At 64.4% G+C, this 113280-nt stretch carries 101 protein-coding genes and 1 pseudogene (2 of these 102 cut by a window edge); 62 read left to right on the forward strand and 40 right to left on the reverse strand.

What is annotated here, in order from left to right:
- The 5 genes from IVB36_RS16995 to IVB36_RS17015 form a co-directional block, all read left to right on the forward strand.
- Positions 1-531, forward strand: partial view of an NAD-dependent 4,6-dehydratase LegB gene (locus IVB36_RS16995; protein ID WP_247392342.1) — the 3' portion only. 468 nt of this gene lie to the left of the window's left edge; 531 of the gene's 999 nt are visible here — the last part of the coding sequence; the start codon falls outside the window, past its left edge; the stop codon is at positions 529-531.
- 47 nt (positions 532-578) lie between these two features.
- Positions 579-1766, forward strand: a complete 1188-nt coding sequence (locus IVB36_RS17000; protein WP_247392343.1) for a LegC family aminotransferase — start codon at positions 579-581, stop codon at positions 1764-1766.
- Entirely contained in the window at positions 1766-3154 is a 1389-nt protein-coding gene (locus IVB36_RS17005) for an alpha-2,8-polysialyltransferase family protein (protein WP_247392345.1), read from the forward strand. The genes IVB36_RS17000 and IVB36_RS17005 overlap by 1 nt, the downstream gene beginning before the upstream one ends.
- A gap of 61 nt (positions 3155-3215) precedes the next feature.
- Complete coding sequence (locus IVB36_RS17010; protein WP_247392348.1) at positions 3216-4541, forward strand: oligosaccharide flippase family protein; 1326 nt, start codon at positions 3216-3218, stop codon at positions 4539-4541.
- Positions 4542-4614: 73 nt separating this feature from the next.
- Positions 4615-6162, forward strand: a complete 1548-nt coding sequence (locus IVB36_RS17015; protein ID WP_247392350.1) for a hypothetical protein — start codon at positions 4615-4617, stop codon at positions 6160-6162.
- Between the two features lie 2 nt (positions 6163-6164).
- On the opposite strand, the gene IVB36_RS17020 is transcribed toward IVB36_RS17015, so the two are convergent.
- Positions 6165-7124, reverse strand: a complete 960-nt coding sequence (locus IVB36_RS17020) for an NAD(P)-dependent oxidoreductase (RefSeq protein ID WP_247392352.1) — start codon at positions 7122-7124, stop codon at positions 6165-6167.
- 163 nt (positions 7125-7287) lie between these two features.
- Here IVB36_RS17020 and IVB36_RS17025 point away from each other — a divergent pair, with 163 nt between their 5' ends.
- Positions 7288-8082: an FkbM family methyltransferase gene (locus tag IVB36_RS17025; protein ID WP_247392354.1), complete on the forward strand. Its 795-nt coding sequence runs from the start codon at positions 7288-7290 to the stop codon at positions 8080-8082.
- Between the two features lie 24 nt (positions 8083-8106).
- Here IVB36_RS17025 and IVB36_RS17030 read toward each other — a convergent pair whose 3' ends face one another.
- The 3 genes from IVB36_RS17030 to IVB36_RS17040 all read right to left on the reverse strand — a co-directional run bounded on the left by IVB36_RS17030 (position 8107) and on the right by IVB36_RS17040 (position 11288).
- Positions 8107-9261 (reverse strand): hypothetical protein, encoded by a 1155-nt coding sequence (locus IVB36_RS17030; RefSeq protein WP_247392357.1) that lies wholly within the window; start codon positions 9259-9261, stop codon positions 8107-8109.
- Between the two features lie 90 nt (positions 9262-9351).
- On the reverse strand, positions 9352-10545 hold the full coding sequence (neuC, locus tag IVB36_RS17035; RefSeq protein WP_247392359.1) for a UDP-N-acetylglucosamine 2-epimerase: 1194 nt from the start codon (positions 10543-10545) through the stop codon (positions 9352-9354).
- The gene (locus tag IVB36_RS17040; RefSeq protein WP_247392361.1) at positions 10542-11288 is read right to left on the reverse strand and encodes an acylneuraminate cytidylyltransferase family protein; all 747 of its coding nucleotides are present in this window, start codon (positions 11286-11288) and stop codon (positions 10542-10544) included. Before IVB36_RS17040 ends, neuC begins: the two co-directional genes overlap by 4 nt.
- Positions 11289-11473: 185 nt before the next feature.
- Between IVB36_RS17040 and neuB the strand changes: the two genes are divergently transcribed.
- Genes neuB through IVB36_RS17080 form a run of 8 tightly spaced genes read left to right on the forward strand, consistent with a single transcriptional unit; the run spans position 11474 to position 18399 of the window.
- A complete protein-coding gene (gene neuB, locus IVB36_RS17045) occupies positions 11474-12556 on the forward strand; it encodes an N-acetylneuraminate synthase (protein ID WP_247392362.1) in 1083 nt (360 codons plus the stop codon).
- Positions 12553-13185: a NeuD/PglB/VioB family sugar acetyltransferase gene (locus IVB36_RS17050; RefSeq protein WP_247392371.1), complete on the forward strand. Its 633-nt coding sequence runs from the start codon at positions 12553-12555 to the stop codon at positions 13183-13185. The genes neuB and IVB36_RS17050 overlap by 4 nt, the downstream gene beginning before the upstream one ends.
- A gap of 7 nt (positions 13186-13192) precedes the next feature.
- A complete protein-coding gene (locus IVB36_RS17055; RefSeq protein WP_247392373.1) occupies positions 13193-14233 on the forward strand; it encodes a nucleotidyltransferase family protein in 1041 nt (346 codons plus the stop codon).
- Complete coding sequence (locus IVB36_RS17060) at positions 14230-15042, forward strand: SDR family oxidoreductase (RefSeq protein ID WP_247392381.1); 813 nt, start codon at positions 14230-14232, stop codon at positions 15040-15042. Before IVB36_RS17055 ends, IVB36_RS17060 begins: the two co-directional genes overlap by 4 nt.
- A 40-nt stretch (positions 15043-15082) precedes the next feature.
- Positions 15083-16261 carry an N-acetyl sugar amidotransferase gene (locus tag IVB36_RS17065; RefSeq protein ID WP_256467260.1) on the forward strand — a complete coding sequence of 393 codons (1179 nt, stop codon included), beginning with the start codon at positions 15083-15085 and terminating at the stop codon, positions 16259-16261.
- A 43-nt stretch (positions 16262-16304) separates the two neighbouring features.
- Positions 16305-16943 carry an imidazole glycerol phosphate synthase subunit HisH gene (hisH, locus tag IVB36_RS17070; RefSeq protein WP_247392384.1) on the forward strand — a complete coding sequence of 213 codons (639 nt, stop codon included), beginning with the start codon at positions 16305-16307 and terminating at the stop codon, positions 16941-16943.
- 9 nt (positions 16944-16952) lie between these two features.
- Positions 16953-17729, forward strand: coding sequence for an imidazole glycerol phosphate synthase cyclase subunit (locus tag IVB36_RS17075; RefSeq protein WP_247392386.1), 777 nt, complete (start codon positions 16953-16955; stop codon positions 17727-17729).
- A 4-nt stretch (positions 17730-17733) separates the two neighbouring features.
- Positions 17734-18399 (forward strand): hypothetical protein, encoded by a 666-nt coding sequence (locus tag IVB36_RS17080; RefSeq protein WP_247392388.1) that lies wholly within the window; start codon positions 17734-17736, stop codon positions 18397-18399.
- Here IVB36_RS17080 and IVB36_RS17085 read toward each other — a convergent pair whose 3' ends face one another.
- The 10 genes from IVB36_RS17085 to IVB36_RS17130 form a co-directional block, all read right to left on the reverse strand.
- Positions 18400-19713 carry an aminotransferase class III-fold pyridoxal phosphate-dependent enzyme gene (locus tag IVB36_RS17085; protein ID WP_247392389.1) on the reverse strand — a complete coding sequence of 438 codons (1314 nt, stop codon included), beginning with the start codon at positions 19711-19713 and terminating at the stop codon, positions 18400-18402.
- Between the two features lie 388 nt (positions 19714-20101).
- A complete protein-coding gene (locus IVB36_RS17090) occupies positions 20102-21313 on the reverse strand; it encodes a glycosyltransferase family 4 protein (protein ID WP_247392391.1) in 1212 nt (403 codons plus the stop codon).
- A gap of 22 nt (positions 21314-21335) precedes the next feature.
- The gene (locus tag IVB36_RS17095) at positions 21336-22316 is read right to left on the reverse strand and encodes a GDP-L-fucose synthase (protein ID WP_276576955.1); all 981 of its coding nucleotides are present in this window, start codon (positions 22314-22316) and stop codon (positions 21336-21338) included.
- A complete protein-coding gene (gene gmd, locus IVB36_RS17100; RefSeq protein WP_247392400.1) occupies positions 22288-23373 on the reverse strand; it encodes a GDP-mannose 4,6-dehydratase in 1086 nt (361 codons plus the stop codon). The genes IVB36_RS17095 and gmd overlap by 29 nt, the downstream gene beginning before the upstream one ends.
- A gap of 203 nt (positions 23374-23576) precedes the next feature.
- Positions 23577-24095 (reverse strand): HAD family hydrolase, encoded by a 519-nt coding sequence (locus tag IVB36_RS17105; RefSeq protein WP_247392403.1) that lies wholly within the window; start codon positions 24093-24095, stop codon positions 23577-23579.
- 90 nt (positions 24096-24185) lie between these two features.
- On the reverse strand, positions 24186-24395 hold the full coding sequence (locus tag IVB36_RS17110) for a hypothetical protein (protein WP_247392405.1): 210 nt from the start codon (positions 24393-24395) through the stop codon (positions 24186-24188).
- Positions 24396-24463: 68 nt separating this feature from the next.
- A complete protein-coding gene (locus tag IVB36_RS17115) occupies positions 24464-24694 on the reverse strand; it encodes a hypothetical protein (protein WP_247392406.1) in 231 nt (76 codons plus the stop codon).
- Positions 24695-24747: 53 nt separating this feature from the next.
- Positions 24748-24954: a hypothetical protein gene (locus IVB36_RS17120; RefSeq protein ID WP_247392408.1), complete on the reverse strand. Its 207-nt coding sequence runs from the start codon at positions 24952-24954 to the stop codon at positions 24748-24750.
- A gap of 17 nt (positions 24955-24971) precedes the next feature.
- Positions 24972-25112 carry a hypothetical protein gene (locus tag IVB36_RS17125; RefSeq protein WP_247392410.1) on the reverse strand — a complete coding sequence of 47 codons (141 nt, stop codon included), beginning with the start codon at positions 25110-25112 and terminating at the stop codon, positions 24972-24974.
- A gap of 278 nt (positions 25113-25390) precedes the next feature.
- Positions 25391-26614 carry an AMP-binding protein gene (locus IVB36_RS17130; RefSeq protein ID WP_247392412.1) on the reverse strand — a complete coding sequence of 408 codons (1224 nt, stop codon included), beginning with the start codon at positions 26612-26614 and terminating at the stop codon, positions 25391-25393.
- Positions 26615-26700: 86 nt separating this feature from the next.
- Between IVB36_RS17130 and IVB36_RS17135 the strand changes: the two genes are divergently transcribed.
- Positions 26701-27855, forward strand: coding sequence for an AGE family epimerase/isomerase (locus tag IVB36_RS17135; RefSeq protein ID WP_247392414.1), 1155 nt, complete (start codon positions 26701-26703; stop codon positions 27853-27855).
- On the opposite strand, the gene IVB36_RS17140 is transcribed toward IVB36_RS17135, so the two are convergent.
- The 6 genes from IVB36_RS17140 to IVB36_RS17165 all read right to left on the reverse strand — a co-directional run bounded on the left by IVB36_RS17140 (position 27852) and on the right by IVB36_RS17165 (position 35124).
- The gene (locus IVB36_RS17140) at positions 27852-28694 is read right to left on the reverse strand and encodes an ABC transporter ATP-binding protein (protein WP_247392415.1); all 843 of its coding nucleotides are present in this window, start codon (positions 28692-28694) and stop codon (positions 27852-27854) included. The two genes, IVB36_RS17135 and IVB36_RS17140, sit on opposite strands and share 4 nt — an antisense overlap.
- 159 nt (positions 28695-28853) lie before the next feature.
- On the reverse strand, positions 28854-30137 hold the full coding sequence (locus IVB36_RS17145) for an ABC transporter substrate-binding protein (RefSeq protein ID WP_247392417.1): 1284 nt from the start codon (positions 30135-30137) through the stop codon (positions 28854-28856).
- Between the two features lie 46 nt (positions 30138-30183).
- Positions 30184-31257: a branched-chain amino acid ABC transporter permease gene (locus tag IVB36_RS17150; protein WP_247392418.1), complete on the reverse strand. Its 1074-nt coding sequence runs from the start codon at positions 31255-31257 to the stop codon at positions 30184-30186.
- A 3-nt stretch (positions 31258-31260) separates the two neighbouring features.
- Positions 31261-32154, reverse strand: coding sequence for a branched-chain amino acid ABC transporter permease (locus IVB36_RS17155; protein ID WP_247392420.1), 894 nt, complete (start codon positions 32152-32154; stop codon positions 31261-31263).
- 220 nt (positions 32155-32374) lie between these two features.
- On the reverse strand, positions 32375-34306 hold the full coding sequence (locus tag IVB36_RS17160) for a long-chain fatty acid--CoA ligase (protein WP_247392424.1): 1932 nt from the start codon (positions 34304-34306) through the stop codon (positions 32375-32377).
- On the reverse strand, positions 34303-35124 hold the full coding sequence (locus tag IVB36_RS17165; RefSeq protein ID WP_247392426.1) for an ABC transporter ATP-binding protein: 822 nt from the start codon (positions 35122-35124) through the stop codon (positions 34303-34305). Before IVB36_RS17165 ends, IVB36_RS17160 begins: the two co-directional genes overlap by 4 nt.
- A 333-nt stretch (positions 35125-35457) precedes the next feature.
- Between IVB36_RS17165 and IVB36_RS17170 the strand changes: the two genes are divergently transcribed.
- The 3 genes from IVB36_RS17170 (at position 35458) to IVB36_RS17180 (ending at position 40304) form a co-directional block, all read left to right on the forward strand.
- Positions 35458-36135 carry a Crp/Fnr family transcriptional regulator gene (locus tag IVB36_RS17170; RefSeq protein WP_247392428.1) on the forward strand — a complete coding sequence of 226 codons (678 nt, stop codon included), beginning with the start codon at positions 35458-35460 and terminating at the stop codon, positions 36133-36135.
- A gap of 143 nt (positions 36136-36278) precedes the next feature.
- On the forward strand, positions 36279-39602 hold the full coding sequence (locus tag IVB36_RS17175; RefSeq protein ID WP_247392433.1) for an adenylate/guanylate cyclase domain-containing protein: 3324 nt from the start codon (positions 36279-36281) through the stop codon (positions 39600-39602).
- A 21-nt stretch (positions 39603-39623) separates the two neighbouring features.
- Complete coding sequence (locus tag IVB36_RS17180; RefSeq protein WP_085359998.1) at positions 39624-40304, forward strand: redoxin domain-containing protein; 681 nt, start codon at positions 39624-39626, stop codon at positions 40302-40304.
- A 16-nt stretch (positions 40305-40320) separates the two neighbouring features.
- Here IVB36_RS17180 and IVB36_RS17185 read toward each other — a convergent pair whose 3' ends face one another.
- Positions 40321-41160 carry a uroporphyrinogen-III synthase gene (locus IVB36_RS17185; protein ID WP_247392439.1) on the reverse strand — a complete coding sequence of 280 codons (840 nt, stop codon included), beginning with the start codon at positions 41158-41160 and terminating at the stop codon, positions 40321-40323.
- A gap of 141 nt (positions 41161-41301) precedes the next feature.
- On the opposite strand from IVB36_RS17185, the gene purU reads away from it, so the two are divergent.
- Complete coding sequence (gene purU, locus IVB36_RS17190; protein ID WP_247392451.1) at positions 41302-42165, forward strand: formyltetrahydrofolate deformylase; 864 nt, start codon at positions 41302-41304, stop codon at positions 42163-42165.
- A 36-nt stretch (positions 42166-42201) separates the two neighbouring features.
- Here the strand turns inward: purU and IVB36_RS17195 are convergent, their stop codons facing one another.
- Positions 42202-42486, reverse strand: coding sequence for a hypothetical protein (locus IVB36_RS17195; RefSeq protein WP_018457287.1), 285 nt, complete (start codon positions 42484-42486; stop codon positions 42202-42204).
- 526 nt (positions 42487-43012) lie between these two features.
- On the opposite strand from IVB36_RS17195, the gene IVB36_RS17200 reads away from it, so the two are divergent.
- The 6 genes from IVB36_RS17200 (at position 43013) to IVB36_RS17225 (ending at position 48874) form a co-directional block, all read left to right on the forward strand.
- Positions 43013-44203 (forward strand): ABC transporter substrate-binding protein, encoded by a 1191-nt coding sequence (locus IVB36_RS17200; protein ID WP_247392454.1) that lies wholly within the window; start codon positions 43013-43015, stop codon positions 44201-44203.
- Between the two features lie 165 nt (positions 44204-44368).
- On the forward strand, positions 44369-45238 hold the full coding sequence (locus IVB36_RS17205) for a branched-chain amino acid ABC transporter permease (protein ID WP_007601971.1): 870 nt from the start codon (positions 44369-44371) through the stop codon (positions 45236-45238).
- Between the two features lie 8 nt (positions 45239-45246).
- Positions 45247-46275, forward strand: a complete 1029-nt coding sequence (locus IVB36_RS17210; RefSeq protein ID WP_247392456.1) for a branched-chain amino acid ABC transporter permease — start codon at positions 45247-45249, stop codon at positions 46273-46275.
- On the forward strand, positions 46272-47027 hold the full coding sequence (locus tag IVB36_RS17215; RefSeq protein WP_247392458.1) for an ABC transporter ATP-binding protein: 756 nt from the start codon (positions 46272-46274) through the stop codon (positions 47025-47027). The genes IVB36_RS17210 and IVB36_RS17215 overlap by 4 nt, the downstream gene beginning before the upstream one ends.
- Positions 47020-47736, forward strand: coding sequence for an ABC transporter ATP-binding protein (locus IVB36_RS17220; protein WP_247361668.1), 717 nt, complete (start codon positions 47020-47022; stop codon positions 47734-47736). Before IVB36_RS17215 ends, IVB36_RS17220 begins: the two co-directional genes overlap by 8 nt.
- Positions 47737-47755: 19 nt before the next feature.
- Positions 47756-48874, forward strand: a complete 1119-nt coding sequence (locus IVB36_RS17225; protein WP_204511800.1) for a cobalamin-independent methionine synthase II family protein — start codon at positions 47756-47758, stop codon at positions 48872-48874.
- A 94-nt stretch (positions 48875-48968) separates the two neighbouring features.
- On the opposite strand, the gene IVB36_RS17230 is transcribed toward IVB36_RS17225, so the two are convergent.
- Both IVB36_RS17230 and IVB36_RS17235 read right to left on the reverse strand, forming a co-directional pair.
- Positions 48969-50054 (reverse strand): acyltransferase, encoded by a 1086-nt coding sequence (locus tag IVB36_RS17230; protein WP_247392461.1) that lies wholly within the window; start codon positions 50052-50054, stop codon positions 48969-48971.
- Between the two features lie 540 nt (positions 50055-50594).
- The gene (locus IVB36_RS17235) at positions 50595-52313 is read right to left on the reverse strand and encodes a caspase family protein (protein WP_247392463.1); all 1719 of its coding nucleotides are present in this window, start codon (positions 52311-52313) and stop codon (positions 50595-50597) included.
- Between the two features lie 170 nt (positions 52314-52483).
- Here IVB36_RS17235 and IVB36_RS17240 point away from each other — a divergent pair, with 170 nt between their 5' ends.
- The 4 genes from IVB36_RS17240 to IVB36_RS17255 all read left to right on the forward strand — a co-directional run bounded on the left by IVB36_RS17240 (position 52484) and on the right by IVB36_RS17255 (position 58250).
- Positions 52484-53839, forward strand: a complete 1356-nt coding sequence (locus tag IVB36_RS17240) for a hypothetical protein (RefSeq protein ID WP_018457294.1) — start codon at positions 52484-52486, stop codon at positions 53837-53839.
- A gap of 60 nt (positions 53840-53899) precedes the next feature.
- A complete protein-coding gene (metK, locus tag IVB36_RS17245; RefSeq protein ID WP_247392465.1) occupies positions 53900-55096 on the forward strand; it encodes a methionine adenosyltransferase in 1197 nt (398 codons plus the stop codon).
- A gap of 111 nt (positions 55097-55207) precedes the next feature.
- Positions 55208-56629, forward strand: coding sequence for an adenosylhomocysteinase (gene ahcY / locus IVB36_RS17250; protein ID WP_247392467.1), 1422 nt, complete (start codon positions 55208-55210; stop codon positions 56627-56629).
- 160 nt (positions 56630-56789) lie between these two features.
- Complete coding sequence (locus tag IVB36_RS17255; RefSeq protein ID WP_247392469.1) at positions 56790-58250, forward strand: NAD(P)/FAD-dependent oxidoreductase; 1461 nt, start codon at positions 56790-56792, stop codon at positions 58248-58250.
- 19 nt (positions 58251-58269) lie between these two features.
- Here IVB36_RS17255 and IVB36_RS17260 read toward each other — a convergent pair whose 3' ends face one another.
- Together IVB36_RS17260 and IVB36_RS17265 are read right to left on the reverse strand one after the other, a co-directional pair.
- Positions 58270-59502, reverse strand: coding sequence for a YbfB/YjiJ family MFS transporter (locus IVB36_RS17260; RefSeq protein ID WP_247392477.1), 1233 nt, complete (start codon positions 59500-59502; stop codon positions 58270-58272).
- A gap of 35 nt (positions 59503-59537) precedes the next feature.
- Complete coding sequence (locus tag IVB36_RS17265) at positions 59538-60248, reverse strand: SDR family NAD(P)-dependent oxidoreductase (protein WP_085394527.1); 711 nt, start codon at positions 60246-60248, stop codon at positions 59538-59540.
- Between the two features lie 214 nt (positions 60249-60462).
- On the opposite strand from IVB36_RS17265, the gene IVB36_RS17270 reads away from it, so the two are divergent.
- The 3 genes from IVB36_RS17270 (at position 60463) to IVB36_RS17280 (ending at position 62752) form a co-directional block, all read left to right on the forward strand.
- Entirely contained in the window at positions 60463-61386 is a 924-nt protein-coding gene (locus IVB36_RS17270) for a LysR family transcriptional regulator (RefSeq protein WP_247392478.1), read from the forward strand.
- 146 nt (positions 61387-61532) lie between these two features.
- A complete protein-coding gene (locus IVB36_RS17275) occupies positions 61533-61688 on the forward strand; it encodes a hypothetical protein (RefSeq protein WP_247338248.1) in 156 nt (51 codons plus the stop codon).
- Between the two features lie 134 nt (positions 61689-61822).
- On the forward strand, positions 61823-62752 hold the full coding sequence (locus tag IVB36_RS17280; RefSeq protein ID WP_247392480.1) for an aspartyl/asparaginyl beta-hydroxylase domain-containing protein: 930 nt from the start codon (positions 61823-61825) through the stop codon (positions 62750-62752).
- A gap of 6 nt (positions 62753-62758) precedes the next feature.
- On the opposite strand, the gene IVB36_RS17285 is transcribed toward IVB36_RS17280, so the two are convergent.
- The gene (locus tag IVB36_RS17285; RefSeq protein ID WP_247392482.1) at positions 62759-63301 is read right to left on the reverse strand and encodes a periplasmic heavy metal sensor; all 543 of its coding nucleotides are present in this window, start codon (positions 63299-63301) and stop codon (positions 62759-62761) included.
- Positions 63302-63431: 130 nt separating this feature from the next.
- On the opposite strand from IVB36_RS17285, the gene IVB36_RS17290 reads away from it, so the two are divergent.
- Together IVB36_RS17290 and IVB36_RS17295 are read left to right on the forward strand one after the other, a co-directional pair.
- The gene (locus tag IVB36_RS17290) at positions 63432-63890 is read left to right on the forward strand and encodes a nuclear transport factor 2 family protein (protein WP_247392484.1); all 459 of its coding nucleotides are present in this window, start codon (positions 63432-63434) and stop codon (positions 63888-63890) included.
- A gap of 140 nt (positions 63891-64030) precedes the next feature.
- A complete protein-coding gene (locus IVB36_RS17295; protein WP_247392486.1) occupies positions 64031-65371 on the forward strand; it encodes an MFS transporter in 1341 nt (446 codons plus the stop codon).
- 64 nt (positions 65372-65435) lie between these two features.
- Here the strand turns inward: IVB36_RS17295 and IVB36_RS17300 are convergent, their stop codons facing one another.
- From IVB36_RS17300 to galE, 3 genes are all read right to left on the reverse strand, one after another.
- The gene (locus IVB36_RS17300; protein WP_247392489.1) at positions 65436-66137 is read right to left on the reverse strand and encodes a fumarylacetoacetate hydrolase family protein; all 702 of its coding nucleotides are present in this window, start codon (positions 66135-66137) and stop codon (positions 65436-65438) included.
- Between the two features lie 35 nt (positions 66138-66172).
- Positions 66173-67975 carry an ABC transporter ATP-binding protein gene (locus tag IVB36_RS17305; protein ID WP_204511789.1) on the reverse strand — a complete coding sequence of 601 codons (1803 nt, stop codon included), beginning with the start codon at positions 67973-67975 and terminating at the stop codon, positions 66173-66175.
- 118 nt (positions 67976-68093) lie between these two features.
- Positions 68094-69107, reverse strand: a complete 1014-nt coding sequence (gene galE, locus IVB36_RS17310; RefSeq protein WP_247392491.1) for a UDP-glucose 4-epimerase GalE — start codon at positions 69105-69107, stop codon at positions 68094-68096.
- A 125-nt stretch (positions 69108-69232) separates the two neighbouring features.
- On the opposite strand from galE, the gene IVB36_RS17315 reads away from it, so the two are divergent.
- Positions 69233-70270, forward strand: coding sequence for a glycosyltransferase family 4 protein (locus tag IVB36_RS17315; protein WP_247392492.1), 1038 nt, complete (start codon positions 69233-69235; stop codon positions 70268-70270).
- Positions 70271-70447: 177 nt separating this feature from the next.
- Here IVB36_RS17315 and waaF read toward each other — a convergent pair whose 3' ends face one another.
- On the reverse strand, positions 70448-71518 hold the full coding sequence (gene waaF / locus IVB36_RS17320) for a lipopolysaccharide heptosyltransferase II (protein WP_247392500.1): 1071 nt from the start codon (positions 71516-71518) through the stop codon (positions 70448-70450).
- Positions 71519-71690: 172 nt separating this feature from the next.
- Here waaF and rfaD point away from each other — a divergent pair, with 172 nt between their 5' ends.
- The 6 genes from rfaD to IVB36_RS17350 all read left to right on the forward strand — a co-directional run bounded on the left by rfaD (position 71691) and on the right by IVB36_RS17350 (position 79653).
- Positions 71691-72671 carry an ADP-glyceromanno-heptose 6-epimerase gene (rfaD, locus tag IVB36_RS17325; RefSeq protein ID WP_247392502.1) on the forward strand — a complete coding sequence of 327 codons (981 nt, stop codon included), beginning with the start codon at positions 71691-71693 and terminating at the stop codon, positions 72669-72671.
- 11 nt (positions 72672-72682) lie between these two features.
- Entirely contained in the window at positions 72683-74167 is a 1485-nt protein-coding gene (rfaE1, locus tag IVB36_RS17330) for a D-glycero-beta-D-manno-heptose-7-phosphate kinase (RefSeq protein WP_247392504.1), read from the forward strand.
- Positions 74164-75450, forward strand: a complete 1287-nt coding sequence (locus tag IVB36_RS17335) for an O-antigen ligase family protein (RefSeq protein WP_247392506.1) — start codon at positions 74164-74166, stop codon at positions 75448-75450. Before rfaE1 ends, IVB36_RS17335 begins: the two co-directional genes overlap by 4 nt.
- A 122-nt stretch (positions 75451-75572) precedes the next feature.
- Positions 75573-77486, forward strand: coding sequence for an SDR family NAD(P)-dependent oxidoreductase (locus tag IVB36_RS17340; RefSeq protein ID WP_247392509.1), 1914 nt, complete (start codon positions 75573-75575; stop codon positions 77484-77486).
- Between the two features lie 2 nt (positions 77487-77488).
- Complete coding sequence (locus tag IVB36_RS17345) at positions 77489-78709, forward strand: glycosyltransferase family 4 protein (protein ID WP_247392512.1); 1221 nt, start codon at positions 77489-77491, stop codon at positions 78707-78709.
- A complete protein-coding gene (locus IVB36_RS17350; RefSeq protein WP_247392521.1) occupies positions 78706-79653 on the forward strand; it encodes an NAD-dependent epimerase/dehydratase family protein in 948 nt (315 codons plus the stop codon). Before IVB36_RS17345 ends, IVB36_RS17350 begins: the two co-directional genes overlap by 4 nt.
- On the opposite strand, the gene IVB36_RS17355 is transcribed toward IVB36_RS17350, so the two are convergent.
- The gene (locus IVB36_RS17355; RefSeq protein WP_247392523.1) at positions 79641-80660 is read right to left on the reverse strand and encodes a glycosyltransferase family 4 protein; all 1020 of its coding nucleotides are present in this window, start codon (positions 80658-80660) and stop codon (positions 79641-79643) included. The two genes, IVB36_RS17350 and IVB36_RS17355, sit on opposite strands and share 13 nt — an antisense overlap.
- Positions 80657-81616, reverse strand: coding sequence for a lysylphosphatidylglycerol synthase transmembrane domain-containing protein (locus IVB36_RS17360; protein WP_247392525.1), 960 nt, complete (start codon positions 81614-81616; stop codon positions 80657-80659). The genes IVB36_RS17355 and IVB36_RS17360 overlap by 4 nt, the downstream gene beginning before the upstream one ends.
- 222 nt (positions 81617-81838) lie before the next feature.
- On the opposite strand from IVB36_RS17360, the pseudogene IVB36_RS17365 reads away from it, so the two are divergent.
- From IVB36_RS17365 to IVB36_RS17410, 10 genes and pseudogenes are all read left to right on the forward strand, one after another.
- Positions 81839-82108 (forward strand): annotated as a pseudogene (locus IVB36_RS17365) (UDP-glucuronate 5-epimerase); the annotation flags it as partial.
- Positions 82109-82115: 7 nt separating this feature from the next.
- A complete protein-coding gene (locus IVB36_RS17370) occupies positions 82116-83528 on the forward strand; it encodes a mannose-1-phosphate guanylyltransferase/mannose-6-phosphate isomerase (RefSeq protein ID WP_247392527.1) in 1413 nt (470 codons plus the stop codon).
- Between the two features lie 183 nt (positions 83529-83711).
- Positions 83712-84716, forward strand: coding sequence for a Gfo/Idh/MocA family oxidoreductase (locus IVB36_RS17375; protein ID WP_026233387.1), 1005 nt, complete (start codon positions 83712-83714; stop codon positions 84714-84716).
- 39 nt (positions 84717-84755) lie between these two features.
- Positions 84756-85907 carry a DegT/DnrJ/EryC1/StrS family aminotransferase gene (locus tag IVB36_RS17380; protein WP_247392694.1) on the forward strand — a complete coding sequence of 384 codons (1152 nt, stop codon included), beginning with the start codon at positions 84756-84758 and terminating at the stop codon, positions 85905-85907.
- Positions 85908-85950: 43 nt separating this feature from the next.
- On the forward strand, positions 85951-87477 hold the full coding sequence (gene murJ, locus IVB36_RS17385; RefSeq protein WP_247392529.1) for a murein biosynthesis integral membrane protein MurJ: 1527 nt from the start codon (positions 85951-85953) through the stop codon (positions 87475-87477).
- Positions 87478-87640: 163 nt separating this feature from the next.
- On the forward strand, positions 87641-88057 hold the full coding sequence (locus IVB36_RS17390; protein WP_085348818.1) for an SRPBCC family protein: 417 nt from the start codon (positions 87641-87643) through the stop codon (positions 88055-88057).
- 285 nt (positions 88058-88342) lie between these two features.
- Entirely contained in the window at positions 88343-88621 is a 279-nt protein-coding gene (locus tag IVB36_RS17395; protein WP_085348852.1) for a DUF1127 domain-containing protein, read from the forward strand.
- A gap of 278 nt (positions 88622-88899) precedes the next feature.
- On the forward strand, positions 88900-91209 hold the full coding sequence (locus IVB36_RS17400) for a xanthine dehydrogenase family protein molybdopterin-binding subunit (protein WP_247392532.1): 2310 nt from the start codon (positions 88900-88902) through the stop codon (positions 91207-91209).
- Positions 91210-91297: 88 nt separating this feature from the next.
- Positions 91298-91744: a cytochrome c gene (locus tag IVB36_RS17405; protein ID WP_018457514.1), complete on the forward strand. Its 447-nt coding sequence runs from the start codon at positions 91298-91300 to the stop codon at positions 91742-91744.
- A 289-nt stretch (positions 91745-92033) separates the two neighbouring features.
- On the forward strand, positions 92034-93329 hold the full coding sequence (locus IVB36_RS17410) for a cystathionine gamma-synthase family protein (protein ID WP_085348820.1): 1296 nt from the start codon (positions 92034-92036) through the stop codon (positions 93327-93329).
- A 77-nt stretch (positions 93330-93406) separates the two neighbouring features.
- Here the strand turns inward: IVB36_RS17410 and IVB36_RS17415 are convergent, their stop codons facing one another.
- Positions 93407-93823 carry a CHRD domain-containing protein gene (locus IVB36_RS17415; protein ID WP_007602019.1) on the reverse strand — a complete coding sequence of 139 codons (417 nt, stop codon included), beginning with the start codon at positions 93821-93823 and terminating at the stop codon, positions 93407-93409.
- Positions 93824-93978: 155 nt separating this feature from the next.
- Here IVB36_RS17415 and IVB36_RS17420 point away from each other — a divergent pair, with 155 nt between their 5' ends.
- Positions 93979-94908 carry a cytochrome c gene (locus IVB36_RS17420; RefSeq protein WP_247392534.1) on the forward strand — a complete coding sequence of 310 codons (930 nt, stop codon included), beginning with the start codon at positions 93979-93981 and terminating at the stop codon, positions 94906-94908.
- 24 nt (positions 94909-94932) lie between these two features.
- Here the strand turns inward: IVB36_RS17420 and IVB36_RS17425 are convergent, their stop codons facing one another.
- Positions 94933-95178 (reverse strand): Lrp/AsnC family transcriptional regulator, encoded by a 246-nt coding sequence (locus IVB36_RS17425; RefSeq protein WP_007602021.1) that lies wholly within the window; start codon positions 95176-95178, stop codon positions 94933-94935.
- Positions 95179-95307: 129 nt separating this feature from the next.
- On the opposite strand from IVB36_RS17425, the gene thiD reads away from it, so the two are divergent.
- The 4 genes from thiD (at position 95308) to IVB36_RS17445 (ending at position 99230) form a co-directional block, all read left to right on the forward strand.
- Entirely contained in the window at positions 95308-96108 is an 801-nt protein-coding gene (thiD, locus tag IVB36_RS17430) for a bifunctional hydroxymethylpyrimidine kinase/phosphomethylpyrimidine kinase (RefSeq protein ID WP_247392536.1), read from the forward strand.
- Between the two features lie 205 nt (positions 96109-96313).
- Positions 96314-97126, forward strand: coding sequence for a UDP-2,3-diacylglucosamine diphosphatase (locus IVB36_RS17435; protein ID WP_085348823.1), 813 nt, complete (start codon positions 96314-96316; stop codon positions 97124-97126).
- 13 nt (positions 97127-97139) lie between these two features.
- Positions 97140-98183, forward strand: coding sequence for a glycosyltransferase family 1 protein (locus IVB36_RS17440; protein WP_247392539.1), 1044 nt, complete (start codon positions 97140-97142; stop codon positions 98181-98183).
- 63 nt (positions 98184-98246) lie between these two features.
- Positions 98247-99230, forward strand: coding sequence for a threonine/serine dehydratase (locus tag IVB36_RS17445; RefSeq protein WP_018457523.1), 984 nt, complete (start codon positions 98247-98249; stop codon positions 99228-99230).
- Between the two features lie 72 nt (positions 99231-99302).
- Here the strand turns inward: IVB36_RS17445 and IVB36_RS17450 are convergent, their stop codons facing one another.
- A complete protein-coding gene (locus IVB36_RS17450; RefSeq protein WP_204511769.1) occupies positions 99303-101105 on the reverse strand; it encodes a caspase family protein in 1803 nt (600 codons plus the stop codon).
- 163 nt (positions 101106-101268) lie between these two features.
- On the opposite strand from IVB36_RS17450, the gene IVB36_RS17455 reads away from it, so the two are divergent.
- Positions 101269-101712 (forward strand): RbsD/FucU domain-containing protein, encoded by a 444-nt coding sequence (locus IVB36_RS17455; protein WP_018457525.1) that lies wholly within the window; start codon positions 101269-101271, stop codon positions 101710-101712.
- A gap of 30 nt (positions 101713-101742) precedes the next feature.
- Here the strand turns inward: IVB36_RS17455 and IVB36_RS17460 are convergent, their stop codons facing one another.
- Positions 101743-102060 (reverse strand): antibiotic biosynthesis monooxygenase, encoded by a 318-nt coding sequence (locus IVB36_RS17460; RefSeq protein WP_007602028.1) that lies wholly within the window; start codon positions 102058-102060, stop codon positions 101743-101745.
- A 124-nt stretch (positions 102061-102184) separates the two neighbouring features.
- On the opposite strand from IVB36_RS17460, the gene IVB36_RS17465 reads away from it, so the two are divergent.
- The gene (locus tag IVB36_RS17465; RefSeq protein ID WP_039800124.1) at positions 102185-102544 is read left to right on the forward strand and encodes a hypothetical protein; all 360 of its coding nucleotides are present in this window, start codon (positions 102185-102187) and stop codon (positions 102542-102544) included.
- Positions 102545-102766: 222 nt separating this feature from the next.
- Here the strand turns inward: IVB36_RS17465 and IVB36_RS17470 are convergent, their stop codons facing one another.
- The gene (locus IVB36_RS17470; protein WP_162496464.1) at positions 102767-104149 is read right to left on the reverse strand and encodes a hypothetical protein; all 1383 of its coding nucleotides are present in this window, start codon (positions 104147-104149) and stop codon (positions 102767-102769) included.
- A 75-nt stretch (positions 104150-104224) separates the two neighbouring features.
- Between IVB36_RS17470 and IVB36_RS17475 the strand changes: the two genes are divergently transcribed.
- Positions 104225-105421 (forward strand): major facilitator superfamily domain-containing protein 6, encoded by a 1197-nt coding sequence (locus IVB36_RS17475; protein WP_247392541.1) that lies wholly within the window; start codon positions 104225-104227, stop codon positions 105419-105421.
- Here the strand turns inward: IVB36_RS17475 and dgcA are convergent.
- Complete coding sequence (dgcA, locus tag IVB36_RS17480) at positions 105391-106386, reverse strand: N-acetyl-D-Glu racemase DgcA (protein WP_247392543.1); 996 nt, start codon at positions 106384-106386, stop codon at positions 105391-105393. The two genes, IVB36_RS17475 and dgcA, sit on opposite strands and share 31 nt — an antisense overlap.
- 143 nt (positions 106387-106529) lie before the next feature.
- Here dgcA and IVB36_RS17485 point away from each other — a divergent pair, with 143 nt between their 5' ends.
- From IVB36_RS17485 to IVB36_RS17495, 3 genes are read left to right on the forward strand one after another with little or no spacing between them, the layout of a single operon-like run.
- A complete protein-coding gene (locus tag IVB36_RS17485; RefSeq protein ID WP_085348830.1) occupies positions 106530-107663 on the forward strand; it encodes an ABC transporter permease in 1134 nt (377 codons plus the stop codon).
- A 2-nt stretch (positions 107664-107665) separates the two neighbouring features.
- Positions 107666-108436 (forward strand): ABC transporter ATP-binding protein, encoded by a 771-nt coding sequence (locus tag IVB36_RS17490; RefSeq protein ID WP_027518968.1) that lies wholly within the window; start codon positions 107666-107668, stop codon positions 108434-108436.
- A gap of 16 nt (positions 108437-108452) precedes the next feature.
- The gene (locus tag IVB36_RS17495) at positions 108453-109331 is read left to right on the forward strand and encodes an MlaD family protein (protein WP_204511764.1); all 879 of its coding nucleotides are present in this window, start codon (positions 108453-108455) and stop codon (positions 109329-109331) included.
- Positions 109332-109591: 260 nt separating this feature from the next.
- Here the strand turns inward: IVB36_RS17495 and IVB36_RS17500 are convergent, their stop codons facing one another.
- Positions 109592-113280 carry the 3' portion of a negative regulator of septation ring formation gene (locus IVB36_RS17500; protein ID WP_247392549.1) on the reverse strand. 2152 nt of this gene lie beyond the right edge of the window, so 3689 of the gene's 5841 nt are visible here — the last part of the coding sequence; its start codon lies beyond the right edge, outside the window; the stop codon is at positions 109592-109594.

The following is a 113280-nucleotide window of genomic DNA, read 5'->3' on the forward strand; positions in this document are numbered from 1 at the left end:
CAGCTTGCGCTGTCGTTCGAGCGCTCGTTCGGCACGCCGGTTGCGGTGGTGCGACCGTTCAACACTTACGGACCGCGGCAATCGGCACGTGCGGTGATCCCGACCATCATCACCCAGATCGCGGCGGGGGCGCGAAAGATCAAGCTCGGCAGCATCCATCCGACGCGCGACTTCAATTATGTCACCGACACCGTCGGCGGCTTTCTGGCGGCGCTCGGCTCCAAGGCAAGCATCGGTGAAGTCATCAACATCGGCAGCGCCTTCGAGATCTCGATCGGCGACACCGCACGGCTCATCGCCGAGCTGATGAACGCGGAGATCGAGATCGAGCATGACGACGTGCGCGTACGCCCGGAGCGCAGCGAGGTCGAGCGCCTCTGGGCCTCCAACGCCAAGGCGCAAAAGCTGCTCGGCTGGTCACCGCGTTTTGGCGGCGTCGACGGCCTGCGCAAGGGCCTAGAGCAGACCATCGCCTGGTTCACCAAGCAGGAGAACCTGGCTCGCTATCGCGTCAATGCCTACACGCTGTGAGCAAGATGAATATGTTACCTGCACAAGCGAGTCAGAATCGTCCCGCCTTGTTTGATCTCAAGCCCGTGCTCGATGCCGTCGATGCGGCGCTCGGGTCGGTGCAGCGTCCTGTAGAGCTGCACGAGCCGCGTTTCGGGGATCGCGAGCGCGAGCTGGTGCTCGACTGCATCGAGACTAACTGGGTCTCGTCAGCCGGCAAATACGTCACCCGTTTCGAGGAGATGGTGGCGGCCGCGACCGGCTCGCGTCATGCGGTTGCGATCGTGAACGGCACGGCCGCGCTGCATGCAGCATTGGTGCTCGAAGGTGTCGAGCCGAACGATGAGGTGCTGCTGCCCTCGATTACCTTCGTCGCCACGGCCAATGCCGTCAGCCATGCCGGCGCCGTGCCACATTTCGTCGACTCCACCTGGGAGACGTTGGGGCTTGATCCGCTCGCGCTCGAGGCACATCTCGGTTTGGTTGCGGTGCGGAAAAACGGCGCCTGGGTGAACAAGCACACCGGCCGCCGCCTTCGCGCCGTCGTTCCCGTACATATCTTCGGACATCCCGTCGACATGGCCGCGCTTGGCGCGGTTGCCGCCCGCTACGACTTGGTGGTCGTCGAAGATGCGACCGAGTCGCTCGGGTCAACCCTGAACCGCAGGAGCTGCGGCACCTTCGGGCATTCCGCGGTATTGAGCTTCAACGGCAACAAGATCGTCACCACAGGCGGCGGCGGCATGATCGTAACCGATGACGAGGCGCACGCCCGCCATGCTCGGCACTTCACCTCCACGGCAAAGAAGGCGCATGCTTGGGCTTTCGAGCACGACGAGGTTGCCTATAACTACCGCCTGCCCAACATCAACGCGGCGCTCGGCTGCGCGCAGATGGAGAGGCTCGACAGCATAGTCGCAGCCAAGCGCGTGCTCGCTGAGCGCTATCTTGTCGCTTTTCGCGATTTGCCCTGGGCGCGCATCTATCGCGAGCCGAAGGGGTCAGAGAGCAATTACTGGCTCAACACGCTGGTGCTCGACCGCGAATACGCCTCCGAACGCGACCGCCTGCTCGAAGCCCTGCACGGCCACGGCATTCGCGCGCGCCCGCTGTGGGCGCCGATGCACCTCTTGCCGATGTACCGCGAATGCCCGCGCGCAGCGCTTCCCGTCGCCGAGGATATGAATACCCGTTGCATCAACTTGCCGAGCAGTCCCTTCCTTGCCGGAGCGGTCCAAGGCACGAAACAGAGCTGATGCCCCGGATCGTCTTCTTCACCATTCACAGCACAACGGCCTGGTGGAAATATCTGGCCTCGCGCATGGAATTTGCCGACGCGGTCGTGCTCAGCGATTTGCGCAACGACGGCGACTATTCACTAGTCGACGATTTCTATCGCTTCCTAAACCGGGGCGATGCCGTGGCCGCGGCGCTCGGCCGGTTCGGCGAGGATGGGTGTGCCGATATTATTCTGCGCTGCCGGGTGCTCAGGAGCATCGATCGCGATCTCGCGCTGAAGATGATTGGCGGCATGACGCAGGCGGTCGAGCAGGCTTTTCACAAGCTCGGCCCCGATCTCATCATGACCTTCACCATCGACCGCTACGTCATGGACGTGATGGAGCGCATCGCGCGGCGGCGCGGCATCGACTTCCTGGAGATGACGACCTCGATCATTCCCAACCAGATCATGCTGATGCGCCGCGGAAAGCCGCTCGGGTTGCGCGAGCCCTCCAGTGAGGACATCGATGCGGCAGTCGGCCAGCTCTGCAGGGAAGATTTTGCGCCGGCCTATGTCCGCGATGCCAAGAGGTTTTCGCTCGCCAGGTTCTGGCGGATCTTCGGCTATTACACTCTGCGCGGTGCCTTCTTCAACGTCTGGCGCTTCCTCAAGCGCGATCGCTACAATTGCCATTATCTCGACGCGCTGAAACGGCTGAAGCACAAGGTGCGCATGCGTGACGTTGCCGTGCTAGGGCTGCTCCATCACGGCTGGGACAAGCGGCTCGCCGACGTGCCGCGAGAACAGCGGGTGTTCCTCGGGCTTCAGCTGTTCCCGGAAGCTTCGATGGATTACTGGCTTGAGCCGCAGGGCATGCTGGCGCACGATGACATCGTGGTGCGCTATTGCGAAGTGCTCGGCCGCGTCGGCTACCGCATTTTCGTAAAGGATCATCCGCTGCAGTTCGGTTTCCGCCAGCGCGAGCTGTTCGAGCGCCTGGCAAAGCTGCCATTCGTGGTGCTGGTGCCCTACGACGTGCCGGCGAATTTCCTGATCGGGAAGTGCGCGGTGTCGGTCACTTTCACCGGTACCATTGGCTTCCAGGCCGCGCTTGCCGGGCTGTGCTCGATTGCGTCCGAGCCGTACTACGCGACAGAGCAGCACTTCTTGCTCGTCCGCGACACCGACGAAGTCGACGGCCTCGCCGAGCGGCTGGCGCGGTGGCGATCCCCCGACGACCTCGACAGGACCCGGCGCGCGATCATGCGGCACCTGGCGTCGATCAGCGTCGAAGGCGACTATTTCGGCTGGCGCAAGTTCGATCCTGAGAACGAGGCCTTGCGGGCCGCGGTCGAGCCGCTGGTGCGTTCACTGAATGCTCACCTGCCGCGATTCCTGAAATCCTGCAGAACGGCCGCCTGACGATCCCGTGGGGAGCGCGCCTGCAACTTATGCCCGTGGTCGGCGAAGATGGAACAGCGCGATGCGATCTCGTCTGCTTAACCTCGTGAGGCGCCCGGCGGTCGCCGGCACGGTGGCGGCGCTGGTCCTGCGTGCGCTCACGCTGGCGAGCCGCTTCCTGTTGTCGCTCCTCCTCGCGCGCATGCTGTCGCCGGCCGAGATGGGTGAATACGGCCTCCTGGCCGCAACGCTGGCCTTCGCGCTGCTCGCAGTCGGCCTGGAGTTCTATTCCTATACGCTGCGGGAGCTGGTGCCGGCGACGCCCGAGCGGCGCGCGCGCATCATCGCGGACCAGATGACGCTTGGCACGGCGGCGCTGGTGGCGGTCGGCATCGCGGTCGCCGTTGCGATCTCCGTGGGTTCCTTTCCAGCGCGCCTAGCGCCCTGGTTCATAGTGATTCTCGTCACCGAGCACATCTCGCTGGAGGCGACGCGAATCCTGATCATCACCGGGCGGCCCGTGCGCGCCTATATCGGCGTGTTCCTGCGCGGCGGCATTTGGGTGTATGCGATTGCGGTGCTGATGTTCGTGTTGCCCTCGATGCGGACGCTTGAGACGGTTCTAGTCTGGTGGGCGCTGGGGGGTGTGGCGTCGATTGTCTTCTCCGCGTTCTCACTCTCGGAGTTGCCGTGGCGCGAGCTGAGGGGGTACGTGCCGGATCTCCAGAACATCCGGGAAGGACTTTGGACCGCACGTCCGTTCATGCTGACCGCGGCGGGGGCCCTGGTCATTTCCTATGTCGACCGTTTCGTCATCGACGCGTTCGTCGGGCGCGACGCGCTCGGCATCTATACGTTCTATTCGACGATCCTGATCGGTCTGTTGTCGTTGGGTAGCTCAGTATCGCATCAGTTCCTGCCAAAAGTCATTGCGGGCTATGCTGCGGGTAGGGAGGCCTATCGCACGGCTTTGCGCTCCTTCTTCTGGTCGATGCTGGCGCTGGTCTGCGCGACCATGATCCTCTCCACCTTTGCCATGGGACCCATGCTCGCGCTGCTCGGGCTGTCCACCTACGCAGCGAGCATCGGCGTATTCTATGCCATGCTGCCGGGGATATTCCTGCGCATGCTGGCGGATGTTCCATCGTACGCGCTCTACGCGGCGCGGTCGGACAAATATCTGCTGTTCTGCAACCTCGGGTCGGCCGCCGTTTCGACATTGTTGAACGTGGCGCTGATTCCCGTGCTGGGCATCTACGGGGCGGCACTCGCCGGCGGCGTTGCCAGCGCCGGCTTGTTCCTTTCCCTCGTGGGTTTCACCATCTACAGGATGCGAGAAAGTTTCAGGAAGCCGGGCGCGACCGAATCCGTCGGCCTTCCCACTGATCCGGACATGCTCTATCCGTGAAGGACAAGTTCATGCCTAAGCATCGAGCCAATCTCACGTCGTAACCCGAGGGGGGCGCTTCTTGGATTTCAGTATGCAGCAGCGGCTCGTTCGATTGTTCGGCGCTCTCGCTTCGCCCGCGATTCTGATGACCGTGATCTGGGTCGTGGCGCTCGTCGGCGTCGCCGTCGGCCCGATCGAATATCCGGGACAGCCGTCCACCGCCGTGCTGACTCTGGTCGCACTTGGGCTGGCGATCTTTCTTTTGTCCTATGGGGGCGGCAGGCTCGTCTTTGATCGCTGGTTCACTCGCCAGGTCCGCTCCCCGCATCCCTCGGCGCCGACGCTCAACAACGTCATTATGGCCGTGTCGCTGTTCGGCATCGTCGGCATTGCGCTTGTGGCGCTCGATCGGACCATCCTCAGCGGTATCAGCAACGGCAGCTATGCCGAACTGCTGCGCTGCGCGCCGGGGCTCGTCGACACGATCGCGATCAAGCGCACGCCGTTGCTCTATGCCGGTTACGCGATGTTCTCTTTCGGCTTCGCTTCCGTCGTGCTGTTCCTGCTGAAGGGGGAGGAAATCAGGGGGTGGCCGGCTGCGCTGGCGCAAGTCTCCATGGTCTCTCCAGTGGGGTATGCGCTGCTTTATTCGGGGCGGATGCCGATCCTGCTGGTTCTCGTTCTAGTCGCGATGGCGATGCTGGTACGCCTCATGCAGGGGCGAACGCTGCTGCCGCGCGGCCACTATCTCCTGGTCAAGACCGTCGTCGCCGTGGGCCTGTTTGTGGTCTATTCCAGCGCGATCTGGGCCAGCAGACAGAACTTTTGCATCCAGATGTCGCCGCTCATCACCGAATTGCAGGAGAAGAACCTGCGCGATGCATCCGCGGCCGGCGGCCCAGCCGTATTAGGTGAACCTGCCCGCCCCAAGGCGGGGGCCGTGACCGCAACCCAGCTCAACAAGCGCATTGCTGAGGCGCGCGCGGCCCCGCAATCGGCGCCCAGCACGAGCCCGACAGAGGCCGTTCTGGCAATGATGCTGGAAGCCTGGGACGTGAAGCCGCGCGGCTATGTGACCTCAGCTATCGAATCCGGCCGCGTTTCTGCGCGCGGAGCGATGATCGGCCTCAGCACCTACTTCTATCTGACTCATGGTGTGCGGACCGTCGACATCGTCTGGAAGGCGCGCGACAACTTCACACCCAAATGGGGCCTGTACGAGGTCGGTGTGCTGTCGCCGTTGTTGCGGATATTGTCCCCTGGTAGCGATCAAGTGGCGGTTATGGAGGCAGAGCAGCGGGCCGCCCTGATCTACGGCTTCTTCCCGAGCGCTTGGGCCGCGGCCTTCATTGATTTCGGTCTCGTCGGCGCGATCGTCTATGTCGCCTTCTGGGGAGGCCTGGCGGGCTGGAGCGCGGCGGGAAGCCGGCATTCCGGTCTGATGACGCCGGTGCTTCTCCTAGTGTTCGTACTCGCCAGTGTCCTTCTCAGTCCTATTCAGGGACCTCTCGGTATCGCAAATTCGGCGCTGGTGCTGGTGTCGATGCTCCTGACGGGAATGATGCTGGATTTTGCCAATCTGCGCGAAAGGGCGGCGCAAGAAGCCGGTCAACTCGGGGCCGACAGGCCGGCGAGTTGATATCAGCGTGCGGAGACGTTGTGCAGCCACGCGACGGTCGCCGTGACGCCTTGCTCCATGTCGCAGGGTAGCGGCCCGCAGACCGCTGCGGTCGGTGCGAGATCGAATTGGTACTGCGTGAGCACGTTGTTTAGGCGGAACGAGTTGAAGGGGAACCGCTTCAATCCCATTGCGTTTACCGCGTCGCCGCAGAGCGCCAGCGTGCGGGCGACGCTGCGCGGCAGATGCGGGATCGGACGCGAGCCGAAGGCGCGCTGAAATGCATCGCACCAACCGATCAGATCGATCGGCGTGTAGTCGGCGAGATAGAAAGTCCGGCGATGGATCTGCCCAGACGGAACGCTCAGGAGACGCCAGTACTGGAAGGCGATGTTCTCGATATAGCTGTAGGACTTCCAGAGCGGCCCGTGCCCAACGTGGAAGTAATGACCGCGCTCGATCATGTGCAGGAAGCGCTGATAATGCGCGCTCATGCCCGGCCCCCAGACGGTCGTGGGGCGCGCAAGGCACCATTCGCGCCCGGCGCCGTCGGCGCTGCGGACGATCTCCTCAGTGCGCACCTTGCTCTTTCCGTACAGCGTGTCGGCCTTGTAGTCGGTGTCGCTGCTCGGCGCATAGCCGACTGGGCAGACGAGCTGCGACGAGGTCCAGATCGCTCGCCGTACGGACCGCGTGCGCCGCACGGCCTCGACCAGATACTCGACGCCCTCGATATTGGCGGCGTAGCCGGAGAGATTGACTTTTTCGTCGAGGTCGATGCGTGCGGCGAGATGGACCACGGCATCCGGCGCCGCGCCGGTCACGGCCTTAATTAGGCCGTCGGCGTCGAGAATGTCGCATACGATGTCGGTGGTCGCGGCCGGCACCTTGTCGAGCCCCATGACTTCGCAACGCTCGTCCCGCAAACGCCGCACCAATGCCTGGCCAATGAAGCCGGAGCTTCCGGTCACGAGAACTTTCATGCTGATGTCGCCATCGTTGCAAACGGAGCGGTCGCTTGACCGGTTGGTCGAGCTGATTTACCAAGCCGACTACTTGGTTGCAAATTATGGCAAATCCACCGTTCGTAGAGGCATTTTACGAACACTTTCCTCACCTCGGCTCTAGCCCAACCGGCGTCGCTTCATGAAGGCATTCGTCTCTGCCGCGTTCCAGGTGATCAACAACGTCCTGGAGCCCATCGGCCTTCGCCTGATGCGCACCAACTCGCCGGTCAGGAACTTTGGCCTGTTCTTCAAGCATCTGAAGTCGCTTGGCTTTGATGTGAAGACGGTGATCGACGTGGGGATAGCCTTCGGCACGTCGCCGATCTACGACGCGTTTCCGCGCGCCAAATATTTCCTGGTCGAGCCGGTGGCAGAATGCCGCCCGATCCTCGAACAGCTCAAGCAGCGGCTCGATGCCGAGTATTTCCTGGTCGCTGCCGGTGCCGAGAACGGGGAGATCACCTTTAACGTCCACGACGACATCTCGGGCTCGAGCATCTTTGCGCAGGTCGAAGGCAAGGCGCTCGATGGCGAGGCGCGCAAGACGCCGATGCGGCGGCTCGATTCGCTCTTGCCGGAGACGCTGGAACATCCGGTGTTCCTGAAGATCGATACGCAGGGCGCCGAGATCGAGGCGCTAAAGGGGCTCGGTCCGCGGATCGGCGAAATCGATCTCATGATCCTCGAGACCACAATGATGCCGATGCGGCACGGCATCCCGCAATTCGCCGACATCGTGCGCTTCTGCGACGAGGCGGGCTTTGCGGTCTACGACGTGCTGGAGGGGCACATGCGCTCGCTCGACGGTGCATTGGCCCAGATCGATCTCGCCTTCATCCGCAAGGACAGTCCGCTGCGCAGCCAGACGGCTTATTTCAGCCCCGAGCAGCTCGCTCAATATCTGAAGCGTCCGAGCAAGCTGCGCGGCGCGTAGTTGTCCCCGTGACGACGCGACGCGTCAGATTTCCGCGAGCAGGATGAACAGGCAGCGGCGCTCGCCTTTGTTGACCATGCCGCCGCGGTGCATGCCGTTTCCGTCGAATAGCACGCAATTGCCGTAGTTCGAGGTCGCGGCGAAGTGGCCCTCGCGCAGGCGCGCCACGTCAAGCGAATTGTCCGGCAGGTCGCCGCCGAAGTCGGCCTTCTTGCGCAGGAACGCCGGCAACGCCATGAACTTCTTGCGCGCGTCGGGCCGGCGGCCGGAGAAGCCGGAGAAATCGTTCGTACGGCGGATCATGCCCTCGAGCCAGCCGATCTTCGCATTCTGGCTGCCGCGGATGTAGCAGAACGGGCCACCATCCGGCCCGATGTCATGGACATAGATCGCGCATTTCAGCATGCCGTAGGTGGCGTCGATGTGCAGATAGCTGCCCCAGGGGTCCGCAAGCTGGGTATCCGGGAAGACGCGCTTCCAGAATGCGAGGTCCTGGTCGTTGATCTGCGCGTTGACGTGCTTCACGCCGGCCGGGCGGCCCAGATAGGCGCTCGCCGCTTCCATGATGCCGTAACGTTTGAAGATGGACTCGACGGTTGCGAACGCCTGCGGATCGGCCGAGCGCGTGCACCAGTAGACGTTGTCATCGAACTTGCGCTTCTCCGGCGGAATGTCGGCGCGGCGTTCGTCCAGCTTGGCAAAGCCCGGATTGGTCACGTTGCGGATTTGGTCGATCTCGTTGGGGGTGAGCGTCAGACAGACGATGCCGTCGGATTTGATCTTGTTGAGCAGCGCGGGGTTCGCCGGCTTCGCCGGACGGCGCGTGCCGGTAAGCGTGCCGACTGCACGGCTCGCACGGATGCTTGCATACATCGAGATATAGCGCAGCGCCGTCCTTGCATTGAGGCCGCTGAAGCCCGCTTCCTTGGTCAAGAGCGGCATGTTGTCGTAGTCGACGATACGGCGGATGGTGACGAAGGCGAAGGTGCGCAGGAACACGTTCAGCGCGTAGAGGCGCTCGCGGAACGTCGGCTTGGGCAGCATGCCGCCATAGGCTGGATGCGCGTCGTAGTCGATTGCGGGAAGCGCGGTGCCGCGATAGGGCGGAATCGGAAGTTCACCAATCTCGACGGCGGGTGCTACCGGCTTCGCGTCGGAAAGTGACTCGATGGTGGTCATGTCGCGTTCTCCCCGAGCGAGCGCGGTTCATCTCAAGCGTGCACCGATCTATACAGCCTGGAGCGATGCACAGGCAACAATGGAGGGTAGTTATCCGGTCGTTCCAGGCGGTTCCGATGCTGTCGCTAAATCTCTGAATTGCTTCGGGAAAGCCCGTTTGAGGTCGATCTTCCGGAGGGTTCCGACGATGGCCTCGGATGCGCCCCCGCGACCATAGGGCGGCGCGACGGCCGGGTCGGGCCGGAAGCTGCCCTCGAAAATGCGTCTGAGGCTTGCCAGGATGGCCGCCGAATCGGCCGGGCAATCGATGATCGAGGCGGCGCGCAGCCGGCCCTTCTGGCGGTCGCCGATATTAATCGTGGGCACGCCGACGGCCGGTGCCTCCAGGATGCCGCTAGAGGAGTTGCCGACCACGGCGTCTGCAAGCCGCAGCGCGGCCCAGTAGCGCTCGCTGCCGAGCGAGGTGAAGAGATGGGCGCGATCGGGTCGCGTTGCCACGAACGCCCGGATCGCCTCTTCAATCGCGCGATAGCCCGGATCGGCGTTGACGCCGGTGAAGACGAAACTGTGGTGCTCGACTTTGGCAAGCGCGTCGAGGAGCGCTGCGACGTTGGCGGCGTCGGCCTTGGGCTGCGCCGTTGTCGGATGCAGCGTCACCAGCAGGAAGCGCTCGGGGCCGGCGATGCCGAGCTTTGCGAACAACTCGGCGCGGGCCAGCGGCGGCGCGGTGTCGGCCAGGTCGAGGCCGGGCGCGCCGACGTTGAAGACGAGGTCGGGCTGCTCGCCCATCTGGATCACGCGCTGGCGATAGGACTCGGCCGCAACGAAATGCAGGCAAGCCATTTTGGTGATGGCGTGGCGGATCGCGTCGTCGAAGGCGCCCGCGGTGATCTCGCCCCCATGGATATGCGCGATCGGAATGTTGAGGAGCGTCGCCGCGACCGCGGCGGCCAGCACCTCGTAGCGATCTCCGAGCACAACGAGGATGTCGGGCGCGAGCTTCGGCAGTGCCTCGGCGAAGCCGGTCACGCCGATGCCGGTGCCCCGCGCGATCGTCTCGGCGCGGTCATCGTCGAGCGCCAGATCGATCTTGGCAGCGATCGGAAATCCGTCGGCCTCGATTGCGCCCCAAGTCTCGCCGAAGCGCGGCACCAGATGCATGCCACAGGCAATCACATTCAGCGCGACGTCGTCGACCGCCTTCAGCCGAGTCAGGATGCCACGCAGCAGTCCATAATCGGCGCGCGAGCCCGTGACGACGGCTATGCGGCGGTGTGCGCTCATGCCCGACGCCGCCAAGGCGAGGGGTCGAGCAAGCCGTGCTCGATGACATATGACGCATAGGCGAGGTCGGCCGCGCTTTCGACCTCGATCGAATGCATGCGGTCCATCAGGATGCCGTAGCTCTTGGCTGGATCGGCGTAGATCTTGCGATGCTTGCGCATCGCGTCCCAGCTGACCAGATAGAGCGCGCCATTCATGGTGACTTCGACGGCCTGATCCTGCCGCCGCTGCTCGGTGGTCGTCAGCATCTTTGCGACGATTCCGCCGATCGATCCGTCTTTGCCGAGCGTGCCGACGAAGATCGAGGACACTTCGGTCTCGCGCATGCCGACCACGAGGCTCGCCTTGCGTGCGGCGAACAGTTCGACCGCCTCGTCAAAGTGCCCCGGTGCCGCGAAAGGCGACGAGGGTTCCAGCAGCATGATGGCGTCGTAGCGCCGCTTCTCATGCGTCTCGATCCAGTCCATGGCGTGTAGCACCACGTCGTTGGAGGAGGCGGTGTCGGTTGCAAGCTCAGCCGGCCGCTCGAACAGCACCTCGGCGCCATGGCGCTTCGCTTCAGTCCGGATCTCCGCGCTGTCGCTGGAGACGATCAGGCGCGAGCAGTAGCGCGACTGCCTAGCCGCAATCGCCTTGTAGCCGGTCAGGCTGAGGCCCCCGATCTCGCGCAGATTCTTGCCGGTCAGGCCCTTCGATCCACCGCGGCCGACCAGCAGGAACAATATTTCGGGCGAGTTCGTCATCGGCTCTCGACAATCCTGCGTTCTGGGGCCTTGCGAAGCGGCTCAATTCGCCGCTTCGCGGGGTTTTGGCCGGCGCCTTTTTGGGGGCGCCGCAAGCCGCCTGCCCGCGTTGCTTTTACCAGCGTGCTCGATTAAGACAACCGCTTGATTGGCGCGCTATTTCGCTTCGCCCAGCGACGAACCCCATGCATCGCAAAACCCTGATCATTGCTGAGGCTGGCGTCAACCACAACGGCGACCGTGCCCGCGCGATTGCGCTGGTGGAGGCGGCCGCAAAAGCAGGGGCAGACGTCGTCAAGTTTCAGTCGTTCCGCGCCGACAAGCTCGCGACCGCCGGGGCCGCAAAGGCGAGGTATCAGCGGGCGACAACCGGCAAGGCGCAGTCGCAACTCGACATGCTACGTGCGCTCGAGCTCAGCGCGGAAGACGAGGAGCAGATCGCCGCGGCCTGCGCGGCCTTCAACATTACCTACATGTCGACGCCGTTCGACGCCGACAGCGCAACGCATCTGGTCCGCCGCGTCGGCGTTTCCGCGCTGAAGGTCGGCTCGGGCGATCTCACCAACGCGCCGCTGCTGCTGCATCTCGCGCGATTCCGCCTGCCGATCATCCTGTCGACCGGCATGGGAACGCTCGCCGAAGTGGAGCAGGCGCTCGGTGTCATCGCCTTCGGCTGTCTGCGCGATGCGGCGGCGCGGCCGACGCCCGCCGAATTCGCCGATCTTCTGCTGGACCGCGCGACCTGGACCGAGCTGCAAGCCCGGGTCACACTGCTGCATTGCACCACCGAATATCCGGCCGACCCGCAGTCGATCAATCTGCGCGCGATGGCGACGCTGCGCGGTGCGTTCGGCTTGCCCGTCGGCTTCTCCGACCACAGTCGCGGCATCCATATCGCGGCCGCAGCCGTGGCGCTCGGCGCCACCGTGATCGAAAAGCATCTGACGCTCGACCGCAACCTGCCGGGACCGGATCATCGCGCCTCGATCGAGCCGGACGAGATGGCGGCGATGATCGCCTCCATCCGCGACGTCGAGGCGGCACTCGGCGACGGCCGTAAGGTGCCGGCGCCGGAGGAGATTCCAAACCGCGCCGTCGCGCGACGCAGCCTCGTTGCGCTTCGCGCGGTGCGTGCCGGCGATCGCTTCACCGAAGACAATCTTGGCGTCAAGCGCCCCGGCAACGGCGTTCCGCCGATCGAATATTGGGGCTGGCTCGGCAGGGTTGCCCGGCGTGACTACGCAGCCAACGAGGCGCTCGAGCCATGAAGCTGATCGTGCTCTGCGCCGGTGGTCATGCCCGCGTTATCATCGAGGCATTGCTGAGCCGAGGCATACGTCCCGCAGCCGTCGTCGACCGTGACGCCGCGCGCCTCGGCGAGGCCGTCGGCGGTATCCGCATCACGGGATCCGATGATGACGTCAACAAGATGGCCGCCGAACAAGTCGAACTCGCCAATGGTCTCGGTAACCGCGCCTCGCGCACCGATTCAGGGCTGTCGGGCCGGCGCGCATTGTTCGACCGGTTCGCCGGGCTGGACTACAGATTTCCGGTGATCACACATGTCTCCGCCGTGATCGCCTCCGATGCGCAACTCGGCGCCGGCGCGCAGGTGATGGCGGGCGCGGTGATCCAGCCGGCGGCGCGGATCGGGCGGAACGCGCTGGTGAACACGCGCGCGGTGGTCGAGCACGATTGCATTGTTGGGAATCACGCGCATATCGCGCCGGGGGCCGTGCTATGCGGGGGGGTGTCGATCGGCGAGAGCGTGCATGTCGGCGCTGGCGCCGTAGTGTTGGTTGGCGTCAAAGTGGGCGCAGGAGCCGTCGTCGCCGCAGGCGCCGTGGTGAAAAAGGATGTCGCGGCCGGCGGGTTCGCCGGCAACGCGTTAGGATGAGTTGGTCATGAAGGGTGCATTCGTCGTTAATGAAGATACCCCGTTGATCGAGACGCTGCGGCGGATCGATCAGGGCAATCTGCAACTCGCCATCGTCGAGCGCGAGGGCAGGATCGTCGGCACCGTCACCGACGGCGACGTGCGGCGCGCGCTGCTCGGCGGCGTCCGCCTGGACGCTTCCGTCAGTCTCGTGATGAACCGCACCCCGATCACGGGGCCGGTCGGCATCTCGAATCCCGCCGCGCTCAATCTGATGCGCAAGCATTCGATCCACCAGCTTCCGCTCGTCGATGCGGAAGGCCGGGTGATCGAGGTCAAGCTGATCGACGACCTGGCGCTCGCGCAACAATCCGATCACTGGGTCGTGCTTATGGCCGGCGGCCTCGGCTCGCGGCTGAAGCCGCTCACCGACGATATCCCGAAGCCGCTGATCCGCGTCGGCGACAAACCTATCCTGGAGACCGTGCTCGGCGGCTTCGTGAAGGCCGGCTTCGGCAAGTTCTTCATCTCGGTCAACTACAAGGCCACCATGATCCACGAATATTTCGGTGACGGCTCGGCCTGGGGCGTCGAGATCAACTATCTCCATGAGAATGAGCGGCTCGGAACGGCCGGGTCGCTGTCGCTATTGCCGGAACGGCCGACGCAGCCATTTTTCGTCATGAACGCTGATCTGCTGACGACGGTAAATTTCGAGCAGATGCTGAAATATCATCGCGAGCATCAGGCCTTCTCCACCGTCTGCGTGCGCGAGCATTCGGTGACCGTGCCGTTCGGCGTTATCGATTTCGACGACCATCGCCTGCTCGGCATCCGCGAGAAGCCGACGCAAAAGTTCTTCGTCAATGCCGGCGTCTATCTGCTCGACCCCGGCGTGCTCGATCATCTCGACGCCAACGAAGCCGTGGACATGCCGACTCTGATCGAGCGCACCATCGCCAAGGGCAAGCCGTCAGTCGTATTCCCATTGCGGGAATACTGGATCGACGTCGGCCGCCTCGACGATCTGCAGCGTGCATCCGACGAATTCCAGAGGATCTTTGGATGAGCACCGACCGTTCGCTCCGCGAGATGATGTCGCTCGACGGCCGCGTCGCTGTTGTCACCGGGGGCGCCGGCCATATTGGCCGCGCGATCGCGGGCGGCCTTGCCGAGCTCGGTGCCAGCATCGCGCTGGTCGACATCGCGGCGTCCGCTGGCACGGAGGCCGCCGCGAAGCTGGCGGCGACCCATTCGGTGAAGGCTTCGATGTTCGACTGCGATTTCGAGCGGGGCGACGCAGTCAAGGATCTGCCGCGGCGGGTGCGCGAGGCCTTTGGCGGCATCGACATCATCGTCAATTGCGCGGCCTTCGTTGGCACCAGCGGGCTCGAGGGCTGGGCGGTGCCATTCGCGCAGCAATCGGACACGACCTGGCGGCGGGCGATCGAGGTCAACCTCACCGCGCCCTTCGTCCTGATCCAGGCTGCGGCCGAGGATCTGGCCAGGTCAGGCCATGGCAGCGTGGTCAATATTTCGTCAATCTATGGCCTTACCGGGCCCGACTGGCGGCTCTATGAGGGAACTGCGCTCGGGAATCCCGCGGCCTATGCCGCCAGCAAGGGCGGCCTGATCCAGATGACCCGGTGGCTAGCTACCACCATGGCCCCAAACGTCCGCATCAATGCCGTCGCGCCGGGCGGCGTCTTCAGGGCCACCCCGGAACCGTTTTTGAGCCGCTATGTGGCGCGGACGCCGCTTGCACGCATGGCGCGCGAGGACGATATGAAGGGTGCTGTAGCCTACCTTGCGAGCGACCTGTCGGCCTATGTGACGGGCCAGTGCATTGCGGTCGACGGGGGCTGGACGGCGTGGTAAGCCGACAGCAAATCATTCAATCGAGGCGAGAATCTCCGAAATGTTGAGCTGTAGTAAATGCTTATTGCCGGAAACGGCGGAGGCCACTTCATTCGACGAGGCCGGCTCGTGCAGCGTCTGCGCGCAGATCGAGGTGCGCGATACCCAGATCAACTGGGAGGAGCGCCACGGCCAGATGATGGAGCTGGTCGCACAATACCGCGATAAAGGACTGTACGACTGCATCGTGCCCTACTCAGGCGGCAAAGACAGCGTTTTCCAACTCTGGTATGTCGTCAAGAAACTCGGCCTGAAGCCGTTGGTGGTGCGCTTCGACCACTGGTTCTACCGGCCGCTGATCGAGGAAAACAACACCAGCGTCTTCAAGCAGCTCGGTGTCGACGTCTTGAACTTCACGCCGAACTGGCACGTGGTGCGCGAGCTGATGCTCGAATCGCTGAAGCGCCGCGGCGACTTCTGCTGGCACTGTCATACCGGCATCTACGCCCACACCATGCAGATCGCAATCCGCTACGAGACGCCGCTGCTGTTCTGGGGCGAGAGCCTTGCGGAATACCAGTCTTTTTATTCCTACGATGAGATGGAAGAGGTCGACGAGAAGCGCTTCAACCGCGCGATGAACCTCGGCATCACCGCCGACGACATGTACGAATTCCTCGGCGGCCGCGTTGCCAAGCGCGACCTGTATCCATTTGTCTATCCGCCGCGCAAGGAGCTGATGCGGATTAAGTGCCGCTCGATCTGCCTCGGCAGCTACATCAAGTGGGACACCAAGAAGCACGTCGAGATCATCAAGCGCGAACTCGGCTGGAAGGGCCAGGAAGTCGAGGGCATTCCGCCGGAGTACGACTACGAGAAGATCGAGTGCTTCTTCCAGGGCGTGCGCGACTACCTGAAATACATCAAGCGCGGCATGGGCCGGACCAACCATCTTGCCAACATTGACATCCGTAACAAGCGCATGACCCGCGAGCAGGGGGAGGCGCTAGTGCGCGAGTTCGACGGCAAGCGGCCGCCGAGCCTCGATCTGTTCCTCGACTACCTCCAGCTCACCGAGGAGCAGTTTCTGGGCATCGCGATCAAGCACGAGGTCAGCCCGTGGCAGTTCTCGCCGAATACGGTCGCGCCGGGCCGCCGCATGCCGGACATGGACAAGTGGAACAACACGCAAGTTCCGTGGCCGAACCATCCCGGCGTCGAAATCGGCGGGAAGGGCTAAATCAGCGAGGGGCAATCGGGCGCGCGTCCCGGGGGAGCAGGCGATGTCAGGCGTAGCGATCGTCGATTACGGCATCAACAATGTGCGCTCGGTGAAGAACGCCGTCGAATATTGCGGCTTCGATCCAGTTGTGACCCATGACCCCGACGCGATTGCGGACGCTTCCCACGTGATCCTGCCCGGCGTCGGCGCGTTCGGCGACGCCATGAGCAATATCCGCGCGCGCGGCATCGACGAGATGCTTGAGCGTCAGGTTCGCGACAAGGGCAAGCCGTTCCTCGCTGTGTGCCTGGGCATGCAGTTGCTCGCGAACAGCTCCGAGGAACATTCCGACGACGGCGTGCCGCATCGCGGGCTCGGCTGGTTCGATGCCGACGTCCTGCGGTTGATCCCGAACGATCCGGCGCTAAAAATCCCGCATATGGGCTGGAACATGGTGGCGAAGGAACGCAACCATCCGATCCTCGCCAATATCCGCGAGAGCAATCTTGCGTTCTATTTCGTTCACTCCTTTGCCATGCGCTGCAAGGAAGCGAGCGACGTTGTGGGCTTTGCCCAGTACGGCCAGCGGGTGACCGCGATCATTGCGCGGGACAACATCGCCGCCACTCAGTTCCATCCCGAGAAGAGCCAGGACACGGGGATCGACTTGATGAGCAATTTCCTGCGCTGGAATCCGTAAAGTCCAGAGATGCTGAAGAAGCGCCTGATCCCCAAATTCCTGCTGCGCGATGGCAAGCTCGTCAAGTATGTCCGCTTCTTCGAGAACGAGCGCGCCGCCGGCAATCCGGTGACGACCGCGAAGGTTTATAACGACTACGGTGTCGACGAGCTGATCGTGCTCGACATCGTGCCGAGCGCGGCCTCGCGCGGCCGCGTCGTCGACATTATCGAGCGGATGTCAGAAGAGATATTCATGCCCTTTACCGCCGGCGGTGGGGTCAAGACACTCGAAGACGTCAACATGCTGTTGCGCGCCGGCGCGGACAAGGTGTCGGTGAATTCGGAGGCCGTGCGGCGTCCGGAATTCCTGCGCGAGGCGGCGCGCACCTTCGGCGACCAGTGCATGACGGTGTCGATCGACTACAAGAAGATCAGCCCCAACCACGCCAGCGTGTTCATCGACGGCGGCCGCGAGCATGTCGCGCTCGATCCGATCGAATGGGCTCAGCGCTGCGAGGATCTGCATTGCGGCGAGGTGCTGCTCGGCTCGATCGACCGCGACGGCACCATGAGCGGCTACGACCTCGACATGATCCACAAGGCGGCAAGCGTCCTGAGCGTGCCGCTGATCGTGTCCGGCGGCTGCGGTTCGCTCCAGCACGCGATCGACGCGCTGGAAGCCGGCGCGTCGGCGGTGGCGATCTCGTCGATGTTCCTGTTCACGGATCACAGCCCGATCAAGCTGCGCAGCCATCTGTTCTCGCGCGGCCTCGACGTGCGCGCCAGCTCCTCAAGCAGAAATTAGCGCCGTGCAGCTCTCGCTTGCCCCCAACGATCTCGCCCTCTATGTGCGCAGGCAGTTCGAGAACCTGTTCCCCGACGGTGCCGACCTCAGCGACCTCCCGAAATTCGTCGATCTCGCACTTGGCCGGATCGATCACTGCTTTTCGCGGGTGCGCCTGAAAGGATTTTTCGCCAACGGCGAGGCGCGGTTCTCGCACTGGCACTCCGACCAGTACGCGATCTTCCTCTACTACCTCGCCAACTCGGCGTTTCGCGAGCGGCCCGGCCACCCCATCGCCGACAAGGGCTATGCCCTGAACAAGGCGCTGCACGCGATGGATGCGTTCTACGAGGTGGAGTTGCCCGACGTGTTCGCGGTCCAGCATCCTGTCGGCACCGTGCTCGGCCGCGCCAGCTATTCAGACTACTTCATCTGCTATCACAACTGCACGGTCGGGGCGAACCTCGACAACGGCTACCCGTCGTTCGGGCGCGGTATCGTGATGTATGGCGGCAGCCGCGTCATCGGCAAGACCGCCGTGGGCGACAACACGTTCGTGTCGACCGGCGCGATCGTCATCGACGGCGGCGCGCTTGCCGCCGATAGCATCCTGCACGGTATCCATCCGACGGCTGCGCGGTCGCCGACGTCGCGCAACGTGGTGCGCGATATCTTCGGCGTTGTGACATGATCAGGTCAGCCGCTTGAACCCGGAATGCGCGACGGGGCCACGCAGCAACTGCTTGACGGCCTTCTGGTCGACCGCGACGCGCAAGTCCTGGAACACCTCGTTCACCGTCTCCAGATAGCGGTCGACATGGGCATCGGTGTGCGACCACATCGCGTAGAACGAGCCGGTAGCGAGGATACCGCGGTCGAGCATCATCTGGGTGAACAGGGTGCGCACCTCCTGCGCTTCGGGCAGGTCGAATGCGAAATGGCCGAGCGGCGAGATGCCGGAGACGTGCAGCGGCAGGCCGGTGGCCTGTGACGCCTCGGTCCAGCCTTTCTGGATGCGACTGCCGGTCCGCATCAGGTGCCGCGCGACGTTCTGCTCGCGATGCTTGCGCAACGTGGCGAGGGCCGCGACCGGGCCGACGCGCTCGGTCCATGCCGTCGAACTGACGAAGGTCTCCTGGGCTGCGTCCATCACAGAGGCGCGGCCGACGATCGCTGCCATCGGGAAGCCGTTGGCGATGGCTTTGGCGAACACAGCCATATCGGGATCGACGCCATAGGCGAGATGCGCGCCGCCGGAATTAATGCGGAAGCCGGAGGTGACCTCGTCGAAGATCAGCGCGGCGCCGCAGCGATCGGCCAGCGCGCGGATGCCCTTGATGAAGGCGGGCTCGGGTTCGCTCGAGCGCACCGGCTCCATCACGATCGCGGCGAGGCGCTCGCCATGAGCGGCGACGATCGCCTCGATCTCGTCGAGCTTGTTGAAGTGGAACGGATGCATCAGGCCGGCGAGACCGCGCGGCACGCCCTTGGTGTCGAGGCCCGGGAGCAGATGGCCGTCGAGCGTGGTAGTCTCGCCGAGATTGGCGCTCAGATACCAGTCATGCCAGCCGTGGTAGCCGCAGAACGCCACCATGTCGCGGCCGGTCGCCGCACGCGCGATGCGGACCGCGATCGCCATGGCCTCGCCGCCGGCACGGCCGAAGCGGACCATGTCGGCCCAGGGATGCAACTCGACCAGCAGTTCGGCGAGCTCGATGTCCTCGGCGCAGTTCAGCGTGGACATCGAACCCAGGTCGATCGCGGTCTTCACGGCGGCGTCAACGTCGGGATCGGCAAAACCGAGGATGGTGGCGCCGATGCCGCAATAGCTCATGTCGAGATAGGTCTTGCCGTCGAGGTCCGTGACCTCGGCGCCTTTGGCCGATTTGAAGTAGGTCGGCCACTGCTCCGGCAGGAACATTTCAGGCCGCTTTGAGAGCAATTGCGTCCCGCCGGGCATGATCTTGCGCGCGCGTTGATAAAGCGTTTGGCCGGTGCTCGACATTGGATTCTCCTGCGCGGAAGGTAGGCGGTGGATACCGCAAGCCCCCTGGTCAGGCAAGGTGCCGGAGGGCAGGCCCTGCATGCCTGAAATCAGTGCGCGACGCTGCAGGACAGGCAGGCGCTCGATCGTGCCGCGCAGGGGAGAGGGACCATCATGGAGGCTTCGACGCGTGCCCGCCGCTTTCGTGCAAGGGGCGTCGGCCTGTTCGTCACGGTCTCGTCGCCGCGCGTTCGGGTGGCAGCGTCTGCCTTGGCGAGCGACGCGCTCAGAGCATGATTCGGAAGAGTGTTCAGCGGTTTTCCCTTGTGACAAACGCGTTTGCGCGGTGATCATGCTCAAAACGATGAGCTCAAAGTGCGACGATGGCTCGAAACGAATTCGTCGCGCTTTAGCGGGGTGTGCGTGCCCGGCTGACATCGCCGACGACCTGCCGATAGCGGGCCAGCGCGACATCCTCGCGATATTTCTCGGCAATGCCGGCGGCACGAACGCCCTTGTCCATTGTGGCCTGCCGATCGCTCGCCGCCTCGCGAATCGCCCGCGCAAGTTCGGCAGGATTTTCCGGCGGGACCACCCATCCGATGGTTCCTTCACCGACCACGAGCGCACCTTCTGAATTTGCCTCCGACGTGACGACGACCGGCCGGCCGACGGCGAGGATGTTGTAGAGTCGGCTGGGAATCGAGACGCCTGCGACATGGCGACGATAGGGAATGACCCAGAGATCGGCGGCCGACAGAAAATCGACGAGCTCGTCTTCGAGCACCGGTTCGAGGATTGTGACGTTCTCCAGCCTGTCCTTGGCAAAGAGGTCGTTGAGCACGGTCCAGCCGACACCCCAGCCGGACAGGACGAAATGAATGTCCCTCTCATTCCGGAGCAGGCGGGCCGCTTCGAACACCGTTGCGGGGTCGTGGGTGAAGCCGAGATTACCCGACAGGCCGACAATGAACCTGGATGGATCCGGCGCGCGGAAGCGGCTGGCTGGATCGGTCTTGCGGTATCCGATCGCGATCAGCGGCCAGTTCGGGATGAAGTGAAGCTGGTCCGCGATGACCCCGCGATATCTTCCGAGGAGCGGCGGCACGTCGCGGCCGATCACGATGATCGCATCGAGATGCCGGAACAGCAGCGTGTTGGCAAAGCGGATGAGCCGGACCGCCAGCGAATTGGAGCGGACCATACCGGCCGCTTCCAGCGCTTCCGGGTAGAGGTCGTAGATCAGGAGCATGGTCTTTGCGCCGCGCAACTTGGCTGCGAGAAGCACGGTATAGGGCAGGGTGAACGGCGTGGTGACGCAGAACACGATGTCGTCGGACGTTGCCCGTCGGAGGACCGAGAAGAACATCTTGGCCGCAAGCAGGCAGATGGCCGCCGCGCGTTGGATGATCGCGGACTTGCGCGGACTCCAGCTCTTGAGTTCGACGATTTCGGGGTTGCGGGGTTGGCCCACGCTGCGCGAGCCCTTGGTCGCGGAAATCACGACGACCTGACTGTCGCGAGCGAGGCTGTCGGCGATCTTGCCCACATAGACGGCCGTCGTGGTCGCGTCAGGCGGATAGAACTGGGCCGCTATGATGAGTTTTGCGGGCGGAGTCATGTGCGGGCGCGGCCCTCGCCGGTTATGTGTGGAGCTGTGAAAGCCCTTTAGCCTGGATCTCCGCCAGATAGGCCGCATAGGCGCGGCGGATGCCGTCTTTCAGCGAGGTTTTGGCGCGCCAGCCTAGCGTGGCGAGGCGGCTGACGTCGAGCAGCTTGCGCGGCGTGCCGTCCGGCCGCGAGCTGTCGAAACTGATCTCGCCGCTGTAACCGACGATTTCACCGACCACGCGCGCGAACTCGGCGATGGTGATGTCCTCGCCGGTGCCAATGTTGACCAGCTCGGCACTCGAATAGGTCTTCATCAGATGCACGCAGGCATCGGCCATGTCGTCGACATAAAGGAACTCGCGCCGCGGCGTGCCCGTGCCCCAGATCACGACACTCTTCGCGCCCTTAACCTTGGCCTCGTGGAAGCGCCGGATCAGGGCCGCGACCACGTGGCTCATTTCGGGGTGGAAATTATCGCCGGGGCCGTAGAGATTGGTCGGCATCACGCTGATGAAGTCAGAGCCATACTGGCTACGATAGGCCTCCGCCATCTTGATCCCGGCAATCTTGGCGATTGCGTAGGGCTCGTTGGTCGGCTCCAGCGGACCGGTGAGCACGGAGTCCTCGCGCAAAGGCTGCGCGGCGTGCTTCGGGTAGATGCAGGACGAGCCCAGAAACATCAGCTTCTCGGCACCGTTCTGATGCGCGGCCTGGATCACGTTGGCCGCGATCGCGATGTTATCGTAGATGAATTCGGCGCGCAGCGTGTTGTTGGCGACGATGCCGCCGACCTTTGCCGCGGCGAGGAAGATCACCTGCGGCCTCGTCTTCGCGAACCAGTCGAACACCGCGGCCTGGTTGCACAGATCGACCTCGCGCCGGTCCACGGTGACGAGCCTGACGTCCTCCCGCGCCAGCCGACGCGCGATCGCGCTGCCGACCATGCCGCGATGGCCGGCGACGAAGACGCTTTTGCCTGTCAGCTCAAACGGTGCGTTTGCCACTGCCCGCATCCCGCTTTGCATCCGCCAGATCGCTCGTCATCATCTCCGCGACGAGCTCTGCAAAGCTCCGCTTCGGCTTCCAGCCGAGCACCGCGCGTGCCTTGCTGGCATCGCCGACGAGGAGATCGACCTCGGTGGGGCGGAAATAGGTCGGATCGATCTTCACGACCGTCTTGCCGGTCTTGGTATCGACGCCGGTCTCGTCGACGCCCTCGCCGCGCCACGCGATGCGGCGGCCGACATGCGCGAACGACAGCTCCACCATCTCACGCACCGAACGCGCCTCGCCGGTCGCGAGCACGAAATCATCGGGCTTGTCGGCCTGCAGGATCTTGTGCATGCCCTCGACGTAGTCACGTGCATGGCCCCAGTCGCGCTTGGCCGAGAGATTGCCGAGATAAAGCGTCTCCTCCAGCCCGAGCTCGATGCGGGCGACGCCGCGCGTGATCTTGCGGGTGACGAAGGTTTCGCCGCGGATCGGGCTCTCATGGTTAAACAGGATGCCGTTGCTCGCGAACATGCCATAGGCTTCGCGGTAGTTCACAGTGATCCAGTAGCCGTAAAGCTTTGCCACGCCGTAAGGCGAGCGCGGATAGAACGGCGTGGTCTCCTTCTGCGGGATCTCCTGGACCAGGCCATAGAGCTCGGAGGTCGAGGCCTGGTAAAACCGCGTCTCCTTCTCCATGCCGAGGATGCGGATCGCTTCCAGCAGCCGCAGCACGCCGATCGCGTCGGCATTGGCGGTGTATTCCGGGCTCTCGAAACTGACGGCGACGTGACTCTGGGCAGCGAGATTGTAGATCTCGGTCGGCCGGACCTGCTGCACCAAGCGGATCAGGTTGGTCGAGTCCGTCATGTCGCCGTAATGCATCAGGAACGGCACGTCGCCGACATGCGGATCCCGGTAGAGATGGTCGACCCGGGCGGTGTTGAAGGAGGACGAGCGCCGCTTGATGCCGTGCACTACATATCCGAGCGATAGCAGGTGTTCGGCCAAATACGCGCCGTCCTGTCCGGTCACGCCGGTGATCAAGGCGACGCGCTGTTTGGAGTGTTGAGCAGTCATAGCTGTTTCCAGGCACCCGGCTTAAGATTGAGGGAGGTTGCGTATCCTACTTTTCTCGCGGTGTCTCGTTTTCCAGCAAGGCGCGATTGTCTAGTAAATGCCTTTGTATTTTCAATGCATTAAGCGAGTTTGAGCGGGCTGCGGGGCGCCTGCCGAGACCTGGCAGACGAATCCCCGTTTCCGACCGAACGGGAGCGGGTGTCTCAGGTGAGCTTCAGCGCCTCGCCCACGAAAGTCGCGAGATTGCCTTCTTGAAACAACAGGCCGCGGATGCCGGCTGCGCGCGCCGCCTCCAGGTCGCGCTCCTGATCGCCGATCAGGAGGCTTCTGTCGGCTGCGACGGGAAAGCGCTTCATCAGGTCAGTGATCATTCCGGGTGCGGGCTTGCGCCGGCCGCTGTCGCGACGGTAGCGCTCGACGGCGGCCTCGGGATGGTCAGGACAATATTCGAACGCATCGATATGCGCGCCGACCGCGGCGAGTTCCTTCGCCATCCAGCGGTGGAGGGCGTCAACGTTGCTCTCCGAATAGAAGCCGCGGGCGACCCCGGACTGGTTGGTGATAACGAAGGCGAAATAGCCGGCCTCGTTCACGAGCCTGACCGCCTCGCGCGCACCGTCCATCCATTTGAACTTGCTGGCCTCGAAGAGGTAGCCCGCCTCGTGATTGAGGACGCCGTCTCGGTCGAAGAAGACAGCCGGGCGTCTCGATGTCGTCGTCATGGGGTGCCGCAATAGTTGTTTGCGGCCCTTGTTCGCCGTCACGGCGGCGGCTTGTCAAGGATGTCGGCGAATTCCGACCGGGCTTGGCGGTTACGTCGGCTCCGTCAGCATTATGGTGACCACTAGCCTGCGGCCGTCGCGCACCATGCCGCCGCGGTGGATCCCGAACGGATCGAACAGCACCGCGTCGCCCTGGTCGCTGGTCAGGCGCCATTCGTTCCCGAGGATGGTGTCGGCATATTCGTTGCCGGCCGGCAGGTCGACGCCGGACGCTGCCTTCCGCTGCAGGAACTTTGGCAACGCATTGAAGAGCCGGCGGCTTTGCGGCTTGGTCCAGGACAGGCCGGCATAGTCGTTGGCGCGCCGGATCAGGCCATCCCGAAGTTGCGGCTCGCGCGATGCATTCCCCGGACATAGGTGAACGGGCCGTTGTCGGGCCCGACCTCGCTCACATAGATGATGAACTTCAGGAGATTGTAGGTCGCATCGACGTGACAATAGTCACAGGGCGAGTCGGCAACGCCAACGTCGCTGAAGTGATTCGACCAGAACGCGTCGCTCGGGTCGTTGATCTGTGGCACCACATGGGCGATCGCCACCGACGACCGAGATAGGCGCTGGCCGCGTCGATGACGCCAAGCTCGGCCGCCAGTTAGTTGAAATAGGTATAGACTTCCGGGAAGACGTCCTTGTCTAGCCACAGCCGCGTCTCGTCAAAGTGGCGCTGATCCGGCGCCTTTTGCGCGAGCCTTGCTTCCAGCGTGCGGTAGTGCGGGGAAAGCAGCTCGCGGACGCGGCCGAGCTGTTCCGCCGACAACCACAAACCCGCGATGCCGTCGAGGTTAAGCGTGTTCAGCACGCTGGTCCCGGCCGCCGTCACCGGCTCGCCGGCCGGCGCATCAGTCGCCGCAGCTTCTGTGTCGCGATCAGCCGCAGATAGGTTGGCGAGCGCCGGATCAACTCGGCGATCTTGTGCGAATTGTCCTTGGGGCGCGGCAGATGCTCGTAATCGGCCACCAGGCGCGCCGCGATGATCGCAAAGCCCGATGCGAATTTCGCCAGCGCGGCGACGCGTTCGCCGAGGCTCGGCTTCGGGAAAGCGGTGCCGTAGGCGAGTGGTGCGGATAGTCGATGACCGGCAGGTGATCGTACGAATACGGATGCGATGTCATGGCGCTGCCTTTCCGAAGAACCGCTGCCTTATTCGGATGGCAGGCACCAATCGTCATTGACGTCGATCAATGACGACTCACTTCGTCGGGAGGAGCAGTCGGAATCGTCCGACCCGGCAGCGGTTAGCGCTCGTCGGAGATTGCCTTGCCATCGTTCGGCAGCGCGCCCGGGCTCACCAACTCGACGGCGCCGCCAAGCTTGGTCACGGCCCGCAAGCTGGCCGCGAGTTCGTCGCGCAACGCCTCGCTCGCCGCAGCCGTCTCCGCCCTTAGCGTCATCGCGTCGCTTTCGCCCTGGCGTGACACGACAAGGCGCAGGCGCCCGAGCGCGGGGTGGCGCCTGGCGATGTCGGCGATCTGCTCCGGGCGCACGAACATGCCCTTGACCTTGGTGGTCTGGTCGGCGCGGCCCATCCAGCCCTTGATGCGCATGTTGGTGCGCCCGCAGGGGCTGCGGCCCGGCAGCGCCGCCGTGAGGTCGCCGAGCGCAAGCCGGATCCAGGGATGGTGCGGGTCGAGCGAGGTCACGACGATCTCGCCGACGTCGCCGGGCGCCACGGAATCGCCGGTACCGGGCTTGACGATCTCCATGATGAGATCCTCGTTTACGACCATGCCGTCGCGCGCGCCGGTCTCGAAGGCGATAATGCCGAGATCGGCGGTGCCGAAGGCCTGGTAGGCGTCGATGCCGCGCGCCTTGATCTCGGCCTGGAGCGAGGGCGGGAAGGCCGCGCCCGAGACCAGCGCGCGCTTGATCGAGGAGACGTCGCGGCCCGAGCTAGCGGCAGCATCGAGCAATATCTTCAGGAAGTCCGGCGTGCCGCTGTAGCCGACAGGACGGTAGGCCTCGATCAGCTCGAATTGCTGCTCGGTATTCCCTGGACCTGCCGGGATCACGGCGCAGCCGAGCGCGCGCGCCGACGCATCGAAGATGAAGCCGCCGGGGGTGAGATGGTAGCTGAAGGTGTTGAGCACGATGTCGTCGGGCCGGAACCCGGCCGCGAACAGCGCCCGTGCGCCGCGCCACGGATCGGCCTGCCGCCCCTCCGGCTCGAAAATCGGCCCAGGGGAGGTGAAGAGGCGGGCGAACGAGCCGGGCGCCGCCGCGACGAACCCTCCGAAGGGCGTGGAGACCTTGTGCAGGGCCGGCAGTTCCGACTTGCGCAGCACCGGGAGGCGCGCCAGGGCCGCCCTGGAGGTCACGGTAGCCGGGTCGACGCCTTTCAGCCGATCGGCATAGGCGGGCGCGGTCATCGCAGAGCGCAGCACGCCGGGCAGGCGGGCGAACAGATCGGCCTCGCGCGCAGCTTGCTCGCGCGTCTCGAGGGCGTCGTAATGGGCGGTCATGGCTGATCTTTCCGTGTTGGCATCCGTTGCGTGCCGCCGCCGGCATGGGTATCAGACGGCCATGGACGAGGTTTGAAGAGGACGCGATGGCGGACGAGGGAATCAGTGCGGCGGACGAGGCGGCGGACGTCGTCGCGCGCCTGAAGCGCCGCATGATCGACGAGGCGCTGCCGCTGTGGTCGACGGTCGGCTGGGACCATGGCGCGGGTGGTTTCATCGATCGGCTGCATCGTGACGGTACGGCGGACAGCGCCGCGCCGCGGCGCGTGTTCGTGCAGGCCCGTCAGATCTGGTGCTACGCCAAGGCTGCGCAGATGGGCTGGTACCCTGAGGGGCGCGCCATCGCACTGAAGGGGCTCGAGCATCTGCTCGCCAAAGCAAAGGCGCCCGACGGCCGGCCCGGCTACGTGCACCGGCTGACGCCGGAGGGCGCGATGTTGGACGGCCGGCGCGACGCCTACGACCACGCCTTCATCCTGTTTGCGCTCGCGGCCGTCTATGCGCTCGACCAGGACGCACAGGTTCGCGCCGAGATCGACGCGCTGCTCGCTTTCCTCGACGGCCATCTGCGCTCGCCGCACGGCGGCGTCCACGAAGGCCTTCCGGTCTCGCTGCCGCGCCGGCAGAACCCGCACATGCATCTGTTCGAGGCGATGATCGCGTGCTTCGACGCGACCCACGATTTTTCGTTCCAGAACCGTGCCGGCGAGTTCTTCGCGCTGTTCCTCGCCAATCTCTACGACAAGCGGACATGCGCGCTCGGCGAATATTTCGAAGAGGACTGGTCGAAGATCGCGCCGGTCAGCGTCGAGCCCGGCCACCAGGCGGAATGGGTCTGGTTGCTGAAGGGGTTCGAACGCATCACGGGCTGCCCGACCGGACACCGGCGCGCCGAGCTGCTGGAAACCGCGCTGCGCTATCGCGACGAGGCCACCGGCTGCCTGATCGACGAGGGGGACGACGCTGGCAATATGCGCCGCACTACGCGCCGGCTGTGGCCGCAGACCGAGATTGCGAAGGCGTGGATCGCGCAGGCCGAATCCGGCGAGGCGGGCGCGGCGGACGAGGCGCGCATGGCGCTGGCGCGGCTCGAACGCCATTATCTCAGCCATCCCGTGCGGGGCGGCTGGTACGACCAGTTCGAGCGCGACGGCAAATCGCTGATCGACACCATTCCTGCGTCGTCGTTCTATCATGTTCTCTGCGCAGTCACGGAAGCGGAACAGGTATTGGAAGGTTAAAGCCAGCGCTTGCGCCGCTTGAAGCTCTTGAGGTTCTTGAAGCTCTTGCGCTGGTCGCCGGCGCCGCCGAGGTAGAATTCCTTGACGTCTTCGTTGTCGCGCAATTCGTCCGCGGTGCCGTCGAGCACGACCTTGCCCTGCTCCATGATGTAGCCGTGGCTTGCCACCGACAGCGCAGCGCGGGCGTTCTGCTCGACCAGGAGAATGGTGACGCCGAGGTCACGATTGATCTTGTGGATGATCGAGAACACCTCTTTCACCAGCAGCGGCGACAGACCCATCGAGGGCTCGTCCATCAGGATCATCTTCGGGCGCGCCATCAGCGCGCGGCCGATCGCGAGCATCTGCTGCTCGCCGCCGGAAAGATAACCAGCCAGTCCGGTGCGCTCCTTCAGGCGCGGGAAATAGTCGAAGACCATGTCGAGATCGGCGCCGACCTCGCGGTCCCTGCGGGTGAATGCGCCGAGCTTGAGGTTTTCCAGCGAGGTCATGTCGGCGACGATGCGCCTGCCCTCCATCACCTGGAAGATGCCGCGGCGAACGATCTTATCGGGATCGATGCCGTTGATGCGCTCGCCCTCGAACAGGATCTCGCCGCGCGTGACTTCGCCGTCCTCGGTCTTGAGCAGCCCGGAGATCGCCTTCAGCGTCGTCGACTTGCCGGCGCCGTTGGCGCCGAGCAGCGCCACGATCGCGCCCTTGGGCACGTCGAGGCTGAGACCGCGCAGCACCAGGATGACATCGTCATAAACGACCTCGATGTTGCGCACGGCGAGGAGAGGCGGCGCGGGTACAGCGCCTGGGGAGGGACGAGCAGCTGCTTCATGAATTTCGGTCATGTCTCATACTCCGCTGTCGTCGCCCGGCTTGACCGGGCGACCCAGTTTCCAGAGACGCCTGAGACTCACTGAGAGGCCCCGGCGTACTGGATCCCCCGCTCCAGTGCGCGCTGCGCACAAGGCGGGGGATGACATTTGTGTGTGAGGTAAGCGCTAAGCTCACCAGCCCAGCAATTCCGGCTTGCGCGGCAGCTCGACCGTCTTGACCTTCTCGAGTTTGATCGCGCCCTTGGCCATGAGGTCGTTGAGGTCGCCGTCGGTCGCGCCCGCAATTTTGGTGCGGTAGAGGTCGACCTTCAGCGTGCCGCGGTGGTCCTTGTCGGTCCAGGTCGAGGGATTGCAGACGCCTTCCATGCCGGCCGGCACCCAGTCCTTCTTCTGGTAGAAGCCCTTGGCGACGTTCTCGCCGGTGGCGCCGCCGTTCTTGGCGGCCCAATCGATCGCCTCCTTCATGTAGAGCGCCGAGCACACCGCCGCGATGTAGTGCACGGGCCGATAGACCTTGCCGGTCGGGTCGGACATCTTCGAGATCTCCATGACCGTCTTCATGCCGGACGCATCGCCGCCCCAGCTCACAGCGGTGCGCAGCGGAAAGATCACGCCGTCGGCGGCATCGCCGGCGGTCTTGGCGGCGTTCTCGTCCATGCCCCAGACATTGCCCATGAACTGGATGTCGACTCCGGCGGTCTTGCAGGCCTTCATCACCGAGATGTTGGACGCGGCGGTGTTGCCGAGATAGGCGTAGTTGGCGCCCGAGGATTTCAGGCTCAGGCACTGCGCGCTGTAGTCACCCGGCGCGAGCGCGAACACCAGCGGCGGTAGCACCTCGAAACCGAGCTCCTGCGCCATGGCTTCGCCGGCGGCCTTCGGTGCGTTCGGATAGGGGTGGTTGGCGCCCATGTGGACGAATTTCGGCTTGCCGGACTTGCCCTTGGCCTTCCAGTCCTCGGCGGCCCACATCAGCATGGCGCGGAGCGAGTCCGAATAGCTCGGGCCGTAGAAGAAGTTGTACGGCGCGGGCTTGGCCTTGCCGCTGACACCTTCGGGGTCGGTGAGCGCGGCGGCATATGAGCCGGACATGTCGGGGATCTTGTCCTGGGCGAGGAAGCCGGTCAGCGCCTCGGTGTCTGCCGTGCCCCAGCCCATGATGGCCGCGACCTTGGAGTCGGGCGCCGACCACTTCTTGTAGAGCGCGATCGCGCGCGGCACCTGGTAGCCGTAATCGTTGGTGTCGACATTGAGCTGCTTGCCGCCGACGCCGCCGTTCTTGTTGACCCAGGCGAAGGTGTCGGCGACGGCCTGGCCGTAGGGCGTGCCGACGTCCGACGTGCCGCCGGAATAATCGGCGAGATGCCCGATCGCGATCTGCGCCTGCGCGCCTGACGAGAATGCGGCGATCGCCAGCGCAAGCGACGCGGTGCTCAAAAGGGATTTTGTCTTCATTGGTTGCCTCCTCCTGTTTATTTGTTGGTTAGAGAGTTGCCCGCGCTCAATGGGAGAACGGGTAGAGTTTCCAGTATGCCTTGATCTGTCGCCAGCGATGCGCGAGCCCGTCGGGCTCGAACATCAGGAACGCGATGATGATCACCCCGATCGCGATCTCGCGCAAGAAGGTGATGTTGTTGTTGAGCGACAGCGCCTTGTCGATCGCGCCGCCCTTCAGCGCCACGCTAAGGAACTCCATCGTCTCGGGCAGCAGCACCACGAACGCGGTACCCATCAGCGTGCCCATGATCGAACCGGTGCCGCCGATGATGATCATGGCGAGGAACAGGATCGAACGTTCGATGCCGAAACCCTCTTGCGATACCACGAGCTGGTAGTGCGCATAGAGCGCGCCGGCGATGCCGGCGAAGAACGCGGCAAGGCCGAACGACAGCGTGCGATACTTCGTGAGGTTGATGCCCATGATCTCGGCGGAGAGATAATGGTCGCGGATCGCCACCAGCGCACGGCCATCGCGGGTGCGCATCAGGTTGGTGACGAGGATGTAGCTCGCCAGCACATAGGCCAGCACAACGTAGAAATACTGCCTGTCGCCGCGCAGCGTATATCCGAAGATCGAGAATGTATTTGCGCTCGCCGGCACCGAGCCGCCGGTGAACCACTCGGCGCGGGAGAAGAAGTCGAGCAGGATGTACTGCGCGGCCAGTGTCGCGATCACTAGGTAGAGCCCCTTCAGGCGCGCCGCCGGGATGCCGAAGATCAGCCCGACCAGTGCCGTGATGATGCCGGCAAGCGGGATCGAGAAGAACACCGGGATTGGCGCGTTGTTGGAGATGTAGGCCGAGGTGAAAGCGCCGAGCAGGAAGAAGGCGGCATGGCCGATCGAGATCTGGCCGGTGAAGCCGACCAGGATGTTCAGCCCCAGCGCCGCGATCGAGAAGATGCCGATCTGGATCAGGATACTGAGCCAGTATCCGCTGAAGAACTGGGGTGCGAAGCACAGCAGCAGCACGCCGGCGACCGCAAAATTGCGGCTGGTCGTGGTCGGAAAGATCGTGGTGTCGGCCGCATAGGAGGTGCGGAAATCACCAGCAGGGATGAGGGCGGGGCCGGCCATGGATCAGATCCGTTCGATGTCGTGGGTGCCGAACAGGCCGTAGGGCTTGATCATCAGCACGATGATGAGGACGTAGAACGGCGCGATCTCGTAGAGATTGCCCCAGTGAAGATACTCGCTGTCGACATATTGCGCGATGTTCTCGAGCAGCCCGATGATGATGCCGCCGAGCACGGCGCCGCCGACGGAATCGAGTCCGCCGAGGATCGCCGCCGGAAACACCTTAATGCCGTAGCCGGCCAACCCGGACGAGACGCCGTTCACCACGGCAACGACGACGCCCGCGACCGCGGAAACCGTCGCCGAGATCGCCCACGCCATCGCGAACACGCTTTTCACGGAGATGCCGAGCGATTGCGCGACCTGCTGGTTGAACGCGGTGGCGCGCATCGCAAGGCCGTACTTTGAGGCGCGGAAGAACCAGGCCATGCCGATCATCATCGCGATCGAGACGACGAGGCTCATGACGTAGACGGTCTGGATCTGGAGCCCAAGCAGGCTGACGGACTGGCTCTCGAAAACGCGCGGGAACGGCTGTGGATTGACACCGAACATCCATTTCAGCGTCGCCTGCAGCACGGTGGACAGGCCGATCGTCACCATGATGACCGAGATGATGGGTTCGCCGATCATCGGCCGCAGGATCAGGACCTGCACCGCGATGCCGAACACGAACATGAACACCAGCGTCATCGGCATGCCGATCCAGAACGGCACCTGGTATTTCGCGAGCAAGGTCCAGCACACCCAGGCGCCGACAAGCAAGAGCTCGCCCTGCGCGAAATTGACGACCTGGCTAGCCTTGTAGATCAGCACAAAGGACATCGCGACCACGCCATAGAGCGTGCCGACCACGAGGCCGTTGACCAGGAGCTGGATGAGGAAGGCGGTATTCATGAAGTGGTGCTCGCTGACAAATCCGGCGCGCTATTCCCCTCTCCCCTTGTGGGAGAGGGTGGCTTCGCGAAGCGAAGACGGGTGAGGGGTTGTCTCAGCAGTAAGGGCGGGGAGAGAGGACCCCTCACCCGAGTGGGGTCTTGGCTAATAGCGGAGATGCCCTCTCCCGCAAGGGGAGAGGACGCATCGACCCGCATCGCGCTCTCGGTTCGAAGTAGGCTCACTCCGCGGCCTCCGCCATGTGCCCGGGTCCGCCCAGGTCCACGACCCTCAGCGTTGTACGTACGCGCTGCGTGCTGCCGTCCTGGAAGCGGATCACGGTGTCCACGGGGATGTCGGCCTGGCCGCGGTAAATCGCGTCGATGATGCCTTCGTATTTTTCGTTGATGACGCTGCGGCGCACTTTCCGCGTGCGGGTGAGTTCGCCGTCGTCGGCGTCGAGCTCCTTGTAGAGCAGCAGGAAACGGGAGATGCGCTGTGCCGGCGGCAGAGTCGCGTTGACGGTCTCGACTTCCTTCTTGAGTAGCGCATAAACCTCGGGCCGCGAGGCCAGGTCGCTGTAGGTCGTAAACGAGAGCCGGTTCTTCTCCGCCCATTTCGAGATGATGGAGTAGCGGATGCAGATCATTGCGGCGAGCGCGTCGCGGCCCGAGCCCAGCACCACGGCTTCGGCGATATAGGGGGAGAACTTCAGCTTGTTCTCGATGAATTGCGGCGAGAAGCGCTCGCCGCGCGAGGTCTCGGCGAGATCCTTGATGCGGTCGATGACCACGAGCTGACGGTTCGCGTTGAAATAGCCGGCGTCACCGGACAGCATCCAGCCGTCCTTGATGTCGGCTACGCTCGCCTCCGGGTTCTTGTAGTAGCCGAGGAACATGTTGGGATGCCGCACCACGATCTCGCCGACGCCGTGGACGTCGGCATTGTCGATGCGGATCTCGACGCTGTCGGCCATCGGCACGCCCGTCGTGTCGGGATCGACCTTGCCCGCGGGATGTAGCGTGTAGGCCCCCAGCAGCTCGGTCTGGCCATAGAGCGTGCGCAGCGGCACGCCCATGGCCTGGAAGAACTTGAAGGTCTCGGGCCCGAGTGCCGCGCCGCCGGTTGCGGCTGAACGCAGGCGGGTGAAGCCGAGGCGGTCGCGCAATGCACGGAACAGGATCGCGTCGGCAAAGCCGGAACGCTCGCCCTGTTCGAGCGCGGCAAGCCCGCTCTTCATGCCGATGTCGAACAGGCGCTGCTTGAACGGGGTTGCGTCCATCACCCTGGCGCGGACATCGGCGGCGATCGATTCCCAAACGCGCGGTGCAAACAGGATAAACGTCGGCGCGATCTCGCGCAGATCGTTCATCATGGTCTCGGGCTCTTCGACGAAGTTGATCTTCATCCGGCACAAGAGGCCTTTGCCGAGTACATAGACCTGTTCCATGATCCAAGGCAGCGGCAGCACCGACACGTATTCGTCGTCCGGCCCTTTCGGGTCGAAAGCGAGATACGTGGCGCAATGGCCGAGCACGCGGCCGGCGGCGAGCATCGCGAGCTTTGGATGCGACGTGGTACCTGATGTCGTGCAGAGGATCGCGACGTCCTCGCCCTTGGTGGCGTCCACCAGCCGGTCGTAAAGATCCGGTTCGCGCGTAGCCCGCGCCCGGCCGAGTTCGGCAAACGTCTCCGCCGACATCAAGCGCGGATCATCGTATTTCCGCATGCCGCGCGGATCGGAATAGATGATGTGCTTCAGCTTTGGGACGCGGTCGGCGAGGGTGAGCAGCTTGTCGACCTGCTCCTCGTCCTCAGCGAAAACGAGCTGCGCCTCGCCATAATTGAGGAGATACGAAGCTTCTTCGTCGAGCACGTCGCGATAGAGCCCGAGGCTCAATCCGCCGACCGCGTGGGTCGCGATTTCCGCCGCGACCCAGTCCGGCCGGTTGTCGCCGATGATGCCTACGACGTCTTGGCGCCCAAGGCCCAGTTCGACGAGGCCGAGCGCGAAATCGCGCACCCGCGTCTGGTAGTCGTTCCAGGTGAACGGGCGCCATAGCCCGAGATCTTTTTCTCGGAGCGCGATCTCGTTCCCGTACTCCTTCGCATTCAGCCGAAGCATTTTGGGATAGGTGTTGGCCTGCGCGACACGGCCTGCGTAATCCATCATGCCGCGCTCTCCTGCGCCGGCGGAGCATCGTCGGGGTCGACCAGCACCTCGTCCTCTTCGCCAAGATAGGCGCGCCTGACGTGGGGATCAGCGAGCACGGCGGCCGGATCGCCCTCGGCGATCTTGCGGCCGAAATCCAGCACCATGACGCGGTGGGAGATGTCCATCACCACGCCCATGTCGTGCTCGATCATCACCACGGTCATGCCGAACTCCTCGTTGAGATCGACGATGTAGCGGGCCATGTCCTCCTTCTCCTCGAAGTTCATGCCGGCCATCGGCTCGTCGAGGAGAATGAGGCGCGGCTCCAGCGCCATGGCGCGGGCGAGCTCGACGCGCTTGCGCAAGCCGTAGGAGAGAGTGCCGGCCGGCGCCTTTCGCACCGACTGGAGATCGAGGAAATCGATGATTTCTTCCACCTTGCGGCGGTGCTCGAGCTCTTCCTTGCGCGCGCCGGTGAGCCAGTACAGCGAGCCCGTGAGAAAATTGTTCTTCAGGAGGTGATGGCGTCCGACCATGATGTTGTCGAGCACGCTCATGTGGTGGAACAGCGCCAGGTTCTGGAAGGTGCGGCCGATGCCGAGCGACGCGCGCGCGTTGGGCGTCAGGCCGGTGATGTCGCGGCCCTGGTAGAGCAGCTGGCCTTCGGTCGGCTTGTAGCGGCCGGAAATACAGTTCACGATCGAGGTCTTGCCGGCGCCGTTGGGGCCGATGATCGAGAACAGCTCGCCTTCCCTGATGGCGAAGCCGACATCGGTCAGCGCACGAACGCCGCCGAATCGCAAGGACACGCCGCGCACTTCAAGACTGGTAGCCACCAAACAGATCCCTCCCGGTGATGGCGCTTTCAGTGGCGCTCTTCGTCCGCTCCTGTCGTGCGATCCTAGTACGACCGTGCCGGTGAGGCCATGCAGCAGATGGTCTCGACCGCAGCCGCGCCGCTCTCGTTCCCGTTTGGGACAAAAGCCGCATCGCCCGAGGTGGTCCTCAATAGGGGAAAGCGCTATTTTGAAATGTCTCCCGCCTGACAATTCTGCGACAAAGTTTTTTGGATGGGGGGATCATCCATCTTTCGTCGGATGGTGGTCGAAAGGGTCGTGCTGCGTTGCAGCAGAACAGGAGTGACGAACGGTGCGGCTGGCTTCGGGATCATGATTTCAGAGGATCAGCTGAAGCGCGTCGCTGCCTGGTCGCGCGAGCTCACGCAAGCGGAGATCGAGGTCGCTCGTACGGGGATCACGGAGCGGTCCTACGGCACTGGCGAGGCCGTCTTCATGCGCGGCGATACGTTCGACTATTGGGCCGGCATGGTCTTCGGCCTTGCCCGGATGGGTGGGGTCTCGCGCGACGGCAAGGAGACGAGTCTTGCCGGGCTGACGGCAGGGGCCTGGTTCGGCGAGGGCAGCGTGCTCAAGAACGAGCCGCGCCGCTATGACGTGGTCGCGCTGCGCAACAGCCGCGTCGCGCTGATGGAACGCAGCGCCTTCATGTGGCTGTTCGAGAACAGCGTCGGCTTCAATCGCTTCCTGGTACGCCAGCTCAACGAGCGGCTCGGCCAGTTCATCGGCATGCTCGAGGTCAACCGCACGTTGGATGCCACTGCGCGGCTTGCCCGCAGCATTGCTTCGCTGTTCAATCCGATCCTCTATCCGGAATCCACCGCGCATCTGGAGATCACCCAGGAAGAGATCGGCGCGCTTTCCGGCATGTCCCGCCAGAATGCCAACCGCGCGCTGAACCGGCTGGAGAAAGAGGGCTTGCTCCGGTTGGAGTATGGTGGCGTGACTATTCTGGATATCGAACGGCTAAGGGGGTACGGGCAGGAGTGAAGCAGCGTTCGCGGCCGCAACTGCGAGCGCCGCAACCCACCGCTTGCTCTTCCGGCACGACGAGCCCATCCTTGCCGAGATCCTGGGCCATCTGACCGGGTCCAGCAGGCTGCGCCATCGCGGCGCCCGCGGGGTCTCGACCCATGAACTGCTCCTGTTGCGGTTCCGAGGTTCAGAGCGGCTTTGTCTTCTGCCCGAAATGCGGCACGAAGCAGCCGAACGCCTGCCCCGGCTGCGGCTATGCGTGCGCACCGGATTTCGCGTACTGCCCGAAATGCGGCGCCCTCGTCAGTGAAGCCTCCAGGTCAGGCGGGCAGGCATCAATGCGGGCCAGCCGCGTGACAGTCCCGTCCAGGGCGTCCTCGCCACCGCTGGCGCCGACGGCCGAAGCTCAATACGGGTTTCGATCGCAGCCGGACAAGATCGACAGCGAAGCCAACCGCCGCACCATTACCGTGCTGTTTGCCGACCTTAGCGGCTTCACCACGATGAGCGAGCGACTCGATCCTGAAGTCATGCAGGCGCTTCAGAACGAATTGTTCGAGGAGCTAACGGCGGCGGTGCAAAGCTTTGGCGGCTTCGTGGACAAATTCATCGGCGACGCGCTGCTTGCGCTATTCGGAGCGCCGGCCGCGCACGAAGACGACCCCGAGCGGGCCGTCCGCGCCGCGCTCGACATGATCGGCCGAACGGCGCAACTCAGCGAACGTGCAAAGGCGTATGCCGGGTCACCGCTCCTGCTTCATGTCGGCATCAACACCGGGCACGTGGTTGCTGGCGGACTGGGTGTTGGAGTTGCCAAATCCTACTCGGTCACGGGCGATACGGTGAATACGGCTCAACGATTGCAGTCGATGGCTTCCACGGGCGAGGTGCTGGTCGGGCCGCTGACCTACCGTCTTACGCGGCATGCATTCTCATATGAATCGCTTGGCGAGGTGTCGCTGAAGGGCAAGATGGGCAGCGTCCTGGTCCATCGCTTGAACGGACCGCTCGACACGCCCCGTGCGGCACGCGGCCTCGATACGCTGGGCCTGAGTGCGCCGGTGATTGGGCGCGACGCCGAGCTCGGCCGTCTAGTCGACAATCTTGATCTCGCGTGTGGCGGCGCGGCGCAGCTGGTGCGGCTGGTCGGTGAAGCCGGCATCGGCAAAACGCGTCTGGTGGACGAATTCGTTGCCCACGCCCGCGATGAGGACCGTTTCGCCGGCGTGGCGATCCGGCGCGCTGTCTGCTCGCCGCTGGGCGAACAGTCCTATGGCACCCTTGCCGCTGTGCTGCGCAGCGCCTACGGCATCGCGCAGAAGACGACCGTGGCGGAGGCCCAGGCCAAGCTGGCGACGGCACTGTCGGAGCTCGGCCTTGCGGTCGAAGAGGCCGATCGCCTGATGCCCCTTTATTTCCACGTTCTCGGCCTCGGCGATCCGGACGCCGCGCTGCAGCACGTCGAGCCCGAGCAGCTTCGGCGGCAGATATTCTTTGCGATTCGTACCGTGTTCGAACGGCGCCTGGTCCTGTCGCCGCTCCTGATCATTGTCGAGGATCTGCACTGGGCCGATGCCGTATCGCTTGAAGCGCTGCGGTTCCTGATGGACCGGCTGGAGCGTACGCGGCTGATGCTGTTGTTTACGCATCGGCCTATGCTGGAACTGGATCAGTTCGGCTCGGGGCGGATCAGCCATACAACCCTTCGATTGCTTCCGCTTGGTGATGCAGACGGACAAAAGCTGCTCGCGGCCTACTTCAGCCACGGTTGGAGTGAACCGCCGGGAAATCTGTTCAGTCGAATCCTGGAGCGCGCGGGCGGCAATCCACTCTTCTTTGAGGAAATCATCCGCGGTCTCATCGAAGCTGGCGCCTTGGAGCGTGACGGCTCACGGTGGCGGATCAAGTCAGATGAAGCCGCCGCCGGTATACCGGCAAGCATTCAGGCCCTGTTACTGGCGCGCCTGGACCGGCTGCCGCATGAGGTGCGCCGCTTGGCCCAGGAGGCCGCGGTGATCGGCCCACGTTTTGATGCGGCTCTTCTCGGTGCGATGGCATCGCAGCGGACGAAGGTGGAAGCGGGACTCGAGCTTCTGTGCGATGCCGAGATTGTCGAGGAGGTCGCGGGCGCGAACTCGATCTCGCTGCGATCTTATCGCTTTACGCAAACCATGCTTCAGGACGTGATCTATCAAAACCTGCTCTTGCAGCGTCGGATCGAGCTCCATGGACGGATTGGTGCCGCGCTGGAGCGGCTCTATGGCAATGAGCCCGAGCGCCTCGAGGACCTCATACTGCTCGGACATCATTTCAGCCTGAGCGCGAGCAAGCCGAAAGGTGCGCGCTATCTGCGCGCGGCCGGCGATCGCGCCCGCGCGACCTACGCCAATGACGATGCCGTCCGCTTCTACCAACAGGCCCTCGCCGTGTTGCTGGCCGGCGGGGAACGGGAGCCCGAACGCCTGATCCTCTGCGAGCGGATCGCGGAGCTGTGTGCCGCGGCCGGCCGGAGGATCACGGCTGAGGAGCACTACCAGAATGCGCTGGAAGGTCATCGCAATGCGGAGGACCGCATCGGCGAAGCGCGAATTCTCCGCAAGCTTGGCCGATTGTTGTGGGACGCCGGCAAGCGGATCAAGGCAGAGGCGCATTATGCCGAGGCGGCCGAACGGCTGGGAGGGACCGACGCGCCCATCGAGTGGGCGCACCTCCTGCAAGAGCGCGGTCGTCTTTCGTTTCGCACGGGCGATCACGTGGCCGCCGCGAGATGGGCGGACGAGGCGCTTGGCTACGCCCGAAGCGTACCGGCGGACGCCGACAGGCAAGTCGGATTCGAGGCGGCGCGCGCCATTGCAGAGTCGCTCAACACCAAGGGGGTGGCACTGGCGCGGCTTGGCCGACACCAAGAGGCGGTGCGCGAGGTGGAGCAAAGTGTCGCAGCAGCCGAGGCCGCCGGGCTCCTCAACGTGGCCTGCCGCGGCTACACCAATCTCGGTGTGCTCTACACGATTGTCGACCCGGCGAAAGCCGTGGAGGTTTGCCGGCGCGGACTCGATGTCGCGTGTCGGATCGGCGATCTCGGGTTCCAGGCGCGCCTTCTTGCCAATTTTGCCGTTGCCTGTTGCACCTTCACGGACAAATGTACTGAGGAGGGGGTGCCGGCCGCCGAAAAGGCGATCGAAATCGACCGCGCGCTTGATCAGCGCGAGCATCTCTCCGTGCCGTTGATCGTGCTCGGGCAAATCCATCAATGCCATTTCCGGCCCGATCTGGCTGCTCGTTGCTACAATGAGGCAATCGAGGTGGCGAGCGAAACCGGCGAGCCGCAGCAGCTGTTTCCATGCTATGATGGTCTCGCGACGCTGAACCTTGATCGAGGCGACATGCCCGAGGCCGAGCGATATTTCGCGCTGGCACAGGACGTCTGCACGCGGCACGGGCTTGATCCCGCAGGGCTGATCGTACTGCCGTTTCTTGACTAGATCATGTGAAGGAGTGCCATCATGTCTGAACGTCACGTCGAGGGACCACTTCAACCGGGCGATCGTGCACCGAACGTCGTGCTGGACGCGATCACACGCGACGGAAAGATCGCGCTCGAAGACTTTCGCGGACAAAGCCCGATATTGGTGGGCCTGTATCGGGGGCTGCATTGCCCGTTCTGCCGCCGCCATATCGCGGCACAGGCGCAACTTGATGCCGCCTTGCACGAGAAGGGCGTCGAAAGTCTCACGGTGGTCAACACGCCGATCGAGCGCGCGCGACTCTATTTCCGTTACCATCCGTTGCCCAACCTGCTCGCTGCGTCCGATCCCGAGCGGCTCTCGCACCGCGCGTTCGGCCTGCCCAATCTCGAGTTCACGGAGAACGAGACCGAGTGGCCGCACAAGGTCGGCATGAACGTGGTCATGAGCATGCAAGTCGACATGCCCGGCGAATTGCCCGGCCCGATGAACCGGCCCGCGGCCGCGGAGTACCTCAATAACAAGGACGGCTATGAGATAACGGAAGCCGATCAGCGCATGGCGGCAACCGGCCAGGGCCAGCTCTTCGGGCAGTTTCTGCTCGACCGCGAGGGGGTTGTGCGCTGGAGCTTTACCGAGGTGCCCGAAGGCGGCCATCGCATGTTTGCCGCGCCGAGCCCGCAGGAGCTGATGTCGGCCGCCTCGCAGATGGCAAGCTAGGCACCGCGTCAGGCGATCATTCCGCCACCTTCGGCCGCTTGTCCACCAATGCTGCCGCCATCGCCGAGATAAGCGGGCGCATGAAATAGTGATCTTCCACCGGCGAGACGTCCGTGCGCAAACCATGCGCGGTGAGCTCGCCCGAGACCGCCGGTCCGACCGACGCGATCAGCGTCCGCTCGAGGCCCGCGCGCAGCTTCGCCTCGCTGCCGTGGGCTCTCGCAGCTTCGATCAGCCGTCGGACCTGGCCGAGATTGGTCAGCGCGATGGAATCGATCCGCCCTTCGGCCATGTCGTGGATGGCGGCGACGATGCTGGTGTCCGCCGCCTTGGTGTCATAGGCATAGGGCAGCACGGTATCGACTTCGGCACCTTGCGCCGACAGCGCACCGGTCAGCGCGCTGTGATCCTTGTCGGGATAGAGCTGGAGGCCGAGGCGGTGCCCCTTCAAATCGAGCTTGCCGAGCTTCTCGATCACGCCCTCGGTGGTCGGCTTTTCCGTGGTCTGCTGCGCCTCGAGCCCGACTTCGCGCAGTGCCTTGCCGGGCTTCGGGCCGCGGGTGAATTTTCGCGATCTGGCAAGCGCCGCCACGAGGGCCTGATCGAGCCCTCGTGCGACGGCGAGCTTCATGATCCGCCGCAGCCCTTCGCCGGTCATCAGCACGAGATCGTCGAAGGGTCTGTCGATGGCGCGGCGGATCCAGGCCTCGACCGGGGCGGGGTCCGGTGCATCCTGGATGGTGAACATCGGGCATTGCACGACCTCGGCGCCTTGCTCGGCCAGCAGCTTCGAAAACTGCGCCTCCTCGCGCGTTTCCAGGATCAGGATGCGGGTGCCGTTCAAGCGGTCGGCCATGAGCCTACTCCGGTTAGTCAAAGCAATCGTGCGTTCATCCTGACTCCACGGTCGGGATTGGCGCAAGGTGGGGGCGGTGATAGAGCAGGGCGCAAATCGCGGGTCGTTCCGCAGCCGCTGCCCAAACCTTCATCAAGGCCCATGCCAGATCATCAATATGTCCTGACCCTGTCCTGTCCGGATCGTCCCGGCATCGTCTCGGCGGTGTCGACCTTCCTGGCGAATTCCGGACAGAACATCCTCGACGCCCAACAGTTCGACGATATCGAGACCAACAAGTTCTTCATGCGGGTGGTGTTCACCGCTGCCGATCTCGCCGTGGAGCTGTCGGCGCTCCAGACTGGCTTTGCCGCGATCGCCGAGCGTTTCGGCATGAAATGGCAGATGCGCGATCGGGCTGCGCATCGCAAGGTGATGCTGCTGGTGTCGAAGTCCGATCACTGCCTGGTCGACATCCTCTATCGCTGGCGCACCGGCGAGCTGCCGATGACTTTGGCCGCAATCGTCTCCAATCATCCGCGGGAGGTCTATGACGGGCTCGATTTCGGCGGGGTTCCGTTCCACTATCTGCCTGTTACGAAAGAGACCAAGCGCGAGCAGGAAGCGCAGATCCTCGATCTCGTCGCCGGGACGGGGACGGATCTCGTCGTGCTCGCCCGCTATATGCAGATATTGTCCGACGATCTCTCGGCAAGTCTGTCGGGACGCTGCATCAACATCCACCACTCGTTCCTGCCGGGTTTCAAGGGCGCAAAACCCTATCACCAGGCCCATGAGCGTGGCGTCAAGCTGATCGGCGCCACCGCGCATTACGTCACGCGCGACCTCGACGAGGGCCCGATCATCGACCAGGACGTCGAGCGCATCAGCCATCGCGACACGCCTGAGGATCTCGTCCGAAAGGGCCGCGACATCGAGCGCCGCGTGCTGGCGCGCGCGATCCGCTACCATCTCAACGACCGCGTCATCCTCAATGGCCGCAAGACCGTGGTGTTCGTGGATTGATTTGCTACGCTCGCCGCAAGCGGCGAGGGGGCGCGACTAGCGCACCGCGGTGCCGGACGCCGAGCCCGTTGCGCCCTTCTGCGCCTGCTCTTCCTTTTCGCGATCCGCCGCCGGCATCAGTCGCCTGCGCTCGCGCTCCTTCATGTAGGCATCGTATTGCGGCGTGCCCGCCCGCGGCGGGGCGTCCGCCGGCAAGCCGCCGGCCCATTGCGGGACGTAGTCGCCCATGCCGGAGGAGAGCTTTTCGTTGACTGTGCCGCAGCCGGACAGGCCCGCGGAGAGCGCGAGGAGGATCAGGAGGGAACCGAAGGATCTAGGCATTGCACCATTTACAGAGCGAGGTCAGTCGTGTTGGACGCCAGGTCAGGCTGTCGCCGGGAGAGTAGCCTTCAACAAGGTAAAATAGGCTTATTCGAGGTAGGTAATTCGATACCGGAGTGTACCGACCCGAGCCTTGCCGATGTTCAAATTCTGCAAACAAAAGACGAAATCCTCCATCCACCCGGCTGGGAGCGTTTCTAGACTGCGGCAAGGGTTTGCGACAAAGTGGCTTGATCAGCAAAGAGGCTTTTTTGTTGACAGGTCCATTTCATTTGTACAATCGTACAAATGAAAGCGAGCGCAATCATGGTGCCGGCGGTACCCGGACGTGACCCTATATCGCTTCTGCCGTCGGCAATCGGAACGCTCGGCTTGCGCCGAATGGTCGCCAAACGTCCGATTGACAATAAGGGCGCGAAAGACGCCATGTTGCGCGCCATCACGCGTGCGTGAGCTAGACTTAAGGCAAGGATCGGGCACTCGGTCCGGCGCACAAGAGATCAGGAATGAAGGGGAGGGACATCTGATGTTCGAACGTAAAAAACCGTCTCATAAGACCGCTTGGGCCGCAGCAGCTGCCGCCATCGCGGGCCTCGTGGCCGTCGCTCCGGCCAAGGCCGAGGACAGCGTCAAGATCGGCCTGATCCTGCCGATGACCGGCGGCCAGGCCTCGACCGGCAAGCAGATCGAGAACGCGATCAAGCTCTACATGCAGCAGAAGGGCGACACCGTCGCCGGCAAGAAAATCGAGATCATCCTCAAGGACGATGCTGCGATTCCCGACAAGACCAAGACCGCCGCGCAGGAGCTGATCGTCAACGACAAGGTCCATTTCATCGCCGGCTTCGGCGTGACGCCGGCCGCGCTCGCGGCGGCGCCGCTCGCCACGCAAGCCAAGATCCCGGAGGTCGTGATGGCGGCGGGCACCTCCATCATCACCGAGCGCTCGCCCTATATCGTGCGCACCAGCTTCACGCTGGCGCAGTCCTCCACCATCATCGCCGACTGGGCGGTGAAAAACGGCATCAAGAAGGTGGCGACGCTGACCTCGGACTACGCGCCGGGTAATGACGCGCTCAACTTCTTCAAGCAGAACTTCACCGCCGGTGGCGGCGAAGTTGTCGAAGAGGTCAAAACGCCGCTTGCAAATCCTGATTTCGCACCGTTCCTCCAGCGTATGAAGGATGCCAAGCCTGACGCGATCTTCGTGTTCGTGCCGGCCGGCCAGGGCGGTAACTTCATGAAGCAGTATGCCGAACGCGGGCTCGACAAGGCCGGCATCAAGGTGATCGGACCGGGCGACGTGACCGACGACGATCTCCTCAACAACATGGGCGACGCCGTGCTGGGCACGGTCACCGCTCACCTCTATTCCGCGGCGCATCCCTCGCAGATGAACAAGGATTTCGTCGCGGCCTACAAGAAGGCCTACGGAAACCGGCCGGGCTTCATGGCGGTGAGTGGCTATGACGGCATTCACCTGATCTACGAAGCGCTGAAGAAGACGAATGGCGACACCGACGGCACCAAGCTGGTCGAAGCGATGAAGGGCCAGAAGTGGGAGAGCCCGCGCGGCCCGATCTCGATCGACCCCGAGACCCGCGACATCGTGCAGAACATCTACATCCGGAAGGTCGAGAAGGTCGACGGCGAGCTCTACAACGTCGAGTTCGCGACCTTCGAAGCCGTCAAGGATCTCGGCAAGACCAAGAAGTGACGCACGAAAGTGCGCCATCCCGGCGCGCGCATTAGCGCACATCGGGGATCTCGCCCTCCACTCTCGTCATGCCCGAGCTTGACCCCGGCATCCACGCGAGAACCGAACCAAGAACGGGGATGACCGCGACAAGCCCGGCCATGACGATAACGCCAAGCTGAGACGATGACCTCAATCCTCACCAACCTGTTCGATGGCGTCGCCTACGGCATGCTGCTGTTCGTGCTGGCTTGCGGGCTCGCGGTTACGCTCGGCTTGATGAACTTCGTCAACCTCGCCCATGGCGCCTTCGCCATGGCCGGTGGCTATGTCTGCATGGTGCTGGTCAACCGGATGGGCTGGCCATTCTTCGCGGCATTGCCGCTTGCATTCGTCTCCTCCGCTGCGATCGGCATCGTGCTCGAGCGCACGTTGTACCGACACCTCTATGCGCGCAGCCATCTCGACCAGGTGCTGTTCACGATCGGCCTCACGTTCATGTCGGTCGCGGCCGTCGACTACATCCAGGGCTCGTCGCGGGTCTTCATCAACCTGCCGGCGGCGCTACAGGGTCAGTTCGACCTGTTCGGCGTTGGCATCGGCCGCTACCGGCTGATGATCATCGTGATCTGCGGGCTGCTCACCATCGGTCTCCAGATGGTGCTGGCCAAGACGCGGTTCGGCAGCCGCCTGCGCGCCGCGGTCGACGATCCCCGCGCCGCGAGCGGCCTCGGCATCAACGTGCCGCAGGTGTTCGCCTTCACATTTGCTTTTGGCTGCGGCCTGGCCGGTCTCGGCGGCGCGCTGAGCGCCGAGATCCTCGGCCTCGACCCGTACTTTCCGCTGAAGTTCATGATCTACTTCCTGATCGTGGTCACCGTCGGCGGCTCGTCCTCCATCACCGGCCCGTTTTTGGCCTCGCTGCTGCTTGGCATCGGCGACGTTGCCGGCAAATATTACGTGCCGAAGATGGGACCTTTCGTGATCTACACCATGATGATCGTGATCCTGATCTGGCGCCCGAACGGTCTGTTCGGCCGCACGGCCGCGCGTTGAGTTCGCCGATGAGCGCCTCCTCCGACGTCGGCTATCACGCCCAGCGCCAGGCACGCTGGCACTATGGCGAGGCCGCTTTCTGGCTGATCGTGCTGGCCTGCGGCTTCGTATTTCCCTCGCGCTACTTGATCATGACGGATATCCTGCGGCTCGCGCTGTTTGCGATGTCGCTCGATCTGATCCTCGGCTACGCGGGCATCGTCTCGCTCGGCCATGCCGCCTTCTTCGGCGTCGGCGCGTACGCGGCGGGGCTTCTTGCGCTGCACGGGATCATCAACGAGCCCGTGCTTGCGCTTGTCGTCGCCGGCGTTGTCGCGATGGTGCTCGGCTTCGCTACCAGTTTCCTCGTGATCCGCGGCGTCGATCTGACGCGACTGATGGTGACGCTCGGCATCGCCTTGCTGCTTGAGGCATTGGCCGAACGCTTCTCCAGCATCACCGGCGGCACCGACGGTCTGCAGGGTATCGAGATGCAGCCGATCTTCGGTGAGATTCCGTTCGACATGTTCGGCAAGACCGGCTTCTTCTATTCGCTCGCCGTTCTGTTCCTGTTGTTCCTGTTCGCCCGCCGGGTCGTGCATTCCCCGTTCGGGCTGTCATTGCGCGCGATCAAGAACAATCCGCTGCGCGCGGCCGCGATCGGCATCCCCGTCAACCGCCGCTTGATTGCGATCTACACGCTCGCGGCGTTCTATGCCGGCATCGCAGGCGCGCTGTTCACCCAGACTACCGCGATCGCCTCGCTCGATGTGTTCGCCTTCGAGCGCTCGGCGGACCTGATGCTTGTGCTCGTGATCGGCGGCACCGGCTATCTCTACGGCGGGCTGATTGGCGCGGTGCTGTTTCGCATGCTGCAGGAATTGTTCTCGACCATCACTCCGCAATACTGGCAGTTCTGGATCGGCCTCGTGCTGGTCGTGATCGTCCTGGTCGGCCGCCAGCGCCTGCATCGCTGGATGCTGTATGTGCCCAATCTGGTCATCAGGCAGATAGCGGGGCGCAAGGCCGTCGTCGCCGTGCCGGAGAGCGACGCATGACCATCGTGCTCGAAACCCAGAATCTCGAAAAGCAGTTCGGCGGTCTGCGCGTCACCCGCGACTTGTCGCTAAAAATCGAACAAGGCGCCCGCCACGCGCTGATCGGCCCCAACGGCGCCGGCAAGACCACGGTGATCAACCAGCTCACCGGCGTGCTCAAGCCGAACTCGGGCCGCATCCTGCTCGAAGGCCAGAACATCACGGATCTGCCCGTGCACAAGCGCGTGTTGCGCGGCTTGTCGCGTACCTTCCAGATCAACCAGCTCTATCCCGACCTGACCCCGCTCGAGACCATCGGTCTCGCTGTCTCCGAGCGCCTCGGCCATGGCGGCGACTGGTGGCGGCGGATGGGCATGCGCAGCGACGTCAACGGCGAGATCGCCGACCTCCTGACGCGCTTCCACCTGCTCGACGTCATGAACGAACAGACGGTGACGCTGCCTTACGGCAAGCAGCGCCTGCTCGAGATCGCGGTCGCGATCGCCGCCAAGCCGCGCGTGCTGCTGCTGGACGAGCCCGCCGCCGGCGTGCCCGAGAGCGAGCGCCACGACATTCTCGCCGTCGTCGGCAGCCTGCCGCGCGACGTTACCGTGCTACTGATCGAGCACGACATGGACCTCGTGTTCTCCTTCGCCGACCGCATCTCTGTCCTGGTCTCCGGCGCGCTGCTCACCGAAGGCCCGCCCGAGCAGGTCGCGCGCGACCCGCAGGTCAAGGCGGTCTATCTCGGCGAGGAGGCGGTCAATGTCTGACCTGCTCGCGATCGACTCGCTTCGCGCCGGCTACGGCGAGGCCGTGGTGCTGCCGAACATGTCGCTGCGTCTCGCCGAAGGCCAGGTGCTGGCGCTGTTGGGGCGCAACGGTACCGGCAAGACCACGCTGATCAACTCGATCGTCGGCGTCACCCGTCGCTTCTCCGGAACTGTCAGGCTCGCCGGTACCGACGTCACGACCTTGCGGCCCGACCAACGGGCGCGCTCCGGGATCGGCTGGGTGCCGCAGGAGCGCAACATCTTCCGCTCGCTCACGGTGGAGGAGAATATGTCCGCAGTGGCCCAGCCCGGTCCCTGGACCGTCGAGAGGGTCTACGAGATGTTCCCCCGGCTGAAGGAGCGGCGGAGCAATTTTGGCAACCAGCTCTCCGGCGGTGAGCAGCAGATGCTGGCGATCGGCCGCGCGCTGACCCTCAATCCGAAAGTGCTTCTCCTGGACGAGCCGACCGAGGGCCTTGCCCCCATCATCGTCGAGGAGCTCTTGAAGGCGATCGGGACCATCACGCGGGCGGGCGGCATCTGCTCGATCATCGTCGAGCAGAATGCCCAAAAGATTCTGGGGCTGGCCGACCGTGTTGTGATATTGGAGCGCGGAACGATCGTCCACGACGCCCCGAGCGCCGCGCTGAAGGCCGACCCGTCGGTCCTCGAGCGCCACCTCGGCGTTGCAGGGGCGGCGGCCCACTAAAAATAACTGGGAGTAAGAAATGCAGCGAACCAAAGCCCCCTTCCGCGCCGACGAGGTCGGCAGCCTCTTGCGTCCCGCCAAGATCAAGGAAGCCCGCGCCAGGCTGGAGAAGGGCGAGATCTCGGCCGACGATCTGCGCAAGATCGAGGATTTGGAGATCGAGAAGGTCGTGCATAAGCAGGCTTCGCTCGGCCTGAAGCTCGCAACCGACGGCGAATTCCGCCGCTCCTGGTGGCATTTCGACTTCCTGGCCAAGCTCACCGGCTGTGAAATGTTTCACCCCGACACCGGCATCCAGTTTGCGGGCGTCGAGACCCGGCACGACGCGGTGCGCGTGATCGGCAAGCTCGATTTCCCCGATGACCACCCGATGCTGGATCACTTCCGCTTCCTGAAGAAGGTTGCCGACCAGGCTCACGTCACCGCCAAGATGACGATCCCGTCGCCGGCGGTGCTGCACTTCCGTGGCGGCCGCAAGGCGATCTCCAAGGACGTCTATCCCGATCTCGATGCCTTCTACGAAGACCTCGGCAAGACCTACCGCAAGGCCGTGAAGGCGTTCTACGACGCCGGCTGCCGCTATCTCCAGTTCGACGACACCGTGTGGGCCTATCTCTGCTCGCCGGACGAATTGCAGAAGGCGCGCGAGCGGGGCGACAATCCCGAGGGTCTCCAGCAGATCTATGCGCGCGTCATCAACTACGCGCTGGCCGAGAAGCCTGCCGACATGGTGGTGACGACGCATGTTTGCCGCGGCAATTTCCGCTCGACCTGGATTTCGTCGGGCGGCTACGAGCCGGTTGCCGAGACCATGCTCGCCGGCACCAATTACGACGGCTATTTCCTCGAATACGACAGCGACCGCGCCGGTGGTTTCGAGCCGCTGCGCTTCCTGCCCAAGGGCAACAAGGTCGTCGTGGTCGGCGTCATCACCTCGAAGTTCGGTGAGCTCGAGAACAAGGACGCGATCAAGCGGCGTCTCGAGGAAGCCGCCAAGTTCGCCCCGCTGGAGCAGCTCGCGCTCTCCCCGCAATGCGGCTTTGCCTCAACCGAGGAAGGCAACATCCTCTCGGAGGAGGAGCAGTGGGCCAAGCTCAGCCTCGCGGTCGAGATTGCGAAGGAAGTGTGGGGGCAGTGATCGGGTGCAGCCGCGTCTTTGCGTAAGCGAGACGCGTTGTGTCAAAGCTGCTCGATCCGCGACATCAGAGCGGGGCCGGACTTGTCCGCCCCGCTTATTTTTTGCGTCGAAGGGTACTGCGGATCAGGCGCTGCGCCGGCGCCTCGAACCAGCGATAGGTAAGGTGCGAGGCCACGAGTGTCGGCAGCACGAAGGCCACCCAGAACAGATGGTCGCCGTAGGGAATCGGTCGCTGCATGGCCACGCAGGCGAGTGCGATGGCGAGCTGAATCGGGAAGTGCAGAAGATAGCAGGAATAGGTCATATTGCCGGCCATCTCGAGTAGTGCCTGGATCCGCCGCGGCAAGGTGAGTTGGCCGGAACAGCAGAACAGCAGGATCGGTGTATAGATCAGCAGCAGCGGTCCGGCGGCCGGGGCGAGCTCGATGCCCGCCAGCCAGATCGCCGCCGGGACTGCGATGGCGGCGAACGCGGCCGTTGCTTCCAATGTCCGCCGATGCCTGGAATCGACGACGGCCTGCCGGGCCATGGCGGCAAGTCCGCCTGCATAGAAGAAGGCGAGGCTGGTCCCGACCTGCGTTCCGATCGTGATCGAGGCAAGGATCACGACCAAATTGAACAGCGGCGATGCCGTTACAAAGCGCAACGCCATGAAAAAGGTCGCATAGTCCATAATCTCGACTGAGACCGACCAGATGGGCCCGTTGAAGCTTTCGCTGCGCGGCGGCAGCCAGTCGCTCGCCATGAAGAGCTGTGCGAGGAAGTGCGGGAGATCGTTGTTCGGATAGACGAAGTAGACTCCATGCTGGGCGAAATAGACCGGTTGCAGCACCGCGACCAGCAGCAACGTTGCGATATGGAGCGGATAGAGGCGCGACAGCCGGTTCACGAAGAAGCTTCGGCCGTCGACCGTGCGATCGGCGATAATGGTGCGATACTTCCAGAAGAATATGAAGCCCGAGATGCACCAGAAGAACCAGACGCCGTACTCGCCGGCCTCATAGAAAGGGAACAGAACGCGGTAGAACGGCAGCTCGCTTCTGGTGAGCTTGACGGCGGGCTCGGCGACAAGGGCAAAGTGCTGATAGTGCCATAACAGCACGGCGAGGGTCGCAAGGAAGCGTAGGCCCTCCAATCCCAAGAGCTTCCGGGCCTCCGGCAGTGGCAATGTTTTCGGCATGATGAATACGGCCTTCGGCTACCTCGGCCGCATCATTGATCCCAGCATCTCGTGGACATCACAGGTCATGACCGCGAGCAAGGCTGCGAGCGCGAGATAGGCGCCGCCATATTCGAGCTTGGTCTGGAGCGGGACACCGTAATAGCGACGTTCTCGGGTGCATGCGGATCATATCGCCACGCGCCGAGGAGCTGCGGGGCGGAGCGCCTTGTGAGAAAACCGGCTGTAATCCGAACACGACAAACAGGACGATGCCGGCGGCGGCAACGAATTTTCTCACAGAATTCCCCAGCAACCAGTCCACCGCCTGGTCGGTGGTGCAGTCATTATAAGATAACGATAGGCTGTGGGAAAGAGCAGCCGCAGGTTGCGTTCGACTATCTCGCGCGCTGTTGTAATTTTGGCGCGTCGGCGCGGGATGTCAGCAGGATCAAAACCGCAACTTTGGCCGCAAGAGCCTCGCGATGTGCGGGACTGCTTGTTCCCGGATGCTACGCTCGCCAGGGTAAAGGCAGTTTGCCGGGACGATGCCAATTCGCATCATTTCTCCGCCAGATAGACCTCTCCCAGCAGCGACGAGTTCGACCACGGCACCTGCTTGCTCTTCGTGGTCGAAACCACCTCCGCCCGCACACGTGTCAGCATCTGCTGCACCTCGAGGCCGGGCGTGCCGATGTGGCGGGAGAGGGCAGCGGAAAACGGCGAGTTGGCGCCTTCGCCGTCGAGAGCGACCTGGCCCGGCGCAGTGGCGAAAGCGATCAGCGTGCCGGCGCCGAGCATCGCGCCGGCGCCCAGGCTCGGTGGCGCTGCGAGGCCCGAGGCAGCTTCGATGGCGCGGTTGGTGCCGGCTGATGCGACCTGCTGTGCCATCGGATTATTGCGGCAGGCATCGAAGATCAAAATGTTGGTGCGGACCTGGTCGTCGAGGCCGACCATGATCGTGTCCATGTCGATCATCGCGTCCGTCATCCTCGCGCCCGGCTTGAGTTCGACGTCGACGGGAATGAGATAGTTGCGACCGTCGACCTGCACGCCGTGGCCCGCATAGTAGACTAATACGACCTGCGCCCGCGCCGCTTCCCGCAAGAAGTCACGCGTCATCTTCTGCATCGCCGCGCGGTCGAGATCGACGCCTTCTGATACCGTGAAGCCGATATCGCGCAAGGCCCTGGCAATGGCGCGCGCGTCATTGGGCGGATTGGGGAGCGCCTTGAGATGCGAATAGGCGCCATTGCCGATGATCAGCGCCATGCGCGTGCTGCGCGCGGCCGGAGCAGGCGAGGGGGGCGGCGCGGCACCGGTCTGCTGGGGAGCCGGTGCCTTTGCCGGCTCGGTCGTCGGTGACGGCGCATCGCGCGGGATCGGTGCGCTGGCGTCGGTGATCAGCGACAGCCGCACCTTTGCGGTGGCTTGATTGGCCTTGCTGCCGGCATCGGACGCCGCGATCGCCAGTGTGGCTTTGTAGTCGTCGCTCGCGTGCGCGTAATCGCCTTTCGCCTCATAGGCCAGCGCGCGATGGGTGTAGCCCGAGATCAGCACGCTGTTCGGCGGCGTCATGATGTTGACGGGCGGCTTCTCTTTCGCGAGCCGAATCGCTTCGCTCCCGTCGGCAATCGCGCGATCGTAATCGCCTCTGACACGCCAGATCGCGGTCCGGTTGATCAGCGGCTGCGGCAGCGTCGGGTCGAGCCGGATCGCCTGGTTGAGGTCGGTCAGCGCGCCGTCGAGATCGCCGAGCGCCTCCTTGGAGATGCCGCGGTTCTGGTACGAGAACGCCGATTTTGGATTGGCCTTGATCGACATGTCGTAGTCGGCGATCGCCTTGGCGTAATCGCCTTTGCCGCGCCAGGCATTACCGCGATTGTGGAAGATGGTTCCGTCAGGCGGGCCGAGCTTCAGCGCATCGTCGAAATCAGCGACCGCGATCTCGTACTCGCCTCTGTCGTAATACGCCGAGCCGCGCAGATTGTAGACTGCCTGGCTCGGCTGGAGCCGGATCGCTTCCGTGGCGTCAGTGATGACCTTGGCGTAATCGCCCTTCTTGTTCCAGCCCACCGCGCGCCAGAAGAAGACCGTCGCGAGCTGCTCGCCTTTGAACACCTTCAGCGAAATGATCTTGCTGCAGGCGTCGATCATCTGATCTGCCAGCGTGGTGTCGGTGGTGCAGAGCGGCCCAAGCTGGTTGCGCGCCTGCGCAAAAGCTGGCGCCGACCACAGGGTTACGGCGAGCAGGCAGAGCGCGACGAGCAGGCGACGCATTGGCGGTGGTCCTTAGAGGAGAGGCGTCTGTTGGTTACCCGGCAGGGGAAGGTGGTTCACGGCTCCCTGTTGTACAAACGGCAAACAGGGTGGCTCTATCGCTATTCCCTCGGTGGGCAGATTTTGCTAGGAGGCACTACCCAATCCCTCTGCCCACTGCGTCCCACTCCATGAAGAATGACGAAATCCTGAGCCAAATCACCGAGTTCTGCCGTAAGGCGGACATGGCGGAGTCGACGTTCGGCCGGCGCGCGGTGAACGATGGGAAGCTCGTGCACCGCTTGCGCGAGGGCAAACGCATCACGATCGATACCCTGGACCGGATCCAGGCCTACATGGCCGCATCGATGGCCGGCGGCGTGCCGCCGCCGCGGGGGCTTCAGGTGCCCCCGGAAAAGCGCGATCCGCGCGGCAATTTCCGCTTTTTCGAGAACCGGCAGAAATACCTGCTGTTCGTCCACACTTGCAGTGAGAAGCGGGTGGTCGCCGAGCGCGTGGCGCTGGAACTTGCCAGCATCCATCCCCGGCCCCCGGCGCTGCGCGTGTTCGATGCCGGCGTTGGCGACGGCACGGTACTGGCGCGCGTGCTGCGCTCGATGCACCAGCGCTTTCCGCACATGCCGTTCTATGTCGCCGGCAAGGAGCTCAGTCTCGAGGACCTTCGCCTGACGCTGGACAAGGTGCCGGATCGCATTTTCGAGCACCCGGCCTCGGTGTTCGTTTTTACCAACATGCTCTACGCGGAGGCGCCCTGGCTCACGCCGGCATCGCCCGCGGCGGCGGCCGCGACCGTTTGGCACGAGGTTCCCCTGCGGGGTGCTTCCTCCGGTGAGTTCGAGACGCAAATCGCGGAATTGAAGCCGTTTTTGGAGCAGAACTGGCGCGCAGCGGTCAGCCCGCGCACGGGGATGCCGCTTTATGAGCGGCCCGTCGTGCTGGTGCTCTACCGTGAAGATCAGCGGTTTCTGCTCGATTCGACCATTCCACGGCCGGGCCAGGCCGAGGCCAATTTCGACCTCGTTATTGCATCCCAGCCATACCGCGCGCTGTCCTCGGTCAATTTCCGGGCCAAACGGATCATAGCGCCCCTGGCGCGGGCCTTGCGGGCAGGCGGCCGCCTGATTGGTATTCACTCCCATGGCCAGGATCCGGGCATGGAGATGATCCAGGCGATCTGGCCCGGAGAAAATCCTTTCTCGGTGAGCCGTCATGAGCTATTGCGCGCTGTGAAGTACGAGCTCGGCTCGGTGGGCCGCGACCTAAATTTTAATGCTTACGCAGATAACCGCTCGATCTTCAGGTATGATATGGAAGCGCTGCCCAACGAGGTGACGGGCACTATCGGAACCTCGACGGCCTTTGCAGCCTGGAATGCGGCGGTGTATGTCGCTCAGATTGAGGACGACCGGTTGACGGAAATGACTCAGAACGGCCGCACTCTGGACGCCGCCAGGGACGTGCTGCGAAAGTACAATGGGCTCTGGTTTCTCGACGAATCCTACGTCATCTCGCGCCGGCGTGATTGACATCATTCAAAGCTAAATATCGCAACGCCCGCCAGCTAGCGGCGGAACAAGGGGTTACTGATGCGCGCGTCCTATCTCTTCACCAGCGAGTCCGTGTCCGAAGGCCATCCGGACAAGGTGTGCGACCGGATCTCCGACGAGATCGTCGATCTGTTCTACCGCGAAGGACCGAAAGCAGGCATCGATCCCTGGCAAATTCGCGCCGCCTGCGAAACGCTCGCGACCACCAACAAGGTCGTGATCGCTGGTGAGACCCGCGGTCCCGCGTCCGTCACCAACGAGCAGATCGAAGGCGTCGTGCGCGCCGCGATCAAGGACATCGGCTACGAGCAGGAGGGTTTCCACTGGCAGAAGGCGGACATCGAGATCCTGCTGCATCCGCAGTCCGCTGACATCGCCCAGGGCGTCGATGCGCTGCAGCCGGGCGAAGTCAAGGAAGAGGGCGCGGGCGACCAGGGCATCATGTTCGGCTACGCCACCAACGAGACGCCCGATCTGATGCCGGCGCCGATCTTCTACGCCCACAAGATCCTGCGGCTTATCTCGGAAGCGCGCCACTCCGGCCGCGAGAAGGTGTTGGGCCCGGACTCGAAGAGCCAGGTCACCGTGCAGTACGAGAACGGCAAGCCCGTCGCCGTGCGAGAGATCGTGGTGTCGCACCAGCATCTGGTCGAGGACATCTCGTCCAAGCAGATTCGCGACATCGTCGAGCCCTATGTGCGCGAGGCGCTGCCGAAGGACTGGATCACGCCGAAGACGATCTGGCACATTAACCCGACCGGCAAGTTCTACATTGGCGGTCCTGATGGCGACACCGGCCTGACCGGCCGCAAGATCATCGTCGACACCTATGGTGGCGCGGCCCCGCACGGCGGCGGCGCGTTCTCCGGCAAAGATCCGACCAAGGTCGACCGCTCGGCCGCCTATGCGGCGCGCTACGTCGCCAAGAACATCGTCGCGGCCGGACTTGCCGACCGCTGCACGCTGCAGCTCGCCTACGCCATCGGCGTGGCGCGTCCGCTGTCGATCTACATCGACACCCACGGCACCGGTAAGGTGTCGGAGGCTGAGCTCGAGAAGGCCGCCGCCAAGGCGATGGATCTCACCCCGCGTGGCATCCGCAGCCATCTCGATCTCAACCGCCCGATCTACGCGCGCACCTCCGCCTATGGCCATTTCGGCCGTACGCCCGACAACGGGGGCGGCTTCTCCTGGGAGAAGACCGATCTCGTCGAAGCGCTCAAGCGCGCGGTCTGATTCCCGGGACGCCGCCACGGCGGCGAACCCGGTTCTTCCATCGTATCGAGATTCCGGGCTCGCCCCTCCAGGGCGACCCGGAATGACCAATTCAACAACAGGACGCCCGCAATGAACGCGAAGCCCGGCTTCACCGATTACATCGTCAAGGACATTTCGCTCGCCGATTTCGGCCGCAAGGAGCTCTCGCTCGCCGAGACCGAGATGCCCGGCCTGATGGCCACCCGCGAGGAGTACGGCCCGAAGCAGCCGCTGAAGGGCGCGCGCATCGCCGGCTCGCTGCACATGACGATCCAGACGGGCGTGCTGATCGAGACGCTGGCCGCGCTCGGCGCCGACATCCGCTGGGTCTCCTGCAACATCTATTCGACGCAGGACCACGCCGCGGCGGCGATCGCAGCCGCCGGCATTCCGGTATTCGCCGTCAAGGGTGAGAGCCTTACCGAGTACTGGGACTACACCGCCAAGCTGTTCGACTGGCACGGCGGCGGTCACCCGAACATGATCCTCGACGACGGCGGCGACGCCACCATGTACGTCCATCTCGGCCTGCGCGCCGAGAACGGCGACACCAAGTTCCTGGACAAGCCGGGCTCGGAAGAAGAGGAAGTCTTCTTCGCGCTTCTGAAGAAGCAGCTCAAGGAGAAGCCGAAGGGCTACTTCGCCGAGATCGCCAAGAGCATCAAGGGCGTTTCCGAAGAAACCACCACGGGCGTGCATCGTCTCTACGACATGCAGAAGGCCGGCACGTTGCTATGGCCCGCCATCAACGTCAACGACAGCGTCACCAAGTCGAAGTTCGACAACCTCTATGGCTGCCGTGAATCGCTGGTCGACGGCATTCGCCGCGGCACCGACGTGATGATGTCCGGCAAGGTTGCGATGGTCGCGGGTTTCGGCGACGTCGGCAAGGGTTCGGCCGCCTCGCTGCGCCAGGCCGGCTGCCGCGTCATGGTCTCCGAAGTCGATCCGATCTGCGCGCTGCAAGCGGCGATGGAAGGCTATGAAGTCGTGACCATGGAAGACGCCGCGCCCCGCGCCGACATCTTCGTCACCGCGACCGGCAACAAGGACATCATCACGATCGAGCACATGCGCGCAATGAAGGATCGCGCCATCGTCTGCAACATCGGTCACTTCGACAACGAGATCCAGATCGCGGGTCTGCGTAACCTGAAATGGACCAACATCAAGCCGCAGGTCGACGAGATCGAATTCCCCGATAAGCACCGCATCATCCTGCTGTCGGAAGGCCGCCTCGTGAACCTCGGCAATGCGATGGGCCATCCGTCCTTCGTGATGTCGGCCTCCTTCACCAACCAGACGCTGGCGCAGATCGAGCTTTTCGCCAACAACAACGACGGCAAGTACAAGAAGGAAGTCTACGTGCTGCCGAAGTCGCTCGACGAAAAGGTCGCGCGCCTGCACCTCGCCAAGATCGGCGTCAAGCTCACCGAGCTGCGCAAGGACCAGGCCGACTACATCGGCGTCAAGCAGGAAGGCCCGTTCAAGTCGGACCATTACCGCTACTGATCCGCTGATCGTATCTATTTTCGATGCAAAGCCCCGGAGCGATCCGGGGCTTAGTCGTCTTGAGCGCGATGCACGTGTCTCTTCGCGGTTGTGTCAGGCGCCGATTGCCAGTTGACGAGCGATGATCCCGGTCAGACAATCCCTGGCGGCGGAGGAAACAATGGCTCAAGACCATTTCGACGTGCTGATCGTCGGTGCCGGCCTGTCCGGCATAGGCGCGGGCTATCATCTTCAGACCAAATGCCCGACCAAGAGCTACGTCATCCTCGAGGGGCGCGGCTGCATCGGCGGCACCTGGGACCTGTTTCGCTATCCCGGCGTCCGCTCCGACAGCGACATGTTCACGCTCGGCTATGCCTTCAAGCCCTGGACCGATCCGAAGGCGATCGCCGACGGCGCGCAAATCCTCAACTACGTTCGCGAAACCGCGGCTGAGAACGGCATCGAGAATCACATCCGCTTCCACCATCGTGTCAAGCGTGCTGCGTGGTCGACGAGTGAGGCGCGCTGGACCGTCGAGGCCGAGCGTATCACCGGCGAGGGCGTGGCAGAAATCGTGCGCTTCACCTGCAATTTCCTGTTCTTGTGCTCGGGCTATTACAAATACGAGGCGGGCTACACGCCGGAGTTTCCGGGGGTCGCGGATTTCGCCGGCCGCATCGTGCATCCGCAGAAATGGACCGACGACATCGACTGCGCGGGCAAGCGCGTCGTCGTGATTGGCTCGGGCGCGACCGCGGTGACGCTGGTGCCGGAGCTCGCCAAGACGGCCGCGCAGGTCACCATGCTGCAGCGCTCGCCGACCTTTGTGGTGTCGCGCCCTGCACAGGATCCCGTCGCCAACAAATTGCGGCGCAATCTGCCGACGCGGCTTGCCTATCACCTGATCCGCTGGCGCAACGTAATGTGGGGGATGTTCTTCTTCCAGCTCAGTCGGCGCCGCCCTGCGAAGGTGAAGGAGCTGGTTCTCAAGGGCGTGCAGATAGCGCTCGGCCCCGACTACGACGTCGCGACCCATTTCACGCCGCGCTACAATCCGTGGGACCAGCGGCTCTGCCTCGTGCCGGATGGCGACCTGTTCAAGGCGATCCGCGAGCAGCGCGCCTCCGTAGTCACCAAAGAGATCGACACGTTCACGCACGATGGTATCCGCCTGAAGGACGGCAGCGAGCTTGCGGCGGACATCATCGTGACCGCGACGGGACTGGTGCTCCAGGTCGTCGGCGGTCTTGACATCAGTGTCGACGGCCGCGCCGTCGATTTCGCCAACACGCTGACCTACAAGGGCATGATGTATGCCGACGTGCCCAACATGGCTTCTGCGTTCGGCTACACCAACGCATCATGGACGCTGAAATGCGACCTCACCTGCGAATATGTCTGTCGGCTCATCAACTACATGGACCGGCACAATTTCCGGCAGTGCATGCCACATAATGACGATCCCACGATTACCGCGCAGCCGTCGCTCGATTTCACCTCGGGTTATGTGCAGCGCTCGGTCGCAAAGATGCCGAAGCAAGGCTCGAAGCAGCCGTGGCGGCTCTACCAGAACTACGCCCTCGACATCGTCTCCTTGCGGTTCGGCCGGATCGACGACGGCGTGATGCAATATTCCTGATCGCGACGACCGCGGCGTTCTAAGCCTTGCGCGTGGCAAGCGGCAGGGCAAGATCAATCGCGAGTGCGAGCACCACGGCGCCGCCGCCCAGCGCGAACAAGACGAGATAATCGCCGCCGGTCTGCGCGTAGATCCAGGAGAAGCCGTAGGCCGCGGCCGCCTGGAACAGCGCAAAGCTGGTCGTGGCATGGCTCCATGTCGTGCGCTGCTGCTCGGCAGAATGTGGGACCAGCTCATGGATGCGTCCGAGCACGAGCGGTACGATGCCAGGTGTGAAGCCGCCGACCACCACGCTCGATACGATTAGCGGGAGAGGCGCGGTACTGACGGTCGGGAGCAACACGGCGGCCGCTTCGATCAGGAAGGCGGCGCGCAGCGCCGGTCCAAACCCAGCGCGGTCCCCGAGATGACCGGTGACCAGCGGGCCGACGATTGCGCCAAGGCCATAGAGCACCCAGTAGTGCGATCCCGCAACAATACCCTGGCCGAGGCCGCGCGCGACGAAATCGACGATGAAGACCATGTGCGGTACCAGCGCCACCGCGTTGAGGCCGTATTGGACGAGCAAGCCGCGAGCAGCGGAAGCGTGCTTCGCCCGCTGCGATGACACGGTATCGGCCTTGGCCTCAGCGGGCCAGTTCCACCAGCTTACCAGCGTGAGCGTGCCCGCGAGCACGCCAAGACCATACCAACTCTGTTGCAAGCCTTGCTGCAGCAACAGCGGCACCAGCGTGCCGGATGCGGCGACACCGAGCCCGACGCCCGCAAAGATCACGCCGCCGACGATGCCGCGCCTCGCCGCCGAGATATGCGGCAGAATGACGGAGGCCGCCAGTACCATGATGATTCCGCCGGTGAGCCCCGACAGGAAGCGCCAGGCGAAGAACCAGGTGAACGACACCGGGGTCGAGCTGGCAAAAAAGGAGAGGGTCGCGAGCAACATCATCGCCCGCAAGGCGCGAACGGCGCCGATGCGCGCGGCCACGGTCCGCGCCGCGAGCGCGCCGGCAAGATAGCCGGCCAGGTTCGCTGCACCGAGATAGACGACGTCGGACGGGTCGAACCATTTTGCGGCGATCAGGGCCGGGATCAGCGGCGTGTAGGAAAAGCGCGCGAGGCCAAGCCCGACCAGCGATGCGGACAATCCTGCTACCGCATATCGACAGGTTTGCTGTGAGGAAGTCTGTGATGTCGAACCCGACCGCTGATGCGATCGGGGGTGGACTTGCTGCTTGGCATCTGCGTCTGTCATGTCGTCCTCGTCCTCGTGCGCGAAGGCGCTAGCGTTCAGTGGCCGGCGCTCTGGCCGCCGTCGACATGCAGGATTTCGCCGGTGACGAAGGAGGCGCCCTCGAGATAGAGCACGGCATCGACGATGTCGGACATCTCGCCCATATGGCCGACGGGATGCAGCGCATCGAGCTGGGCGTGCGTCGCGACGGGATGCATCGGTGACTTGATGATGCCGGGCGACACCGCGTTCACGCGGATACCACGCTTGGCATATTCGATCGCCAGTGACTTGGTCGCGGCGCTCAACCCACCCTTGCTCAGCGAGGCCAGCACCGAGGGCACGTTCGAATTGGCCTGGTCGACCAGCGTCGTCGTGATCTGGACGACGTGGCCGGACCCCTGCTTTTCCATCTCGGCGATGCCAAGCTGCGTGACGTGGAAGAAACCAGCGACGTTGGTGCCCATCACCGCTGCATAGTCCTCCGCCGTATACTGCGTGAACGGCTTTGCGACGAAGATACCGGCGTTGTTGACCAGCGTGTCGACGCGGCCGAAGCGCGCGACGGCTTGCGAGACCACGCGCTCGGCGGTCTTCCGGTCGGCGATGTCGCCGGCAATGGTGAGGACATCTTCATCGCCCGACGGCTTAATGGAGCGCGCCGTCGCGACGACGCGATAGTTGCGATCGCGAAAACCCTGGACCAGGGCGGCACCGATGCCCTGCGAAGCACCGGTGATGATGGCAACCTTCTGTTCGATACCCATGATGGGCTCCTGTTGTTGGCTTTCAGAACCTGCGCCAGCAGCGGCTGGCTTGGCCAATGAGGTACGCCGCAGCGGGCCGGCTGCGAATACGCGCTGTCCGGCAGACAGTCTTTCGCGGCGCGAACGAATGCCGGACCGGCTCCCGGCGGTGGTTGTCGCAGCGGGAGCGAACGCCTAGCTTCCAGTCTGACCTCGATGGGCTGGCGGGAAACGTATGGATCGTCTGGATGCGATGAAGGTGTTTGTCCTTGCGGTGGACGAGGGCAGCCTCGCGGCCGCGGGCCGCAAGCTCGGCCGTTCGCCGGCGGCAGTTAGCCGCGCCATTGCTTTCCTGGAGCAGCGGGTCGGTGCCGAGCTGCTGCACCGGACCACACGCTCCATCAAGCTGAGCGAGGAGGGCGAGCGCTATGTCGCGGTCTGTCGCCGCGTGCTCACCGAGTTGGAGGAGGCCGACGACATCGCGGCCGGGCCGCGCACGGCCCCCCGCGGCCTGCTCACTATCACTGCGCCTGTGGTGTCGGGTGAGATGGTGCTGCGGCCGATCCTCGATGCGTTTCTCGACGCCTATCCGACCGTCTCGGCAAAACTCCTGCTGTTCGATCGCGCCGTCAATCTGATCGAGGAGGGGGTCGACGTCGCGCTTCGCATCGGTCATCTCGCGGATTCGGCAATGGTCGCGATGCGGGTCGGCGAGATCAGCCGCGTCGTGGTAGCATCACCGCGCTATCTGAAGCAGCACCCGCGCATCACCGAGCCCGGCGACCTCGCCAAGCACCAGATCGTCGCGATGGCGCACCTTCCCAATTCCTGGACCTTTGCACCGCAGGCCGGGTCGTCGGCCGCCCGCACGGTGCATTTCACGCCGCGGCTCGTCGTCAACAGCACCTATGCGGCGGTGGCCTCGGCCGTCGCCGGCCGCGGTGTGGCGCGAATGTATTCGTACCAGGTAGGTGAGCAGGTTGCGCGCGGCGAACTCGAGATCGTCCTGGCCGGCCACGAGGATCCCGAGATGCCCGCGCATTTGATCTGTCCGCAGGGCCGGCTCTCGGTACCGAAGGTGCGGACCTTCACGGACTTTGCGGTGCCGCGCCTGAAGAAACAGTTTGCTCGGCTCAAGAACGGCATCACTGCCCGGTGAGCCGCTGCGGGCACGGGCAATGCGTTGTTTTGCGTATACGGCGGGTCGGGTGAATCGGCCATGTTGCCCGAACGGTTAACGCCGGATTAACCGCGGAGTCCTAGCCTGTCTCGGCCGGGGTTACTTGCAAGGCCGAGGTGAGCCCAATGGAAGCCCAGAGAATCGCGGTCGACGCCGTCGTCGCGTTGACCGATTGCGACCGCGCCGCCGTCATCGCGTTCATCCGCCGCCTGTATCTTGCCGGCGTCACCGACCCCAAGCGCCTGACCTTCAAGGGCCTCCAGGCCCTGTCACGGGCCTGATTCGGCTCGGTTCGGCCTCAAGTTCCCAGCCCTGATCTCCGGAGCGTGATTGCAACCCACCGGCGAATATCTTGCCGCTCGGGCCGCGTCGGGATAGATCACGTCCCCGGTTGAATCACCGGGGAACGGGGGAGATGTTAAAACAGCTTTTTGCGCCGCAACTCGTCATTCTCTATGTGCTGGCGGCATCGACGATCTACGTTCATTTCCGCGGCAAGCAGCGGCTGCGCTTAGCGCGCCAGCTCGGGGACCACTCCACCTATCTCGCGCCCTACAATGTGCTGATGTACGCGGGCTCGGCGGTGCCGAACAACCCGGTGATCCCGGTGGAGCAGTTTCCGGAGCTGAAAGCCCTCAGCGAAAATTGGGAGACCATTCGCGACGAGGCCGTTCGCCTGTTCGACGAAGGCTTCATTCGCGCGGCGGCGAAGAACAACGATTGGGGCTTCTATTCGTTCTTCAAGAGCGGCTGGAAACGCTTTTACCTGAAATGGTACGATGACTTCCTGCCTTCGGCGCGCACGCTGTGCCCGAAGACGGTGGAGCTGCTCAACTCCATTCCGAGCGTGCATGGTGCGATGTTTGCGATGCTGCCGCCGGGCGGCAAGCTCGGCGCCCACCGCGATCCCTTCGCCGGTTCGCTGCGCTACCACCTCGGTCTTGTCACGCCGAACTCGAACAAGTGCCGCATCCTGGTCGACGGCGTCGAATGCGTCTGGCGCGACGGCGAGGCCTTTATGTTCGACGAGACCTTCATCCACAGTGCGGAGAATGCCACCGACGTCAACCGCATCATCCTGTTCTGCGACGTCGAGCGTCCGATGAAATACGGCTTCATGACCGCGATCAACCGTTGGGTCAGCCACCACATCGTCAAGGCCTCTGCAACCCAGAACGTCGACGGCGAGAGCGTCGGCCTGCTCAACAAGGTGTTCGGCAAGCTCTATGAGATCCATCTTGCGAGCCGCAAGGTCAAGGAATGGAATCGCAACGTCTACTACACGCTCAAATATTCGCTGACGGCGCTGATCCTCAGTCTCATCGTGCTGTCGGCATTGCGGTGATCGCCTTTAGTGACGGTGCTTGTGTTGTTCGGAGTCATCAGGGCGTTGGTAACCGCGCAGCTCCGCGTATCGCTGCATTTGGCTCTGATCGAGCAGGGCGGTTGTCGATAGATGGTATTTGAGGTGGCTTTCGCGGAGCAGTGCCTGGGTTTCCGAAAGGGCCACGAGGGCCGCCTTGAGTGACTCCGACGTCACGACGCGGGCGGAGAAGAGGCGGTCCAACTCCGTTTCCTGCTCGACCAGCTTGTTACCTAGCGGGACCGCCTCTTGCTTCATGGCATCGAAGAGGCGCTGAACCCGGATGCGCTGATCCGCGGTCAAGTCAAGCCGATCACCGAACTCGAGAACATGGCTCGGACCGGGATATCCATTGAGCTCGGCGGCAAGTGCCAGGCCCATGCCACGTCCGACTCGAAGATCGTCGATCTGCTGCTGCGACAGCGCCTTGATGGGGCGATGCTCAAGACCGGCATAGGGCTGAACGGACTGCGCGCTGGCAACGTTGCACGAGACGCAAAGCGTGGCTGCAAGCAGGAGAAGGCGTCTCATGAGTCTGGCTCCATGAAATCGGCCCGGCTGGTCGATCGATCTCCACCGGTGCTCTCCACATATCTTGCTGGACGGTTCGCCTCATGGCAACAAAGATTGCCGCGATTGAGTTGCGAACATGGAGCAGACGATGGTCTCTTTGCCGACCGCGAATACCGTGATCACGCAGTTCTTTCAGCACTGGCTGGAGACCTTCGCGGGCTATGTCCGCGAGGTCGACTATGCTTCGGCGCGGCCGCTTTTCCATCCGGAAGTGCTGGCCTTCGGCACGCACAATGACGTCATTCCCGGCCTCGACCAATGGGTCACCACGCAATGGGACAACGTGTGGCCGAAGACGTCCGACTTCCGTTTCGTCATCAACCAGGCCTCGGTCCTGGCATCGTCCGATGGCACGATAGCGACCGTGGTCGTGCCGTGGACGAGCACGGGCTATCATCCCGACGGCAGCGCGTTTCCACGCCCCGGCCGGGCCACGATGGTGTTTTCAGGATATGGCGATGGTTGGCTGTGCGTGCATTCGCACATGTCGCTCAATCGGGGTGTGCCGCAGACAAGCCACGCCAATCGGCCGGTGAAGGCTTGGTAGTGCCGCCGGGCTTGCGGGCCGACTAAAGTTTTACCCTCTCATTCCAACTCGGTTGGAACCCTTGGAACCCAATGTCGTTTTTTCAGCAACAATAACAGGTGAAACCACGCAAGCGGGGGCCTATCTGAGGATGCGCTCCCATGGCAACCCTTGATCTCGACGCCACCCGACTTACCGCCCCCGAGCATCAGCGCCAGCTTCGCCGCGCCGTGATCGCCTCCACAATCGGGACTGCGATCGAGTGGTATGACTTCTTTCTTTACAGCACCGTCACGGGTCTGGTTTTCGCAAAGCTCTTCTTTCCTCACTCCGATCCTTGGGTCGGCACGCTGGAGGCGTTTGCGATCTACGCGGTCGGATTCGCCGCGCGGCCCGTCGGCGCGGCAATCTTTGGCCATTATGGCGACCGCATCGGACGTAAATCCACGCTGATCGCGACCTTGCTCTTGATGGGACTGGCGACCGCTGCGGTGGCCGTGGTGCCGACCTATGCCAGCATCGGTATCTGGGGCGCCGTGATCCTGACCGTGCTGCGGTTCATTCAGGGCGTCGGAGTCGGTGGTGAGTGGGGCGGCTCGGTACTGATGTCGATGGAATGGGCGCACAACGATCGATCCCGTGGATTGATCGCATCATGGCCGCAGTTCGGTGTGCCCTGCGGGCTTTTCCTCGCCAATCTTGCCGTGCTGGTGTTCAGCCAGATGGCGGGTGATCAGTTCCTGGCATGGGGCTGGCGTATTCCCTTCGCGCTCAGCATCATCCTGGTCGGCGTGGGCCTCTATATCAGGCTCGGCATTCTCGAAACCCCGGTGTTCTCTAGGCTCGTGGCCGAACGCCAGGTCGATCGCACGCCGATGCTCACGGTGATCCGGGAATACCCGAAGGAGATTCTACTGTCTGCCTTTGCGCGCATGTCGGAGCAGGCGCCGTTCTACATCTTCACGGCCTTCGTGTTCTCCTATGGCATCGGCACCCTGCACGTATCGCGCGACTTCCTGCTGACCGCGGTGCTCTCGGCCTCCGTGCTGTCGTTCGTGTCGATCCCGCTGTGCGGACATATCTCCGATCAGATCGGCCGCAAGAACATGTATATGCTCGGCGCTGCCGTGACGGGCATCTTCGGCTTCGTCTATTTCGCCATGCTCAATACGGGGTCGCTGACCATCATCTTTCTCGCGATCATCCTGTCGCTGATTCCGCACGACATGCAGTATGGACCGCAAGCCGCCTTGATCGCCGAGAGCTTCACCGGACGCCTTCGCTACAGCGGCTCCTCGCTAGGCTATCAGCTCGCATCCGTGATCGCCGGCGGCCCCGCACCGCTGATCGCTACCTGGCTGTACGGCACGTTCCACTCGGCGACCGCGATCGCGATCTACATCGCGATTTGCGCGGTCGTGACGCTGGTGGCGACCGCGATGATGACCGATTACACGGGAAAGGACATCAACGCCGCGGGGGCGTACGAGCGACGAACTTGAATCCGCAAAAAAGCCCCGGACGCGATGCCCGGGGCTTTGCTGTCCCGTGATCTCGAGCTCAGCCTTATTCCGGCTGACCGATGCTCACCTTCAGCGTGCCGACGCCGTCGACGCCACATTCGAGCTTGTCGCCGGGCTGGAGCTGCGACACGCCGGCCGGCGTACCCGTCATGATGATGTCGCCGGCGGCGAGCTTCACCTGCTGCGAGAGCTGCCAGATGATCTCGGGCACGTTCCAGATCAGCTCTGTGAGGTCGCCCTTCTGCGCTTCCTTGCCGTTGACCGTGAGCCAGATCTTGCCCTGGGCGGGGTGGCCGATCTTCGATGCCGGCTGCACTGCGGAGCAGGGCGCCGAATAGTCGAACGACTTGCCGACCTCCCACGGACGCTCCTTCTTGCGCGAGGCGATCTGCAGGTCGCGGCGGGTCAGGTCGATGCCGACGGCATAGCCGTAGACATGGTCGAGAGCCTTGTCGGCGGGAATGTTGAGGCCGCCGCTCTTCATCGCGACGATCAGCTCGACCTCGTGATGGAGATCCTTGGTCAGCGGCGGATAGGGAATGGTGGCGCCGTCGGGCACCAGCATGTCGGCGTGCTTGGCGAAGAAGAACGGCGGGGCGCGCTCGTCATTGCCCATCTCGCGGATGTGCTCGAGATAGTTGCGGCCGACGCACCAGATGCGGCGCACGGGATAACGGCCGCTTTCCCCGACGACGGGAAGCGAAGCCTGGGTCGGAAGCGGGATGACGTAGGAGGCGGCGTTCATGGTGCGATCTCGCTGCTCTTGAGGTGAAGGGAACTCTATGCGGTTGCGCTGATCGGCGCCAGAGCACCGGCGTCGTGATGTTGCAGGCGGAAGAACGAGGCGTAGCGGCCGCCGCGGCGGAGCAACTCGTCATGCCGGCCCTGCTCGACGATCTCGCCGCCCTCGACCACCAGGATCGCATCGGCGTGCATGATGGTGTGCAGGCGGTGCGCGATCACGATGGTGGTGCGGTTCTGGCAGAGATGCTCGATCGCCTCCTGCACCTGCCGCTCGGACTCGGAATCGAGCGCGGCGGTGGCTTCGTCAAGCAGGATGATCGGCGCGTTCTTGATCAGCGCGCGCGCAACTGCGATGCGCTGGCGCTGGCCGCCGGACAGCTGCGTGCCGTGCTCGCCGACGGGCGTGTCGTAGCCGAGCGGGAAGCCCATGATGAAATCATGCGCGCAGGCCGCTTTCGCGGCATCGATGATCTGGTCTTCGGTCGCGCCGGCGCGGCCGAACGCGATGTTGCTGCGGATGGTGTCGCGGAACAGATAGACGTCCTGACCGACATAGGCGGTCTGGGCCCGGAGCGATTTTCGGGAGACGGCGCCGATCGACTGGCCGTCGATCACGATGTCGCCTTGCGTCACCTCGTAGAAGCGCAGTAGCAACCCCAGCACGGTCGATTTGCCGCCGCCGGATGGGCCGACCAGCGCAGTGACCTTGCCGGGTTCGGCAACAAAGCTCATGCGGTTGAGGACGGTCTCACCGTTGCGATAGGAAAAGCTGACGTCGCGCAGCTCGATGCGCGCAGTCGACAGTTTCAGCGCCGGCTTGTCGTCGTCGGAATGCTCGCTCGCGGGGCTGTCGACGACTTCCAGCAGCATGCGGGCGCCAACGAGCTGGCTGTTGAGGTCGATGTTGAGCCGCGCCAGCCGCTTGGCCGGCTCGGTCGCCATCAGGAACGCGGTCATGAAGGAAAAGAACGCGCCGGGCGTGGCGTTGAGGGCGACTACGCTATAGCCGCCGTAAAGCAAACAGCCGGCGACCGCGAAGCCGCCGAGCATCTCCATCAGCGGATTGGAGCGGTTGGCGACGCGAGCCATCTTGTTGGCGTTGCGCTCGACGATCGCGATGTTCTCGTCGATGCGGGTCTGCATGGTGTCTTCGAGCGTGAATGCTTTCACCGTGCGGATGCCCTGCAGCGATTCCTGCATCGTCTCCAGGATGTCGGCGGTGCCGGTGAACTGGTTGTAGGCGAGCCCCTTGATGCGCTTGACCAGCTTGCGCAGCACCAGCATCGCCGGTGGCACGGCGACGAGGCCGATGAACGACATCACCGGATCCTGCCACACCATCACGCCGATCATGGCGAGCAGCATCATGAGGTCGCGCCCGACGGCGTTGACCAGCATGCTGAGGACATCGGTGATGGACTTCGCGCCGGCCGTCAGCCGCGCCAGGAATTCCGACGAATGCCGCTCGGAGAAGAATCCGACGCTCTCGCGCATCAACTTGGCGAACAGCTGGCGCTGGTTGGTGGCGAGGATGGCGTTGGAGATCTTGGTCAGGATCACCATGTGGCCGTAGGTCGCCACGCCCTTGATGAAGAGCAGGATCACGGTGATGCCCGAGAACATCGCGATGCCCGGGATGTTCTTGTCGACATAGGCCTGGTTGATGACCTGGCCGAGCACGTAGGTCGCGCCCGCGGTCGATCCGGCGGCAAGCGCCATCAGCGCGAAGGCGACGAGGTAGCGCCGCCAGTAGATGATGCCCTGTTCCGTGACCAGGCGGCGAATCAGCACCGCTGCCGCATAGGGATCGTCGGTGATTTTCTTTGGAAACTGAGCCATCCGCAGTCCATTGACGGCACAGGAATAAGCCTGCCCGCGCGTCAGGGATCGAGCGGCCTCTGTGCCCGGTAAGCCAGCGCTTTTCAAGCCCAATTAAGGGCTTGCGCCCGGATGGAATCTAGGCCGAGGCGGCCTGGCGGAGCTCGCCGTGGCGCTCGCGGTACAGCTTGTCCTCCCACGCCAGCGCATGCGCGGCGATGGTCTCGAGGTCGTCGTATTGCGGCTTCCAGTCGAGCAGGCCCCGGATCCGGCTGGTGTCGGCGACCATGGTCATGATGTCGCCGGGCCGGCGCGGGGCGTATTGCACGGCGAAGCTGCGGCCCGACACACGGCGCACCGCGTCGATGGTCTCCAGCACCGAGTAGCCGCGGCCATAGCCGCAATTGAGCGTCGTCGAGGCGCCGCCGTTGCGCAAATAAGCGAGCGCCGAGCGATGCGCCTGCGACAGGTCAGTGACATGGATGAAGTCGCGGATGCAGCTGCCATCCTGGGTCGGATAGTCCGTGCCGAACACGTCGATCTTGGCGCGCTGGCCGGTCGCGGCTTCCACCGCGATCTTGAGCAGGTGCGTGGCGCCGACGGTGGCCAATCCAATGCGCGCCTGCGGATCGGCACCCGCAACGTTGAAATAGCGCAAGGTGACGTACTGCATGCCGTAGGCGGCGGCGACGTCGTGCAGCATGATCTCGGTCATCAGCTTCGACGAGCCGTAGGGCGACAGCGGCCGCGTCGGCGCATGCTCGGGCACCGGCACCAGGTCCGGATCGCCGTAGACGGCCGCGGTGGAGGAGAAGATGAAGCGGTTGATGCCGCGCTTGACCGCGACGTTGAGCAAATTGCGCGCGGTCATGAAATTGTTGCGGTAGTAGCCGAGCGGATCGCGCATCGATTCCGGCACGACCACCGAGCCGGCGAAATGGATGATGCTCTCGATGTTGTGCTGGGCGATCACGCCCTCGAGCAGGTTCTCGTCGCCGGCATCGCCAATGAACAGCGGCACGCCTTCGGGCAGATAGGACGAGAAACCGGTGGAGAGATCGTCGATCACGACGACGTCCTCGCCGGCTTCCGCCAGCGCCAGAACCGTGTGGCTTCCGATATAGCCGGCACCGCCGGTGACAAGCACAGTCATGATCTCACCCGTCTTCGATCAACGCTCCAAGCTAACGTTTACGTGGTGAAGAGTGGGTATCGGCGCGGCTGAACTGGTCACTATGCTTAATGTTGCGTATAGGGACTTTCGAAACGGAGCGTGGCGTGGCGAATTCCCCAGGCGATCTCGAAGTGATCGTGCCAAATCTGCACAGGCGCTATTCCGGGGTCACCGCGACCAACCGGATGGTGGCGCCGCGGCTGGCAAAGCTCTATCGCGCCGCGTGGTTCGGCTCCGACGCGCCGGAGGGGATCGCGCGCCTGAACGGTGCCGATCTCCTGAGATTGTGGCGCCGCAAGGCGCCGCTGATCTGGCACGCGCGCCGCAACAACGAGATGATCGCGGGTGTGCTGTTGCGCGCGCTCGGTTGGCCGCTCAAGCTCGTCTTCACCTCGGCGGCACAGCGCCATCATAGCTGGATCACGCGCTGGCTGATCCGGCGCATGGACGCGATCATCGCGACATCAGATCTTTCGGCCTCGTTCCTGAAGGTGAAGGCGACGGTGATTCCGCATGGCGTCGACACCGCCGTCTATGCGCCGCCGCTCGACCGCACTGCTGCCTTCGCGGAAACCGCGTTGCCGGGCCGCTATGCGATCGGCTGCTTCGGCCGGGTACGCGCGCAGAAGGGCACCGATGTGTTCGTCGATGCGATGTGCCGCTTGCTGCCGCGCTATCCGGATTTCACCGCAATCATCGTCGGCCAGGTCACACCGGAGCAAACCGTTTTTGCAAACGACCTGAAGAAGCGGATCGAGGCCGCCGGTCTGCAATCGCGCATCGTCATCACTGGCGAGTTGCCGATCGAAGACGTGCAGCGCTGGTATCAGCGGCTGACCATCTACGCCTTCACCTCGCGCAACGAAGGTTTTGGCCTGACGTTGATCGAGGCGATGGCCGCCGGCAGCGCGCTGGTCGCCGCGCGCGCCGGGGCGGCCGAACTCGTGGTCGAGGATGGCGTGACCGGCGTGCTGATCCCGACCGGTGATGCGGACGCGCTGGCTGCAGCGGTCGAACCGCTGATGCGTGACGTGGCCGCCGCGATCGCTATGGGCGAGCGCGGGCGGGCACGGGTGCTCGCGCAATTCAGTCTCGATGCGGAGGCGTCACGGATCGGGGACGTCTATCGGCCGCTGCTTTGACATCGCCTTCAGGGCAGCAAACAAAAAAACCTCGAAAACAACCCCATGCACAGTAGCCGAGGCCAACGAAATCAATGGCTTGGCCGGCATCCCGAAGCTGCGGATTTTACGAAGTCGATTTGACTCGTCGGGCAAAACACCGGTATGATGTCATCGTCGGCATAGCCTCGACGGCCTTCAGGTCGAAGCCCTTGTCCCCACCCCACCCAGCACCCGCTGCGCAATCTCCACCACCTCGCTCGCCGCGATATCTCGCATGCAGCGGTGGTCGTTCATCTTGCAGATCGTGCTCTGGCAGGGTTGGCAGGAGAGCACGCTCTTGTCCTGCACCACGGTCGCGGCGAGGCCGTTGAGGGGGGCCCAGAGATAGGGGCTGGTCGGCCCGAAGATGCCCATGGTCGGCGTGCCCAGGGCGGCTGCGATGTGCATCAGGCCGGAATCGTTGGAGATCGCGACGCCGGCTGCAGCCATGGCCAGCATGCCGTTGCGCAGATCATTGCCGGTGAGGTCCCGGACCCCCGGGCCGCCGGCCGCGACGATCTCCTGGGCCAGGCCCTTTTCCCCGGGGCCGCCGACAACCCAGACCTCAAGGCCGCGCTCGGCCAGCAAGCGGGCGGCCTCGGGATAGTAGGTCCAACGTTTTGAGACGCCGACCGAGCCGGGGGCCAGGGCCACCGCGGCGCCGGCGCTGAGGCCATTGGCCTGCCGCCAGCGAAGGATGTCCCCGGTCGGAACCCGCAACTGCGGCACCGGCCATTCCGCCGGCAGCGGGGCGCCATCGGGCCGGGCGAGGGCGGCGTTCTTGTCGATGAAGCGGGGCAGCTTCTTTTCGCCCCAACGCCAGCGATTGAGCAGGCCGAACCGGAACTCGCCGACGAAGCCGACCCTTTCCGGAATGCCGGCCAAAGCGGGCGCAATGGCGGCCTTCCAGGTCCGGGGCAGCACCAGGGCGGTGCCGTAGTTCCGCTCGCGCAGGAGCTTCGCCAAGCCGAGCTGGCGGCCCACGGCGAGTCGCCCGCGCGGCAGGTCCCAGACGATCGCTTCGCGCACGCCCGGCATGTAATCGACCAGGGGCGCGCATAGGGAGGTCGTGAGCAGATCGACCGGCCGGTTCGGCCAGCGCTCATTCAGGACCCGCACGACGGTGTGATTCCGGACGAAATCGCCGATCCACATGTAGGGGACGATCAGGATCGGGCGCGTGTCGCCCCGATCTGCCTCCCCATTAAATTGCGAATCTTGGTTCATTCGTTAAAGGGCCGGGGTGCGCTGATGTGGCGGTTCGGTTAGCCGCTCCGGGCCGGCAGGTAAAGCCGGCTGAGTGGCAATCCCAAAACCGCTTACACTTTGGCGGATCATGCGCTAGGGCAGAACCGGGCCGCAAAACTTCGGGCAGGCGGAATCTGGCAGGGAAGTTGGAATGTTGCTGGTGACCGGCGGGGCCGGTTTTATCGGATCGAATGTCGTCGCCGCGCTGAACGAGGCCGGCCGCAGCGACGTGGTCGTCTGCGATTTCCTTGGCAACGAGGGCAAATGGCGCAACCTCGCCAAGCGGCAGCTTTTGGATATCGTGCCGCCAGCTGAGCTGCCGGACTGGCTGCAGGGCCGCAAGCTCGATGCCGTGATCCATCTCGGGGCGATTTCCGCGACCACCGCGACCGACGGCGACCTGGTGTTCGAGACCAATTTCCGCCTGTCGATGCGCCTCCTGGACTGGTGCACGGCGAATGCGGTGCCGTTGATCTACGCCTCCTCGGCGGCGACCTACGGCGACGGCGAGGCAGGATTTGACGACGATGCCTCGGTCGCTGCGCTGAAGAAACTGCGCCCGATGAACCTCTACGGCTGGAGCAAGCACCTGTTCGATCTTGCCGTCGCCGAGCGCGCTGCGAACGGCGAGAAGCTGCCGCCGCAATGGGCCGGACTGAAGTTCTTCAACGTGTTCGGCCCCAACGAATACCACAAGGGCTCGATGATGAGCGTTCTGGCGCGCCGCTTCGACGACGTCAAAGCGGGCCGCGTCGTGCAATTGTTCAAGTCGCATCGCGAGGGCATCGCCGACGGCGATCAGCGCCGCGATTTCATCTATGTCGACGACGTCGTGCGCGTGATCATGTGGCTGCTGGCAACGCCCTCGGTGTCCGGGCTGTTCAATGTCGGCACCGGCAAGGCACGCAGCTTCAGGGACCTGATGTTGGCGGCTTATGCTGCGCTCGGCGCCGGCCCCAACATCGAATACGTCGACATGCCCGAGCAGATCCGCGGCAGCTACCAGTACTTCACCCAGAGTGAGGTCGATCGCCTCCACCGCGCCGGCTACAATGGCGGTTTCACGACGCTCGAGGACGCGGTCAAGGCCTATGTCGGGGATTATCTCGACCGGCCCGACCGCTTCCGCTGAGGTCCATCACCATGCCGACGCCCATTCTCAATTTCGATGCCCTCGCGCAAGCCATCTCAGGCTGCACGGTGCTGTGCATCGGCGACATCATGCTGGACGAGTTCGTCTATGGCGAGGTGTCGCGGATATCGCCGGAGGCGCCGGCGCCTGTCATCGCGGCCCAGCGCAGCGAGATCCATATCGGCGGCGCCGGCAATGTCGCGCGCAACGTCGCCGCGCTCGGCGCGCGCTGCATCTTCGTCGGCCTCGTCGGCGAGGACGAGGCGGGCAGGCAGCTCGCCTCGACGCTTGCGGAGCAGGGCGCCATCGAAAGCGTGCTGGTGTGCGATCCCTCGCGTCCGACCACGCGAAAAGTGCGTTTCGTCTCCGAGCATTTTTCCACGCATATGCTGCGTGCGGATTGGGAGCAGGCACAGCCTGCTTCCGATACGATCGAGACCAAGCTGATCGAAGCAATCCTGCCGCAGATCGCGCGCGCCGACATCGTGCTGCTGTCCGACTACGCCAAGGGCGTGCTGACCGCCCGCGTCATCCGCCACACCATCGACGCCGCGCGAAAACTCGCTAAGCCCGTGATCGTCGATCCCAAAAGCGTAAACTGGGCGATCTATCGCGGCGCAACGCTGCTCACGCCCAATCGCAAGGAATTTTCGGAAGCGACCCGAAGCCGCGCCGACACGCCGCAGAGCATCGTTGATGCCAGCGAGGACGTGATGCGGCTCGCCGATTGCGAAGCGATCCTGGTCACCCAAGGCGAGCACGGCATGACGCTGGTGCCGCGCAACGGCGAGGCCGTTCACGTTCCGGCGTTTCCGGTCAAGGTGCGCGACGTCTCCGGCGCCGGCGACACCGTTGCCGCGGCGCTCGCGGTCTCGCTCGCCACGGGCGCGGACTGGGACACGGCGCTTCGCATGGCCAGTGCCGCGGCCGCCGTCGCCGTCGGCAAGCAGGGCACCGCCAGCGTGAGTGCGGCCGAGCTGAAGCGAAAGATCTTGCCGCATGCCTATCTCGCGGCCGAGGAGAAGATCGTGCTCGAGCCCGGCGCGCTCGACGCGCAGCTCGCGGAATGGAAGAAGCAAGGCCAGCGCGTCGGCTTCACCAATGGCTGCTTCGACATCCTGCATCCCGGCCACGTCAAGGTGCTGACAGCGGCGCGCTCCGCCTGCGACCGCCTGATCGTGGGGCTGAACAGCGACGCCTCGGTACGGCGGCTGAAGGGCGCCGACCGCCCCGTTCAGGACGAGCGAGCGCGTGCGGAAGTGCTGGCGGCGCTCGAAGCCGTCGATCTGGTCGTTATTTTCGATGAGGATACGCCGATCGACCTGATCACCCGCATCAAGCCGAGCGCGCTGATCAAAGGGGGCGATTACACCCGCGAGCAGGTGGTCGGCCATGAGGTCGTCGAGGCCGCGGGCGGGACCGTGGTGCTGGTCGACATTCTCCAGGGCTTCAGCACGACGGCGCTGGTTCATCGCGCGCGGGGAGAGGGCAAGTGACGACGCTCGCCGGGAAGACGACCGGCCAGGTGCTGTGGCGGCGTCTGCGCAGTCCGGCGGCCTGGTCCGAGACGGTCGATCTGTTTGCGATCCTGACTGCGGCCTCGCTGCCATGGTCGACGTCGCTTGCGGCGATATTCAATGTCCTGATGCTGCTCTGCATGGTGCCGTTCCTCGACGTCCGTGAGTTCCTGCAATCGCTCAAGCGTCCGATCTGTGCGACGCCGATTGCGCTGGTCCTGCTCGCGCTGGTCGGGACGCTGTGGTCGGACGCGGCCTGGGGGGCGCGCTTCTACGCGGTCAATCCGACCGTCAAGCTGCTGGTGCTGCCGGTCCTGCTCTATCATTTTGCGCGCTCGCCGCGCGGACATTGGGTGTTCGTCGCCTTCCTGGTGTCCTGCGCGCTGTTGTCGGTGATGTCCTGGCTCGTCGCTTTCTACCCAGACCTCGCGCTTAAATCCGACCGGGGCGAGCGCGGCATCTTCGTCAAGAACTACATCGACCAGAGCCAGGAGTTCACGCTCTGCGCGGTCGCGCTCGCCTATCCGATCGTGCAGTTGCAGCGTCAGAAGCGCTACTGGATCGCAGGGCTGCTCACGGCGCTTGCGCTCGCCTTCTTCGTCAATATGGTGTTCGTGGTGGTATCGCGCACCGCGCTCCTCACCATTCCGATCCTGTTCGGCGTGTTTGCGTTGCTTCATCTGAGATGGCGCAGCATCGCGATCATCTCCGCCGCCCTGCTCGTGGGCGCGGTTCTCGCCTGGCAGGCCTCGCCGCAATTGCGCAAGACCTACGACACTTTCGCCAGCGACTACACACGCTATGTCGAAACAGGCGCGCCGACCTCGGCCGGCTTGCGGCTCGAATTCTGGCGGAAATCCCTCGGCTTCTTCGCGGAGGCGCCGATCAAGGGGCACGGCACCGGCTCGACGCGTGGATTGTTCCAGCGGGCCGCGACGCCCGGCGATCAGAACCTGGCGTCCGCCGAGGTGATCGGCAACCCGCATAACCAGACGCTGAACGTGGCCGTGCAATGGGGCATCATCGGGGTCGCCGCTCTCTACGCCATCTGGATCCTGCATCTGCTGTTGTTTCGCGGCGACGGGCTCGCAAACTGGGTCGGCCTCCTGGTCGTGGTCCAGAACGTCTTCACCTCGCTGTTCAACTCCCATCTGTTCGACTTCCACGAGGGCTGGATGTACGTCATCGGTGTCGGCGTTGCCGGCGGCATGGTGATCCGGGCCCAGCAGGCCGAGGCGAAGACGGCGGAAGCCGGTTCCTGAATGCCCGGCCGGATGGCAAGCCTTGACCGGCAAGCTTGACTGGCAAGCCTTGACTGGCATGTCCGGCCGAGATGGGTTATCAGCGCGATCAGGTTGCATCTAACTGGATTTTCGGTCAGCGGATGACGCGTCTTTCGCATCTCACCTTGCGCAATTTCATGATCGCGCTCCACGACCTGCTGGCGACCACGGCGGCGCTGTTTGCCGCTTTCTATCTGCGCTTCGAGGGCGGCGACGGCTTCTTCGACCGCCTGCCGCTGCTGATTCAGATCCTGCCCTATTTTCTCGCCTTCAGCGTGGTCGTGTTCTTCGTCTTCAACTTGACCACGACGAAGTGGCGCTTCATCTCGCTGCCAGACGCGCTGAACATCATCCGCGTCGCGACCGTGCTGACGGTTGCGCTTCTGGCGCTCGACTACATCTTCGTCGCCCCCAACGTCCGTGGCGCCTTCTTCCTCGGCAAGGTGACCATCGTCCTCTACTGGTTCCTCGAGATCTCCTTCCTCAGCGCGCTGCGCATGACCTACCGCTACTTCCGCTATACGCGGGTGCGGCGTCGTGCGAGGACCGATGATGCTGCGCCGACGCTGCTGATCGGCCGGACCGCGGATGCCGAGGTGCTGTTGCGCGGCATCGAGAGCGGGGCGATCAAGCGCATCTGGGCGGTCGGCATATTGTCGCCCTCGCGCGCCGATCTCGGCCAGCTCATCCGCAACGTGCCGGTGCTGGGCGGCATCGATGACGTTGAGGACGTCATCGCCGATTTTGCCAAGCGCAACAAGGCGATCGGCCGCCTCGTGATGACGCCGTCGGCGTTCGAGCCGGAGGCCCATCCCGAATCGATCCTGATGCGGGCGCGCAAGCTCGGCGTGATCGTGAGCCGCATGCCCTCGCTCGAGAGTGGCGACACGCCGCGGCTCACGGCCGTCGCCGTCGAGGACCTGCTGCTGCGACCGAGCGAAAAGATCGACTATGCGCGGCTCGAGGCCCTGATCGAGGGCAAGGCGGTGATCGTCACCGGCGGGGGCGGCTCGATCGGTTCCGAGATCTGCGAGCGTGTCGTCGCGTTCGGCGCCGCGCGCCTTCTGATCGTGGAAAATTCCGAGCCGGCGCTCTACGCAATCACCGAAACGCTCGCGGCGCTCGGCACCGCTGCTTCGATCGAAGGGCGGATCGCCGACATTCGCGACCGCGAACGCGTCATGCGCCTGATGACGGAGTTCAAGCCGGACATCGTGTTCCATGCCGCAGCGCTCAAGCACGTGCCGATCCTCGAGCGCGACTGGAGCGAGGGCGTCAAGACCAATATCTTCGGGTCGATCAACGTTGCCGATGCCGCGCACAGCGCCGGCGCCGAAGCCATGGTGATGATCTCGACCGACAAGGCGATCGAGCCGGTGTCGATGCTCGGCCTCACCAAGCGCTTCGCCGAGATGTATTGTCAGGCGCTCGACCATGATCTTGCGGCGGGGCACGGCGGCGCCAGGCGGTCGATGCGGCTGATCTCGGTCCGGTTCGGCAACGTGCTGGCGTCGAACGGCTCGGTGGTGCCGAAGTTCAAGGCCCAGATCGATGCCGGCGGTCCCGTGACGGTCACGCATCCCGACATGGTCCGCTACTTCATGACCATCCGCGAGGCCTGCGATCTCGTCATCACGGCGGCAACCCATGCGCTCGGAACGCAGCGCTCGGACGTGTCGGTCTACGTGCTCAACATGGGCCAGCCGGTGAAGATCGTCGATCTCGCCGAGCGCATGATCCGTCTCTCGGGCTTGCAACCCGGCTACGACATCGAAATCGTGTTCACGGGCATGCGGCCCGGCGAACGCCTGCACGAAATCCTGTTCGCCTCCGAAGAGCCGACCCGCGAGATCGGCGTCCCCGGCATCATGGCGGCGCAGCCGAACGAGCCGCCGATGCAGACGCTGCGCAAATGGATCGCGGCGCTGGAGCAGGCGATCGCGCGCGACGATCGGGCCACCATCAGGACCATTCTGAAGGACGCGGTTCCGGAATTCGGGTCGACCGCGGCCTGACCATGCAGCCTCGAGGCAAGATCGTGGTTGCGAGCCAGCATTACCCGCCTGATCCGAGCACGACCGCGGCGATCATGGCCGAGATCGCCTGCCGCATCGCTGGCGATCACGAGGTCGTGGTGCTGTCAGGCTCACCAGGTGCGTTGCCGGCATCGCAAACCGGTCCGGGCAAGCCCCGCGTCGTCGCCATCAGGAACCGGATGGCTGGTAAGGCGGCGCTGGTACGGCGCGGCGCCTCCGAGCTGCTGTTCGCGGCGCGCACGTTCCTAGCGTTGACACGGGAGCTGAGACGAGGTGACGTCGTGCTCACCGTCACCGCACCGTTCATGCTGCCTTACGCGGTCGCGGCGGCGGCAAGGCTGAAGGGCGCGCGCTCGGCGCTGATCATGCACGACCTCTTCCCCGACGTGCTGGTGATGGCGGGCCTGCTGAAGCCCGGTTCGATCGTGACCATGACGATGCGCGCCGCCAACAGCCTGATGTTCCGCGCGCTCAACGCCGTCATCACCATCGGCCGCGATGCGGAGCGGCCGCTGCTGAGCTATTCCGGCATGACGCGGAACAAGATCCGTTTCATCCCGAACTGGGCGACGCTCGTGGCCGCACGGCGGCCGGTGTTGGCGGACAATCCCTTTCGCAAGAGGCTCACAGCCCGCTTCGTCGTCGGCCTGTCGGGCAATCTCGGCTTCACCCATGATCCGGAGATCGTGTTCGAGGCGGCGCGCCTTTTGAAGGCCGAGCCTGACATCCACTTCCTGCTCTCCGGCTGGGGCATCGGCTTCGAGCGCTTGAAGCAGTTGCAGACTGAGGCGAACTTGCCCAATGTCTCCTTCGTCGGGCGGGTCGAGGATGCCGAGCTCGAGGCATTCCTGGCGGCGGCCAATCTCTGGATCATTCCGTACCGGAAGGACGTTGCGGGGGTGTCGGTGCCGAGTCGGTTTTACAATCTTCTGGCGGTCGGCCGTCCCGTGGTGCTGGTCTCGGAGCCGGAGGCCGAGGCCGCGTTGACCTTGGTGGAGAACGGGCTGGGCTGGGTCGTGACGCCCGGCCGTGCCGATCAACTGGCCGAGGCGATCCGTGCGGCGTCTTGCTCCGACGGTGTCACCTTTGCCGAGCGTGCGGTCAAGGCGGCGGCGAAGTTCGATCGCGTCACCGCGATGAACGCCTATGCCGCCCTGGTCGACGAATTGTTGCGCAACCCCGAACTGGCGGAGCAACGATGAACGAGCGCAAGCCAGTCGTTCTGGTGACGGGTGCGAGCGGTTTCGTCGGCCGTCATGTCGTGCCCGCGCTGGCGCGCGAGGGCTGGTCGGTCCGCCACGCGGTGCGCAGCCCGCAAGGCCTGGGCAACGAGGTCGTCGTCGAAATGATTGGCCCCGAAACCGACTGGCAGGCCGCGCTCGATGGCGTCGATGCCGTGATCCATCTCGCCGCCCGCGTGCATCACAAGCGCGAGGAGCATGCAGTCCAGCTCTACCGCAACGTCAACATTGCCGGCACGCTGCACCTGGCGCGTAGCGCGGCGACCGCCGGTGTGCGCCAGTTCATCTTCATCAGCACCGTTCTCGTGCACGGTCGCAGCAATGACGGCCGTGCGCCGTACAGCGAGGATGACATCCTGACGCCGCGCGGCCTCTACGGCATGTCAAAGGCTGCGGCCGAAGCCGGCCTGAGGACGCTGGCGCGCGACAATGACATGAAGATCTCGGTGATCAGACCGCCGCTGGTCTACGGCGCGGGCGCCAAGGGCAATTTCGCGCTGCTGACGCGTGCGGTGAGTTTGGGGTTGCCGCTGCCCTTTGCCGCCATCCGCAATCACCGCGCCTTCCTCGCCGTGCAGAATCTGTCGTCGTTCATCCAGCGCCGGCTCGCCCATCCCGACCCCGCCAGCAATTTCGAGGTTTTCCTGGTGGCTGACAGGGAACAGGTCTCGACGCCCGAGTTCATCGAGCGCCTGGCCCATGCGTCCGGCAAGAACCCCCGGCTGTTCGGCATGCCGCCCGACCTGCTCAGCAAGCTTCTCATCGTGATGGGGCGGCAGGAAACGCATGACAGCCTGATCGGCTCGCTCGAGCTCAACGTCTCCAAGGCGATCGCGACCGGGTGGCAGCCCCAGGTGTCTCTCGACGAGGGGCTGCGGCTGGCGCTGGCGGCTCAGGACGACTGAGGACGGGAGAACCGCCGCAGCACAACGCCGATGGCGATTGCGCCCGCCAGCAGCGCGATCAACGTGATCTTCATCGAGCCGGCGCGAGCGGTGACGATGGCAAGCCCCGCGAGCACGAGATTGAGCGCGAACACCTCGCCGATCACGCGGGAGACCGTGAAGCCGTGGTCGGTGGCGCGCTGGTAGAAATGCGAGCGATGCGCCGACCAGAATTGCTCGCGCCTAGCGATGCGCCGGAACAGCGTGATGGTGGAATCCACGAGGTAATAGGCCGGCAGCAACAGCGCCGCGGCGGGCTGCCCGCGCCAGGCGAGCTCGAGCAGGCACCAGCCGAGCAAAAGGCCGATCGGCAGGCTGCCGACATCGCCCAGGAAGACTTTTGCGACCGGCTTGTTGAACGGCGCAAAGCCGAGCATGGCGCCGCACAGCGCCGCGGCGATCAGCGCGGCCGGCCACGACAAATCGCCGAGCAGTCCCAGCAGCAGCAGCGCTGCGGTGACGGGCACCACTTCCGCCACCGTCATCAGGTCGAGCCCGTCCATGAAGTTGACGAGGTTCACGAACCACACGCCCGCCAGCAGGATCAGTCCGCGCTCCAGCGCGAGCGGCAGCGCCGGCACGATGCGCGCGGTCTCGGGCGTGGTGAACACGACGGCGCCGACGGCCGCGGCCTGCAGCACGAGCCGTACCAGCACCGGCAGCGACTTGATGTCGTCGGCAAATCCGACCACGGCGATCAAGACCGTCGCAGCGATCAGCGCCGGCGGAATCGCGACGTTCGCCCAGACTGCCCAGGCTGATGCGACCAGCAGCGTCGCTGATATCACGGCGATGCCCGCACCCTGCGGGGTCGGGATGCGATGAGAGGACCGCGCGTTGGGCCGCGCCAATGCGTAACGCTGGAGCAGGGGGCGGCTGCTCCAGGTGATGACACCCGACACCAGCGCGGCAATCGCAACGGCAAGCAGCGAGGGGACGGCGCCGAGCGCATCGATGGCCGCGCTCACTCCGGCACTCCGAGCGGCGCCGATCCCTGCGCGGCTTTCTCGGCGCTGAGGATCCAGACCAGACCGCCGATCGCGCCGACGATGAAGTACACGGCGCCGAACAGCAGCGAGACGTTGACGCCCTCGTTTGCGGCCAGCCCCGCGAAGCCGAACGCGAGGCCCATGGTGGCTTCCCGCACGCCCCAGCCGGCGATCGAGATCGGCATCATCGTGATCAGCATCACCGGTGGCACCAGCATAAAGACGTCGCTGAATCCAACCGGCGCGGCGATCGACTGCACGACGCACCAGGCGACCACGACGGCCAGCACATGCACGGCGAGCGACAGGATCACGACGGCCGGTCCGCGCGAGCGGCTGAAGATCACGCGGTTGGCGATCACGGCACAGGCGTGGATGTGATGCGTGGCCCACCAGGTTTTCAGCCAGTGCCATTTCAGCGCGCCGAAGACCAGAAAGCCGAGGCCACCCGCGAGCGCCGCGAGGTCGACGAGCAGCAGCGCCGAGCGCCCGTGCGGATCGGTGATGAGATTGTAGCTCCAGGGCAGGCTCGCGACGATGAGAATCGCCAGCGCGATCAAACCGATCGCGCGATCGACGAAGATCGAGTAGGTCGCAGCGCGCCAGCCGGCGCCGGCGCGCGCGACGAGCCACAGCCGGACCGCATCGCCGCCGATCGCCGAGGGCAAGGTCTGGTTGAAGAACGATCCAATCACGTTGTAGCGCATGGCCCGGGCCAGCTCGAGCGGGGCGCCGCATGCGGCGCTGATCTCGCGCCAACGCAACACGCCGACGAAGATTTGCAGGAACGTGACGGCGATCGCCACGCCGATCCAGAACAGGCTGGTCACGGTGAAACGCGAAAACAGTTCGGACAGATCGACCTTGCGCAGCGCCAGGTATAGCAGCGCTCCGGAAATCAGGATCTTGGCCGTCGACAGCAGGATTCGGCGCATTTCGCCCGCATGAACAAGGGTTTTGAAGCAACCCGACGCAAGGCGCCGAATTCGGCCGCTTTGGTATGGTTTTGGCGCCGATCTTGCAATAGCGGTGATCAGGAGCCCGCATACAGGGCGGCCGGCTATTGCGGCCCCGTCGATGCGGAGGCTAAAGAGGCGCCGCGGGCGAAAGATCGAGCGACGGATCGGGCGAAGCGGTCCTTGGGAACAGGATGAGGGATCACCGCAAATCGTCCGGCTGCCGCAAATGCGCCGTCTAAGGTCTACAATGTCGGCAACCACCACCCGGAAGAGCTGATGCACGTCGTCAGAGTTCTGGAGCCGGAGCTGGGTCGGACGGCGATCCAAGAATTGCTGCCGAGAGACCTTTTGGAAACGTTCGCGGATGTCGAGGATCTGATGCGCGATAGCGGCTTTGCACCGTCAACGCCGATCGCGCACGGAGTTCGTAATTTTGTCACCTGGTATCGGAACGACCTCAAGGTTTGAAATGACGATGGACAAACGCATTATCCCCCTGATCATGTGCGGCGGTGCCGGAACGCGGCTGTGGCCGGCTTCGCGCGAGGTGCGCCCCAAGCAGTTCCTGCCGCTGTTCGGCACGCGCTCGACCTTCCAGGACACGCTGTTGCGCGTCTCCGAGGCCTCGCTGTTCGATCGCCCGATCGTCATCACTAATGCCTCCTACCGCTTCATGGTGCTGGAGCAGCTCGCGGAAATCGGCATCGAGGCCGACGTGATCCTCGAGCCGATGCGGCGCGATTCCGGTCCTGCGATCGCAGTCGGCGCGGTGTTCGCGCAGAACCGCGCCAGTGAGGCGAGCGTGCTCGCGCTCGCCGCCGATCACGTGGTGCAGGACAATGCCGCGTTCGTCGCAGCGTGCCGCCAAGGCCTCACCGCCGCGAGCGCCGGGCGCATCGTCACGTTCGGCGTCAAGCCGGAGCGGCCGGCGACCGAATACGGCTATATCAGCCCGGGCGAGGTCATCTCCGGCGAGGTGCACGCGGTCGCGCGCTTTGTCGAGAAGCCGGATGCGGTGAAGGCGGCCGACTATGTCAATTCCGGCTATCTCTGGAACAGCGGCAACTTCATGTTCCCGGCCAGCGTCCTGCTGGACGAATACCGCAAGGTCGATGCTTTGAGCGTGGAGGCCATCTCCAATGCCGTGACCAATGCCGGTCGCGATCTCGGCTTCGTGACGCTGGAGCCCGAGGCGTTCGGCGCGGCCAAGGCGATCTCGATCGACTATGCGGTGATGGAGAAGACCGCGCGCGCCGCGGTCGTGCCGGTGTCCTGCGGCTGGTCCGACGTCGGCTCCTGGCACGCGGTGTGGGAATTGTCGGACAAGGACGCACAAGGCAATGCTTCGCATGGCAGTGCCGTGTTCGAGGATAGCCGCAATTGCAACGTCACCACCGACTCTGCGCTGGTCGCGCTCGAAGGTGTCGACGATCTCATCGTGGTGGCGACCGCGGACGCAGTGCTGGTCTCGCGTCAGAAGGATGCCAACGGGCTGAAGCGGCTGGTCACGAAACTCAAGGCGGTCGCGCCGAAGGTCACCGAGGAGCACCTCAAGGTGCATCGGCCCTGGGGCAGTTACCAGTCGGTCGACAATGGCGAGCGCCACCAGGTCAAGCGCATCGTGGTGAAGCCGGGCGGGCGTCTGTCGCTGCAGAAGCACCATCATCGCGCCGAGCACTGGATCGTGGTCCGCGGCACCGCCCGCGTCACCGTCAACGACACCGTCAAAAGCGTGCACGAGAACGAGTCGATCTACATCCCGATGGGCGCGGTGCACCGGATGGAGAACCCCGGTAAAATCATGCTGGAGCTGATCGAGGTCCAGACGGGAAGCTATCTCGGGGAAGACGACATCATCCGGATTGAAGACGACTATCAAAGGTCGTAACCACCACACTCCGAATCACGCGACCCGGGCCAAAAGAGTGGTCTCGTCCAGAGGCTTAAGGCCCGGGGAACGTGTAACTGTTTGAATCAAATCGTGTCCGGACCGCTAGCTCCGCATTCGCCACAATGTGGCGTCCGTGCTAGAAGCGCCCCGGGGATTTGCGTTGAATCGGGGTTTGCTCAAATGAGTTCCACAGGATCTGCACCGGCAAAGGCCGGCTTGCGCGTCGGCGTCATTGGCGCCGGCGTGATGGGCAGCAACCACGCGCGCGTGCTCGCGGGTCTTCCCGGTGTCAGCCTCGTGGGCGTCGTCGATCCTTCGCCGGCACATCGCACGCGGGCGATGGAGCTTGCCAATTGCGCGAGCTTCGAGACGCTCGACCAGCTGCTGGCCGAAGGGGTCGATGCCGTTACCATTGCGGCGCCGACTCATCTGCATCACGAGGTCTCGCTCGCCTGCATCGCCAAGAACATCCACGTGATGGTCGAGAAGCCGATTGCGTCCACGGTCGCGGAAGGCCGCGAGATCGTCACGGCTGCGCAAAAGGCCGGCGTGACGCTGATGGTCGGCCATGTCGAGCGCTTCAATCCGGCCGTTGCCGCCGTCAAGCAGGCGATCGCGGGCGAGGATATTCTGTCGATCGCGATCACGCGCGTCGGCCCATTCCCGCCGCGCATGTCCAATGTCGGCGTCGTCATCGATCTTGCCGTGCACGACATCGATCTGATCCGCTGGTTCACCGAATCCGACATCGTCGAGGTGCAGCCGCAATTGTCGAGTGCGGTCGCCGAGCGTGAGGACATCGCGCTGCTCCAATTCCGCACCGCCAACGGCGTGCTCGCCCACATCAACACCAACTGGCTGACGCCGTTCAAGGCGCGCAGCGTCACGGTCGCGACCCGCGGCAAATACGTGATGGGCGATCTCCTGACGCGCCAGGTCACTGAATGTTTCGGCTTCAAGCCTGACGGCAGCTATTCGATGCGGCATCTTCCAGTCGGCCATGACGAGCCGCTCCGCGCCGAACTGATCGCGTTCCTCAAGGCCGTGCGCAACGGCGAGACGCCGGCGGTCACCGGTGACGAAGGCGTCGCCAGCCTCGAGATCGCGACGCAGTGCCTGGAAACGCCGTCGCGGCCCGCCGCCAAGTCGTCCGCCCTCAAGGGCCCGCGCCGCGTCGCCGGCTGATCCCATTCCATGTTGACCGATCAAAACCCGCAAGGCGCCATGAACCAGCATCTGCGTTCCGAACCCATTCCCTTCATCGACGTCGCCTCGCAGCGCCGCCGGCTCGGCGACTCGCTCGATGCCGCCGTGAAGCGCGTTCTCGATCATTGTCAGTTCGTCAACGGCCCTGAAGTCGCCGAGCTCGAGAAGCAGCTTGCGGCCTATTGCGGCGCCAAGCACGTCATCGGCTGCGCCAGCGGCACCGATGCGATCCTGATGGTGATGATGGCGAAGAATGTCGGGCCGGGCGACGCCGTGCTGTGTCCGTCCTTCACCTTCATCGCGACGGCTTCGCCCGTGGCCCGGACCGGCGCGACGCCGGTTTATGTCGACGTCGACGAGACCACCTTCAACATGAGCCCGGAATCGCTCAAGCGCGGCATCGCGACCGCCCGCAAGGCCGGCCTCAAGCCGGTCGCGGTGATTCCGGTCGATTTGTTCGGCCAGCCGGTCGATCACGACGCCATCGCGGAGATCGCCAAGGCCGAAGGCCTGTTCGTGCTCGATGACGCTGCGCAGGGTTTTGGCGCGAGCTACAAGGGCCGCAAGCTCGGCACCTTTGGGCTCGCCACTGCGACCAGCTTCTTTCCCGCGAAGCCGCTCGGCTGCTTCGGTGACGGCGGCGCGATCTTCACCGATGACGACGAGCTCGCGGCGACGCTGCGCAGCATCCGCGTGCACGGGCAGGGCGTCGACAAATACGACAACGTCCGCCTCGGCCTGACCGGCCGGCTCGACACCATGCAGGCCGCGATCCTGATCGAGAAGCTGAAGATCTTCGACGATGAGATCGCCGCCCGCAACAAGGTCGCGGAGCGCTACGCGCGCGGTCTCGGTAATGTGGTCACGGTGCCGCGCGTGGCGCCCGGCAATACGTCGGTCTGGGCGCAGTACACGATCCGCCTCCCTGAGGGTACCGACCGCGACGGCTTTGCCGCCGCGCTGAAGGCCCAGGGCGTGCCGACGGCGATCTACTACGGCAAGTCGATGCATCAGCAGACGGCCTACAAGCAGTACCCGGTCGCCGAGGGCGGCCTGCCGGGCTGCGAGAGCCTGTCGCAGGACGTCATCAGCCTGCCGATGCATGCCTATTTGACCGAAGCCGATCAGGAGCGAATCATCGCGGCCGTGCGCGGCGCGCTTTCAGCCTGATTTCCCCGTTTTGCTGCGCGAGCTCTTCCTTTAGAAGGGAACGATGCTCGGACGTATCTTCACGGTTGGTGGCTACACGCTGCTCTCGCGGCTGACGGGATTTGCCCGCGACATCATGCTTGCGGCGATTCTCGGCGCCGGCCCCGTGGCCGACGCCTTTTTCGTGGCGCTGCGGCTGCCCAACCATTTCCGTGCGATCTTCGCCGAGGGCGCCTTCAACGCCGCCTGGGTGCCGGCCTATGCGCACGTGCACGGTGAGCGCGGGGAGGGGGCGGCAAGATTGTTCGCCGACCGCATCTTCACGCTGCTGCTGGCCTCGCAGGTGGTGCTGCTGATCGTCGCCTGGGTGTTCATGCCGCAGGCCATGAGCATTTTGGCGCCCGGCTTTTCCGAGGACGCCGAGCAGCGCAAGCTCGCGATCGAGCTGACCCGGATCACCTTTCCCTATCTACTGCTGATCACGCTGGTGACGCTCTATGGCGGCATGCTCAACGTGATGCAGCGCTTTGCGAGCGCCGCAGCCGCGTCGATCTTCCTCAACATCTCGATGATGATGACGCTGGCGCTCGCCGCATGGTTTCCCGGCGCGGGCCACGCTGCCGCCTGGGGTGTCCTGATCTCGGGTTTTTTGCAGTATTTCCTGCTCGCCGGCGATCTCGCCCGCCATGGCGGCCTGCCGCGCTTTGCGCCGCTCAAGCTCGACGAAGACGTCCGCGCATTCTTTAAAGCACTCGGGCCGGCGACGCTGGGCTCGATGGGCACGCAGCTCGCGCTGTTTGCCGACACTATCATCGCGACTTTCCTGCCGGCGGGCGCGCTGTCGGCGCTGTATTACGCCGACCGTCTCAACCAGCTCCCGATCGGCGTGATCGGCATTGCCATCGGCACGGTGCTGCTGCCGGAGATGTCGCGGCGGATCACGGCCAACGACCAAGACGGTGCGATGAAGGCGCAGCGCCGCGCGTTCGATTTCACGCTGCTGTTCTCGGTGCCGTTCGTGGCCGCCTTCCTCACCGTGCCCGACGCGATCATGCGCGCGCTGTTCGCCCGTGGTGCGTTCTCGAAAGCCGATGCCGCCGCTGCCGGCGCCACGCTCGCGGCCTATGCCATCGGCCTGATCCCCTTCGTACTGATCCGCAGCGCGGTCGCGACCTTCTACGCGCGCAAGGACACGGCGACGCCGGTGCGGGCGTCGCTGACCGGCATCGCGGTCAACGTCGCCTTGAAAATTGCCTTGATGGGATCGCTGGCCCAGATCGGGCTTGCGCTGGCCACTGCCGTCGGCGTCTGGACCAACCTGCTACTGGTGCTGTTCTTCGCGGTGCGGCGAGGCTTTCTCGTGCCGGACCGCGCCTGGCTGTTGTCGCTCGCCAAATTCCTGCTGACCGGGCTCATCCTGGCCGCCGCCTTCTGGCTCATCGCGCGCTTCGGCTGTCCTTCGTTGGGCTCGATGCACTTCCGGGACGAATTGACGCTGCTTCTGCTGGCCGTCGGAGGTACGATCGTCTATGCGCTCGCCATCCTTGCGCTGTTCGGGCGCCGCTGGCTGGTCTCACTGGTGCGGGGTTAACTTTTTCATATTTTCAACGCATTGACGGCTCGAGCTTGTCGGCACGGGCCAGTCTCGATCGTCCTTGGATGGACACATCTCGGAAGTGCGGCGGATGGACCCTGCACACGTGACGTGATGCCGTCACCTCGAGCCGGCAAAATTCGAACCAGGAGCACTGTTTATGAGGATCACCGTCGAAACCAACGTAGCAGCCCCTATCGATCAGGTCTGGCGCGCTTATACGACGCCTGCCGACATCATGAAGTGGAACGCCGCGTCCGACGACTGGCATACGACCAAGGCGACCGTCGACCTGCGAGAAGGCGGTGTCTTCTCATCGCGCATGGAGGCCAAGGACGGCAGCATGGGCTTTGACTTCGCCGGTACCTACACGAAAATCGTCGAGCACAAGCGTATCGAATACGCGTTCGGCGAGCGAAATGCCGAAGTCGAGTTTGTGCCCGGCCCGAAGGGCATTCTGGTTCGCGTGGTCTTCGATGGCGAATCGACGCACTCGGTCGAGCAGCAGCAAGGCGGTTGGCAGGCAATCCTCGACAACTTCGCACGATACGTGGAAGCGAAGCAGACGAAGTCCTGAGGCGTGTGTAGGGGCAAGAAAGCGCCAGAGTAAGGGGCTCGCTTCCAGGGTGCAACCGACCTCCACACATCTCTTGATTTTGCGCGATTGCTATGGTAATCGCAGCGCATGATCAAATCAGTGCGCAAACTCAACCGCAACCACATGACCCGCTTCGGCCGGGCCGTGGAAGGAGTCGCGCGCTAGAAATTCGACGACGACATCTTTTCACCAGGCCCCGCCGGCATCGGACGGGGCCTTTTGTTTGGCCACGCTTCCCTGCCGGCACAACAGCAGGAGCGTCCCATGCCACCCCAACAGACGATCATGACATCCGAGCCGGAGAGGCTCCCCCTCGAGCTTGCCTCGACGTGGAGCATCCCAGGCTTGCTCGCGCGATACTGGCGTGCGCTCCAGGACTGGCGCTGGCGGCAGGGCCCACAAATCGCCTTGCGGGACCTGAGTGACCGGGAGCTGATGGATATCGGCCTGACGCGCGGCGAGATCGACTACATCTCGCCGGAACGGGCTATCGATAGGCTGAGGGATCACGCCAGAGATCTATGGAGCCGCGGGGGGATGTAAATGATGAGCCATCCGAAGCGGAGATGCGCTTTGCGAGCAAGCAGCCGTCAGCACGGCTGCTTGTTCTCAGGCGTGCACTGCAGGCGGGTTCGGCAACTATCATGCCATCAAGCGGACCGTTCCTCACGGCGAAATGACCGAGTTGCGGCGCTCCCGTTCCATCCTGCTCTGACAGGTGAGGGCGCTGGACGGTTTTCGCATGGCTAAACCCGTTTGCCTTGCCAGTTTTTCCACGGCAATATGCCGGCAAAACAACCATGAGAAACGGGACGAGAAAAATGGCGGCTCCCATCAAGTTTGGCGTTGGCCAAAGCGTGTTGCGCAAGGAGGATGACGCGCTCATCCGCGGCAAGGGCCGCTATACCGACGATTATGCGCCGCAGGCCGTGCTTCACGCCCTGATGCTGCGCTCGCCGCATGCGCATGCCAAATACACCATCGATGCGAGCCGCGCCCGCACCCTTCCCGGCGTCGCGCTGATCCTGACCGCCGATGACGTCAAGGATCTCGGCAATCTGCCCTGCCTGTTCAATCTCGAGACCGATCCCTTCACCGGGCCGCCTTACCCGATCCTCGCCAAGGACGAAGTGCGCCATGTCGGCGATTCCATCGCCTTCGTGGTCGCCGAGACCATCGACCAGGCCCGCGACGCGATCGAGGCGATCGAGGTCAAATGGAGCCCGCTGCCGGCGGTGACCGGTGTCGTCAATGCCGTGAAGAAGGGCGCGCCGCAGGTCTGGCCGGACAAGCCCGGCAACGTGCTGTTCGACGTCTCGATCGGTGACAAGAAAGCGACCGAAGCTGCCTTTGCCAAAGCGCATGCGGTGGCCGAGATCTCGATCGTCAATCCGCGCGTGGTCGCGAACTTCATGGAGACGCGCGCGGCGGTGTGCGAATACGACGCCAAGCGCGACCATCTGACGCTGACGGTCGGCAGCCAGGGCAGCCATCGCCTGCGCGATATCCTCTGCCAGAACGTGCTCAACATTCCGACCGACAAGATGCGGGTGATCTGCCCCGACGTCGGCGGCGGCTTCGGCACGAAGCTGTTTCCCTATCGGGAATACGCCCTGTTGGCAGTCGCCGCGCGAAAGCTGAAGAAGGCGGTGAAATGGGCCGCCGACCGTACCGAGCATTTCATGGGCGACGCGCAGGGCCGCGACAACGTCACCACCGCGAAGATGGCGCTGGCCGAGGACGGCAAGTTCCTGGCGATGGATTGCGACCTGATGGGCGACATGGGCGCGTATCTGTCGACCTTCGGGCCCTATATCCCGCATGGCGGCGCCGGCATGCTGCCGGGCCTCTACGACATCCAGGCGTTCCACTGCCGGGTGCGCACCATCTTCACCAACAGCGTGCCGGTCGATGCCTATCGCGGCGCCGGGCGGCCCGAGGCTGCTTACGTCATCGAACGTCTCGTGGACGCCTGCGCGCGAAAGCTCGACATGACGGTGGATGCCATCCGCCGCAAGAATTTCATCCAGCCGAAGGCGCTGCCCTACAAGACCGCGACCGGCAAAGTCTACGATTCCGGCGACTTCGCCGCGCATCTGAAGCGCGCGATGGAGATCGCCGATTGGAAGGAGTTTGGCAAGCGCGCCAAGGCGGCCAAGAAGAACGGCCTGATCCGCGGCATCGGACTTGCGAGCTATGTCGAGGTCTGCGGCACCATGGGCGAGGAGACCGCCAATGTGCGGATGGACCCCAATGGCGATATCACGGTCCTGATCGGCACCCAGTCGAGCGGGCAGGGCCACCAGACCGCCTATGCGCAGATCGTTGCCGAGCAGTTCGGCGTGGCGCCCGAGCGCGTGCACGTCCACCAGGGCGACACCGACATGATCGCCACGGGCCTCGGCACCGGCGGCTCGGCTTCGATCCCGTCGGGCGGTGTCAGCGTCGAGCGCGCGACCCGCGAGCTCGGGCAGAAGCTGAAGGAAATCGCGGCCCAGGCGCTGGAAGCCAGCGCCGGCGACCTCGAGATCACCGACGGCATCGTGCGCATCGCCGGCACCGACCGCTCGATCTCGTTCACTGATCTCGCCAAGCGGCCCGGCGCGGATCCCTCGAAGCTGAACGCGAGCGCGACCTTCGCCAGCGCCGACGGCACCTATCCCAACGGCACCCATGTCGCCGAGGTCGAGATCGATCCGGCCACCGGCATCATCAAAATCGTTAACTACGTGATCGTCGACGATTTCGGCATGACGCTCAATCCGCTGCTGCTGGCCGGCCAGGTCCATGGCGGCGCCATGCAGGGCATCGGCCAGGCGTTGATGGAGCAGGTGGTCTATGGCGCGGGCGATGGCCAGCTCGTCACCGCGACCTTCATGGACTACGCGCTGCCGCGCGCGGCGGACGGGCCGGCCTTCGTGTTCGAGACCGCCAACGTTCCCTGCAAGACCAATCCGCTGGGGGTGAAGGGCGCGGGCGAGGCCGGTGCGATCGGGTCCTGCCCGGCGGTCGTCAACGCCATCGTCGACGGGCTCTGGCGCGAATACAAGATCGACCACATCGACATGCCGGCGACCCCGGAACGGGTGTGGATCGCCATCAACGAGCACCATCGCCGTCACAGCCTGTGACAATCTTCCACGGGAATGAAATCTGCCGAGCGGTGTTGGCCCATTGAGGGGTCAGCACGATCCTGCATCAAGGAAAGGGATTTTGCGAATGAAGCGAGTGTTGGTGGTTGGGGGCGCGCTCCTGCTCGGTATGGGCGCGGTTTGGGCACAACAGGATTCCGTCAAGGAAGTGCAGACTCTCATGAAGGGCAACGGCAAGAACGCCGGCGCAGTGGCGGCCATGGTCAAGGGCGAGAAGCCCTATGATCAGGCCACTGTGGACAGCGCGCTGGCGCAGTTCGAGGACACCGCCAAGAAGCTGCCGCACCTGTTTCCGGCGAGCGCAAAGGGTATGAAGCCCGAGGGCGACTACAGCGCCTCGCCGAAGATCTGGGAGGACAAGGCCGGGTTCGATGCGAAGGTCGCGAGCTTCGCCAAGGTCGTCGGCGAGGCCAAGGGCAAGATCAAGGATCTCGACTCGCTCAAGGCGAATTTCCCCGCGGTCGGCAAGGAATGCGGCGGCTGCCACGAGACGTTTCGTGTGAAGAACGGTTGACGGAAGAAAAAGATTCGTAGCCCGGATTGCGCTTCGCTCCATCCGGGCTACTGGGAATCGGGAAAAAGCGGTTGCGAAAGCAGCCGCTTTTTTCATGTCGGCGCGCAGCGCTGCTGGAAATTCTATCCGCAAGGCCTGACGGATCGCTACCGGAGCAGCTATCTTTGCTCCAGCCGCCGCGGCATTGGCGTGAGCTTTTGACGCTGACGCATCTCGCTCCTGACTGCGTCACGACATCAGGAGTTCCAACCCGCGGCGAGCGCCTCAATCAGCAACAGCGAGACAAGCCATGGTAAAACCGTTCCCGTCTAAGACGCACATCGGCAACCATATGCTGCATCCGGAAACGCTGATGCTGACCTATGGCTATGATCCGCAATTGTCGGAAGGCGCCGTCAAGCCGCCGGTGTTCCTGACCTCGACCTTCGTGTTCAAGACGGCCGAGGACGGGCAGGACTTCTTCGATTTCGTCTCCGGCCGGCGCGAGCCGCCGGAAGGAATGGGCGCGGGCCTGGTCTATTCGCGCTTCAATCACCCCAACAGCGAAATCGTCGAGGACAGGCTCGCGATCTACGAGCGCACCGAGAGCTGCGCGCTGTTCTCATCCGGCATGGCGGCCATCGCGACCACGATCCTGGCGTTCGTCCGCCCCGGCGACGTCATTCTGCACTCCCAGCCGCTTTACGGCGGCACGGAAACGCTGCTGACGAATACGCTTGCGCGTCTGTCGATCGGCGCCGTCGGCTTCGCCGATGGCGTCGATGAAGCCGTGGTCAGCCAAGCCGCGGAGGAGGCCATGCGCAAGGGCCGGATTTCGATGATCCTGATCGAGACCCCGGCCAACCCGACCAACGGGCTGGTCGACATCGCGATGATGCGGCGTGTCGCTGAGAGCATCGGAAAGACCCAAGGACACGTTCCGATCATCGCCTGCGACAATACGCTGCTCGGGCCGGTGTTTCAGCGACCGATCGAGCACGGCGCCGATATTTCCCTGTACTCGCTCACGAAATATGTCGGCGGTCATTCAGATCTGATCGCGGGCGCCGCGCTCGGCGCGAAGGCGGTGGTGAAAGGCATCAAGGCGCTGCGGGGCGCCATCGGCACCCAGCTCGATCCGCATTCCTGCTGGATGATCAACCGCTCGCTCGAGACGCTGAGCCTGCGCATGGAAAAGGCGGATGCGAATGCGCGCCTCGTGGCGGACTATCTGCGCGATCATCCCAAAGTGGCCAAGGTGCACTATCTCGGTCATCACGACGCGGCGTCGCCGGACGGACTTGTGTTTGCGCGGCAATGCTCGGGGGCAGGGTCCACGTTCTCGTTCGACATCGTCGGGGGCAAGGCCGCCGCCATGAAATTCCTCAACGCGCTGCAAATCCTCAAGCTGGCGGTGAGCCTTGGTGGAACGGAGTCGCTTGCGAGCCTGCCTGCCACCATGACCCACTCCGGCGTCCCCGCCGACATCCGCCGGAAGATCGGCGTGCTCGATTCCACGATCCGGCTGTCGATCGGCATCGAGCACCCGTCGGATTTGATCGCCGACCTCGCGCAGGCGCTGAACGCAGCCGAACCTGAGGTGTGACGCCTGCGCCAGCGCTACGCGGAATCGAAAAGGGCGGTTGCGCAAGCAGCCGCCCCTTTTGTTGGTCTGTGCGAAGCTTACTTCGTCACCTGACCACGGATCTCGCCCCCCGGATTGGCCGCGGTGTGGATGTTGACGTAGAGTTTGCCGCCGAGCAGATCGGCGGCCTGCGCGTCGGTCAGCGTCGCCGAGCCCTCGGCCGGGCTGGTCGCAGCGCCTGGGATCGGGATCGCAACGCCGGCGTTCTTGCCGGGCTCGGCAGGTCCGTGGAAATGCGCGGCGGTGGCAGGGCCGGACAGGCCGGAATAGGTGACCTTCCAGGACAGCTTCTTGCTGGCGGCGTCGTAATCCAGATCGGCCGTTCCGGTGCCGCTGCTGGTCGTTGCGGGGACCTCCGACTTGGCGTCGAGCGTTGCTTTCAGCTTTTCCGCGCTGGCCGAACCCGCAAAAGCAACGGCGCCAAGCACTGACATGGCGATGACGATCTTGTTCATGATTTTTCTCCCTGCTGAACCCGTTTGGGCTGCCAAACTTCCAACAGCCGGCATTGCAGTTTATTCCCGTTTCAGGCCGCGGTGGGCTAAATTCTTCGTGGCTGGAGCCGCGAGGACATCGGTCATAAGCTTCGCCGCGATGACGAAAGGACCGCATGTTGCGACGAACAATCTCCGTGGCGCTGCTCGCCGCACTCGCCACAGCCGGCGTCTATTGGTGGCTCAGCGCGCCGGTGGGGGCGGCCGTCGGCACCGCGCCTGCCCGCGTCCCTGATCTTGCCAATGGCCAGGTGATGTTCAACGCCGGCGGCTGCGCCTCATGCCATGCCGTCCCCGACCAGCCCGATCGTCTCAGGCTCGGCGGCGGCGTCGCGATCAAGTCGCCGTTCGGAACGTTCTACGCGCCGAACATCTCGTCCGATCCGACCGATGGCATCGGCAAATGGAACGATGCCGAATTCGTCAATGCGGTGATGCACGGGGTCTCGCCGGACGGAGGGCATTATTTTCCGGCCTTTCCCTATACGTCCTATCAGCACGCCAGGCGCGAGGACGTGCTCGATCTCTTTGCGTACCTGAAAACGCTGCCGGCCGTCGCAGGCAAGGTGCGCGACCACGATGTGCGCTTTCCGTTCAACATCCGGCGTAACGTCGGCATTTGGAAATTCTTATTTCTGGACGACAAGCCCTTCGTCCCCGACAGCGCGAAGTCACCGCAGTGGAATCGCGGCGCCTATCTCGTCAACAGTTTTGGCCATTGCGCGGAATGCCACAGCCCGCGCAACGCGCTTGGCGGCATCACCGCCGCACAACGCTTCGCTGGAGGCCCCAATCCGGAAGGCGAGGGATGGGTGCCCAACATCACCCAGAAGGGCCTTGGCGAGTGGAGCGCGAAGGATATTGCCTATTTCCTGAAGACCGGCGAATTGCCCGACGGCGACAGCGTCGGCGGCGCGATGACGCGGGTGATCAAGAACACCTCGCAACTGCCGGACGACGATCTCGCGGCGATGGCGGACTATCTCAAATCGCTGCCGCCGGTGGACGGTCCGCCGCGTCCCAAGCGCAAGGAGGGCGGCACCTGATCGGGCCTGCCCTTTTTCGGACGGTCAACTCGCGCCAAACGCCTTGAAGGTGATGATGGTGAGGGTGTCCTGGATGCCGGGCAGCACCTGCACCTTCTCGTTGACGAAGTGGCCGATATCGGTGTCGTTGTCGACGTAAAACTTCACCAGCAGGTCGTATTGCCCGGCCGTGGAATAGATCTCGGAGGCGATCTCGGCTTCGGCAAGCGCATTGGCGACCACATAGGATTGGCCGAGCTTGCATTTGATCTGGACGAAAAAGGGAACCATCGCGGTCACTCCGAAAGCATATCTGACGGCTAATAGGCCAAACCCGGCCGGATTTAGCAAGCGAACTTGCTGGGCTGGGAGAGGCGCGCTAGGACGGGCCATGGCTTCGAAAACGCTGAAGAGCGCCCCATGACGACACCCGTAGCGCTGACCATTGCCGGCTCCGATTCGAGCGGCGGCGCCGGCATCCAGGCCGACCTGAAGACCTTTGCCGCGCTCGGCGTTTTTGGCGCTTCTGCCATCACGGCGCTGACGGCGCAGAACACCCGCGGCGTCACCGGCATTCACGCCGTGCCCGCCGAATTCGTCACCGCGCAGATCGACGCGGTGTTTTCCGATCTCGAGGTCGGCGCGGTCAAGATCGGCATGGTGGCGCAAGCCGCCAGCATCGATGCGATCGCGGCCGCGCTGTCGCGCTGGGCGCCCGAGCGTATCGTGCTCGATCCCGTGATGGTGGCGACGTCGGGCGATCGCCTGCTCGCGTCCGATGCCGTCGATGCTCTGCGCAGCAAGCTGATGCCGCTGGCCTCGGTGATCACACCCAATCTGCCCGAGGCCGCGGCTCTGCTCGACGAGCCGGTCGCGGCCAGCGAGGCCGAGATCGAAAGCCAGGGGCGCCGGCTGCTGGCGCTCGGCTGTCGTGCGGTCCTGATCAAGGGCGGCCACGGCGAGGGCGCCGAGAGTATCGATTATCTCGTCGATGCCAGCACCACGATCGCGCTCGCCGCGCCGCGCGTTGCCACAAGCAACACCCATGGCACCGGCTGCTCGCTGTCCTCGGCGGTCGCCGCAGGGCTCGCCAGAGGCGAGGATCTCGAGCGCGCCGTGCGCAACGCCAAGACCTGGATCAGCGCGGCGATCGCCGCCGCCGACCGCTTCAGCGTCGGCCACGGACACGGCCCGATCCATCATTTCCATAAATTTTACTGACCGCCGGTCGCGAGCGCGCCACCGCTAGTCCCTCCCGCCATGCAGCTCCGGGTTCTTGCGGAGGGCGCTGCGACGCCATGTCGCCTGATTGTCGCATGCGACTGATATTCGCGGGTGGGCGAGGCAAGCGCGATTCGTATCCTAAGGTGCCTCAAAGGTTCAATTGGTCATCCCCCTGTCACGGGACATTGTTACAGGCTGGCGCATGGGAAGTTACGATGTGAGTGACGAGAGCCCGGAGCGGCGCTTTCGCACGTTGTTCATCTCCGACGTTCATCTCGGAGCCCGCGGTTCTCAAGCCGATCTTCTGCTCGATTTCCTGCGTTTCCATGATGCCGACACGATCTATCTCGTCGGCGATATCGTCGACGGCTGGGCGCTGAAATCGAGCTGGCATTGGCCGCAATCGCATAACGACCTCGTCCAGAAGCTTTTGCGCAAGGCGCGCAAGGGCGCCAAGGTCATCTACATCCCCGGCAATCACGACGAGTTCCTGCGCAACTATTACGGCACGCATTTCGGCGGCATCGACGTGGTCGAGAACACCGTCCACACCGGCGCGGACGGCAAGCGCTATCTCGTCATCCACGGCGACATCTTCGACCTCGTGGTGCAGAACGCACGCTGGCTCGCCCATCTCGGCGACAAGGCCTACGACTTCGCGATCCAGCTCAATCGCTTCGTCAACTTCTTTAGGCGCATGTTCAAGGTGCCCTATTGGTCGCTGTCGCAATGGGCCAAGCAGAAGGTCAAGAACGCGGTCAACTATATCGGCGCGTTCGAGCAGGCGCTCGCCGCCGAAGCGCGGCGCCACGACGCCGACGGCGTGATCTGCGGCCACATCCACTACGCGGTGATCCGCGACGAGGGCGGCATCCGCTACATGAATTGCGGCGACTGGGTCGAGAGCTGCACGGCACTGGTCGAGCACGACGAGGGCCATTTCGAGATCATCACCTGGGCGAACCAGGCCGAGAAGCCGGCACAGGTCCCGCAGATCGCAGCCAAAGCCGCATGACAAGGGCAGCCTGATGCGCATCCTGGTCGCGACCGACGCCTGGCACCCGCAAGTCAACGGTGTGGTTCGGACGCTGACCAAGCTTGCCGACGCCGCCAAAAGTCTCGACGTCGAATTCTCGTTCCTGACGCCGCAATGGTTCCGCACCTTTGCGATGCCGAGCTATCGGGACGTGCGGGTGGCCATGCCGCGCCCGGGCAGAATCGCGAAGCTGATCGAAGAGGCGCGCCCGGACAGCATCCACATCGCGACGGAGGGGCCGATCGGCCTGATGGTCCGCCGCTATTGCCGGCAGCGCAAGCTGCCCTTCACGACCAGCTTCCACACCCGCTTTCCCGAATATGTCCGCGCCCGCGTGCCGGTGCCGGGCTCGCTGATCTGGCGGGCGCTGCGCCGATTTCACAGCCCCAGCCGCGCCGTGATGGCGGCAACGCCGGCGCTCGCCAGCGAGCTGACCGAGCGCGGCTTCCACAATGTCGTGCTGTGGCCTCGCGGCGTCGACACCCATTTGTTCCATCCCCGAGCGATCGATCTCTGCCTGCCGGCGCCGGTGTTCCTCTCGGTCGGCCGCGTCGCGGTGGAGAAGAATCTCGAGGCATTCCTCGACCTCGAGCTGCCCGGCACCAAGGTGATCGTAGGTGACGGCCCGGCGCGTGTCGCGCTGGAGGAGGCCTATCCGGACGCGATCTTCCTCGGCGAAAAGCACGGCGAGGAGCTGGCGGACATCTATGCTGCGGCCGACGTCTTCGTATTTCCGAGCAAGACCGACACGTTCGGCCTGGTCCTGCTCGAAGCGCTGGCGAGCGGCCTGCCGGTCGCGGCCTTCCCGGTGAAGGGCCCCCGCGACGTGATCGGCGATGCGCCGGTTGGCGCGCTCGATCACGATCTGCGCAGCGCCTGCTTTGCCGCGCTCGACATCTCCCGGCAGGACTGCGTGGAATTCGCCGCCAACTACACCTGGGAGGCCTCGGCCCGGGCTTTTATCGACAGCATTTTGGCCGTCGGCGCGGTGCTGCCCGGCCGAAACGGGGCAGAGCCGGCGCGATTCGTCGCCTGAGAGCCCAAAGCCTCGCGCGGAGATGCCTTGCCCGCGCCTCATCCGGCGCGATAACATTCAGGCATGACAGAACAGCTTCTCCCGATCGGCCCTGCCGATATCGACGCCGCAGCACGCGTAATCGCACCCTTCGCCGTCCGCACCCCGCTGTTGTCCTTTCCCGTGCTCAACGAGCGTGTCGGTGCAAAGGTCTATCTCAAGCCGGAGATGCTCCAGCGCACCGGCTCGTTCAAGTTTCGCGGTGCCTTCAACAAGGTCGCCTCGATCCCGCAGGACAAGCGCGCCGGCGGCGTGGTCGCGTTCTCCTCCGGCAACCACGCCCAGGGCGTGGCGGCGGCGGCAAAGATCCTCGACATGCAGGCGACCATCGTGATGCCCGCGGATGCGCCGTTGTCAAAGCGCGAGCGTACCAAATCCTACGGTGCCGAGGTCGTGCTGTACGACCGCGACCGCGACGACCGCGAGGCGATCTCGCGCGGCATCGCCGAGAAGCGCGGCGCGACGCTGGTCAGGCCCTATGACGATCCCTTCGTGATCGCCGGTCAAGGCACCGCCGGCCGCGAGATCGCCGAGGACATGGCGGCGCTCGGTCTCAGCCCCGACATCGTGGTCGCCCCAGCCTCCGGCGGCGGCCTGATCGCCGGCGTTGCAACGGCTGTGAAGGCGCGTTTTCCGCTGGCCGAGATCGTGGTGGCCGAGCCCGACGCGTTCGACGATCACGGCCTGTCGCTGACCGCGGGCCACCGCGAGCCGCACGCACCCGCCGGCCGCACCATCTGCGATGCGCTGATGGCCCTGATCCCCGGCGAGATGACCTTTGCGATCAACAGCAAGCTGCTCGCGCGCGGCGTCACCGCCTCGGACAAGGAAGTCGGCGCGGCCGTCGCGTTTGCCTATCGCGAGCTGAAGCTTGTGGTCGAACCGGGCGGAGCGGTCGGCCTGGCCGCGCTGCTTGCGGGACGACTTGATGTTGCCGGCAAGAACGTCGTCATCGTGCTCTCCGGCGGCAATGTCGACGCCGATTTGTTTGCCGAGCTGGTGGCCTGATAATCAATCTTCTGACATCAAGAAGGGCAGAGCGTCTCCGCTCTGCCCTTTGTCGTGTGTGGCCGACCGCGATCAGTGCATGAAGCCGCGGTGGTTGTTGCCGCCGTTGCCACCCTGGCTCTGGTTCATCGACTGCCGGAAGTTGTTGCTGCCGTTGTTGACGATCCGGTTGGTCTCATTGAACTGCGGGTGGTTGTTGTTCTGCACCTGCACCTTGTTCACGGGGTTGTTGCTGATCTTCGCCCCGTTGTTGATGCGGATCGGGTTGTTCTGCGTCTGAACGTTGACGGGCTTCGTATCGATGGTCGTGCCGCCCTTGCCGACATTGACCGGCATGCTCACGATCTTGCCAGGATTGCCACTGGTTGTGCCGTTGGCAGTACCATTCGGCGTCTTGTTGGTCGCAGGCAGCGTCACGATCTTGCCGATGCCGCCATTGTTGTTGGTGGTGTTGGTCGGCGCAGGCAGGGTCACGATCTTGCCCGGGGTCTGCGACGGCGTGCCGTTCTGCTGGTTGGGCTGGTTGTTGCCCGCGAGCAGGTTGACGATCTGGCCGCCATTGCCGAGCTTGCCGATGCCGTTATTGTCGCCCGACTTCTGCACGATCGGCAAATTGCCGTTCACTTGCGCGCCGCCATTACCCTGCTGCAGCGGCATGTATTTGGGCTGGCCGAGATTGCCGATCTTGAAGGTCGGGGCGATATTCTGCGGCGCCAGGAACTTGGTCGCCTGCATCAAGGGGATCTGCTTCGGCTGCATCTGGAGCTTCAGCGCGACCTGCGCATAGGGCGTGTTGCCGTAGCTGTCGTAGAAGTTCTTGTAGCCGAGCGGCGAGTTCGCGAGCACCGCCTTGTGCCAGGCCTGCGTGAGCAGCAGGTTGTTGAGCAGCCAGCGGACGTGATCGCACAGCGGGTCGTGCGGATACATCGTGATGAATTCCTGATAGTACTCCGGCCGTGCTTCGGACACGACGTAGTCATAGGCTTGGCGCGTCGAGCGGCTCGGCAGATTGGAGGCCATCTGCACCACAGGCGCATTCACCGGTGCGCGGCTGGCGGCAACCGCGGTGTCGCCGAAGAAGGTGAAGTCGGACGTGAGCGACGAGCTCTCCCACGGGATCTGCGCGCCGCTGGTGGTCTGGTTCACTTCGAGGCGCACGCGCTTGAACAGCTGCTCGATCGGCACGTTGGGCTCGCGCGCGACGTTCAGGAAGGCCTGCGTGTAGGGGCTGTGGCCGCCGGTGCCGTCCTGCGCTTCGGCGCCCGGCGCGGTCGAGTAGCCGACGATCGAGCCGTTCGGGGCATCGACGATGGCCAGGCCGCGGCCGGCATCGTTCACGTTCGGGAACGGGTTATTGCGGCAGGCATCGAGGATGACGATGCGCATACGGCTCGGGATCGTCTCCAGCGTCGACATCACGTCGACCAGGCGGACGGAGTTGTTAACGAGTTCGGTCTGGCTCGAGACCTTGGCGTCGACCGGAACGAGGTAGTTCTCGCCGGCGAGTTGCACGCCGTGACCGGCATAGTAGACCATCGCCACCGTGTTCGGACCACGCGCCGACACTTTGGCGGAGAAGTCCTGGACGACGCGGAGCATGTCGTTCTGGGTCAGGTCGGTCGCGGCGACCACTTCGAAGCCGGCGGAGTTCAGGAACTTCGCCATGGACTCCGCGTCGTTGTCCGGATTGGCGAGCTGCGGCGCGTTCTGATAGTTCGAATTGCCGATCACCAGCGCGACACGCTGTTCCGGGCCTTGCAGCGCGGTGGGGGCCGGCTCGACCGGGGCGACTTGCGCGGAAACTGGGCCGCAGGCAAAGCCGAACAGGCTCCCCAGCAGGCTAGCCGTCATCAGGAAAGGTTTTAGGCGGAACATGGCGTGCTCCTTTGGCACTGATCTCGATACGAGATTGGTTGCCGGCAAACTTGGCCGCGTTCGAGTTTCATGTCCGTGATTCCCATCACCATGGTAGGCTGCGTGATCTGAATCACGCTTGGACCTGCCGAGGTGGGCGCCCAATGGGAGGACAGTCCGTCACATGCTGAAATCGATCGATCCGATCCTCACGCCCGACCTGCTTTGGCTGCTGGCTTCCATGGGCCATGGCGACGATCTCGCTTTCGTCGATGCCAATCACCCCTCGGCGCGCATCGCGCAGAGCACGCATTCGCAGCGCTTGATCCAGTTGCCAGGCATGAGCATGGAGACCGCGATTCGCGCCATCATGTCGGTCTATCCGCTCGACGATTTCGATCCCGATCCGGTCCGCGTGATGATGCCGGTCGACGATCCCGACCGCGTCCCCGACGTGCAGCGCGCGGTGCTCGCCGAGATCGAACGCGCCGCCGGCCGGCCCGTCACGCCCGGAAAACTCTCCCGGCCGGATTTTTATCGCGCGGCGGCGGCGAGCTTTGGCGTCGTGCAGGTCGGCGACAGCAGCAGTTACGGATGCTTCCTGATCAGGAAGGGTGTGATCAGCTAGCAGCGCACGATCGAACGATGCGGGACGGCGTCACGCGTGCTCGAATGGTCCGACCTCGCGGATCACCTTGCAGATCTGCAGGAAGCCGCTGGCGTAGAATTCGGCATGTCCTCGCTTCATCGTCTCGACATGTTCGGGATGGGTGCGCCAGGCTTCGAGCGCTTCCTCAGAGGCAAAACGGAACACGGTGAGCTCCTCGCCGTCGTCGGCCTTGAACGACTTGACCGATACAAAGCCGGGAAGACGACTGACGATGTCGTACATGCGCGCGCCGAGCCGGTCGTGCTCGTCGACAGAGGCGCCGTCACGCAATTGCAGATCGCCAATGACAATCACTTCGCCAATCATGTTTCCTTGCCCTTAATCAATAGGATTCCTGCCGCTCGATCTGCTATTCGGTTTCGTGAGGGCTTTGTTACTTGGCACTCGAAATTGAATGGTCATTCCGCAAGCGGCCGTCTATCGTCCATCCATGTCACGCTTTTTATGTCTATCTGTCGCTATCGTCCTATCGCTGCTGCCGGCTGTCGCGCCGGCTGCTTCGATCCAAAAGCGTCCCAAGCAAGCTTGGCATGGTTACGGCTTCCTGCCGGGCTATCGCCAGCCGCTGAGCAACAGCATTCCGCTCTACAAGCAGAAGGAAGCGATGCGGCGGATGTCGCCTAGCGACCGGCGCCATTGGTATATCGATCCGGTCCCCCAATATTACGGCTGGGACGGCGAGTGGCGCTATTTCGGCCGGCCCGGCTTCGGCGGCGGCCGCTACAATGGCGGCAGTTTTGGGCCGTGCTGGACGCGGACGCCGATCGGTGCGGTGTGGAATTGCGGGTGATCGGCTGAGCATCCGTCATTGCGAGCGGAGCGCGCTGCGCTCGCAATGACGTTGAGGAGAGAGTGTTTTCCTCATTCCGCTCTCGTGCGGCGGACGCAGCCTGGCGTCTCTTCGACGGTGCGCTGCAGAGCCGGGGCCATGTGGCGACGGAAGCTGTGGCTCGTGGGTTCCGGATCTGTGCTTCGCTTGTCCGGGACACGAGACGGAGGAGGCCGCATCCCCTTACGAGAAGAACGCGATCTTCTCGGCCTGGGTCATGCGGCGGATTGGCGCCATGGGATCGTTGGCGGCGGCGCGGGGCTTTTGCAGGATGCCGCTGGCGAGGATGGTGGCGCCAAGCGAAGCTTCCGGAACCGGCGACGTCATCGGGAGCGTCGTGGCCTGCGCCGCGCCGAATGTCGCGGATGCTGCCATGACGGGCGCCGGCTGCTCCATCACTTCGGCGGCGGCTTCCGCAATGGCGTTGGTGAGGCGCGCCAGCGATTCCATCGCGATCGGCGCTTCCTCTACGGGCTCCTCCACCACCGCTGCGGCGGCGACTGGCTCGGCTGCGGCCGGCTCCGGTATCTCCGCTGCGATGGGCGCTGCAGCCTCCGCAACCACCGGTTCCGGAACGGTCGCTTCCATCTCGACCGGTTCGATGATCTCGTCGAATTCGGGGTCGGGCGCGGCCATCTCCAGCGCGATGGCCTCGAGGATGGCTTCGTCCTCGGCTTCGGCGGCGGCATCGAGCGAAAATTCGTCCGTCACCTCCGCGAAAGCCTCAGTGGCCGGCTCTTCAAAAGCGATGTCTTCAGGCGCGATCCGGCTCTCGGCGACGGTCTCCGGCTCGAGCGCGGCGTCCGTCGCCTGCTCGGCAACGGAGAAGGCCTCGGAGACGATTCCGGCCGCTTCCACGGCGGCTTCGGGCTCGATCGCCTCTGCGATGTCTTGCGGCGCCTCCGTAAAAGCCACGGGTGCTTCGCTGGCCATCGCCGCGGGCGCGGCCTCCGCCAGCGGAGCTTCCGCAGCGGACGACGGTGCCTCCTGCACCGGAGCCGGCGAGGGGCGCGCGGCCTGCGGTGTTGCGTCAGCGTCGGTTTGGTCGATCCGGTCCTTGAGCAGATCGAATGCGGCCTTGAGGTCGGCGCGGGGGTCGATGGTCGAAACCTGCGCGCAGGCCGCCTCGATCGAGGCGAGCTGCGAATCAATCAGGTCGCAGATTCGGCCGTCGGCACCGATCTCGCGCCAGCGCCAGGAGATCTCCTTGATGATGCGCAGGCCGCGCGGGATCGGTGCGAGGCTCGCCTCGATCGCAGCAGGATCGAACGCCGCGATTGCGATCGTCTCGGCTTCACGAATCGCGTGCCGGATGGCGACCAAGGCTTCGGGGAGGCGGTCCTCGACGACGGGTTGGCGCTGTGCCGCAAGGGCTTCTTCGATTTTCGCGACCGCGTCGAGCACCATGCGGGTATCGGCATTGCGGTTGCGCTTGGCGTATTCGCCGAGGAACCAGCGGCCGCGCGCGGTCTCCATGAAGGCTTCGCGGATCGCGTCGTAATCCTGCTCGTTCGGCTCGGCCGCACGGGCAGACATAGGCGAGAGGGCGAATGCTTCGTTGGCCATGTCAATCTCGTCGCGCAAATCACCGCGCGTTACAGTAACGATCATCACGATATCGACCGAATCGCAATTGGTTTGATGGCACCCGAATCACAAATCCCCATCGCAGCATCTCAGAAGCGGCGATTCGCCGTGAGCCTCGCGCTGTTCTATTCGGCCGTGTTCGCGGTGTCGGGAACGCATCTGCCGTTCTTTCCGGTCTGGCTGAAGGCGATCGGCATCGACGCGGCCTGGATCGGCCTCATCAACGCGCTGCCCGCGATCACGCGCTTCACCACGCTGCCGCAGATCACCGCCTTTGCTGAAAAGAGACATGCGATTCGCGCCGGCATGATGGTGTCGGTGCTGGCGACGGCGATTGGGTTCACGGCGGTCGGCTTGCAGCAGCAGCCGCTGGCGCTGTTCCTGATCTATGCGCTGACCTGCATGATGTGGACGCCGACCATGCCGCTGACCGACGCCTATGCGCTGCGTGGCGTCGCCCGCTACGGGCTCGATTACGGGCCGGTGCGGCTGTGGGGTTCGGCAGCGTTCGCGGCCGGCTCGCTCGCCTGCGGCTATCTCGTAGACCACATCGCGGCGCGCGATCTGATCTGGGTCATCGTCGCCTGGGCCGGGGTTGCGGTCGCCGCCGGCATGCTGCTTCAGCCGCTCGACGACGTTAGGCGACGGACGACAACGGTGCACGCCGGCAAGGCGCTGCTGCGCGATGCCGGCTTCTGGGCCATCATCGTTTCGGCCGCGCTGATCCAGGGCAGTCACGTCGCGTACTATACGTTCTCGGCCATCAACTGGCAGGCCCACGGCCTCGGCGGGCTGACGATCGCGGGCCTCTGGACGTTAGGGGTGATCGCCGAGATCGTCGTGTTCGCGCTGTCGCCGCGCTTCTCGCTGCATCCGTCCTCGCTCATGGCGATCGGGGGCGCGAGCGCGGTCGTGCGCTGGGTCGTCACCGCGTACGATCCGCCGCTCGCGCTGCTCGCGGTCGTGCAACTCGGCCACGGCCTGACCTTCGGGATGACGATCCTCGGCACCATGAGTCTGCTGGTGCAGCGCGTGCCGTCGCATCAGATCGCGCGGGGGCAGGGTTATTACGCGGCGTGCAACGGGCTGCTGGGTGCGACCACCTCGATCGCGTCAGGCGCGATCTACGCTCGCATCGGCGACGGCCTCTATTATGTGATGGCGGCAATGGCCGCTGCCGGCGCGCTTGTGATCTGGTCGGCGCGGCACCGGCTGAAAGCTCATCCCCAGAGCGACGAGTCCGGCGGGTAGACCAGGCTGTCATCATAACGCAGGCCATGATCCCGGTCGCGCGTCAGCAGCAGCGGGCCGTCGAGATCGACGAAGCGCGCCTGCGGCGTCACCAGCATCGCAGGCGCCATCGACAGCGAGGTCGCGACCATGCAGCCGATCATGATCTCGAAGCCGAGCGCCTGCGCGGCATCGGCCATCGCCAGCGCCTCGGTGAGGCCGCCGGTCTTGTCGAGCTTGATGTTCACGGCGTCGTAGCGCTCGCGGAGCGACGCCAGCGAAGTGCGGTCGTGCACGCTCTCGTCGGCGCAAACCACCAGCGGCCGCTTGATCCGCGCCAGCGCGTCGTCTTGGCCCGCGGGCAGCGGCTGCTCGACCAAGGTGACGCCGACGGCCTCGCAGGCCGCAAGATTCTGCTCCAGATTGGCTTCGGTCCAGGCCTCGTTGGCATCCACGATCAGCTCGGATTCGGGTGCGGCGTTGCGCACCGCGGCGATCCGCTCCCCGTCGCCGTCGCCGCCGAGCTTGATCTTGAGCAGCGGCCGGTGCGCCGCCTTGGCAGTCGCCGCCGCCATGGCCTCGGGCGTGTCCAGCGAGATCGTGTAAGCCGTGGTGCGTTCGCCCGGCGCCGGGCGGTCGAGCACGCTCCAGGCCCGCAATCCGGCCGCCTTGGCTTCCAGATCGATCAGGGCACAATCCAGGGCATTGCGGGCCGCCCCGGGCGGCATGGCGGCTTGCAGGGCCGGGCGGGTGAGGCCGCCGGCCACGGCGTCCTGCATGGCCTTGATGGCGGCAAGGGTCGCCTCCGGCGTCTCGCCATAGCGGGGATAGGGCACGCATTCGCCGCGGCCGGTCAGGCCCTTCCGGCGGACCTCGGCCACAACGGTGACGGCCTCGGTCTTGGCGCCCCGGCTGATGGTGAAACTGCCTGCGATGGGAAAGCGCTCGATTCGCGCAGCGAGGGCAGGAACTTTGCTGGAAGTCATTTTGAACTCTGGCGAAATCTGAACCTGCTGGTTACCTCTAGCAACTAAGGTTAACCAGTTGGGGATACCTTCTCCGGGTAAGGGCGCGTGCGCAACCATCTGATTTCAACCGTTTCTCGCGCCCCGGCACGGGAGCGGACATCTTGAACGGCGATCCGAAGCTGGAACGGATTGCGAAGGGCAATGCGCTGGCACTCTGCGCCACCGGAACCTGGACCGCGAGCTTCGCGCCGGTCCTGGAGCGGATGGTGGCTGACGCCGAGAAGCTCGCCGGCGGCCCACAAAGCATCTTCATCGACGTGTCCGAGGTCTCCAAGCTCGACACCTTTGGTGCCTGGCTGATCGAGCGGCTGCGCCGCAGCCTGACGCAGGGCGCCGTCGAGGCGCAGATCGCCGGCCTCTCCGCCAATTATTCCAGCCTTGTGGACGAGGTGCGGCGGGTCAGGGCGACGCCTGTCATCGACAGCAGCACGATCACCATCACCGGCATGCTGGAGCAGATCGGCCGAGCCGTGGCCGGCGTTGCCGGCACGGTCGCAGGCCTGATCGACATGCTCGGCGCGGTGCTCGCGGCGGTCGCGCGCACCCTGATTCATCCGCGCTCGTTCCGCCTGACCTCGACCGTGCATCATCTGGAGCAGGTCTGCTGGCGCGCGGTGCCGATCGTGGTGCTGATCACCTTCCTGATCGGCTGCATCATCGCCCAGCAGGGCATCTTCCATTTCCGCAGGTTCGGCGCCGACCTGTTCGTCGTTGACATGCTCGGCGTGCTGGTGCTCCGCGAGATCGGCGTGCTGCTGGTCGCGATCATGGTCGCGGGCCGCTCGGGCAGCGCCTACACCGCCGAACTCGGCTCGATGAAGATGCGCGAGGAGATCGACGCGCTGCGCACCATGGGTTTCGACCCGATCGAGGTGCTGGTGCTGCCGCGCATGCTCGCGCTCGTTCTCGCGCTGCCGATCCTGGCCTTCCTCGGCGCGATGGCCGCGCTCTATGGCGGCGGCCTCGTCGCCTGGCTCTATGGGGGCGTGCAGCCGGAGGCTTTCCTGCTGCGGCTGCGCGACGCTATCTCGATCGACCATTTCATCGTTGGCATCGTCAAGGCACCTGTCATGGCCGCGGTGATCGGCATCGTCGCCTGCGTCGAGGGGCTCGCGGTGCAGGGCAGCGCGGAATCGCTCGGGCAGCACACGACGTCGTCTGTCGTGAAAGGCATTTTTTTCGTCATTGTCATGGACGGCGTGTTCGCCATCTTCTTCGCCGCGATCGGGATGTGACGATGGCTCCCGAAATTCAGAACCCGATCATTCGCGTCCGAGACATCACCGTGCAGTTCGGCGCGACGCGCGTGCTCGACGGGCTCGACCTCGACGTCAGGCGCGGCGAGATTTTGGGCTTCGTCGGCCCTTCCGGCGCGGGCAAGTCCGTGCTGACACGCACGATCATCGGCCTCGTGCCTAAGGTCGCAGGAAGCATCGAGGTGTTCGGCGTCGACCTGGATGCCTCCAATACGTCGCAGCGTCGCAACGTGGAGCGGCGCTGGGGCGTGCTGTTTCAGCAGGGCGCGCTGTTCTCCTCGCTCACGGTGCGGCAAAACATCCAGTTTCCGATGCGCGAATATCTGCGGGTGTCGCAGCGGCTGATGGACGAGATCACGATCGCCAAGCTCACCATGGTGGGTCTGAAGCCTGAGGTCGCCGATCGCTTTCCCTCGGAACTGTCGGGCGGCATGATCAAGCGCGTGGCGCTGGCGCGCGCGCTGTCGCTCGACCCGGATCTCGTCTTCCTGGACGAGCCGACCTCGGGCCTGGACCCGATCGGCGCCGGCGACTTCGACGAACTGGTCAGGACTCTGCAGCGTACTTTGGGGCTGACCGTTTTCATGGTAACCCACGACCTCGATAGCCTTTACACAGCATGTGACCGCATCGCCGTTTTAGGCAACGGTAAGATCATTGCGGCAGGGTCGATCGCCGACATGCAGGCCTCGCAGCATCCCTGGCTGAGGCAATATTTCCATGGCAAACGCGCTCGCGCGGTGATGGGCTGAGGTGCCGGAGTAGCTGATGGAAACGCGGGCAAATTACGTGCTGATCGGGTCGTTCACGCTGGCGGTGATCGCCGCCGCGATCGGCTTCGTGCTGTGGTTTCAGTCGCTGCACACCACCAAGCAGCGCAGCCCCCTGCGCGTCGTGTTCGAGGGCCCGGCCGCGGGCCTGCGCAACGGCGGCAGCGTCAATTTCAACGGTATCCGGGTGGGCGAGGTGGTCTCGGTGAAGCTCGACAACCCGCGGCGGGTTGTCGCACTCGCCATGGTCGAGAATAACGCCCCGATCCGCAAGGACACCCTGGTCGGCCTCGAATTCCAGGGCCTGACCGGCGTTGCCGCGATCTCGCTCAAGGGCGGCGAGGAGGCAGCGCCTGCGCCACCGCTCGACGAGGACGGCATTCCGACGCTGACGGCCGATCCCAACAAGCTCCAGGACGTCACCGAGGCGATCCGCGGGACGCTCCAGAACATCAACAAGATCGTCGCCGACAATCAGGAGTCGGTGAAGAACTCGCTGAAGAACCTCGAGACCTTCACCAACTCGCTCGCCCGCAACTCCGAGAAGATCGACGGCGTGATGGCCAAGGTCGACGGCGTGATGCTCAAGGCCGATAGCCTCATGCTCGGCCTCAACACGCTCGCCGGCGGCAAGGACGGCGGCGAGCTGTTCCAGGCGGTGAAGTCGATCCGCGAACTGGCCGACGATTTCGACAAGCGCTCCGGCGCATTGATGACCGACGGCCGCCGCACGCTCGGCGACATCAGCCGCGCCGTCAACAATTTCGACCGCAACCCGACCCGCGTCCTGTTCGGCGCCAGCAACAACGCGCCGCCAGCCGCGCCGCCACCGCCGCCCGAGCCGCCGAAGCCTGCGGCGACGCCGAGGCGGCAGTAAGGGTCCCCGATGTCGTCCTGGCGAAAGCCAGGACCCATACCGCGAGGTCCATCGATTGCGATCGATGGGAGTACCGAACGACTGATCTTCGCCAAACTCCTCCCTGGGGTAATGGTCCTGGCTCCCGTGCGCAATTGCGCACTAGGCCAGGACGACATCGAGTGTTTGGTCGATCGCTTCGGTCCTAATGACACCCAAAACAAAACGGAGCCCGCGGGGGCTCCGTTTTTCATTCGCTCTTCGCTATCGCTGCGAACCGCTTATCCCAGCCGGCCCGCTGCGTGCGCGAGTAGCGTGTACACCAGGCCCGTCTCCGAGGTCAGGTGGTTGCGCAGCTCCTGCGGGCCGCGTCCGTCGCGGGCGACTTCGTCGAGCAGGCGTTCGAACTCGGCGACATAGCGGTCGACCGTGGCCTTGAAGTTGCGGTCGGAGCGATACTTGCGGGCGACCTCGTCAAAGGCCTTCTGGCCGGCGGGCGTGTAGAGGCGCTTGGTGAAGGCCTTGTTCTCGCCGCGCTGGTAGCGGTCCCACATCTCGGAGGCGAGGTTGCGGTCCATCAGCCGGCCGATGTCGAGCGACAAGGATTCCAGCGGATTGCCGCCACCTTGCGGAGCCTGCGGCTGCGGAGCCGGTGCAGCCTGGCGGCCGCGCTGGGGCTCACGTCCGCTGGGCGCGCCCTGGTTGGCGTCCGTGCGGCTCAGCAGGTCGGACAGCCAGCCGTCACGGCCCTGGTCATTGCCGGCCGGCGCCACCGGCGGGGCTTCGGTGCGGCGCGAGGAGGCCGGCATGCCGAGGTCCGGCGGCGGCAGCGTCGAGGCGCTGGCGCTCTCGCGCATGCGCGTCTCGGTGCTGCGCGCGCCGACGGCCGCCAGCATCGGCTCTTCCTGGCGTTGCACGCTGGCGCGGCCCGTCGTGGAGACGTCGAGGCCGCGGCCGTGCTGGGCCACGATGCGGTTGAGCTCGGCGAGGGCCTCGATCTGGTCGACGATCACCTTGCGCATCTGCGCAGTGCTCTCGGCGGCCTCCTGGGGCATCTCGAGCACGCCGCGGCGCAGCTCGTTTCGGGTGGCTTCGAGCTCGTTATGCATCTCGAAGGCCATCTGCTTCATGCTGGAGACGAGATTGGTGAACTTCTCGGTCGACTGCTTGAACATCGCATCCGCCTCGTCGGTGGTCTGGCGGTAGATGTCGTGCATGGCCTCGACGGTCTGCCGGTGCTCCTCTTCGGAGGCCGACCGCACCGCCTCGAACTGGCGGGTGATCGCGGCGGAACCGGCGCCGGCGGTCTCCGCGACGACGCGGGCGATGTCGCGGGCACGCTCTTCGGCAGCCGCCAGCGATTCATCGAGCAGGCCGGTGAAGCGCGACAGGCGCTGGTCGAGATCGGCCGTGCGCAGGTCAATCGTGGTGACGAGCGATTCCAGCGCCTCCTTGCGTTCGGCGAGCGAGGCGGTGGTGTTCTTGTTGCTCTGTTCCACCACCTGCGCGGCCTCGACCAGTGCCTTGCCGTGCGCGTCGAACTGGGTCGACAGCTCGCCGAGATCCTGGAGCGCCCGCGTGGTCTTGCTGTTGAAGACGTTGAGCTGGTCTTCCAGGTTCTGCGTCGCAGCGCCGTTGCGCGAGGTGACGTCGTTCATCGCCGAGACGAAGTCGGCGACGCGCGTCACCAGCGCCCGCTCGAGCGAGTTGAGGTTGTCGTGCGCACCGGTCAGCACCTCCTGGAGCAGGATGTTGCCTTCGCGCAGGCGCTCGAACAGGGCGACCGTGTCGGTGCGCAGGATCTTGCTGGTCTCCTGCATCTCGGTGACGGCCGCGATCGAGACCTGGCGCGACTGGTCGATCGCCGCGCGCGAGGCCTGCTCGAGGTCCTTGAGCGACTTGTTGACGGCACCGGTCGCCATCTCGCTCGCCGAGTTGATGGTCCGCGCCAGCTCGGAGCCGTTGCCCATCATGGTCTGCGAGAACGCATGGCCGCGCGTCTCGATCGACTTCAGCGCGTCGGACGTGACGCGGTCGATGTCGAGCGTGAGCTGGCTGGTCTTCGAGCCGATCGCGTCCACGAGCGAGCCGCGCTTGGCGTCGATCATGTTGGCGAGACGGTCGGACTGCTGCTGCACGTAGGTGACGATCTCGTCGGTCTTGCCGGTCATGGCCTGGCCGAAGCTGCTGCTGGCGGCGAGCACCGACCGCTCGACGTCGGCCGAACTCGACTTGACCCGCGAGCTCGCCTCGTTGGAGGCGTTGATCAACGCGTTCTGGGCGTTGAGCGCGCTGGTCTGGATGTCGTTGGTCGCGTTCGCGGTGGCGGTGCTCAGCGTACGCTCGATCTCGCTCGAGATCGTGCGGATCTGGCTTGCGGCATCCGCCGAGGTCGAGGTCAGCGAGGTCTGCGCCTCACGCGCGCTGTTGAGGATGGTCGAGGCGGTGTCGGCGCCGACCGAGGTCAGCGTGCGCTCGATGTCCGTGGTCAGCGACTTGATCTGGCTCGCAGCGTCCGTCGAGGCAGAGATCAGCGTGCCCTGGGCCTCGCGTACGCCGCTGGTGAGCGCCTCGATGGTGGCGCCGCCGGCGGTCGCCAGCGCGCGCTGCATCTCGGCCGCCAGCGAACGAACCTGGCCGGTCTGTTCGGCGGAGACCGCCAGCAGGGTGCTCTGGGCATCGCGGGCGCTGGTCGTGATCGTCTCGGCGGTCGACTGGCCGACCTGCGAGAGCGAGCGATGCACTTCGGCGGCGAGAGACTTGACCTGGCTCGCCGCATCCGAGGACGCGTTGACGAGCGTGCTCTGGGCTTCGCGGGCGCCGGTCATGATGGTCTCTGCCGTCGCGGTGCCCGCCATCGAGAGCGAGCGCTGCACGTCCGAGGACAGCGCCTTGATCTGGTTGGCGGTCTCGCTCGAGGCCGCGATCAGCGCGCTCTGCGCATCGCGGGCGCCGGCGGTGATCGATTCCGCCGTGGTGGTGCCGGCCATCGACAGCGAGCGCTGCACGTCGGCGGTGAGGGTCTTGACGTGGTTGGCGGCGTCCGAGGACGCCGTGACGAGCGTGGTCTGTACCTCGCGGGCACCGGCCAGGATCGAGGCGGCGGTCGCCGAGCCTGCCGACGACAGCGTGCGTTCGACGTCGGCGGTGAGGGTCTTGACGTGGTTGGCGGCGTCCGAGGACGCCGTGACGAGCGTGGTCTGCACCTCGCGGGCACCGGCCAGGATCGAGGCGGCGGTCGCCGAGCCTGCCGACGACAGCGTGCGTTCGACGTCGGCCGCGAGCCCCTTGATCTGGTTGGACGCATCGCCCGACGCGGCGACCAGCGTCGACTGGGCTTCGCGGGCGCTGGTCAGGATCGAGTTCGCGGCACCGGTGCCTACGGCGGTCAGCGCGCGCTCGACCTCGGCGGAGGTCATCTTGAGCTGGGCGTTGACGTCGGAGGAAACCGTCATCAGCGACTGCTGCGCGGTGCGCGCACCGGTCTGGATGGTCTCGCTGGTGTTGACCACGAGGTTGGTGAGCGAGCGCTCGGCGTCCTCGACATGCGAGCGGATCGCGGTCGAGATCATCTCGGCGCGGGACATCATGTCCTCGCTGGCCTGGCGTCCGCTGCTCTCGATGCGGCCGGCGACGGCCTCGACGCGCGAGCCGAGCAGGTCCTCGAACTGCGCCACGCGCACGTCGATGTCGCTGGCGACGGCACCGACCTTGGTCTCGATGGCCTGCTGGATGTCCTGGAAGCGCGCCGTGACCGTGTCGGTCAGGTGCATGCTGCGGCCGTCAATGATCTCGGCGACGCCGGTGATGCGGCGATCGACCGCCTCGATCGCCTGCGCGGTGCCGTCCGTGAGCGTCGAGGTCAGGAGGGTGAGGCGGGAATCGATCGACTGCACGGCCTGCGAGGCGCCGTTTGTCACCGCGCTGGTCAGGTAGGTGAGGCGCGTGTCGATCGATTCGAGCGCCTGCG

It is taken from the genome of Bradyrhizobium sp. 35 (assembly GCF_023073215.1).
Lineage (GTDB): Bacteria > Pseudomonadota > Alphaproteobacteria > Rhizobiales > Xanthobacteraceae > Bradyrhizobium > Bradyrhizobium canariense_D.

What these genes read in the sequence shown, in the direction of transcription:
- IVB36_RS17005 (WP_247392345.1), top strand. Translation starts at nt 1,766, where the DNA reads ATGCCCCGGATCGTCTTCTTCACCATTCACAGCACAACGGCCTGGTGG.
- IVB36_RS17010 (WP_247392348.1), top strand. Translation starts at nt 3,216, where the DNA reads ATGCGATCTCGTCTGCTTAACCTCGTGAGGCGCCCGGCGGTCGCCGGC.
- IVB36_RS17015 (WP_247392350.1), top strand. Translation starts at nt 4,615, where the DNA reads ATGCAGCAGCGGCTCGTTCGATTGTTCGGCGCTCTCGCTTCGCCCGCG.
- IVB36_RS17020 (WP_247392352.1), bottom strand. Translation starts at nt 7,124, where the DNA reads ATGAAAGTTCTCGTGACCGGAAGCTCCGGCTTCATTGGCCAGGCATTG.
- IVB36_RS17025 (WP_247392354.1), top strand. Translation starts at nt 7,288, where the DNA reads ATGAAGGCATTCGTCTCTGCCGCGTTCCAGGTGATCAACAACGTCCTG.
- IVB36_RS17030 (WP_247392357.1), bottom strand. Translation starts at nt 9,261, where the DNA reads ATGACCACCATCGAGTCACTTTCCGACGCGAAGCCGGTAGCACCCGCC.
- neuC (WP_247392359.1), bottom strand. Translation starts at nt 10,545, where the DNA reads ATGAGCGCACACCGCCGCATAGCCGTCGTCACGGGCTCGCGCGCCGAT.
- IVB36_RS17040 (WP_247392361.1), bottom strand. Translation starts at nt 11,288, where the DNA reads ATGACGAACTCGCCCGAAATATTGTTCCTGCTGGTCGGCCGCGGTGGA.
- neuB (WP_247392362.1), top strand. Translation starts at nt 11,474, where the DNA reads ATGCATCGCAAAACCCTGATCATTGCTGAGGCTGGCGTCAACCACAAC.
- IVB36_RS17050 (WP_247392371.1), top strand. Translation starts at nt 12,553, where the DNA reads ATGAAGCTGATCGTGCTCTGCGCCGGTGGTCATGCCCGCGTTATCATC.
- IVB36_RS17055 (WP_247392373.1), top strand. Translation starts at nt 13,193, where the DNA reads ATGAAGGGTGCATTCGTCGTTAATGAAGATACCCCGTTGATCGAGACG.
- IVB36_RS17060 (WP_247392381.1), top strand. Translation starts at nt 14,230, where the DNA reads ATGAGCACCGACCGTTCGCTCCGCGAGATGATGTCGCTCGACGGCCGC.
- IVB36_RS17065 (WP_256467260.1), top strand. Translation starts at nt 15,083, where the DNA reads ATGTTGAGCTGTAGTAAATGCTTATTGCCGGAAACGGCGGAGGCCACT.
- hisH (WP_247392384.1), top strand. Translation starts at nt 16,305, where the DNA reads ATGTCAGGCGTAGCGATCGTCGATTACGGCATCAACAATGTGCGCTCG.
- IVB36_RS17075 (WP_247392386.1), top strand. Translation starts at nt 16,953, where the DNA reads ATGCTGAAGAAGCGCCTGATCCCCAAATTCCTGCTGCGCGATGGCAAG.
- IVB36_RS17085 (WP_247392389.1), bottom strand. Translation starts at nt 19,713, where the DNA reads ATGTCGAGCACCGGCCAAACGCTTTATCAACGCGCGCGCAAGATCATG.
- IVB36_RS17090 (WP_247392391.1), bottom strand. Translation starts at nt 21,313, where the DNA reads ATGACTCCGCCCGCAAAACTCATCATAGCGGCCCAGTTCTATCCGCCT.
- IVB36_RS17095 (WP_276576955.1), bottom strand. Translation starts at nt 22,316, where the DNA reads ATGCGGGCAGTGGCAAACGCACCGTTTGAGCTGACAGGCAAAAGCGTC.
- gmd (WP_247392400.1), bottom strand. Translation starts at nt 23,373, where the DNA reads ATGACTGCTCAACACTCCAAACAGCGCGTCGCCTTGATCACCGGCGTG.
- IVB36_RS17105 (WP_247392403.1), bottom strand. Translation starts at nt 24,095, where the DNA reads ATGACGACGACATCGAGACGCCCGGCTGTCTTCTTCGACCGAGACGGC.
- IVB36_RS17130 (WP_247392412.1), bottom strand. Translation starts at nt 26,614, where the DNA reads ATGACCGCCCATTACGACGCCCTCGAGACGCGCGAGCAAGCTGCGCGC.
- IVB36_RS17135 (WP_247392414.1), top strand. Translation starts at nt 26,701, where the DNA reads ATGGCGGACGAGGGAATCAGTGCGGCGGACGAGGCGGCGGACGTCGTC.
- IVB36_RS17140 (WP_247392415.1), bottom strand. Translation starts at nt 28,694, where the DNA reads ATGACCGAAATTCATGAAGCAGCTGCTCGTCCCTCCCCAGGCGCTGTA.
- IVB36_RS17145 (WP_247392417.1), bottom strand. Translation starts at nt 30,137, where the DNA reads ATGAAGACAAAATCCCTTTTGAGCACCGCGTCGCTTGCGCTGGCGATC.
- IVB36_RS17150 (WP_247392418.1), bottom strand. Translation starts at nt 31,257, where the DNA reads ATGGCCGGCCCCGCCCTCATCCCTGCTGGTGATTTCCGCACCTCCTAT.
- IVB36_RS17155 (WP_247392420.1), bottom strand. Translation starts at nt 32,154, where the DNA reads ATGAATACCGCCTTCCTCATCCAGCTCCTGGTCAACGGCCTCGTGGTC.
- IVB36_RS17160 (WP_247392424.1), bottom strand. Translation starts at nt 34,306, where the DNA reads ATGATGGATTACGCAGGCCGTGTCGCGCAGGCCAACACCTATCCCAAA.
- IVB36_RS17170 (WP_247392428.1), top strand. Translation starts at nt 35,458, where the DNA reads ATGATTTCAGAGGATCAGCTGAAGCGCGTCGCTGCCTGGTCGCGCGAG.
- IVB36_RS17175 (WP_247392433.1), top strand. Translation starts at nt 36,279, where the DNA reads ATGAACTGCTCCTGTTGCGGTTCCGAGGTTCAGAGCGGCTTTGTCTTC.
- IVB36_RS17180 (WP_085359998.1), top strand. Translation starts at nt 39,624, where the DNA reads ATGTCTGAACGTCACGTCGAGGGACCACTTCAACCGGGCGATCGTGCA.
- IVB36_RS17185 (WP_247392439.1), bottom strand. Translation starts at nt 41,160, where the DNA reads ATGGCCGACCGCTTGAACGGCACCCGCATCCTGATCCTGGAAACGCGC.
- purU (WP_247392451.1), top strand. Translation starts at nt 41,302, where the DNA reads ATGCCAGATCATCAATATGTCCTGACCCTGTCCTGTCCGGATCGTCCC.
- IVB36_RS17195 (WP_018457287.1), bottom strand. Translation starts at nt 42,486, where the DNA reads ATGCCTAGATCCTTCGGTTCCCTCCTGATCCTCCTCGCGCTCTCCGCG.
- IVB36_RS17200 (WP_247392454.1), top strand. Translation starts at nt 43,013, where the DNA reads ATGTTCGAACGTAAAAAACCGTCTCATAAGACCGCTTGGGCCGCAGCA.
- IVB36_RS17205 (WP_007601971.1), top strand. Translation starts at nt 44,369, where the DNA reads ATGACCTCAATCCTCACCAACCTGTTCGATGGCGTCGCCTACGGCATG.
- IVB36_RS17210 (WP_247392456.1), top strand. Translation starts at nt 45,247, where the DNA reads ATGAGCGCCTCCTCCGACGTCGGCTATCACGCCCAGCGCCAGGCACGC.
- IVB36_RS17215 (WP_247392458.1), top strand. Translation starts at nt 46,272, where the DNA reads ATGACCATCGTGCTCGAAACCCAGAATCTCGAAAAGCAGTTCGGCGGT.
- IVB36_RS17220 (WP_247361668.1), top strand. Translation starts at nt 47,020, where the DNA reads ATGTCTGACCTGCTCGCGATCGACTCGCTTCGCGCCGGCTACGGCGAG.
- IVB36_RS17225 (WP_204511800.1), top strand. Translation starts at nt 47,756, where the DNA reads ATGCAGCGAACCAAAGCCCCCTTCCGCGCCGACGAGGTCGGCAGCCTC.
- IVB36_RS17230 (WP_247392461.1), bottom strand. Translation starts at nt 50,054, where the DNA reads ATGCCGAAAACATTGCCACTGCCGGAGGCCCGGAAGCTCTTGGGATTG.
- IVB36_RS17235 (WP_247392463.1), bottom strand. Translation starts at nt 52,313, where the DNA reads ATGCGTCGCCTGCTCGTCGCGCTCTGCCTGCTCGCCGTAACCCTGTGG.
- IVB36_RS17240 (WP_018457294.1), top strand. Translation starts at nt 52,484, where the DNA reads ATGAAGAATGACGAAATCCTGAGCCAAATCACCGAGTTCTGCCGTAAG.
- metK (WP_247392465.1), top strand. Translation starts at nt 53,900, where the DNA reads ATGCGCGCGTCCTATCTCTTCACCAGCGAGTCCGTGTCCGAAGGCCAT.
- ahcY (WP_247392467.1), top strand. Translation starts at nt 55,208, where the DNA reads ATGAACGCGAAGCCCGGCTTCACCGATTACATCGTCAAGGACATTTCG.
- IVB36_RS17255 (WP_247392469.1), top strand. Translation starts at nt 56,790, where the DNA reads ATGGCTCAAGACCATTTCGACGTGCTGATCGTCGGTGCCGGCCTGTCC.
- IVB36_RS17260 (WP_247392477.1), bottom strand. Translation starts at nt 59,502, where the DNA reads ATGACAGACGCAGATGCCAAGCAGCAAGTCCACCCCCGATCGCATCAG.
- IVB36_RS17265 (WP_085394527.1), bottom strand. Translation starts at nt 60,248, where the DNA reads ATGGGTATCGAACAGAAGGTTGCCATCATCACCGGTGCTTCGCAGGGC.
- IVB36_RS17270 (WP_247392478.1), top strand. Translation starts at nt 60,463, where the DNA reads ATGGATCGTCTGGATGCGATGAAGGTGTTTGTCCTTGCGGTGGACGAG.
- IVB36_RS17275 (WP_247338248.1), top strand. Translation starts at nt 61,533, where the DNA reads ATGGAAGCCCAGAGAATCGCGGTCGACGCCGTCGTCGCGTTGACCGAT.
- IVB36_RS17280 (WP_247392480.1), top strand. Translation starts at nt 61,823, where the DNA reads ATGTTAAAACAGCTTTTTGCGCCGCAACTCGTCATTCTCTATGTGCTG.
- IVB36_RS17285 (WP_247392482.1), bottom strand. Translation starts at nt 63,301, where the DNA reads ATGAGACGCCTTCTCCTGCTTGCAGCCACGCTTTGCGTCTCGTGCAAC.
- IVB36_RS17290 (WP_247392484.1), top strand. Translation starts at nt 63,432, where the DNA reads ATGGTCTCTTTGCCGACCGCGAATACCGTGATCACGCAGTTCTTTCAG.
- IVB36_RS17295 (WP_247392486.1), top strand. Translation starts at nt 64,031, where the DNA reads ATGGCAACCCTTGATCTCGACGCCACCCGACTTACCGCCCCCGAGCAT.
- IVB36_RS17300 (WP_247392489.1), bottom strand. Translation starts at nt 66,137, where the DNA reads ATGAACGCCGCCTCCTACGTCATCCCGCTTCCGACCCAGGCTTCGCTT.
- IVB36_RS17305 (WP_204511789.1), bottom strand. Translation starts at nt 67,975, where the DNA reads ATGGCTCAGTTTCCAAAGAAAATCACCGACGATCCCTATGCGGCAGCG.
- galE (WP_247392491.1), bottom strand. Translation starts at nt 69,107, where the DNA reads ATGACTGTGCTTGTCACCGGCGGTGCCGGCTATATCGGAAGCCACACG.
- waaF (WP_247392500.1), bottom strand. Translation starts at nt 71,518, where the DNA reads ATGAACCAAGATTCGCAATTTAATGGGGAGGCAGATCGGGGCGACACG.
- rfaD (WP_247392502.1), top strand. Translation starts at nt 71,691, where the DNA reads ATGTTGCTGGTGACCGGCGGGGCCGGTTTTATCGGATCGAATGTCGTC.
- rfaE1 (WP_247392504.1), top strand. Translation starts at nt 72,683, where the DNA reads ATGCCGACGCCCATTCTCAATTTCGATGCCCTCGCGCAAGCCATCTCA.
- IVB36_RS17340 (WP_247392509.1), top strand. Translation starts at nt 75,573, where the DNA reads ATGACGCGTCTTTCGCATCTCACCTTGCGCAATTTCATGATCGCGCTC.
- IVB36_RS17345 (WP_247392512.1), top strand. Translation starts at nt 77,489, where the DNA reads ATGCAGCCTCGAGGCAAGATCGTGGTTGCGAGCCAGCATTACCCGCCT.
- IVB36_RS17350 (WP_247392521.1), top strand. Translation starts at nt 78,706, where the DNA reads ATGAACGAGCGCAAGCCAGTCGTTCTGGTGACGGGTGCGAGCGGTTTC.
- IVB36_RS17360 (WP_247392525.1), bottom strand. Translation starts at nt 81,616, where the DNA reads ATGCGCCGAATCCTGCTGTCGACGGCCAAGATCCTGATTTCCGGAGCG.
- IVB36_RS17370 (WP_247392527.1), top strand. Translation starts at nt 82,116, where the DNA reads ATGGACAAACGCATTATCCCCCTGATCATGTGCGGCGGTGCCGGAACG.
- IVB36_RS17375 (WP_026233387.1), top strand. Translation starts at nt 83,712, where the DNA reads ATGAGTTCCACAGGATCTGCACCGGCAAAGGCCGGCTTGCGCGTCGGC.
- IVB36_RS17380 (WP_247392694.1), top strand. Translation starts at nt 84,756, where the DNA reads ATGAACCAGCATCTGCGTTCCGAACCCATTCCCTTCATCGACGTCGCC.
- murJ (WP_247392529.1), top strand. Translation starts at nt 85,951, where the DNA reads ATGCTCGGACGTATCTTCACGGTTGGTGGCTACACGCTGCTCTCGCGG.
- IVB36_RS17390 (WP_085348818.1), top strand. Translation starts at nt 87,641, where the DNA reads ATGAGGATCACCGTCGAAACCAACGTAGCAGCCCCTATCGATCAGGTC.
- IVB36_RS17395 (WP_085348852.1), top strand. Translation starts at nt 88,343, where the DNA reads ATGCCACCCCAACAGACGATCATGACATCCGAGCCGGAGAGGCTCCCC.
- IVB36_RS17400 (WP_247392532.1), top strand. Translation starts at nt 88,900, where the DNA reads ATGGCGGCTCCCATCAAGTTTGGCGTTGGCCAAAGCGTGTTGCGCAAG.
- IVB36_RS17405 (WP_018457514.1), top strand. Translation starts at nt 91,298, where the DNA reads ATGAAGCGAGTGTTGGTGGTTGGGGGCGCGCTCCTGCTCGGTATGGGC.
- IVB36_RS17410 (WP_085348820.1), top strand. Translation starts at nt 92,034, where the DNA reads ATGGTAAAACCGTTCCCGTCTAAGACGCACATCGGCAACCATATGCTG.
- IVB36_RS17415 (WP_007602019.1), bottom strand. Translation starts at nt 93,823, where the DNA reads ATGAACAAGATCGTCATCGCCATGTCAGTGCTTGGCGCCGTTGCTTTT.
- IVB36_RS17420 (WP_247392534.1), top strand. Translation starts at nt 93,979, where the DNA reads ATGTTGCGACGAACAATCTCCGTGGCGCTGCTCGCCGCACTCGCCACA.
- IVB36_RS17425 (WP_007602021.1), bottom strand. Translation starts at nt 95,178, where the DNA reads ATGGTTCCCTTTTTCGTCCAGATCAAATGCAAGCTCGGCCAATCCTAT.
- thiD (WP_247392536.1), top strand. Translation starts at nt 95,308, where the DNA reads ATGACGACACCCGTAGCGCTGACCATTGCCGGCTCCGATTCGAGCGGC.
- IVB36_RS17435 (WP_085348823.1), top strand. Translation starts at nt 96,314, where the DNA reads ATGGGAAGTTACGATGTGAGTGACGAGAGCCCGGAGCGGCGCTTTCGC.
- IVB36_RS17440 (WP_247392539.1), top strand. Translation starts at nt 97,140, where the DNA reads ATGCGCATCCTGGTCGCGACCGACGCCTGGCACCCGCAAGTCAACGGT.
- IVB36_RS17445 (WP_018457523.1), top strand. Translation starts at nt 98,247, where the DNA reads ATGACAGAACAGCTTCTCCCGATCGGCCCTGCCGATATCGACGCCGCA.
- IVB36_RS17450 (WP_204511769.1), bottom strand. Translation starts at nt 101,105, where the DNA reads ATGTTCCGCCTAAAACCTTTCCTGATGACGGCTAGCCTGCTGGGGAGC.
- IVB36_RS17455 (WP_018457525.1), top strand. Translation starts at nt 101,269, where the DNA reads ATGCTGAAATCGATCGATCCGATCCTCACGCCCGACCTGCTTTGGCTG.
- IVB36_RS17460 (WP_007602028.1), bottom strand. Translation starts at nt 102,060, where the DNA reads ATGATTGGCGAAGTGATTGTCATTGGCGATCTGCAATTGCGTGACGGC.
- IVB36_RS17465 (WP_039800124.1), top strand. Translation starts at nt 102,185, where the DNA reads ATGTCACGCTTTTTATGTCTATCTGTCGCTATCGTCCTATCGCTGCTG.
- IVB36_RS17470 (WP_162496464.1), bottom strand. Translation starts at nt 104,149, where the DNA reads ATGGCCAACGAAGCATTCGCCCTCTCGCCTATGTCTGCCCGTGCGGCC.
- IVB36_RS17475 (WP_247392541.1), top strand. Translation starts at nt 104,225, where the DNA reads ATGGCACCCGAATCACAAATCCCCATCGCAGCATCTCAGAAGCGGCGA.
- dgcA (WP_247392543.1), bottom strand. Translation starts at nt 106,386, where the DNA reads ATGACTTCCAGCAAAGTTCCTGCCCTCGCTGCGCGAATCGAGCGCTTT.
- IVB36_RS17490 (WP_027518968.1), top strand. Translation starts at nt 107,666, where the DNA reads ATGGCTCCCGAAATTCAGAACCCGATCATTCGCGTCCGAGACATCACC.
- IVB36_RS17495 (WP_204511764.1), top strand. Translation starts at nt 108,453, where the DNA reads ATGGAAACGCGGGCAAATTACGTGCTGATCGGGTCGTTCACGCTGGCG.